This is a genomic window from Oceanicella actignis (assembly GCF_008124525.1).
Taxonomy (GTDB): Bacteria; Pseudomonadota; Alphaproteobacteria; order Rhodobacterales; family Rhodobacteraceae; genus Oceanicella; species Oceanicella actignis.
The window spans coordinates 504,160-594,119 of sequence record NZ_VNHJ01000001.1; the positions used below are offsets into that span (position 1 = coordinate 504,160).

82 protein-coding genes and 3 pseudogenes are annotated in these 89,960 nt (G+C 73.4%); 37 read left to right on the forward strand and 48 right to left on the reverse strand.

Annotation, left to right across the window (positions count from 1 at the left end):
• Positions 1–65: 65 nt before the first annotated feature.
• The 19 genes and pseudogenes from LY05_RS02295 to folK all read right to left on the reverse strand — a co-directional run bounded on the left by LY05_RS02295 (position 66) and on the right by folK (position 15,947).
• The gene (locus LY05_RS02295; RefSeq protein ID WP_148921940.1) at positions 66–995 is read right to left on the reverse strand and encodes a F0F1 ATP synthase subunit gamma; all 930 of its coding nucleotides are present in this window, start codon (positions 993–995) and stop codon (positions 66–68) included.
• A complete protein-coding gene (gene atpA, locus LY05_RS02300) occupies positions 992–2,659 on the reverse strand; it encodes a F0F1 ATP synthase subunit alpha (protein ID WP_148921941.1) in 1,668 nt (555 codons plus the stop codon). Before atpA ends, LY05_RS02295 begins: the two co-directional genes overlap by 4 nt.
• Positions 2,649–3,407 carry a F0F1 ATP synthase subunit delta gene (locus LY05_RS02305; protein ID WP_148921942.1) on the reverse strand — a complete coding sequence of 253 codons (759 nt, stop codon included), beginning with the start codon at positions 3,405–3,407 and terminating at the stop codon, positions 2,649–2,651. The genes atpA and LY05_RS02305 overlap by 11 nt, the downstream gene beginning before the upstream one ends.
• 3 nt (positions 3,408–3,410) lie before the next feature.
• Positions 3,411–3,654: pseudogene (locus tag LY05_RS02310) on the reverse strand (F0F1 ATP synthase subunit C).
• Positions 3,655–3,668: 14 nt separating this feature from the next.
• Positions 3,669–4,337 carry a F0F1 ATP synthase subunit A gene (atpB, locus tag LY05_RS02315; protein WP_148921943.1) on the reverse strand — a complete coding sequence of 223 codons (669 nt, stop codon included), beginning with the start codon at positions 4,335–4,337 and terminating at the stop codon, positions 3,669–3,671.
• Positions 4,334–4,693 carry an N-ATPase subunit AtpR gene (locus tag LY05_RS02320; protein ID WP_072746184.1) on the reverse strand — a complete coding sequence of 120 codons (360 nt, stop codon included), beginning with the start codon at positions 4,691–4,693 and terminating at the stop codon, positions 4,334–4,336. Before LY05_RS02320 ends, atpB begins: the two co-directional genes overlap by 4 nt.
• 118 nt (positions 4,694–4,811) lie before the next feature.
• Positions 4,812–5,105 (reverse strand): hypothetical protein, encoded by a 294-nt coding sequence (locus LY05_RS02325; RefSeq protein ID WP_072746183.1) that lies wholly within the window; start codon positions 5,103–5,105, stop codon positions 4,812–4,814.
• A complete protein-coding gene (locus LY05_RS02330) occupies positions 5,102–5,578 on the reverse strand; it encodes a F0F1 ATP synthase subunit epsilon (protein WP_211356260.1) in 477 nt (158 codons plus the stop codon). The genes LY05_RS02325 and LY05_RS02330 overlap by 4 nt, the downstream gene beginning before the upstream one ends.
• Positions 5,575–7,055, reverse strand: a pseudogene (gene atpD / locus LY05_RS02335) (F0F1 ATP synthase subunit beta). The gene LY05_RS02330 and the pseudogene atpD overlap by 4 nt, the downstream one beginning before the upstream one ends.
• Positions 7,056–7,574: 519 nt before the next feature.
• Positions 7,575–7,907, reverse strand: coding sequence for a DUF1491 family protein (locus LY05_RS02340; RefSeq protein WP_072746182.1), 333 nt, complete (start codon positions 7,905–7,907; stop codon positions 7,575–7,577).
• A complete protein-coding gene (gene era, locus LY05_RS02345) occupies positions 7,904–8,845 on the reverse strand; it encodes a GTPase Era (RefSeq protein ID WP_148921944.1) in 942 nt (313 codons plus the stop codon). Before era ends, LY05_RS02340 begins: the two co-directional genes overlap by 4 nt.
• Complete coding sequence (rnc, locus tag LY05_RS02350) at positions 8,838–9,539, reverse strand: ribonuclease III (RefSeq protein ID WP_148921945.1); 702 nt, start codon at positions 9,537–9,539, stop codon at positions 8,838–8,840. The genes era and rnc overlap by 8 nt, the downstream gene beginning before the upstream one ends.
• 16 nt (positions 9,540–9,555) lie before the next feature.
• A complete protein-coding gene (lepB, locus tag LY05_RS02355; RefSeq protein ID WP_148921946.1) occupies positions 9,556–10,314 on the reverse strand; it encodes a signal peptidase I in 759 nt (252 codons plus the stop codon).
• Between the two features lie 85 nt (positions 10,315–10,399).
• Positions 10,400–10,810: a holo-ACP synthase gene (acpS, locus tag LY05_RS02360; RefSeq protein ID WP_072746179.1), complete on the reverse strand. Its 411-nt coding sequence runs from the start codon at positions 10,808–10,810 to the stop codon at positions 10,400–10,402.
• The gene (locus tag LY05_RS02365) at positions 10,807–11,577 is read right to left on the reverse strand and encodes a pyridoxine 5'-phosphate synthase (protein WP_148921947.1); all 771 of its coding nucleotides are present in this window, start codon (positions 11,575–11,577) and stop codon (positions 10,807–10,809) included. The genes acpS and LY05_RS02365 overlap by 4 nt, the downstream gene beginning before the upstream one ends.
• Before the next feature lie 97 nt (positions 11,578–11,674).
• A complete protein-coding gene (locus LY05_RS02370) occupies positions 11,675–12,289 on the reverse strand; it encodes a DUF2062 domain-containing protein (RefSeq protein ID WP_148921948.1) in 615 nt (204 codons plus the stop codon).
• 12 nt (positions 12,290–12,301) lie between these two features.
• Positions 12,302–14,890 carry a RelA/SpoT family protein gene (locus LY05_RS02380; RefSeq protein ID WP_211356261.1) on the reverse strand — a complete coding sequence of 863 codons (2,589 nt, stop codon included), beginning with the start codon at positions 14,888–14,890 and terminating at the stop codon, positions 12,302–12,304.
• A 33-nt stretch (positions 14,891–14,923) separates the two neighbouring features.
• The gene (gene rpoZ / locus LY05_RS02385; RefSeq protein ID WP_072746175.1) at positions 14,924–15,280 is read right to left on the reverse strand and encodes a DNA-directed RNA polymerase subunit omega; all 357 of its coding nucleotides are present in this window, start codon (positions 15,278–15,280) and stop codon (positions 14,924–14,926) included.
• Between the two features lie 97 nt (positions 15,281–15,377).
• Positions 15,378–15,947, reverse strand: coding sequence for a 2-amino-4-hydroxy-6-hydroxymethyldihydropteridine diphosphokinase (folK, locus tag LY05_RS02390; RefSeq protein WP_148921949.1), 570 nt, complete (start codon positions 15,945–15,947; stop codon positions 15,378–15,380).
• Positions 15,948–16,064: 117 nt separating this feature from the next.
• Between folK and LY05_RS02395 the strand changes: the two genes are divergently transcribed.
• Positions 16,065–16,631, forward strand: a complete 567-nt coding sequence (locus LY05_RS02395; protein ID WP_148921950.1) for a LabA-like NYN domain-containing protein — start codon at positions 16,065–16,067, stop codon at positions 16,629–16,631.
• Positions 16,632–16,677: 46 nt separating this feature from the next.
• Here LY05_RS02395 and LY05_RS02400 read toward each other — a convergent pair whose 3' ends face one another.
• The 3 genes from LY05_RS02400 to LY05_RS15510 form a co-directional block, all read right to left on the reverse strand.
• On the reverse strand, positions 16,678–18,522 hold the full coding sequence (locus LY05_RS02400) for a M3 family oligoendopeptidase (protein WP_148921951.1): 1,845 nt from the start codon (positions 18,520–18,522) through the stop codon (positions 16,678–16,680).
• 75 nt (positions 18,523–18,597) lie between these two features.
• Positions 18,598–18,939, reverse strand: coding sequence for a hypothetical protein (locus tag LY05_RS02405; protein WP_072746171.1), 342 nt, complete (start codon positions 18,937–18,939; stop codon positions 18,598–18,600).
• A 123-nt stretch (positions 18,940–19,062) separates the two neighbouring features.
• Positions 19,063–19,887 carry an OmpA family protein gene (locus tag LY05_RS15510; RefSeq protein ID WP_170258758.1) on the reverse strand — a complete coding sequence of 275 codons (825 nt, stop codon included), beginning with the start codon at positions 19,885–19,887 and terminating at the stop codon, positions 19,063–19,065.
• Positions 19,888–20,124: 237 nt separating this feature from the next.
• On the opposite strand from LY05_RS15510, the gene LY05_RS02415 reads away from it, so the two are divergent.
• Entirely contained in the window at positions 20,125–21,597 is a 1,473-nt protein-coding gene (locus tag LY05_RS02415) for a sigma-54-dependent transcriptional regulator (RefSeq protein ID WP_148921953.1), read from the forward strand.
• Positions 21,598–22,669: 1,072 nt separating this feature from the next.
• Here LY05_RS02415 and LY05_RS02420 read toward each other — a convergent pair.
• Positions 22,670–24,331, reverse strand: a complete 1,662-nt coding sequence (locus tag LY05_RS02420) for an electron transfer flavoprotein-ubiquinone oxidoreductase (protein WP_072746168.1) — start codon at positions 24,329–24,331, stop codon at positions 22,670–22,672.
• A gap of 294 nt (positions 24,332–24,625) precedes the next feature.
• Here LY05_RS02420 and LY05_RS02425 point away from each other — a divergent pair, with 294 nt between their 5' ends.
• Positions 24,626–25,477 (forward strand): uracil-DNA glycosylase, encoded by an 852-nt coding sequence (locus LY05_RS02425; RefSeq protein ID WP_249041840.1) that lies wholly within the window; start codon positions 24,626–24,628, stop codon positions 25,475–25,477.
• Positions 25,474–26,016: a molybdenum cofactor biosynthesis protein B gene (moaB, locus tag LY05_RS02430; RefSeq protein ID WP_148921955.1), complete on the forward strand. Its 543-nt coding sequence runs from the start codon at positions 25,474–25,476 to the stop codon at positions 26,014–26,016. The genes LY05_RS02425 and moaB overlap by 4 nt, the downstream gene beginning before the upstream one ends.
• Positions 26,017–26,028: 12 nt before the next feature.
• Here moaB and LY05_RS02435 read toward each other — a convergent pair whose 3' ends face one another.
• Entirely contained in the window at positions 26,029–28,515 is a 2,487-nt protein-coding gene (locus LY05_RS02435) for a penicillin acylase family protein (RefSeq protein WP_148921956.1), read from the reverse strand.
• A gap of 131 nt (positions 28,516–28,646) precedes the next feature.
• Between LY05_RS02435 and LY05_RS02440 the strand changes: the two genes are divergently transcribed.
• Positions 28,647–29,510 carry an NAD(P)-dependent oxidoreductase gene (locus tag LY05_RS02440; protein WP_072746164.1) on the forward strand — a complete coding sequence of 288 codons (864 nt, stop codon included), beginning with the start codon at positions 28,647–28,649 and terminating at the stop codon, positions 29,508–29,510.
• Between the two features lie 40 nt (positions 29,511–29,550).
• On the opposite strand, the gene LY05_RS02445 is transcribed toward LY05_RS02440, so the two are convergent.
• From LY05_RS02445 to hemB, 3 genes are all read right to left on the reverse strand, one after another.
• Positions 29,551–30,108 carry a lipid-binding SYLF domain-containing protein gene (locus LY05_RS02445; protein ID WP_148921957.1) on the reverse strand — a complete coding sequence of 186 codons (558 nt, stop codon included), beginning with the start codon at positions 30,106–30,108 and terminating at the stop codon, positions 29,551–29,553.
• Positions 30,109–30,191: 83 nt separating this feature from the next.
• A complete protein-coding gene (locus LY05_RS02450; RefSeq protein ID WP_148921958.1) occupies positions 30,192–30,842 on the reverse strand; it encodes a glutathione S-transferase family protein in 651 nt (216 codons plus the stop codon).
• Complete coding sequence (gene hemB / locus LY05_RS02455) at positions 30,839–31,846, reverse strand: porphobilinogen synthase (RefSeq protein WP_072746161.1); 1,008 nt, start codon at positions 31,844–31,846, stop codon at positions 30,839–30,841. Before hemB ends, LY05_RS02450 begins: the two co-directional genes overlap by 4 nt.
• 146 nt (positions 31,847–31,992) lie before the next feature.
• On the opposite strand from hemB, the gene LY05_RS02460 reads away from it, so the two are divergent.
• Positions 31,993–32,496: a hypothetical protein gene (locus LY05_RS02460; protein ID WP_072746160.1), complete on the forward strand. Its 504-nt coding sequence runs from the start codon at positions 31,993–31,995 to the stop codon at positions 32,494–32,496.
• 533 nt (positions 32,497–33,029) lie between these two features.
• Positions 33,030–36,782, forward strand: a complete 3,753-nt coding sequence (gene mfd / locus LY05_RS02465; protein ID WP_211356262.1) for a transcription-repair coupling factor — start codon at positions 33,030–33,032, stop codon at positions 36,780–36,782.
• Between the two features lie 755 nt (positions 36,783–37,537).
• On the opposite strand, the gene LY05_RS02470 is transcribed toward mfd, so the two are convergent.
• The 3 genes from LY05_RS02470 to LY05_RS02480 all read right to left on the reverse strand — a co-directional run bounded on the left by LY05_RS02470 (position 37,538) and on the right by LY05_RS02480 (position 40,538).
• Positions 37,538–38,044, reverse strand: coding sequence for a hypothetical protein (locus tag LY05_RS02470; RefSeq protein WP_072746159.1), 507 nt, complete (start codon positions 38,042–38,044; stop codon positions 37,538–37,540).
• Between the two features lie 25 nt (positions 38,045–38,069).
• Complete coding sequence (locus LY05_RS02475; protein ID WP_148921959.1) at positions 38,070–38,705, reverse strand: DsbA family oxidoreductase; 636 nt, start codon at positions 38,703–38,705, stop codon at positions 38,070–38,072.
• A 69-nt stretch (positions 38,706–38,774) separates the two neighbouring features.
• A complete protein-coding gene (locus LY05_RS02480; RefSeq protein ID WP_249041831.1) occupies positions 38,775–40,538 on the reverse strand; it encodes an acetate--CoA ligase in 1,764 nt (587 codons plus the stop codon).
• A gap of 119 nt (positions 40,539–40,657) precedes the next feature.
• Here LY05_RS02480 and LY05_RS02485 point away from each other — a divergent pair, with 119 nt between their 5' ends.
• Positions 40,658–41,281: a helix-turn-helix domain-containing protein gene (locus LY05_RS02485; protein ID WP_072746157.1), complete on the forward strand. Its 624-nt coding sequence runs from the start codon at positions 40,658–40,660 to the stop codon at positions 41,279–41,281.
• Here LY05_RS02485 and LY05_RS02490 read toward each other — a convergent pair.
• Positions 41,262–42,023, reverse strand: coding sequence for a type 1 glutamine amidotransferase (locus LY05_RS02490; protein WP_148921960.1), 762 nt, complete (start codon positions 42,021–42,023; stop codon positions 41,262–41,264). The genes LY05_RS02485 and LY05_RS02490 overlap by 20 nt on opposite strands.
• Entirely contained in the window at positions 42,020–42,805 is a 786-nt protein-coding gene (locus LY05_RS02495; RefSeq protein ID WP_072746155.1) for a 3-hydroxybutyrate dehydrogenase, read from the reverse strand. The genes LY05_RS02490 and LY05_RS02495 overlap by 4 nt, the downstream gene beginning before the upstream one ends.
• A gap of 308 nt (positions 42,806–43,113) precedes the next feature.
• On the opposite strand from LY05_RS02495, the gene LY05_RS02500 reads away from it, so the two are divergent.
• Entirely contained in the window at positions 43,114–44,904 is a 1,791-nt protein-coding gene (locus LY05_RS02500) for an extracellular solute-binding protein (RefSeq protein ID WP_249041832.1), read from the forward strand.
• A gap of 114 nt (positions 44,905–45,018) precedes the next feature.
• On the opposite strand, the gene LY05_RS02505 is transcribed toward LY05_RS02500, so the two are convergent.
• The 8 genes from LY05_RS02505 to LY05_RS02540 all read right to left on the reverse strand — a co-directional run bounded on the left by LY05_RS02505 (position 45,019) and on the right by LY05_RS02540 (position 53,115).
• A complete protein-coding gene (locus tag LY05_RS02505) occupies positions 45,019–45,618 on the reverse strand; it encodes a LysE/ArgO family amino acid transporter (protein WP_148922022.1) in 600 nt (199 codons plus the stop codon).
• A gap of 28 nt (positions 45,619–45,646) precedes the next feature.
• Positions 45,647–46,372 (reverse strand): DUF502 domain-containing protein, encoded by a 726-nt coding sequence (locus LY05_RS02510; protein ID WP_148921962.1) that lies wholly within the window; start codon positions 46,370–46,372, stop codon positions 45,647–45,649.
• A 70-nt stretch (positions 46,373–46,442) separates the two neighbouring features.
• Entirely contained in the window at positions 46,443–47,384 is a 942-nt protein-coding gene (locus tag LY05_RS02515; protein WP_148921963.1) for an NAD(P)-dependent oxidoreductase, read from the reverse strand.
• Positions 47,385–47,399: 15 nt separating this feature from the next.
• Entirely contained in the window at positions 47,400–48,548 is a 1,149-nt protein-coding gene (gene rodA / locus LY05_RS02520; protein ID WP_072746152.1) for a rod shape-determining protein RodA, read from the reverse strand.
• Positions 48,545–50,467: a penicillin-binding protein 2 gene (gene mrdA / locus LY05_RS02525; RefSeq protein ID WP_148921964.1), complete on the reverse strand. Its 1,923-nt coding sequence runs from the start codon at positions 50,465–50,467 to the stop codon at positions 48,545–48,547. The genes rodA and mrdA overlap by 4 nt, the downstream gene beginning before the upstream one ends.
• Positions 50,464–50,988 (reverse strand): hypothetical protein, encoded by a 525-nt coding sequence (locus LY05_RS02530; protein ID WP_148921965.1) that lies wholly within the window; start codon positions 50,986–50,988, stop codon positions 50,464–50,466. Before LY05_RS02530 ends, mrdA begins: the two co-directional genes overlap by 4 nt.
• Positions 50,985–51,980 (reverse strand): rod shape-determining protein MreC, encoded by a 996-nt coding sequence (mreC, locus tag LY05_RS02535; protein ID WP_148921966.1) that lies wholly within the window; start codon positions 51,978–51,980, stop codon positions 50,985–50,987. Before mreC ends, LY05_RS02530 begins: the two co-directional genes overlap by 4 nt.
• Positions 51,981–52,074: 94 nt before the next feature.
• Positions 52,075–53,115 carry a rod shape-determining protein gene (locus LY05_RS02540; RefSeq protein WP_072746148.1) on the reverse strand — a complete coding sequence of 347 codons (1,041 nt, stop codon included), beginning with the start codon at positions 53,113–53,115 and terminating at the stop codon, positions 52,075–52,077.
• A gap of 184 nt (positions 53,116–53,299) precedes the next feature.
• Between LY05_RS02540 and LY05_RS02545 the strand changes: the two genes are divergently transcribed.
• On the forward strand, positions 53,300–54,325 hold the full coding sequence (locus tag LY05_RS02545; RefSeq protein WP_072746147.1) for an NAD(P)H-dependent glycerol-3-phosphate dehydrogenase: 1,026 nt from the start codon (positions 53,300–53,302) through the stop codon (positions 54,323–54,325).
• 39 nt (positions 54,326–54,364) lie between these two features.
• Here LY05_RS02545 and LY05_RS02550 read toward each other — a convergent pair whose 3' ends face one another.
• The 6 genes from LY05_RS02550 to LY05_RS02575 form a co-directional block, all read right to left on the reverse strand.
• Complete coding sequence (locus LY05_RS02550) at positions 54,365–55,294, reverse strand: type IV pili methyl-accepting chemotaxis transducer N-terminal domain-containing protein (protein WP_148921967.1); 930 nt, start codon at positions 55,292–55,294, stop codon at positions 54,365–54,367.
• Between the two features lie 22 nt (positions 55,295–55,316).
• Entirely contained in the window at positions 55,317–57,971 is a 2,655-nt protein-coding gene (mprF, locus tag LY05_RS02555) for a bifunctional lysylphosphatidylglycerol flippase/synthetase MprF (RefSeq protein ID WP_148921968.1), read from the reverse strand.
• Positions 57,972–58,138: 167 nt separating this feature from the next.
• Positions 58,139–58,306 carry a 50S ribosomal protein L33 gene (rpmG, locus tag LY05_RS02560; protein WP_072746144.1) on the reverse strand — a complete coding sequence of 56 codons (168 nt, stop codon included), beginning with the start codon at positions 58,304–58,306 and terminating at the stop codon, positions 58,139–58,141.
• A gap of 104 nt (positions 58,307–58,410) precedes the next feature.
• Complete coding sequence (locus LY05_RS02565) at positions 58,411–59,562, reverse strand: MFS transporter (RefSeq protein ID WP_148921969.1); 1,152 nt, start codon at positions 59,560–59,562, stop codon at positions 58,411–58,413.
• A gap of 38 nt (positions 59,563–59,600) precedes the next feature.
• Positions 59,601–60,374 (reverse strand): NUDIX hydrolase, encoded by a 774-nt coding sequence (locus LY05_RS02570; protein WP_083581121.1) that lies wholly within the window; start codon positions 60,372–60,374, stop codon positions 59,601–59,603.
• A 61-nt stretch (positions 60,375–60,435) separates the two neighbouring features.
• Entirely contained in the window at positions 60,436–60,843 is a 408-nt protein-coding gene (locus LY05_RS02575) for a DUF983 domain-containing protein (RefSeq protein ID WP_148921970.1), read from the reverse strand.
• 410 nt (positions 60,844–61,253) lie between these two features.
• On the opposite strand from LY05_RS02575, the gene LY05_RS15080 reads away from it, so the two are divergent.
• From LY05_RS15080 to LY05_RS02675, 20 genes and pseudogenes are all read left to right on the forward strand, one after another.
• Positions 61,254–61,865: an EF-hand domain-containing protein gene (locus LY05_RS15080; protein WP_170258762.1), complete on the forward strand. Its 612-nt coding sequence runs from the start codon at positions 61,254–61,256 to the stop codon at positions 61,863–61,865.
• Between the two features lie 69 nt (positions 61,866–61,934).
• Positions 61,935–62,564 (forward strand): RNA polymerase sigma factor, encoded by a 630-nt coding sequence (locus LY05_RS02585; protein WP_211356263.1) that lies wholly within the window; start codon positions 61,935–61,937, stop codon positions 62,562–62,564.
• On the forward strand, positions 62,561–63,145 hold the full coding sequence (locus LY05_RS02590; RefSeq protein ID WP_072746142.1) for a hypothetical protein: 585 nt from the start codon (positions 62,561–62,563) through the stop codon (positions 63,143–63,145). The genes LY05_RS02585 and LY05_RS02590 overlap by 4 nt, the downstream gene beginning before the upstream one ends.
• A 1-nt stretch (position 63,146) precedes the next feature.
• Entirely contained in the window at positions 63,147–63,698 is a 552-nt protein-coding gene (locus tag LY05_RS02595; RefSeq protein ID WP_148921972.1) for a periplasmic heavy metal sensor, read from the forward strand.
• An 81-nt stretch (positions 63,699–63,779) separates the two neighbouring features.
• Positions 63,780–64,076, forward strand: coding sequence for a helix-turn-helix domain-containing protein (locus tag LY05_RS02600; RefSeq protein WP_148921973.1), 297 nt, complete (start codon positions 63,780–63,782; stop codon positions 64,074–64,076).
• A 41-nt stretch (positions 64,077–64,117) separates the two neighbouring features.
• Positions 64,118–65,857: a SulP family inorganic anion transporter gene (locus LY05_RS02605; RefSeq protein ID WP_148921974.1), complete on the forward strand. Its 1,740-nt coding sequence runs from the start codon at positions 64,118–64,120 to the stop codon at positions 65,855–65,857.
• 105 nt (positions 65,858–65,962) lie between these two features.
• Positions 65,963–66,673 (forward strand): Crp/Fnr family transcriptional regulator, encoded by a 711-nt coding sequence (locus tag LY05_RS02610; RefSeq protein WP_249041834.1) that lies wholly within the window; start codon positions 65,963–65,965, stop codon positions 66,671–66,673.
• 102 nt (positions 66,674–66,775) lie between these two features.
• A complete protein-coding gene (locus tag LY05_RS02615) occupies positions 66,776–66,991 on the forward strand; it encodes a YgaP family membrane protein (protein WP_072746545.1) in 216 nt (71 codons plus the stop codon).
• 103 nt (positions 66,992–67,094) lie between these two features.
• Positions 67,095–67,979 carry an MBL fold metallo-hydrolase gene (locus LY05_RS02620; RefSeq protein ID WP_148922025.1) on the forward strand — a complete coding sequence of 295 codons (885 nt, stop codon included), beginning with the start codon at positions 67,095–67,097 and terminating at the stop codon, positions 67,977–67,979.
• A gap of 82 nt (positions 67,980–68,061) precedes the next feature.
• Complete coding sequence (locus LY05_RS02625; protein ID WP_148921975.1) at positions 68,062–69,750, forward strand: bifunctional protein tyrosine phosphatase family protein/NAD(P)/FAD-dependent oxidoreductase; 1,689 nt, start codon at positions 68,062–68,064, stop codon at positions 69,748–69,750.
• Between the two features lie 100 nt (positions 69,751–69,850).
• Positions 69,851–71,590 (forward strand): SulP family inorganic anion transporter, encoded by a 1,740-nt coding sequence (locus LY05_RS02630; protein ID WP_148921976.1) that lies wholly within the window; start codon positions 69,851–69,853, stop codon positions 71,588–71,590.
• Between the two features lie 70 nt (positions 71,591–71,660).
• Complete coding sequence (locus tag LY05_RS02635) at positions 71,661–72,551, forward strand: YihY/virulence factor BrkB family protein (protein ID WP_170258764.1); 891 nt, start codon at positions 71,661–71,663, stop codon at positions 72,549–72,551.
• A gap of 87 nt (positions 72,552–72,638) precedes the next feature.
• Complete coding sequence (locus LY05_RS02640; RefSeq protein WP_072746137.1) at positions 72,639–73,808, forward strand: acyl-CoA dehydrogenase family protein; 1,170 nt, start codon at positions 72,639–72,641, stop codon at positions 73,806–73,808.
• Positions 73,809–74,060: 252 nt separating this feature from the next.
• Positions 74,061–74,375, forward strand: a pseudogene (gene rplU, locus LY05_RS02645) (50S ribosomal protein L21); the annotation flags it as partial.
• A gap of 26 nt (positions 74,376–74,401) precedes the next feature.
• Positions 74,402–74,671, forward strand: a complete 270-nt coding sequence (rpmA, locus tag LY05_RS02650) for a 50S ribosomal protein L27 (protein WP_072746135.1) — start codon at positions 74,402–74,404, stop codon at positions 74,669–74,671.
• Between the two features lie 96 nt (positions 74,672–74,767).
• Positions 74,768–75,397, forward strand: coding sequence for a GNAT family N-acetyltransferase (locus LY05_RS02655; protein WP_083581117.1), 630 nt, complete (start codon positions 74,768–74,770; stop codon positions 75,395–75,397).
• A 46-nt stretch (positions 75,398–75,443) separates the two neighbouring features.
• Positions 75,444–76,481 (forward strand): GTPase ObgE, encoded by a 1,038-nt coding sequence (gene obgE, locus LY05_RS02660; RefSeq protein ID WP_148921978.1) that lies wholly within the window; start codon positions 75,444–75,446, stop codon positions 76,479–76,481.
• 50 nt (positions 76,482–76,531) lie between these two features.
• Positions 76,532–77,635 (forward strand): glutamate 5-kinase, encoded by a 1,104-nt coding sequence (proB, locus tag LY05_RS02665; protein WP_211356271.1) that lies wholly within the window; start codon positions 76,532–76,534, stop codon positions 77,633–77,635.
• On the forward strand, positions 77,632–78,159 hold the full coding sequence (locus LY05_RS02670; RefSeq protein ID WP_148921980.1) for a hypothetical protein: 528 nt from the start codon (positions 77,632–77,634) through the stop codon (positions 78,157–78,159). The genes proB and LY05_RS02670 overlap by 4 nt, the downstream gene beginning before the upstream one ends.
• Before the next feature lie 49 nt (positions 78,160–78,208).
• The gene (locus tag LY05_RS02675; protein WP_148921981.1) at positions 78,209–79,486 is read left to right on the forward strand and encodes a glutamate-5-semialdehyde dehydrogenase; all 1,278 of its coding nucleotides are present in this window, start codon (positions 78,209–78,211) and stop codon (positions 79,484–79,486) included.
• Here the strand turns inward: LY05_RS02675 and LY05_RS02680 are convergent.
• Positions 79,446–80,378 (reverse strand): helix-turn-helix domain-containing protein, encoded by a 933-nt coding sequence (locus LY05_RS02680; protein WP_170258766.1) that lies wholly within the window; start codon positions 80,376–80,378, stop codon positions 79,446–79,448. The genes LY05_RS02675 and LY05_RS02680 overlap by 41 nt on opposite strands.
• Positions 80,379–80,470: 92 nt before the next feature.
• Between LY05_RS02680 and pobA the strand changes: the two genes are divergently transcribed.
• On the forward strand, positions 80,471–81,679 hold the full coding sequence (gene pobA, locus LY05_RS02685) for a 4-hydroxybenzoate 3-monooxygenase (protein ID WP_148921983.1): 1,209 nt from the start codon (positions 80,471–80,473) through the stop codon (positions 81,677–81,679).
• Between the two features lie 39 nt (positions 81,680–81,718).
• On the opposite strand, the gene LY05_RS02690 is transcribed toward pobA, so the two are convergent.
• Complete coding sequence (locus LY05_RS02690; protein WP_170258768.1) at positions 81,719–83,188, reverse strand: short-chain fatty acyl-CoA regulator family protein; 1,470 nt, start codon at positions 83,186–83,188, stop codon at positions 81,719–81,721.
• Between the two features lie 350 nt (positions 83,189–83,538).
• Here LY05_RS02690 and LY05_RS02695 point away from each other — a divergent pair, with 350 nt between their 5' ends.
• From LY05_RS02695 to LY05_RS02720, 6 genes are all read left to right on the forward strand, one after another.
• Positions 83,539–84,885, forward strand: a complete 1,347-nt coding sequence (locus LY05_RS02695) for a substrate-binding protein (RefSeq protein ID WP_072746128.1) — start codon at positions 83,539–83,541, stop codon at positions 84,883–84,885.
• A 182-nt stretch (positions 84,886–85,067) separates the two neighbouring features.
• Positions 85,068–86,096 carry a branched-chain amino acid ABC transporter permease gene (locus tag LY05_RS02700; protein WP_148921985.1) on the forward strand — a complete coding sequence of 343 codons (1,029 nt, stop codon included), beginning with the start codon at positions 85,068–85,070 and terminating at the stop codon, positions 86,094–86,096.
• Position 86,097: 1 nt separating this feature from the next.
• A complete protein-coding gene (locus LY05_RS02705) occupies positions 86,098–87,261 on the forward strand; it encodes a branched-chain amino acid ABC transporter permease (protein WP_148921986.1) in 1,164 nt (387 codons plus the stop codon).
• Between the two features lie 11 nt (positions 87,262–87,272).
• A complete protein-coding gene (locus tag LY05_RS02710) occupies positions 87,273–88,034 on the forward strand; it encodes an ABC transporter ATP-binding protein (protein ID WP_148921987.1) in 762 nt (253 codons plus the stop codon).
• Complete coding sequence (locus LY05_RS02715) at positions 88,031–88,807, forward strand: ABC transporter ATP-binding protein (protein ID WP_148921988.1); 777 nt, start codon at positions 88,031–88,033, stop codon at positions 88,805–88,807. Before LY05_RS02710 ends, LY05_RS02715 begins: the two co-directional genes overlap by 4 nt.
• 107 nt (positions 88,808–88,914) lie before the next feature.
• The coding region (locus tag LY05_RS02720) for an AMP-binding protein (protein ID WP_148921989.1) at positions 88,915–89,960 on the forward strand (1,046 nt) is incomplete at its 3' end.

Consider the following 89,960-nt stretch of genomic DNA (forward strand, 5'->3'; position numbering starts at 1 on the left):
CGCGGGCTCTTGCGCGCCGCGCCGGGGCCGTGCGCAGGCGCGAAGGGCGGCCCCATGGGCGGCGCTCAGAGGGGATCTTCCTCGGCCTGGCGCAAAGCCTCGGCGCCGGTCAGGACATCCATCATTTCCTCGGTGATCTCGTCCTGACGCAGGATGAGCGACTGGCGCGTCAGCTCGGCAAGCTTCTCGCGGATGTTGCGGTCGGCGGCGCGCATGACCTCTAGGCGCGCGGCGTTCTCGGCGGCCATGGTTTCGACCAGCGCGGCGGCGATGCGCGAGAAGAGCAGCTCGTCGGCCAGGCCGGCCGCAAGCGCGTCCGGCGCAAGCTGGGCGAGCGGGGCGTCCAGCCCCGACGGGGGCCGCGCGGCGGCCGGATCGAGGCGGTGCGGCGCCTGGCGCGTCAGGACGGGCGCTTGCGGCCCGCCGCGCCCGCATGGCGCGTGGATCAGGCGCAGCGAAGGCGCGCGCGCCAGGCGCGCCGCCAGACGCGCGGCCAGTTCGGGGGCCGAGGCGATCCGCGCCGGCATGGGCAGCACGGCGTCCGGCGCGCGTCCGCTTTCCTGCGCAAGGGTCCGCGCAAGACGCGCGCCGACGACCTCGAGCGCCTCGCCGGGCGCCAGCGCCCTGACGGCGCGCGCAGCGAGGCGGGCGTTCATCGCGCCGACGAAGCCATGTTCCGAGCCCATGACCAGCAGCGTCGCGCGCGGCGCGGCCGCCGGTCCGGTCTCCGGCGCGTCGGCGCGCGCGCTTTGCGGCCCGAAGGCGGGCGCTTGCGGCGCGTCTTCGGCGGCGCCGGGCGCAAGATCGGCAAGCAGGCCGGGCGCGAAGGCCGCCAGCGCCTGGCGCGTCGCCGCGAGGTGGGCGCGCGCGGCCTCGAGCGCCGGGGCGGCGGCGCGCGACTGGGCCGCGGCCAGCGATTGCAGCGCCCGGACGATCTCGTGAAAGCTGCGCAGCGCGGCGATTCGCCCGCGGATATGGGGCAGCTTGTCGCTCACGCGCCCGCATCCCGGCTTGCCGCCGCATCCTGCGCGATCAGCGCGCGCGCGGCATCGAGCAGGGTCGCGCGATCGGCGGGCTCAAGGGTCTGCTCGCGCGCAATGCGCGCCCAGGCCGCCGGCGCGGCCCGGGGCAGCTCGCGCCGCAGCGCCGCCGCCAGCCGCGGAACCCGGTCTTCGGGGACCGGGTCGAACAGCCCTTCGTCGGCCGCCAGCAGCAGCGCCGCCTGGGCGGGCAGGGGCAGGGGGGCCAGCTCTTCCTGCCGCAGGATCGCGCGGATGCGGCGGCCATGGCGCAGGCGCGCGGCGGCGCGCTCGTCGCTCACCGCGCCGAAGCGCGAGAAGGACTCCAGCTCCAGATACTGCGCGTATTCCAGCTTGAGCCGCTCGGCCAGCGATCGCAGCGCGGGCGCCTGCGTCTTGCCGCCCACGCGGCTGACGCTCAGCCCCACGTTGACGGCCGGTTTCTGGCCCTCGTTGAACAGCGTCGGCTCAAGATAGATCTGTCCGTCCGTGATCGAGACGAGATTGGTGGGGATGTAGGCGGTCAGGTTTCCGGCCTGCGTCTCGGCGATGGGCAGCGCCGTGAGCGAGCCGCCTCCCAGCGCCGGCGACAGCCGCGCCGCCCGTTCGAGCAGGCGGGCATGCAGATGAAAGACGTCTCCGGGATAGGCCTCGCGGCCGGGCGGCCTGCGCAGCAGCAGCGACAATTCCCGATACACGATAGCGTGCCGCGTCAGGTCGTCGAACACCACCAGCGCATCGCGGCCGTTGTCGCGAAAGTGTTCGGCCATGGCGCATGCCGCATAGGGCGCGATCCACTGCAGCCCGGGCGCCGCTTCGGGCGGCGCGAACACGAAGATGCAGTTGCCGGGGTCGCCGTGGCGGCGCACCGCGTCGATCACCCGCGCGGTCGAGGACGCCTTCTGCCCGATGGCGCAATAGACGCAGATCACGCCCGAGCCCGCTTGCCCGGCACCCGACCGGTCGATGCCCGATCGGTCGAGGCCCGACTGGTTGAAGCCCGACTGGTTGATGCCCGATTGATTGATGCCCGATTGATTGATGATCGTGTCGACCGCGATCGAGGTCTTGCCCGTCTTGCGGTCGCCGATGATCAGCTCGCGCTGGCCGCGGCCGAGGGGGATCATCGCGTCGATGACCGTCAGCCCCGTGAGCAGCGGCTGCGTGACCGGCGCGCGATCCATGATGCGGGGCGCGGGGCGCTCGACGGGCAGCGAGGCGGCGGCGCGCAGGGCGGGCCCGCCATCCAGCGGGCGGCCCAGAGGATCGATCACGCGGCCCAGAAGCGCCTCGCCCACGGGCACGCGCACGATGTCGCCCGAGGCGCGCACCGCGTCGCCCGCGCGCACCCCCGCGTCGGGGCCCAGAAGCGCAACCCCCGTCAGCCTTTCGCTGACGGTCAGGGCCACGCCCTCGACGCCGCTTTCGAAGATCAGCCTTTCATTCAGCCGGCAGCGCGGCAGGTTCTCGACCTGCGCCACGCCATCTCCGACCCGCAGAACCCGCCCCACATGGGACAGACGCGCGCGCGGGCTCAGCTCGGCCGCCTGCGCGCGCGCCTTGCGCAGCCAGCTGCGCAGCGCGGCGTCGGGCGTCGGGGCGGGGGCGTCGGGGTCGGCCGCGGGGTCGTCAGGGCGCATCGTCCATGCTCCTTGCAAGGCGCGCGCGGGCTTCGGACAGGAAATCGGCCCAGGCCAGCCGCAGCTCTGCGCCGCCCATGGTCAGGACGAAGCCGCCGAGCAGCGCGGGATCGACGCGGAAGGTCAGCCGCGGCGGCGCGCCGACAAGACGGCCAAGCGCCTCGCGCCACGCGGCGCGCGCGTCCTCGTCCAGCGCGCGGGCGGTGACGAGCGCGGCGTCCGCCCCGGGCGAGGCCAGCGCGGCGCGCTCGGCAGGTTCCATCTGCGCCAGCGCGCGCTCGAAGGCGGCGATCTGCGCGGGCGCGTCGTCCGCGCCGCAGGCCGCGCCGAAGCTTTGCAGCACGCGCCCGGCCAGCGTGGCGGCCAGGGCGGCGATGTCGGCCCGCGCGGCGTCGATGGCGCGCGCGCGGGTCTCTTGCGCCGCGCGCCGCGCGGCCTCGCGGATGGCCTCGGCTTCGGCCTCGGCCTTGGCGATGCGCTGCGCGCGCAACGCCTCGAGCTCGGCTTCGGCCTGCGCGGCGAGGGCGCGCTTGCGCTCCTCGAACTCGGCCAGCGCCCGCTCATGGCGGCGGCGCGCCTCCTCGGCGGCCGCCTCGCGCGCGCGCGCCGCGTCGAGCGCGGCGTTCACGCGGGCTTGACGCTCGGCGATCACCTGTCGCACCGGGCGGTAGAGAACGCGCGTCAACACCCAGACGAGGACCAGGAAGTTCGCGGCCTGCAGCCCCAGCGTCCACCAGTCGATGGTCATGCGTCAGCCGACGAAAGGGTTGGCGTAGAGCAGAAGCAGCGCGACCACGAGGCAGTAGATCGCCATCGTCTCGATCATCGCGAGCCCCACGAACAATGTGCGCGAGAGCACCCCCCGCCGCCTCGGGCTGGCGGGCGATCGCCTCCATCGCCGCGGCCACGGCGCGCCCTTCGGCCAGCGCGGGGGCGATGGCGCCGAAGCTGACCGCCAGCGCGGCGCAGATCACCGAGATCGTTTCGATCGTCATGCGAGAGGCTCCTTTCAGGTTTCGACGACGCCAAGACCGGCGCCGATGTAGACGGCGGCGAGAACGGCGAAGATGTAGGCCTGCACCAGGCCGATCAGCACGCCCAGCGCCATGAATGGCGTCGGCAGCAGAAAGCCCGCCAGCGACAGCAGGATCGCCACGACGAATTCGTGGCTCATCATGTTGCCGAACAGGCGGATCATCAGCGAGAAGGTGCGCGTGATCTCGCCCAGAAGGTTCAGCGGCAGCATCAACGCCGTGGGCTCGGCATAGCGCCGCAGATAGGCCCGCCAGCCGCGCGCGCGGACCCCGTGCCAGTGCACCGAGAAGAACACGATCAGCGCCAGCGCCGCGGGGGTTTCCAGATGGCCGGTGGGGGGCGCAAGGCCCGGAACCGCCGCGGACAGGTTGGCGCTGGCGATGAACAGGAAGAGCGTGCCCAGCAGGGGCATGAAGGGCCAGGGGTCCCGGCCCAGGATCTCTTCCGCCTGGCGCGCGATGGCCTCGACCACGATCTCGAGCGCGGCTTGCGCGCGGCCCGGCGCGATGCGCGGGCGCCGCATGATGGCGCCCGCGGTCAGCGTCATCGCCGACATCAGCAGCCACGTCGTCGCCACCGCCGCCGAGACGGGAACCGGGCCGAGGTGGAACAGGATCTCGGGGGTCAGGGGATTGGTCGTCATGGGCGTTTCCCGTCCTGGGGCGCGTCGCGGGCGCCGGGGTCCGCGCCGCGATGGGCGGGCGGGCGCGGGCCGGCGTCCAGCTCGCGCAGCGCGGCGCGCATGCGCAGGCGCCGCGCCAGCAGGAAGCCGGCGAACAGCGCCAGAAGCGGCCCCGCGCCCCGTTGCGCCGCCAGCCAGAACGCCGCGCCGGCCAGGGTCAGCCGGCCAAGCGCCAGCGCCGCGGCGCGCATGGGGCCGGCCGCGCCGGCGGCGGGGGTCGCGCGGCGCAGAAGCGCCAGATAGACCATGCCAAGCGCCGCGCCGGCCGCCGCGAACGCCGCCGCCTCAAGCGCAGGAGCAAGCGTCGGGGGCGTCATGCGTCGTCCTCCTTCTTGCGCGCGGGGTCCGACCTGGCGTCGGGCGCGCGGTCGGCGCGCTGGGCCCGGCGCACGCGCCGCCACGCCAGCCAGCCGCCTAGCGATGCGCCCGGCATGATCACTCCGGCGCTGAAGGCCCCCCCTGGCCCAGCCGCAGGTCCAGCAAGCGCCCCAGCGCCGCCGCCGCCAGGGTCGGCGCGGCCACCAGCCACCCCAGCCCGCCCGTCACGGACAGATCGCGCCAGAACGCGCCGGGCGCGTCGGCGGCCGCGCGCCGGCGCGCCTCGCGCTCAAGCGCCTCGGCCAGCGCCGCGCGCCCGCCCTCGTCGCGGGCGGCCGGGCCGGCGCCGTCGCCCGCGGCGGCGGCCTTGCCCTGCGGGCGGTCGGGGCCGTCGGCGCGGGCGGGGCTCATGGCGCGTCGTCCTCGCGCCCGTCCGGCGCCGCGCCGGGGCCGAAGGCGGGCGTCGCCGGAACGGGGGCCGGGCGGCGCCGCGCCTCGAGCACCTCGCGCAGGCGGCGCGCGGCGGCCACATGCAGCCGCGCGGCCTCGGCGCGGGCGCGGGTCTCCTCCGCGTCGCGGCGGGAATATTCGGCCAGGACCTCGCGCGCGAGCGCCGCCAGATCGTCGCCGCAGCGCGCGTCGCGGGCGGCCACCTCGACCAGCGCGCCGCCGCGGACGCGCAGGACCCCGCCCCGCACCGCCACATGCGATTCGCGGCCCGCGCGGTCGCGCCAGCTGAGCGCGCCGGTCTCGAGCAGAGTCACGAAATCGGCGTGTCCGGGCAGGATGCCGAATGCGCCGCTTGCGTCCGCAGCCCGGATCGCGGCCACCTCGGGCGCATCCAGCACCTGGGCGACGGGGGTCATGACGCGCAGGCGCATCATCGCGCGGCCCCCCCTCCGGCCCCCCCTCCGGTCCCCTCTCCGGCCCCGCCGCGCCTCGCGGCGCGGGTGCGCGCGTCGTCCAGCGTGCCGGTCATGTAGAGCGCCTCTTCGTCCAGCGAGTCGGCCTCGCCGGCCAGAATCGCCTCGGCGCCGTCCAGGGTCGCCTCGAGCGGCGCCGAGGCGCCCGGGCGCCCGGTGAAATGCTCGGTCACGGCGAAGGGCTGGGTCAGGAAGCGCTCCATGCGCCGCGCGCGCGCCACGGCGAGGCGGTCCTCGGGGCTCAGCTCCTCCATGCCCAGAAGCGAAATCACCTCCTGCAGCTCGCGCCGCCGCTCCATCAGCTCGCGCACGCCCTCGGCGATGCGGCAATGGCGCTGGCCAAAGATGCGCGGGTCGATCAGCGTCGAGGACGAGGCCAGCGGATCGACCGCCGGGTAGAGCCCCTGCGCGGCCATCTCGCGGCTCAGGACCACGGCGCTGTCCAGATGCGCGAAGGTCTGCGCCACCGCCGGGTCGGTGAAGTCGTCGGCCGGAACGTAGACCGCCTGGATCGAGGTCACCGCCGCGCCGTGCGCCGAGGCGATGCGCTCTTCGAGCTCGGCGATCTCGGTGGCGAGGGTGGGCTGGTAGCCGACGCGGCTGGGCAGGCGCCCGAGCAGGCCCGACACCTCGGCGCCCGCCTGCACGAAGCGATAGACGTTGTCCATCAAGAGCAGCACGTCGCTGCGCTCGACGTCGCGGAAATGCTCGGCCACGGTCAGCGCCGTCAGACCCGCGCGCCAGCGCGCGCCCGGGGGTTCGTTCATCTGGCCGAAGACCAGCGCCGTGTTGGCCAGAACCCCCGAGGCGCCGAGGTCGAGCCAGAGCTCGTGCCCCTCGCGCGAGCGCTCGCCGATTCCCGCGAAGACCGAGATGCCCCCGTGGCGCGTGGCGGCGGCGCGGATCAGCTCCATGATGAGCACCGTCTTGCCCACGCCCGCGCCGCCGAACATCGCCGCCTTTCCCCCGCGCAGAAGCGGCGCCATCAGGTCGATGATCTTGATGCCGGTCAGGAAGGGTTCGCGCGTCGCCCCCTGCTCGCCAATGGGGGCGGCGGGCGGTGGATGGGCATGCGCGGCAGATCGGCGGGCAGGGGCGGGCCGCCGTCGATCGGGTCGCCGGCCACGTCGATCATCCGGCCCAGCAGCGCGCGGCCCGTCGGCGCGGTCAGCGGCCCGCCGGAGTCGCGCACCGGCGTTCCGGGGCGCAGCCCGGCCGTTTCCTGCAGGGCGACGCAGCGCGCCGTCGCCGGATCCAGATGCGCCTGCACCTCGAGCGTCAGTCGGTGCGGGCCGTCCCACTCGACCTCGAGCGCGCTGCGGATGGGCGGCGCGCCGGCATCGCCGAAATCGACGTCCACCACGGCGCCGGCCGCCGCCACGATGCGGCCGCGCCGGGGCTCGGTTGCGGGGCGTTCCGCGGCGGTTGCCTGCGCCATGGTCTTCCTCATCGGTTGCCCGGGCAATCTTCCACGCGATCGTCCGTCATTCCTTGATGCAGCGCAAATTCGCCGTCCACGGCGCGCGCCCGGTCGCAGCCCCTTGCGCGGAGCTGCGCGGCCGCCGGACCGACCGCCGCCGCCCCGTGGCTTGCCGCGCAGTCTGCCGGGGCCGCCGGATTCCCTCGAGGCCTGCCGGCGTCGGGCGGCGGCGGGCACAAGCCCCGCGCGGCGGCCCGCGGCGTCCGGGGCCCGGCGCGCGATCGGTCGGCGCCCGCGGCGGGGCGCCGCGCAGATCGCCCCGCGGCTTGCGCGTGCGTCGCTACGGCGCCTGCGATGCGAGGGCCGAGGCCAGACCCCTGCGCGCGGCGCGGCCCTGGGGCGGACGCGCGGTCAGGCGCGGCGAGGCCCCTGACCGGCGCGATGAGGCGCCGCGCGCGGCTGCGCGGGCGGTCTTGCCGATGCGGCGGCCTGCGCGGCGTCGAAGCCCATCTGCGGGCCTGCGCCGCCGCCGGGGGCTCATTCGAGCCCCGGCTCGTCGAGCAGCGCGCGCCCCTCGCGGTCCTCGACCTCGATGATCCACAAATCCGGGTCGAAGGCGCGCTGGCGCGCCAGAGAGGCGTCCACCTCGGCCTCGTCGCCTTCGGCGAGAACGGTCCACACGCGCTCGCCCGACGGGCCGAGGCTGCGCGCATGGGCGCGCGCGCGCCCGTCCAGGGTGTTGACCTTGACGATCACCGCGCCGGCGTGGTCGTCGCCATGGGCGGTCACATAGGCGGGGATGTCGTTCAGACGCAGCCGCGCCAGATAGGCGTGCACCCAGAATTCGGCGCGCAGGCGCGGCGCGCTCATGACTTGCCGGCGTCGCGGAAGTCGAGCCCCATCTCCTGATAGCGCTCAGGCTCGTCCATCCAGCTGGGGCGGGCGCGCACGTCAAGGAACAGATGCGCCGGGCGCCCCAGCAGGCGGGTCAGCTCTTCCCGCGCCTGGGCGCCGATCTGCTTGATCGTCTCGCCCTTGCGGCCGAGCACGATGCCCTTGTGGCCGTCGCGCGCGACGTAGATCACCTGCTCGATGCGCACCGAGCCGTCCTTGCGCTCTTCCCAGCTCTCGGTCTCGACGGTCAGCTGGTAGGGCAGCTCCTGATGCAGGCGCAGGGTCAGCTTCTCGCGCGTGATCTCGGCGGCGATCATGCGCAGCGGCAGATCGGCGATCTGGTCCTCGGGATACAGCCACGGACCCTCGGGCATGCGTTGGGCCAGCCAGCGGCGCAGATCGGCGACGCCGTCGCCCTTCTCGGCCGAGATCATGAAGGTGGCCGCGAAGGGGTGGCGCTCGTTCATGCGGGCGGCCAGCTCGAGCAGCTTCTCGCGGCGCACGCGGTCGATCTTGTTGATGACCAGGATGACGGTCTGCGCGGGGCGGGCGCGCTCTTCGAGGGCGCGCAGGATCTCTTCCACGCCCTCGGTCAGGCCGCGATGGGCCTCGATCATCAGCGCCACCACGTCGGCGTCCTCGGCGCCGCCCCAGGCGGCCGCGACCATGGCGCGGTCGAGGCGCCGGCGCGGGCGGAACAGGCCCGGCGTGTCCACGAACACGATCTGCGCCGGACCCTCGACGGCGATGCCGCGGATGCGCGCGCGCGTGGTCTGCACCTTGTGCGTGACGATCGACACCTTGGCGCCGACCATGCGGTTGAGCAGGGTGGATTTTCCGGCGTTCGGCTCGCCGATCAGGGCGACGAAGCCGCAGCGCGTCGGCGCCGCGGCGGGGGCTTCGACGTCAGGCATCATCGGACTCCAGCTGATCGAGAAGGCGGGCGGCGGCGGCCTGCTGCGCGGCGCGCTTGGACGGGGCCGAGGCGGTGGCCTCGCGCCCGTCGGCAAGGCGCGCCGCGACGGTGAAGACGGGGGCGTGGTCGGCGCCCTCGCGCGAGATGGTGGCGTATCGCGGCGGCTCCATGCCGCGCGCCTGCGCCCATTTCTGCAAGGCGGACTTGGCGTCGGTGGGCGGCTCGTCCCCGGCCGCCTCGAGGCGCGGCCCCCACAGGCGCAGGATGGCGGCGCGCGCGGCGTCCAGCCCGTGTTCGAGATAGACCGCCGCGATCAGCGCCTCCATGGCGTCGCCCAGCATGGCCTGCTTGCGCCGCCCGCCGGTCAGCTTCTCGGAGCGGCCAAGGCGCATGGCCTCGCCCAGCCCGATCTCGGCGGCGATCTGCGCGCAGGTCTCCTTGCGCACCAGGGCGTTGTAGCGGGCGGCGATGCGGCCCTCGGGCTCGTCGGGGTGGCGGGCCAGCAAGGCCTCGGCCAGCACCAGGTTCAGAACGCGGTCGCCCAGGAATTCGAGGCGCTGATTGTCCGCGCGCGCCGGCGACGAGGCGGATGGGTGCGTCAGCGCCTCTTCCAGCAGGTCGCTGGGCTGCAGCGGCGCCCCCAGCGCCTGCGACAGGCGCCGCGCATGGGCGGCCAGCTCGCGCCGGCTCATGCGCCCCCCGCCCGCGTCATCGGACCGCCACGAAGAAGCGGTCGGCGCGCCAGTTCCAGACCTCCCAGAAGCGGCCCGCGAAGCTGAGCGCGATCAGATCGGCGCGGCCGACCAGGTTCTCGAGCGGGACCATGCCCACGCCCTGGCGGCTGTCGTTGGAATTGTCGCGGTTGTCGCCCATGAAGAAGTAATGCCCCTCGGGCACCACGAATTCGCGGGTGTTGTCGGTGAATGGCTTGTCGTTGTCGTCGGCGTTCAGCACGATGTGCTCGCGCCCGCCGGGCAGGGTCTCGATGAAGCGCTCCTTGAGGCACATCACCTCGCCGTCGATGCGCGGATAGGCCTTGCAGGCCAGATTGGCGCCGGGGTCGATGGGCTCGATGAAGACGCCGTCGGGGCGCTGGGGCGCGGCCTGGCCGTTGATGTAGAGGATGCCCTTGCGCATCTGGATCCGGTCGCCGGGCAGGCCGATCAGGCGCTTGACGTAATCCTCGCCCGAGCGGGGATGCTTGAACACGATGACGTCGCCGCGCTCGGGCTGGCGGGCCAGGATGCGGCCGGGGATCGGCACGGCCGAGAAGGGGAAGGAGTGGCGCGAGTAGCCGTAGGCGTATTTCGACACGAACAGGAAATCGCCGATCAGCAGCGTCGACTTCATCGAGCCCGAGGGGATCCAGAAGGGCTGGAACAGAAAGCTGCGGAACGCGCCCGCGATCAGCAGCGCGTAGACGACGGTCTTGAGCAGCTCGCCCAGACCTTCCTTCTTCTTGGCCATGCGCATTCATCCATTCCCGCGGGCGCCTTCCCGCCGCCGCGTTGTCGCGCCTGGCCCCGGCCATGTCAAGCAAGGCCCTGACCGGTCAGCGGGCGGGCGCGGCGGGCCTTGCCTCGATCACCACGAAGGCCTGCGCCCATGGGTGATCGTCGGTGATCGTCAGGTGGATCACGGCCTCTCGCCCCGGCGGGGTCAGCGCCGCCAGCCGCGCCGCCGCGCCGCCGGTCAGGCGCATGGTGGGCTGGCCCGAGGGCAGGTTGACCACGCCCATCTCGCGCCAGGCCACGCCCATGCGCAGCCCCGTGCCCAGGGCCTTGGCGCAGGCCTCCTTGGCGGCCCAGCGCTTGGCGTAGGAGGCGGCGCGGGCGCGGCGGCGCTCGGATTTCGCCTGCTCGATCTCGGTGAAGACGCGCTGCACGAAGCGCTCGCCGAAGCGTTCGAGCGTGCGCTCGATGCGGCGGATGTCCGCCAGATCCGCGCCGACGCCCAGGATCATGCCGCCCCGCCTTGCGCGCGCGCCGCGTCCATCAGCGCCCGCATGCGCGCGATCGAGGCCTCGAGCCCGACGAAGATGGCCTCTCCGATCAGGAAATGGCCGATGTTCAGCTCGACGATCTGGGGGATCTCGGCCACCGGGCCCACCGTGTCGTAGGTCAGGCCATGCCCGGCATGCACCTCGAGCCCCAGCGCCCCGGCCAGCGCCGCCATCTCGCGCAGGCGCGCCAGCTCGGCGTCGCGGTCGTCGAAGCGGCCCTCGTGATGGGCGTCGCAATAGGCGCCGGTGTGCAGCTCGACCACCTGCGCGCCGATGCGCGCGGCGGCCTCGATCTGCGCGCGCTCGGCCGCGACGAAAAGCGACACCCGGCAGCCCGCCGCGCGCAGCGGGGCGATGAAGGCGGCCAGGCGCGCCTCGTCGCCGGCCACGTCGAGCCCGCCCTCGGTCGTGCGCTCCTGCCGCTTTTCGGGGACGATGCAGACGGCGTGCGGCTTGTGGCGCAGGGCGATGGCCTGCATCTCGTCGGTGGCCGCCATCTCGAGGTTCAGGGGCGCCGAGATCGCCGCCGCCAGCGCGGCGATGTCCGCATCGGTGATGTGGCGGCGATCCTCGCGCAGATGCGCGGTGATGCCGTCGGCGCCGGCGGCCTCGGCCATGCGCGCGGCGCGCAGCGGGTCGGGGTGCGGGCCGCCGCGCGCGTTGCGGATGGTGGCGACGTGGTCGATGTTGACGCCAAGCCTGAGCTTGCGCGGTTGCGAGTGGCTCATGGGCTGCTCCTGCCTGTGGTCGTCTGCCTGCGATCGGCGATCGCGCCGTGGGCGCATTTGGCCAGCGGCGCGGGCGCATGTCCAGCGGCGGAGGGGGTCAGGCGGCGTCGTCGGCGGCCTTGCCGTCGCCGTCGCGCCGGCGCGCCTTGCGCGCGCGCAGGCGGTTGGCGTGCTCGTGCACGCGCCGGCGCGCCGCCGCCATCAGCCGCTCGCGCCGGCGGCTCTGATACGCGGCCACGATCGGGCGCACCAGCGCATAGAACCCCCACGCGCAGATCAGGCCGGGGCCGAGACCGCCCAGCAGATAGGGCACGAGGATGCTTTCGAGGTTCGCCCACAGCCAGCCCAGCGAGAAGTCCTGCGGCGGCGGCACATGGACGCCGGTCAGGTGAAAGCCGATATAGAGCGCCGCGCCGGCGATGAAGGGAAAGGTCGCGGGATTGCCCACGAAGGTGCCCAGCGCCGAGGCCAGGATGTTGCCGCCCAAGAGCCAGGCCAGCGCCGCGGCCAGCACGAAATGCAGTCCGAAGAACGGGGTGAACGAGACGAACACGCCGCAGGCGAAGCCCAGCGCGATGCGGTGGGGGGTGTCGGGCAGGCGCTGCATGCGCTTGCCGATGTAGAGATAGCCGCGCCGCCACCCCTTGCGCGGGACCAGAAGCTCGCGCAGGCGAACCAGGACCGGGGCTTTGTCGCGCCTCTTGAAGATCATGGCTTCGGCCTTTCAGCCCGATTCGGGTCCATGCGTGCGCAGCGGTCCGGTCTTGAACAGGCCCGCCATGTCGTTCTCCGCCTCCGCTCCGGAGGCGGGGCGCGCCTCGGCCGCGCCGGTTTCGGGCGCCGCGCCGCCCGCGCCGCCCCTGCGTTGCGCGCCGGGCGCGCGGTCCTCCGGCGCGGCGACGCCCTCTCCGCCGCCCTCGCCGCAGTCGTCGTCCGCGCCGCGCGCGCGGTCCGCCGCCGCGCCGGTTTCGGGCGCCGCGCCGCCCTTGCCGCCCGCGGCGGACGCACGGTCCGCGCCGCCCCTGCCTTCCGCACCGCCGTCGCCGCCATCCGCGCCGCCCGCGCCGTCCGCCCCGGCCGTGCGCTGCGCGCCGTTTTCGGCCGCGCCCCGGGGCGCCGCGTCGCGCGTTCGAGCGGCGGCGCCTTCGTCGGCCGCCGCCTCGGGCCCGGGGCCTTCGTCGGCGAAGCCGGCGGGGTCGAGCAGCGCCGGCATGATCCGGCGCACCTCGGTGACGATCGGCTGCGCGTCCAGCATGGTCACGATCTGGCTCACATGCTTCACGTCCCGCACTTCAAGGTCTATCCGCGCCCGGTAAAAATCCGGTTTGCGGTCGTTGAACTCGAGCTGCACGATGTCGGCGTTCATCTCGGCGATCACCGCGCAGACCCGGGCCAGGGCGCCGCGCTCATGCGCGAAGGTCAGGCTGATCGAGGTCTGATGCGCCTGCGCGGCGCGCTCGTCCCAGCGCAGATCCAGCCACAGCTCGGGCTTGTCTTCATACGCCGCCAGAATCGGGCAGTCGATGGCGTGAACCGTCACACCCTTGCCCTTGCGCGCGATGCCCACGATCCGGTCGCCGGGCACGGGCGCGCAGCAGGGGCCGAATCGCACCTTGTGCGCGCGGCTGACGCCGATCACCCCCGGCCCCTCGCCCTGCGCGGGCGCAGGCGGCGCCTGGCCGGCCGCGGCAGGGAACAGCGCGGCGACGACCTGCGCGCCGGTGACGTCGGCCGCGCCCAAAGCCTGCAGCAGGTCGTCGCGCGAGGCAAAGCCCATCAGGCGCGCGGCGGTGGACAGGGCCTTGTCGCTCAGCTCCTGGCCCGCGCGCTCGAAGGCCTGGCGGGCGATCTCGCGGCCCATGCGGATCTCGGCGGCGCGCTGCTCGGTGCGCAGGGCGCGGCGGATGGCCTGCTTGGCGCGGCCGGTGACCACCATCTGCTCCCAGACGGGCTGGGGGCGCTGGGCGTCGGCGCGGATGATCTCGACCGTCTGCCCGTTGCGCAGCTTGGTCCACAGCGGCGCGCGGCGCCCGTCGATCTTGGCGCCCACGCAGCTGTCGCCGATGCGGGTGTGGATGGCGTAGGCGAAGTCGATGGGCGTCGCCCCGCGCGGCAGCTTGATGACCTTGCCCTTGGGCGTGAAGCAGAACACCTGGTCCTGGAACATCTCGAGCTTCACATGCTCGAGAAACTCGTTCGGGTTCTCGGCCTGCTCGAAGCTTTCGGTCAGGTTGCGCAGCCACTGGAAGGGGTCGGCGGCGAAGGGATTGTCGACCCGCGCGCCGTCCTTGTAGGACCAGTGCGCGGCGATGCCGCTTTCGGCCACCTCGTGCATCTGGCGCGTGCGGATCTGCACCTCGACGCGCTTGGCGTCGCGGCCCGAGACGGTGGTGTGGATCGAGCGGTAGCCGTTCGACTTGGGCTGGCTGATGTAGTCCTTGAAGCGGCCGGGCACCGCGCGCCAGCGCCGGTGCACCGCGCCCAGCGCGCGGTAGCAGTCGCTTTCGGTCTCGGTGATGATGCGGAAGCCGTAGATGTCGGACAGGCGCGAGAATTCCTCGCCCTTCTCCTGCATCTTGCGCCAGATCGAATAGGGGCGCTTCTCGCGGCCGGTGACCTGGGCGCTGACGCCCTCGGCGGCCAGGGCGGCGCGGATGTCCTCGGTGATCTGCGGGATGAGGTCGCCCGTCTCCTTCTTCAGCTGCACGAAGCGGCGCATGATCGAGCGGCGCGCGTCGGGGTTGAGCACGCGGAAGGCCAGGTCCTCGAGCTCTTCGCGCATGGACTGCATGCCCATGCGCCCGGCCAGCGGCGCGTAGATCTCCATGGTCTCGCGCGCCTTCTGCTCCTGCTTGTGCGGGGGCATGTGCGCGATGGTGCGCATGTTGTGCAGCCGGTCGGCCAGCTTGACCAGCAGCACGCGCACGTCCTTGGACATGGCCAGCAGCAGCTTGCGCAGGTTCTCGGCCTGCTCGGCCTCGGCCGAGCTGAGCTGCAGCTTGGTCAGCTTGGTCACGCCGTCGACGAGCTGGGCGATCTCTTCGCCGAACAGCTCGCGCAGCTCTTCATGGGTGGCGGGGGTGTCCTCGACCGTGTCGTGCAGCAGCGCGGTGACGATCGTGGCGTCGTCCAGATGCAGCTCGGCCAGGATGTTGGCCACCTCGACCGGGTGGTTCCAGTAGGGCTCGCCCGACTTGCGGAACTGCCCGGCATGGGCGCGCGCCCCGAACACGTAGGCCGCGTTCAGGAGCGCTTCGTCCGTGTTGGGGTTGTAGGCCCGGATGCGCTCGACCAGCTCGTGCGGACGGATCAAGGCGCGCTCCGGGTCACATGCGGCATGGCCGCGTCAGGCCTTGCCCTGCTCGGCCAGCAGGCGGCGCAGCATCTCTTCCTCGTTCAGCCCGTCGTCTTCGGGCTTGTCCTCTTCGAGGGCGCCCATCAGGCGCGGCATGTCGTCCTCTTCGGGCTCGTCCACCTCGATCTGGCGCTGGAAGTCGCGGATCGCCGACTCTTCCAGATCGCGGGGGTCGATCGTCTCTTCGGCGATCTCGCGCAGGGCGACGACGGGGTTCTTGTCGTTGTCGCGCTCGACGGTGATCGGCGCGCCGGAAGAGATCTGCCGCGCGCGGTGGGCGGCCAGAACGACCAGGTCGAACCGGTTCGGGATCTTGTCCACGCAATCTTCTACGGTGACGCGGGCCATGCGGGCGCTCCGGTGTTCTGTGAACGGGAAGTCGCTTATCTAGACCCCTTGAGGGCGAAAGGCAAGGGGTGCGGGCCGGGGCGAAGGGCGGCGGCGCTCAGGGGCCGGCGGGCAGCGGCGACATGCCCGCCATCGCCCCCGGACCCAACGCCGCCAGCATCTGCGCCGCCGTCAAGCCCGAAACCGGGTGGCGCCAGGCGGGCGCGACCTCGGCCAGCGGCGCCAGGACGAAGGCGCGTTCATGCGCGCGCGGGTGCGGCAGGATCAGCCGGTCCGGGGCGGGCAGGGCGCCGGCCCGGTCGCTCAGCGCCATCCATCGGCGCAGCTCGTCCGCGTCGGGGGCGATGCGCCCGCCCCAGTCGATCAGGTCCAGATCGCAGCTGCGCGGCGCCCAGCGCGCCGGGCGCGCGCGCCCCAGCGCGTCTTCGACCCGGTGCAGGGCGGCCAGCACGCCCTCGGCCGGCAGGGCCGATTCGCACGCCGCCGCGCCGTTGACGAAATCGGGACCCGATCCGGGCGGATGGGCGGGGGTGCGCCACCACCGACTGACGCGGATGGGGCGCACCCCCTCTGCCGCAAGCCGCGCAAGCGCCTCGTCCAGCGTCTGCGCGGGCGCCCGCTCGCCCGCCGGAAGGTTGGCGCCCAGCGCGATCAGGCATAAAGTCATCGTCCGCGTCCGCTTGCGATTGCAACATTCAGCAGACGCGATATTTTCCAGCGCCATGCGCTTGGCATCCCCACGGCTCGTGACGGCCGGCCCGGCGTCTCATTTTTAGGAGTGCTCATGTTCTACCGTGACGAAAGACTGGCCCTCTTCATAGATGGGTCGAACCTCTACGCCGCAGCCAAGGCGCTGGGCTTCGACATCGACTACAAGCTGTTGCGCAGCGAGTTCATGCGGCGCGGCAAGCTGGTGCGGGCCTTCTACTACACCGCCCTGGTCGAGGATCAGGAATATTCGCCGATCCGACCCCTGGTGGATTGGCTGGACTACAACGGCTTCACCATGGTGACCAAGGCGGCCAAGGAATTCACCGATTCCATGGGCCGGCGCAAGGTCAAGGGCAACATGGACATCGAGCTGGCCGTTGACGCCATGGAGCTGGCGCCGCGCATCGATCACATGGTGCTGTTCTCGGGCGACGGCGATTTCCGCCCGCTGGTCAAGGGCATTCAGCGCAAGGGCGTGCGGGTGTCGGTGGTCTCGACCATCCGCTCGAACCCGCCCATGATCGCCGACGAGCTGCGCCGCCAGGCCGACAACTTCATCGAGCTGGACGAGCTGCGCGACGTGATCGGCCGCCCGCCGCGCCCGCCGCGCGCCGAACCCGAGGAGGCCGGCGAGGACTGAGCCCCGCCGGCTCGGCGCCCCGCCGGCCGCGGCCATGGCGGGGCGCTCAGCCTTCCATCGCCTCGAGCTCGTCGATCATCGAGGCGATCAGCCCCAGACCCTTGTCCCAGAAGCCCGGATCCGAGGCGTCCAGCCCGAAGGGGGCCAGAAGCTCGCGATACGACTTCGCGCCGCCCGCGGCGAGCAGGTCGAAATACTTGCGCTCGAAATCCGGGTCGCCCTCCTCGTAGACGGCGTAGAGCGCGTTCACCAGCCCGTCGCCGAACGCATAGGCGTAGACGTAGAAGGGCGAGTGGATGAAGTGGGGCACATAGGTCCAGAAGTTCTCGTAGCCGGGGGCGAACTCGAAGGCCGGGCCCAGGCTTTCGCTCTGCACGTCCAGCCAGATGCGGCCGATGCGCTCGGCCGTCAGCTCGCCCTCGCGGCGCGCCTCGTGCACGCGCGACTCGAAGTCGTAAAAGGCGATCTGACGCACGACGGTGTTGATCATGTCCTCGACCTTGCCGGCCAGCAGCGCCTTGCGCCGACGCGGATCGGTCTGCGCGGCCAGAAGCTTGCGGAAGGTCAGCATCTCGCCGAAGACGCTGGCGGTCTCGGCCAGGGTCAGCGGCGTCGAGGACAGAAGCTCGCCCTGGGCGGCGGCCAGGCGCTGATGCACGCCATGGCCCAGCTCATGCGCCAGGGTCATCACGTCGCGCGTCTTGCCCAGATAGTTGAGCATCACATAGGGATGCACGTCGGTCACGGTGGGGTGGGCGAAGGCGCCGGGCGCCTTGCCCGGCTTGACCGGCGCGTCGATCCAGCCCTTGTCGAAGAAGGGCTCGGCCAGCTCGGCCATCCGCGGCGAGAAGTCGGCGTAGGCCTCGAGCACGATGCGCCGCGCCTCGTCCCAAGGGATCTTGCGGTCCTCTTCCTCGGGCAGCGGGGCGTTGCGGTCCCAGTGCTGCAGCTTGTCCAGCCCCAGCCAACGGGCCTTGAGCGCGTAATAGCGGTGCGACAGCCGCGGATAGGCCGCCACCACCGCATCGCGCAGGGCCTGCACGACCTCGGGCTCGACCTGGTTGGACAGGTGGCGCGCCATCTGCGGCGTGGGCAGCTTGCGCCAGCGGTCCTCGATCTCCTTCTCCTTGACCAGCGTGTTGGTGATGCGCACGAACAGGGGCAGGTTCCGCGCGAAGACCTCGCTCAGCGCGGCGGCGGCGGCGGCGCGCTTGCCGCGGTCGGCGTCCGAAAGCAGCGTCAGCGTCGCCTCGAGGGGCAGCTCCTCGCCCTCGACCTCGAAGGTCAGCCGCGCCATGGTCTCGTCGAACAGGCGGTTCCAGGCCGCGGCGCCGACCACCGACTGGTCGTGCAGGAACTTCTCCAGCTCGTCCGACAGCTGGTAGGGGCGGAAGGCGCGCAGCCGGTCGAGCCAGGGCTTGTAGCGCGCAAGCTCGGGGTCTGCCAGGGCGCGGGCCAGGGCCTCGTCGTCGATGCGGTTGAGCTCGAGCGTGAAGAACACCAGCGGCGTGGTGATGCGCGTCACCTCCTCCTGCATGTCGCCCATGAACTTGGCGCGCGCCGGGTCGGCGGTGTTCTGGTAATAGAGCAGGCCGGCATAGGACATGATGCGCCCCAGCACCTGCTGCAGCTTCTCGTAGCGGCGCACCGCCTCGGCCAGCCCCGCGCCGTCGAGCGCGGCCAGGCGTCCCTCGAGATCGGCGGCGAAGGCGGCGGCCTCGTTGCGCGCCCAGTCCAGGTCGCGGCGCAGCTCGGGGCTGTCCATGCCGGGGTAGAGGTCGTCCAGGTTCCACTCGGGCAGATCGCCCAGCGGCGCGCCGCCGCCCTCGCGCGCGGCCTCGCTGGCCGGGAATGTGCGGGGCAGGGGGGCGAGCGGTGGCGTCTGGCGCATGTGGGGCCTCCGGATGGGATGTGGTCGGTCGTTCCTGCGCTCAGGTAACGCCTTGGGCGGCGCAGGGGAAGGGGATCAGAGCTCGAGCGTCTCGGGCGCGTCGGTGTCGGGCGCGTGCTCGGGCGCATCGGGGGGCGCGGGCGACGGGCGCTTGCGCGGGATCAGGATGTCGCCGTTGGGCAGGATCCGCGGCGCGTCGTAGTCGTCGAGCGCGCCCAGCGTTTCCTGAAGCCCGCGCAGCGCTGGGCCGAGCTGCCGCGTCAGGGATTCGAGCGCGTCGCGCGCGGCGCGCTCCAGCTCTTCGGCCAGCGGCCGTTCGGGCGGGGCGTCGGGGCCGGCGCCGGGGGGCTCGGCCGCCGCCGGCGCGGCCAGCGCAAGGACAAGCGCCGCGGCAAGATGCGTCCTGTGTCGGTTCATAGGCAAGAGATGGGGCGCGCCGCGCGCGATTCCAAGCCCCGCGCATGAAAACGCCCCGCGGCCCTGGGGGCGCGGGGCGTTGCAGGCGGGCGCCGGGTCGGACCCGGCGCCGTCAAGCCCGGATCACTCCGAGATCGCGATGGTGGCGCGACGGTTGCGCGGCTCGCGCACGTTGTCCGGGGTCGGCACGGCCAGCTCGGCCTCCGAACGGCCCGCGGTGGTCACGTTGCCCACCTTGACGTTCTGCGCGGCGGCGCGGGCCAGAAGGGCCTTCTTCACCGCTTCGGCGCGGCGCTCGGACAGCTTCTGGTTGTACTCGAAGGTGCCGACCGTGTCGGTGTGGCCGACGATCGAGACCAGCGGCTCGGCATAGGCGCGCATGGCCTCGACGACCTCGTTGATCACCTCCTGCGCGGCCTTGGTGATGTCGTAACGGTCGAAGCCGAAATACACCACGTAGTCGGCCGACACGCCGGCGCAGGCCTTGAGGGCGTCGTCCAGCATGGCCTTGGCGTCTTCGGCCGAGATGCAGGCCAGCGCGCCCTCGGCGAGCGACTCGAGATACTGATCCCAGTAGGCCTGCGCGCGGGCGCACTCGGCCGGGCGCGCGGCGGCGTTCTCGGTGATGGTCGCCACGGTCTTCTCGTAGCCGTCGGCGCTCACGCCCAGATCGGCGGGCGACCACGGAGCGACGCCGCCGTTGGCGGCCGCTTCGGACTTGGCGATGTAGGCGGTCGCGTCCATCCAGTTCACGTCCTGGGTGGCCGAACGGTTCGCCAGGCCCTGGTATTCGCGCGCCAGCGCGGCGTTGAAGTCGCCGCCCTCGATCGACGTGCCCAGATAGCTTTCGGCGGTGAACGTCCCGCCAAGATTGGCGCCCGGCAGCGACGAGCATCCGGCGACCGCCAGAGCGGCGGCGGCCATGGTCATGCGGGAAATCATGTTCATCCCTCTCTCCGTCTCGTTTTCGCCGAGGGCGTTGTCCCCCGGCTGTGATTCTGACGGATCGCGTCCTTGCGGCGCGATCTCGTCCCGACGCTTCGCACGAAGCGCCTGCGATTTCAATGCGTCCGGCGCGCGCGCGGCCCCGACGACACGCATAAATCGTTGCGCGTCGCGGATACACAACACTTTAACCCGCCCTCGCGCAAGCTGTCACCCGAGGAGGCGAGCAGGGGTGAGCGAATGAAGGCGGATTCAACCCGCGGCCAGGCCGCGCCGGTGCTGATCGCCGACGCGGACCCGGCGGTGCGGCGCTATCTGCGCGCGGTTCTGGAGACCGACGGACGCCGCGTCGAAGAGGCCTCCGACCTGGCCGCGGCGCTGCGTCGGCTGTCGGCGGCGCCGCGGCCGCGCCTGGCGCTGGCCGACATGGATCTGGACGGGGGCGGCGCGCTTGCGCTCTTGTCGCGGCTGCCGCCCGGCGCGCCGCCGGTGGTGGTGCTGAGCGTCGATCCGGCGCCTGCGCGCATCGTGCGGGCCGCGCGGGCGGGGGCGCGCGACGTGCTGATCAAGCCGGTCGATCCGGCGGCCCTGCGCGCGGCCGTCGGCGCCCATGCCGAACGCCGCGCCGCCGCTCCCGCGGCCGCGGGCGGCCTTGACGCGCTGATCGCCGTCAGCCCCGCGGCGCGCGCGGCCGCCGATCTGGCCCGGCGCTTCGCCCGCTCGGACGCGCCGCTGCTCATCGAGGGCGAGAGCGGCGCCGGCAAGGAGGCCTTCGCCCGCGCGATCCATGCCGAGGGCCCGCGCCGCGATGGGCCCTTCGTGGCGTTCGACTGCGCCGCCATGCCCCCCGATCTGGCCGAGGCGGCCCTGTTCGGCCGCGCGGGCGCGGACGTCTCGCTTGCGGGCAAGTTCGAGGAGGCCGAAGGGGGCGTCCTGTTCCTCGACGGGGTCTGCGATCTGCCCGCGCGGGCACAGGCGCGGCTTGCGCGCATCGTCGCCACGGGCCGGATCGCGCGCCTTGGCGCCGGGCCGCCGCGGCGCGTGAACGCGCGGCTGATCTCGGCCGCAGACCGCCCTCTTTCGGACGAGGCGGCCGCGGGGCGTTTCCGGCAGGAGCTTTTCCTTGGCCTGTCGGCGCTGTGCCTGCGCGTGCCGCCGCTGCGCGCGCGCCGCGAGGACATCGCCCCCCTGGCCGAGCTGTTCGCGCGCCGCGCCGCCGAGGCCGAGAGCGTCGCGCCGCCCCGGCCGACCCCCGAGGCGCTGGCCGCGCTCGAGGCGCATGACTGGCCGGGAAACCTGCGCGAGCTCGAGAACGTCATGCGGCGCCTCGCGGTGCTGCATCCGTCCGAGGCGGTCGAGGCCGAGGCCGCAAGGGCGGCCTTGCGGGCGCGGCCGACGCAGGGCGCCGGTCAGGGACCCGCCTGCGCGGGAGCCGAAGCGAGAGGGGCGCCGGCGCAGGCCTGCGACGCGGCGCGCCTTCGCGTCGACGGGCGCGGGGCCGAGGGCGCGCGCGGCGGCGGGCGGTCGGCGCCCGCCGGCGGCTTCTTCGACGCCGAGGGCGAGATCCGCCCGATCTGGGAAATCGAGGCCGCCGCCATCGCGGCCGCCCTTTCGCGCTATGGCGGGGACGTCGCCCTGGCGTCGCGCAAGCTGGGGATGGGGCGCGCGACGCTCTATCGCAAGATGCGCGATCACGGCCTGACGTCGCGCTGAAGGGGCCGGCGGCGGTCGGCCTGGCCGCCGCGCCCTTTGGGCGGCGCGCCCCGGGAACCCCGAGCCAGGCGACGCACGCGATGGCGGGCGCGGCCCCATGGTCGGTGCGGCCGGGGTGCGCCGGCGCGATCGCGCCGAGCCGAAGGCGGAGCCCGCCGCGCCGCCCCCTCGGCCGCCTGACGCGCGCGCTAGCGGGCCGAGACGTCCACCGTCGAGGACGATCGCAAGACCGTGGTCGCCGTCTGACGCGCGCGCGGGCCGAGACTGGAGAGCGAGGCGCGAGCGGGCGTGGAGATCGGGCTTCGGCTCGCTTGGCGCGCGGGGGGCTGGTCATCGGCCCAGGTCTCGCGCCCGAGCGCCGATTGCGCGCGGCGTCAGGGACGATCGCGGCGAAACAGCCCCGCCCGACGGGCCATTGCGGCGACGGGGCCGAACTCCGCCGAGATCGGCGCCGCTCGGGCCTCCGGCTCCTCCCGAAGCGCCATTGCGCCGACGGGGCCGGGACTCTGCCCGACGCGGTCGGGGAACGCCGCGGGCGTCGAGCGATTCCGCCGCCTGCCGGTCGCCCCGCTCGGCGCGCTCGGGAAACGCCGACTTCGCCGCCGGCGCGCTCGACGTCCGCAGATCGCCCGCGCCGCTTCCGTCCGCGGAGCGATCCGTTCGGAGCGCGGCATTCCCGCCGGGCGCGGCGCGCGGGGCAGGATGCCTGACCTCCTGCACGCCTTGCGCGGCGCCCTCGGAAAACCGCCGCTCGCCTTGCGCGCGGCGCGGGCCACGGGCCGCCTCACGGCGATCGGCGGCGGCCAGGACGGCCTCCGGCGCAGGCGCTGCCTTGACTGCGCTGCGGGGCGTGCGGTCACGGCCCGGCCTCCGGCGCGGGCGGACATGTCCCGAGGGGCGCGGCGCGGCTGCGAGCAAGCCCGGCGCATGCGCGCGCGCCTCCTGGCGCAGCCGGATCGAAAAGCGGCGCGCATCGCCCCTGGCCCGCGCCCGGGCCGGGCTTGGCGGCGCCGCGCAGGGGCCCCGCGCCCGCCCAGGGCGGCGCGCGGGTCCCATGCGCCCCGCGCGGGCGTCACATGTTGGGATAGTTCGGCCCGTCGCCGCCCTGGGGCGTGGTCCATTCGATGTTCTGCGCGGGGTCCTTGATGTCGCAGGTCTTGCAGTGCACGCAGTTCTGGAAGTTGATGACGAAGCGCGGCTCGGCATCCGGCGCGTCTCGGACCACCTCGTAGACCCCGGCGGGGCAGTAGCGCTGGGCCGGCTCGTCGTATTTGGGCAGGTTCCAGCGGATCGGGATGTCGGGATCCTTGAGCTTCAGATGGCAGGGCTGGCTTTCCTCGTGATTGGTGAACGAGTAGGCCACGTTGGTCAGCCGGTCGAAGCTGAGCTTGCCATCGGGCTTGGGGTATTCGATGCGCTCGAAGCGGTCGGCGCGGCCGGTGGCGGCGGCGTCGGTCTTGCCGTGGCGCAGCGTGCCGAACAGGGTGCGCCCGCGGGCAAGCGTCGCGAACCACATGTCCAGCCCGCCCAGGGCCAGCCCGCCCAGAAGGCCATAGCGCGACCACAGCGGCTTGACGTTGCGCACGGGCTTGAGGTCGCGGGCGATGGGGCCGGTGCGCACTTCCTCTTCATAGGCCGTCAGCTCGTCCGAGGCGCGGCCGGCGCGCAGCGCCTCGAAGGCCGCCTCGGCGGCCGCCTTGCCCGACAGCATGGCGTTGTGGTTGCCCTTGATGCGCGGCAGGTTGACCATGCCCGCCGAGCAGCCCAGCAGCGCGCCGCCCGGGAAGGTCAGCTTGGGCAGCGACTGCCAGCCGCCCTCGGAGATCGCGCGCGCGCCGTAGGCGATGCGCTTGCCGCCCTCGAGCACCGAGGCGATGGCCGGATGGTGCTTGAAGCGCTGGAACTCCATGTAGGGGAACAGGTGCGGGTTCTCGTAGTTCAGATGCACCACGAAGCCGATATACACCTGATTGTTCTCGGCGTGATACATGAACGAGCCGCCGCCCGCGTTCTTGCCCAGCGGCCAGCCCATGGTGTGCGTGACCTGGCCCGGCTTGTGGTTCTCGGGGCGGATTTCCCAGATCTCCTTCATGCCGATGCCGTATTTCTGCACGTCCGAATTGGCGTCGAGGCCGTAGCGCGCGATCACCTGCTTGGAAAGCGAGCCGCGCACGCCCTCGGCGAGGAAGACGTATTTGCCCAGCAGCTCCATGCCCGGCTCGTAATTGGGGCCCGGCGTGCCGTCGGACAGGCGCCCGAACTCGCCCGCGACCACGCCGCGCACCTCGCCGTTCTCGCCATAGACCAGCTCCGAGCAGGACATGCCCGGGAAGATCTCGACGCCCAGCGCCTCGGCCTGCTCGGCCATCCAGCGGCACACATTGCCCATCGAGACGATGTAGTTGCCGTGATTGTCCATGAGCGGCGGCATGGGCCAGTTGGGAATGCGCAGCTCGCCATGCTCGCCCATCAGAAGGAAGCGGTCCTCGGTCACCGGGACGTTGAGCGGGGCGCCCTTTTCCTTCCAGTCGGGGATGAGGGCCGTCAGGCCCGAGGGATCGAGCACCGCGCCCGACAGGATGTGCGCGCCGACCTCGGCGCCCTTCTCCAGCACCACGACCGAGACGTCGTCGCCTCCCAGCTGCTTGAGCCGGATGGCGGCCGAAAGCCCGGCCGGGCCGGCGCCGACGATGACGACGTCGTATTCCATGGACTCGCGGGTGATCTCGGACATGGCGGCTCCTCGAGCTTGGCCGCGCGCGCGCGCGGTGGCGTGGATGGCGGTCAGGCGAAGGCCTAGCCACAGCGCCCGGCGCCGTCAATGGCGACGTTGCGGCCCTTGGGTCACTGGCGGAACGCCGTTCCGCAAATGCGGCGCGCAAAACCCTCCCCGCGCGATCCGCGCCGCGGGGCGCATGCGCTCTCGACTGCGCCGCGCGGGGCGCTAAGGTTCCGGCGCATGGACGACAGCGGACCCAGCGGCGATTCGCAGCGCCCGGCGCCGGATTCGCGCGCCGAGCTCCTGGCCATGCTCGCCTTGCAGATCGACCTTGGCGCGGACGAGGCCATCCTGGACGCGCCGGTCGATCGCTTCGCCGAAAGCGCGGCGGCGCCCGCGCGCCGGCCGGCCGGCGCGCCCGCTTCGCCGCGCCCCGGCGCCGGGCGGGGCGCGGCCGCCGCGCCGGTCCGCGCCCCGCGGCCGGCGCCCGAGCCGCCCGCCGGCGAAGAGGCCGCGCGCATCGCCGCCGCCTGCGCCACGCTGGACGAGCTGCGCGCCGCGCTCGAGGCCTTCGAGCGTTGCGCGCTCAAGCGCGGGGCGCGCTCGACGGTGTTCGCCGACGGGCTGCCGGGGGCGCGGCTGATGGCGATCGGCGAGGCGCCCGGCCGCGACGAGGATCTGCAGGGCAAGCCCTTCGTCGGCCGCTCGGGGGCGCTGCTGGACCGGATGCTGGTGGCCATCGGGCTGGACCGGCGCGCCGAGGACCCGGACAAGGGGGTCTACATCTCGAACCTGATTCCCTGGCGCCCGCTCGAGAACCGCACCCCCTCGGAAGACGAGGCGGCGATGATGCTGCCCTTCCTCGAGCGGCACATCGAGCTGGCGCGCCCGCGCTTTCTGCTGCTGCTGGGCTCGACGCCCACGCGCGCGCTGCTGGGCCGAGGGGCGGGGGTGACGCGCATGCGCGGCAAATGGGCGCGTTGGCGCGACGTGCCGGCCATGGCCACCTTTCACCCCGCCTATCTGCTGCGCCGCCCCCTGATGAAGCGCGAGGCGTGGCGCGACCTGCGCGCGCTGCGCGCCGCGCTGGACGGCGCCCCGCCCGGCCAGGGCGCGGACGCCGCGAACCCGCCCGACCGATCCGCCGGAGATCCCGCATGAGCCGCATCGACGAAAGCCTGCCCTTCATCCCCCTGCGCATCGCGGTGCTGACGGTGTCCGACACGCGCGGGCTCGAGGACGACCGCTCGGGCGACACGCTGGTTCAGCGGCTGACCGACGCCGGGCATGTTCTGGCCGACCGGCGCATCCTGCCCGACGAGCGCGAGGCCATCGCCGCGCAGCTGCGCGCCTGGTGCGAGGATCCGCAGGTGGACGCGGTCATCACCACCGGCGGCACCGGGCTGACCGGGCGCGACGTGACCGTCGAGGCCCATCGCGACGTCTACGAGAAGGAGATCGAGGCCTTCGGCGTGATCTTCGCCATGATCTCGTTCCGCAAGATCGGCACCTCGGCGGTGCAGTCGCGCGCCTGCGCGGGAGTGGCCAGGGGCACCTATCTGTTCGCGCTGCCCGGCTCGCCGGGCGCGTGCCGCGACGGCTGGGACGAGATCCTGTCGCTGCAGCTCGACTACCGCCACCGGCCGTGCAACTTCGTCGAGATCATGCCCCGCCTCGAGGAGCATCTGCGCCGCAAGTGAGCGCGCCGCCGCTCAGCCCCTTTCGTCCGACCCCTCGGGCCCGAGGGGCGTGAGCAGCGTCACGCCCTGCGCGCCGGCCTCGGCATCGGCGAAGTCGAGCGACATGCGCAGCGCGTCGCCCCGCCGCCACAGCAGCGACTGGTCGTCGTAGAAGCGCGAGAGCGGATGCCCGCTCTGCCCGGTCGAGATCACGATCAGCGAGCTGTCGGGATCGGCGAAGTCCACCACCATGCGCATCCCCGCCGCGGTGACCACCTTGTGCGGCTCGGGACCCGAGCCCGCGCCCTGCGCGCGCAGCAGCGTGAAGTCGCCGCCCGAGGCTTCGTGCGTGATGTTGACCAGCGGCGCCAGCAGCGCGAAGCGGCCCAGCGGCGTGTGCTCGTGCGTGGCGACATGGGCCTCGCCCCAGCGCCAGCCGCGCGGGTCGGGGCCGTAGCGCTCGGCCAGCGCGCCCAGCGCGTCGTCCAGCGCCAGCGCGGCCATCTCGGCGCAGGTCTCGACGCGGGTGGTCTTGTTCACGTCGCACCACGCGCCCGCGCCGCCGATGTCGCGGAACACGCGCTCGACGAAGACCGGGCGCGGGCCGGCGACCAGCTCGACCGCGGGGCCCAGCTCGTCGGCCGCCAGGCGCAGGGTCAGGCGACGCATCCACTCGGCGAAGATCAGCGGCTCGGGGGCGTGCTGGGTCATCTCGCCGTTCCACTCGCCCAGCATCTCGAGCGCCTCGCGCCGGCGCGCCTCGACCGGGTCGGCGGGGGCGGCGGCGCCCGTCCACCACAGGTCGCGCGCGATCAGGGGCAGGACCGCGCGCGCCATCTCGGACACGGCGTCGTTCTGCAGGGCGGCGGCGCCGTCGCGGCTGTGGAACTCGCGCGAGGCCAGCTCCTTGCGGATGCGGCGGATGCGGTAGGGATCGCCCCAATGGAAGCTGACATGGCGCGGATAGGGCGCCTGCGCGGTGCGGTTGTTGGCGTTGGCCACCGCCCCCGAGGCCGGGCGCATGACGCGCGGAAGGTCGGGCGTGCGCAGATAGCCCGTCCAGTCGTTCACCGCCACCCAGCCCGGCGCGGGCAGCCGCCCCTTGCCGGGGTTGAGCCGGTGGCGCAGCGGCAGGCGGCCGGCCACGATCATGCCCACGTCGCGCTCGTCGGCCAGGGTGACGTTGAGCGGCGGCGCCACATGGTCGGCCATGGCGGCGGCGCCCTCGTCGATGTCGCGCGCCAGCATCAGCTCGAAGGCGGCGGTGAACGAGCGGTCGTCCTCGGTCAGCGCCGTCCAGCTGAGCGCCGCGACATGGCCCGCGGGCGTCACCTGCGCCAGTCCCAGCTGGTCGGGCGGCAGCACCGGGCCGTGGCGCGTCCAGCGCAGCTCGACCTCCTCGGGCGGGCGGCCGGCGACCTGGATCAGCTCGCGGCGCACGCGAAAGGGCGCGTAGCCTTCGGGCGTCAGGTAGCGCGAGGGGTCTTCGGGGTCGAGCTTCTCGATGTAGATGTCGGCGTCGTCGCCGTAGCTGGCGGTCAGCCCCCAGGCGAGGCGCTCGTTGCGGCCGATCAGGATCAGCGGCAGCCCCGGCACGGCGGCGCCCATGATCCCGCCGACTCCCGGCAGCTCGAGCCGCGCCAGGTGCCAGATCGAGGGCGCCGACAGCCACAGATGCGGATCGTTCGCCAGAATGGGCTTGCCCGCGGCGGAGCGCGCGCCGCTCAGCGCCCAGGCGTTCGACGCGCCGCCCCGCCCGGCCGCCGGCAACGCCTGCGCCGTGCGCGGCGCGCCCGCCGCAGGGCGGGCGAAGCGCAGGCCGGGGAACAGCGCGGCGTAGTCGGGCAGGGCGATGGAGCCGTCTTCGGGGTAGTCGGGGTCGATGTCGCGCAGCCGTTCGGCGGGCAGCAGCAGCGACAGCGCGGCGCGGCGCACCTCGGCCGCGGCATGGTCGCTCAGGCGCAGCGCCAGCAGCTTGGCGATCGACAGGCTGTCGGCGGGCGTCCAGGGGGCGATGCTGCGCGAGAAGAACAGGAATTCGGGCGCGCCGCGCCCCAGCGCCTGGTCGGCCACCGCGCGCAGCCGCGCGTTGACCCCGCGCGCATAGGCCTCGAGCGCGGCGCGCGCGCGCGGGCTTTGCCGCGCCACCGCCGCGCGCGCCAGGCGGTGCAGGTCCAGCGCGCGCATCATCCGGTCCACCGGCAGCAGCGCGGGGCCGAACAGCTCGGCCAGGCGGCCCTGGGCGGCGCGGCGGTTCAGCTCCATCTGCCACAGCCGGTCCTGCGCGTGGGCGAAGCCGAGGGCGAAGAACGCATCCTCTTCGGTCTCGGCGCGGATGTGGGGAACGGCGTGCGCGTCGCGCAGGATCCGCGCCGGCGCGCCCAGCCCGCGCACGGCGAAGTCGCGGTCGTAGTCGGGCAGCGAGCCGGCCACCAGCAGATAGGCCGCCGCCAGCGCCAGCGCGCTCAGCGCCGCAAGCGCGCCCAGCGCGCGATAGAGCCATTTGAACGCCGTCGCCATGCCCGCCCGCTTCCTCGGCCTGTCTTCCGTTCCGGCCGCGCGCCGCGATTCGGCCCGCGCGCTTGACCTGAACATCGCGGGCCGTCAGTTTCCAGACCCAAGCGCCGCATCGTCGCAAGGAGGGAAAGCGCATGGCCAAGGTCGCCTTCATCGGTCTGGGCGTGATGGGATATCCGATGGCCGGACATCTGGTCGCGAACGGGCACGAGGTCACGGTCTACAACCGCACGCATCTCAAGGCCGAGAAATGGGTCGCCCAGCATGGCGGGCGCATGGCCGCCAGCCCCGCGGGCGCGGCCGAGGGGGCCGAGTTCGTCTTCGCCTGCGTGGGCGACGACGACGATCTGCGCTCGGTCACCACCGGCCCCGGCGGCGCCTTCGAGGCGCTCGAGCCCGGCATGATCTTCGTCGATCACACCACCGCCTCGGCCCGCGTCGCGCGCGAGCTGCACGCCCATGCCGCCGAGCACGGCGCCCATTTCATCGACGCGCCCGTCTCGGGCGGACAGTCGGGCGCCGAGAACGGCGTGCTGACGGTGATGTGCGGCGGCGAAGAGGGGCCCTACGCCCGCGCCGAGCCGCTCATCATGTCCTACGCGCGCTCGTGCCGGCTGATGGGGCCGTCCGGGGCGGGGCAGCTGACCAAGATGGTCAACCAGATCTGCATCGCCGGGCTGGTGCAGGGCCTGTCCGAGGGGCTGGCCTTCGCGATCAAGGCCGGGCTCGACGCCAAGGCGGTGGTCGAGGTGATCTCGAAGGGGGCCGCCGGTTCGTGGCAGATGGAGAACCGCGGCCCGACCATGATCGACGACAAGTTCGACTTCGGCTTCGCCGTGGACTGGATGCGCAAGGATCTGAAGATCTGCCTCGAGGAGGCCGACGCCAACGGCGCGGCGCTGCCGGTCACGGCGCTGGTGGACCAGTTCTACAAGGACGTGCAGGCCATGGGCGGCGGCCGCTGGGACACCTCGAGCCTGATCCGCCGCCTGCGCTGAGCGAGCGGGCCGGCGCGCGTCGCGCCGGCCGCCGGGCGCGTCAGCGCTTGATGCGGGTGTATTTCGCGCCCTCGAGCGACAGCCCCGCCATGATCCCGCGCTCGCCGAACACGACCTCGATCACCGGGTGGCGCGCGGTGGTGGTCGAGATGCCCGCCTGAAGCCCGTCCTCGGGGGTGACGACCTGCGCGTCGGCGCCCAGCTCCCATCCCTCCGAGCGGCGGAACTTCTCGAGCGCGGCGGTGGTCATGAACAGCAGCGCCTGCGACATGCGCTGCACGCCCGCCTGAAGGCCGAAGCTGGCGGCGGCGACGGCGTAGTAGTCCACCGTCACGCCGTTGACGCGCAGCGCGCCCTCGCCATAGGCGCCGCCGATCAGGAAGCCGGCCTTGGTGATTTCAGGCATCACCAGCACGCCGCGCGCCTTCTCGAGCAGCTCGCGCATCTCGGGCGACTGGGCGCGCAGCTCGGCCAGCGCCTTGTCCACCTTGTAGTCGATGACGGCCGCGTCCTCGGCCTGCGCCTGGCGCGCGGCGCCAAGCGCCAGCGGCAGGGCGGCCAGACCGGCCAGGAATTCGCGACGATGGGCGCCTCTCATGGGCCTTCTCCTTGTGCTGCCCGGAACGATGCGTTCCGCCTCGGGCCGAGTCTGGCGCCGCTGCGCGGCCGGAGCAAGGCCGCTCAGCCTTCCAGCCGCGCCCGATCGGGAAGGCGCGCGTCCTTGCCCTCGGCCGCGGCGGCGCGAAAATGGGGCCGCTCGGCCAGGCGCGACATGTAGGCGGCGACCTCGGGCAGCAGCTCGACCCGGCCGATGCGCATCAGGTGCAGCGTGTAGCCCATGGCGATGTCCGCGGCCGAGAAGCCGCGCGCCAGAATGTGCCCGCCCGACGCCACCCGCGCGGCCAGCGCGCGCTGGGCGCGGGCGATCTGGTCCTCGAGATAGGCCGCATGCGCGTCCGAGACCTGGTATTGCGCCATGCCCGCGCGATGCCCGGCCAGCGTGGCGACATGCGTCGCCACGCCCGCCTCGGCGTAGTGCATCCATTGCAGCCAGTCGCCGTAATCGGGATCGGCCGGGCGCGGGGCGAGCGGGGTCGGGCCGTAGCGGCCGCACAGATACTCCATGGCCGCGATCGACTCGAACACGCGCGTCTGGCCGTCGATCAGCGCCGGCACCTTGCCCGCCGGATTGATCCGCGCCCATTCCTCCGAGGCCAGCCATTCGCGGTCGAGCGGCAGCGAGATCACCTCGCCCTCCAGCCCCATCTCGCGCATCAGCCACAGCACGCGGAACGAGCGCGAATGGCGCACATGGAAAAGACGCAAGCTCATGCCGAACCCTCCAGCAGCTGCGCCGCGCGCGGCGCGAAATAGGTCAGGACGCCGTCGCAGCCCGCGCGCTTGAAGGCCAGCAGGCTTTCCATCATCGCCTGGTCGCCGTCCAGCCAGCCATTGGCGGCGGCGGCCTGGATCATGGCGTATTCGCCCGACACCTGGTAGGCGAAGGTGGGCGCGCCGAAGGTCTCGCGCGCGCGCCGGCACACGTCCAGATAGGGCATGCCGGGCTTGACCATGATCATGTCGGCGCCTTCCTCGAGGTCCGCGGCGATCTCGCGCAGGGCCTCGTCGGTGTTGCCGGGGTCCATCTGGTAGGTCTTCTTGTCGCCCTTGAGCGCGCCCTTGGCGCCCACCGCGTCGCGGAACGGGCCGTAGAAGGCGCTGGCGTATTTCGCCGCGTAGGACATGATCGCCACATGCTGGAAGTCGTGCGCCTCGAGCGCGCGGCGGATGACGCCGATGCGCCCGTCCATCATGTCCGAGGGGCCGAGGATGTCGGCGCCCGCCTCGGCCTGCGCCAGGGCCTGCCGCTCGAGCGCCTCGAGCGTCTCGTCATTGGCCACGTCGCCGTCGCGCACGATGCCATCATGCCCGTCCGAGTTGTAGGGGTCGAGCGCGACGTCCAGCATGACGCCCATCTGCGGCACGGCGCGCTTGATGGCGCGGGTGGCCGTGTTGACCAGGTTGTCGGGGTTCCAGGCCTCTTCGGCGCCGGGGGTCTTGCGCGCGGGGTCCGTGCGCGGGAACAGCGCCATGCAGACGATGCCCAGATCCGCCGCGCGGCGCGCCGCCTCGACGGCGCGATCGACCGTCAGCCGCGAGACCCCGGGCATCGAGGGCACGGGCTCTTCGGCGTCGACGCCGTCGATCAGGAAGAGGGGCCAGATCAGGTCGCGCACGCTCAGCTCGTGCTCGCGCACAAGGTCGCGGATCCAGGGGGCGCGGCGCAGGCGGCGCGGGCGCGAAAGCGGAAACGGGGCGATGCGCGGCGAGGTCATGCGGGGGTCTCCGATGCGGCTGGCGTCGCCTTCGCAATGCCACGGGCGCGGCCGCGCGGCAAGGCTTGGGCTTCTCCTGGCCGGGGCGGGAAGGCTAAAAGGGGGCCGAGTCGGCCGCGGCGGCGCGGCGAGGCATGGGGCGGGGCATGAGCGTCGAGACGACGGTGCACAGCATCTGGTATTGGGCGTTGCTGGCCGTTCTCTGGACCTGGGCCGGGGCCAGCGTGCACGGGGTGCCCCACCATGCCATCCGCCGCGCGGCGCTGCATGGCGGGCCGGATGCGGCGCTGTTCGACGCGCTGGCGCGCCGCAGCCTGGCGTGGATCGATTTCCGCTTCCATCGCGAGGGGTTGTGGTGGGGGCTGACCGGCGGCTTCGCCCTGTCCTCGCTGACGGTGCTGGCGCTGGGCTTCGGATACGAACCCGCGCTGGGTCTGTGGGCCGTCGCCGCGCCGTGGAGCGCGTTGTCGGTTCTGGCGCTGCGCGAGGCGCTGGCGCTGCACCGCGCCCAGCCCGCGCCCGACGAGCTGCTGCGCCGCTTCGTGCGCCGGCGCCGGATTCACGTCGGGGTCGGCTATGCGGCGGTGATGCTCACGGCCGCGGTCTTCGCGCTTGAAAGGGCTGGGGCGCTGGCTTTTCCGATGCGCTGACGCGCCGCCGCGCGGCGGCGGGGATCGGGTCCGCCTTCGCGCCCGCCGCAAGGGCCGTCGCCCTGTCAGTCGCCGCCATTTTTTCGCTGGGTCCCTGGTCCGCCCCCGCCGCGCCGTCGCTTTCGAGGGTTCCTTGCGCCGACGTGCAAGCTTGCGCGCCCCGCGGGTCTGGGTCTGGGTCTGGGTCTGGGCCCGGGTTCCCGGATTTGGCCTTGGCGGCAAGGCGTCAATCGCCGCCGGCTTCGGCCGGGCGGAACGCGCGGCGCCGCCGCGCCGCGCGCCCGAGCGCACGCGCCCGAGGGGCCGGCGCGCATGCGCAGGCCCCCGCACGCCTCGCCCCCGCACGCCTCGCCCCTGCGCGCCCCGGCCGGGCACCTCGTCCAATGGGGGCCGACCAGTCAGGCCGTCCAGGCCGCCCCCCCACCCGGCGCCCGCCTGTGCGGCCGCCCGCGCGCCCGCCTCCGCCCGTGGCCGCCCGCCTCGGCGGGCGCGCCGCGCTTGCGCGCTGGCGGCCGACGCGCTACCTCGCGCGCATGGCACGCGATCCATCCAGCACCCCCGCCAGCCCCCCCGCCCGTTCCTCCGGCGCGTCGACGCCGCCGCTCGCGCCCGGCCAGCTGCGCGTGGGCGGCGCGCCCGAGGGCTACGACGCCAAGCTGACCGCCGAGCTGGCGGCGCGCGCCGGCGGGCCGGTGCTGCATGTGGCGCGCGACGACGCCCGCCTGGCCGCCTTCGCCGAGGCGCTGGCCTTCTTCGCCCCGGATCTGCCCGTGCTGCGCTTTCCCGCCTGGGATTGCCTGCCCTATGACCGCATCTCGCCCAACCCCGAGATCGCCGCCGCGCGCATGGCGACGCTGGCCGCGCTGGCCGACGGCTTCGACCGTCCCTCGGTGGTGCTGACCACCGTCGCCGCCGCCGCCCAGCGCCTGCCCGCGCGCGAGGTGGTGCGCGGCGCCAGCTTCGTGGCCGAGGTCGGCAAGCCGCTGGATCTGGACGCGCTGCGCGACTACCTGGCGCGCATGGGCTTCAACCGCGCCTCGACGGTGACCGAGCCGGGCGACTTCGCCATCCGCGGCGGCGTCATCGACATCTTCCCCCCCGGCGCGCGCGGACCCGTGCGGCTGGACCTGTTCGGCGACATACTGGACGGCGCGCGCCGCTTCGATCCCGAAACCCAGCGCGCCACCGCCCGCCTGCGCCGGGTCGAGCTGGCGCCCGTCAGCGAGGTCATCCTGGACGAACCCGCCATCGCCCGCTTTCGCCAGCGCTATCGCGAGCTGTTCGGCGCCGCGGGCATGGACGACCCGCTCTACGAGGCCGTCAGCGCCGGGCGCAAGCACCAGGGCATGGAGCATTGGGCGCCCCTGTTCCACGAGCGCATGGAGACCCTGTTCGACTACCTGCCCGGCGCGCCCGTCAGCCTCGACCACCAGGCCGAAGAGGCCCTGGCCGCCCGGCGCGAGATGGTGGCCGACCACTACGACAACCGCCGCGCGGCCATGAACGCCAAGCCCGCCGCCGGCCTTGCGGCCCCGGTCTACAAGCCGTGCCCGCCCGAGATGCTGCACCTGACCGAGGCCGACTGGAGCGAGGCGCTGTCGGGCCGCCACCTGCGCCGCCTGTCGCCGCTGCCCCAGCCGCCGGGGCCGGGCTGCATCGACGCGGGCGGGCGCGCGGGGCGCAGCTTCGCCCCCGAGCGCCAGGCGCGCGAGGGGCGGCTGTTCGAGGCGCTGGCCGGCCATGTGCGCGCCCTGCGCGCGGCGGGCAAGACGGTGATCTTCGCCACCTATTCAGAGGGCGCGCGCGAGCGCGTGGGCACGCTGCTGTCCGATGCCGGGGTCGAGGGGCTGCGCCCCGCCGCGCGCTTCTCGGACGTTGCGCCCGACGCGGTCAACCTGGCGATCTGGGCGCTCGAGGCCGGGTTCGAGACAGACCGCCTCGCCGTGATCTCCGAGCAGGACGTGCTGGGCGACCGGCTGGTGCGCGCCCCGCGCCGGCGCCGGCGCGCCGACGCCTTCCTGACCGAGGTTGCCGACCTGTCGCCGGGCGATCTGGTCGTGCATGCCGAGCATGGCGTGGGCCGCTATCTGGGCCTTCAGACCATCGAGGCCATGGGCGCGCCGCACGAATGCGCCGCGCTCGAATACGCGGGCGGCGACAAGCTGTATCTGCCGGTCGAGAACATCGAGCTGCTGAGCCGCTACGGCCAGGAGGCCGGCCTTCTGGACCGGCTCGGCGGCGGCGCCTGGCAGGCGCGCAAGGCGAAGATGAAGGAGCGCATCCGCGACATGGCGGAGAAGCTCATCCGCGTGGCGGCCGAACGGGCGCTGCGCTCGGCGCCGCGCTTCGTCCCGCCCCATGGCCTGTGGGAAGAGTTCTGCGCCCGCTTCCCCTATCAGGAGACCGAGGACCAGCTGGCCGCCATCGACGACGTGCTCGCCGATCTGGCGTCGGGCCGGCCCATGGACCGGCTCGTGTGCGGCGACGTCGGCTTCGGCAAGACCGAGGTCGCGCTGCGCGCCGCCTTCGTCGCCGCCATGGCCGGCGCGCAGGTGGCGGTGATCGCGCCGACCACGCTGCTGGCGCGCCAGCATGCGCGCAGCTTCGCCGAGCGCTTCCGCGGCCTGCCGGTGAACGTGCGCCAGCTGTCGCGCTTCGTCGCCGCGCGCGAGGCGGCGCAGACGCGCAAGGGCCTCGCCGACGGCACGGTGGACATCGTGGTCGGCACCCACGCGCTGCTGGGCAAGGACATCCGCTTTCGCGACCTCGGGCTGCTCATCATCGACGAAGAGCAGCATTTCGGCGTGCGCCACAAGGAACGGCTCAAGCAGCTGCGCTCGGACGTGCATGTGCTGACCATGACGGCGACGCCCATCCCGCGCACGCTTCAGCAGGCCATGACCGGCGTGCGCGAGCTGTCGGTCATCGCCACGCCGCCGGTCGACCGGCTGGCCGTGCGCACCTATGTCGCGCCCTTCGATCCCGTCACCATCCGCGAGGCGCTGCTGCGCGAGCATTACCGCGGCGGGCAGTCCTTCGTGGTGTGCCCGCGCATCGCCGATCTGGATGAGATGGAGGCCTTCCTGCGCGAGCAGGTCCCCGAGGTCAGCTACGTCGTCGCCCATGGCCAGATGGCCGCGGGCGAGCTGGACGAGCGCATGAACGCCTTCTACGACGGGCGCTACGACGTGCTGCTGGCCACGACCATCGTCGAATCCGGGCTGGACATCCCCTCGGCCAACACGCTGGTGGTGCACAAGGCCGACATGTTCGGCCTGGCGCAGCTCTACCAGATCCGCGGGCGGGTGGGGCGCTCGAAGACGCGGGCCTACGCCTATCTGACCACCGAGCCGCGCAAGCGCCTGACCCCCGCCGCCGAGAAGCGGCTGAAGGTGCTGGCGGGGCTCGACAGCCTGGGCGCGGGCTTCAACCTGGCCAGCCATGACCTCGACATCCGCGGCGCGGGCAACCTTCTGGGCGAAGAGCAGTCGGGCCATGTGCGCGAGGTCGGCTTCGAGCTTTACCAGGACATGCTCGAAGAGGCGATCGCGCGCATGAAGGCCGGCGAGCTCGAGGGGCTGAGCGACGCCGACGACGAGGGCTGGTCGCCGCAGATCAATCTGGGCCTGCCGGTGCTGATCCCCGAAAGCTACGTGCCCGATCTGGACGTGCGGCTGGGGCTTTACCGGCGCCTGTCGGCCCTCGAGACGCGCGAAGAGCTCGAAGGCTTCGCGGCCGAGCTGCATGACCGCTTCGGCAAGCCCCCGCGCGAGGTCGAGACGCTGCTGCGGGTGGTTCGCGTCAAGGGCATGTGCAAGCGCGCGGGCATCGCGCGGCTGGACGGCGGGCCCAAGGGGGCGACCGTGCAGTTCCGCGGCGACCGCTTCGCCAACCCCGCCGGGCTGGCGGCCTGGCTGCAGGGGCAGAACGGGCTGGCCAAGATCCGCGACAACCGCATCGTCGTGCGCCGCGACTGGCGCGACGACGAGGACCGCCTGAAAGGCGCCTTCGCCATCGCCCGCGACCTGGCCGCCGCCGCCGGGGCGGGGGCCGCCAAGCCGGGCGCCGGGAAGGCGAAGGCGGAGGCCGGGAGCGCGGAGCGCAAGGGCGCAGAGCGCCAGGGCGCGGAGCGCAAGCGCGCGGGGCAAACGGGCGCGGGGCAAACGGGCGCGGGGCAGACGGGCGCAGGAAAAACGGGCGCGGAGAAAACGGGCGCGGTGGGGCAGGGCGCCAGGAAGCCGGCCGCCGCCCGGGCCTCGACCCCACGGGGCAAGCGCGGGGGCTGAGCGCCACGCGCCTTGGGCGCACGACCGCAGCCCCGCCCGCGCCCTTGGTGCGCCTTGCCGCCGCCTCCGGCGCCCTTGGCGCGCCTGACCGCCGAGCCCCGGCCCCCCGGCAGCCCCCTGCCGCGCGCGCCGGCCATTCGCCCAAGGGCGCCTTTCCCTTGCGGCGGAAGCCGCGGCCCAGCTCGTCAAACGCCTGGCCCGGATCGGCGCGCCTTCCCGCCCGCGGCGGGATCCGTGGGTTGAACATGTTCCCGTCCGGGCAGCGGCCTGCGCCTTCCCTTCGCGGCGCGCCGCCAAGGCCGCCGCCTTTTTCGCGGCGAGGTGGGCGACGGGAACGGCGCGCGCGGCGATCCGAGCGGGCCGCCTCGCCCGCCGCGTCGCTGGCTCAAGCCGGTTTCGGGCGCGACGACGCGGCAAGGGGGCGTGCGTCTTGGCCCGCCGAGGGCATGGCGCGCCTGCCGCGCGTCGCCCTCGCGCGCGCCCCTCGCCCGCATCCTTGCCGATCTGCGAAGGCGCGCGCCGCCTGCGGTCCGCGTGCGGCCTGCGCCCCGTGCGATCGGCGTTCGCTCGTCGAGCGGCTGGCGTGCGATCCGCGTGCGGCAGGGGCATGCCGATGCCGCCATGCGCGTGGGGCGGGCCGGGCGCGCCAGCCGCGCCCGGCTGGGCGAAGAAACGCCAAGGAGTCGCGACGATGCGGGGGCGTCAGGCCCGCCGTCCGCTCCCGCCTTCGTCCGATCGCTTCGCCGGCGGGGGCGTCAGTGCGCGCCGCCCATCGCCAGGATCGCGACGCCCAGCAGCGCGGCGATGCCCACCTCGATGGCCACCAGCTTCACATGCGAATCGCGCAGGATCGCCGCCGCCACCTCGCGCCGTTCGGGCCCTTCGGCCGTCGCCGCCAGGTAGGCGCTCTCGGCGTCCTGGATCTGGCGGCGGGCGGGTTCGGTGGTGAACAGGTAGACGCCCAGGATCAGCAGCAGCAGCGCGCCCGGCGCGTCGGCGCCGTTCTGCGCAAGGCGGAACAGCCCGCCCACCGCCAGCGCGATGCCCGTCAGCATCACCAGCAGAAAGCGCCAGGAATGGTCGAAGGCGCCCCGCCGCGCCGCGGCCGCCTCGGGCCCGAGGCGCGCCGCCTCGCCGCACAGCAGCGGGCAGCGGCGCCACATGACGACGCTCCACACCGCGCGCAGCGCAAAGGCCAGCGCGATCCAGCGCGCCAGCGGCTCGTCGCCGATCGCCTTGAGGATGTTCATCAACCCGTCCATGGCGCCCTCGTTTCGCGCGGCGCGGTCAGACCCGCGCGGCCAGAAGCTCGTCGATCACCTGCGACCAGAGCCCGGTTTCCTGCGCGCCCTGAAGCACATGGCGGCCGGCGACGATGAAGGTGGGCACGCCGCTCACGCCCATCTCGCGCGCGGCGGCGTCCTGCCTGCGGATCTCGTCCTTGTCGGCGTCGCTGGCCAGAAGCCGCGCGACGACTTCGGGCTCCATCCCCGCGGCGCGGGCGGCGTCGATCAGCACCTCGTGATCCGAGATGTCCTGCCCCAGCTGGAAATAGCGCCGGAACAGCTGCGAGACGACCGCCGACTGGTTGCCCGTGGCGCGCGACCACAGGATCAGCCGGTGCGCGTCAAGCGTGTTGGGCGTGCGCGCGATGCGCGAGAAGTCGATGTCCAGCCCCGCGTCGCGCGCCGCCTGCGCGATGGCGGCGTAGACCTGCGCGGCGCGCTCGGGGCCGCCGAACTTGGCTTCGAGATAGGCGCGCCGGTCCATGCCCTCGGGCGGCATGTCGGGGTTGAGCTGAAAGGGCCGCCAGGTGATGTCGAAGGGGTTCTCGGCCGCGGCTTCCAGCGCGCGGTCGAGCTTGACCTTCCCGATGTAGCACCACGGGCAGATGGGGTCGGAGATGATGTCGAGCGTGATCATGACGCGCACTCTAGCGCGGCTTTGCGCGCGGCGCCAATCACGACAGGGCGATGGCGCGCCGGGCCGCGCTCAGCCCGCGCCGTCGCGCCGATGCGCCGCCGCAAGGGCGGCGCGGCGCACCTTGCCGTTGGCCGTGCGCGGCAGCTCGGGCACGAAGATCACCTCGCGCGGGCGCTTGTAGGGAGCCAGGCGCTCGGCGGCGGCGGCAAGGATGGCGTCCGCGTCGGGCGCGGCGCCGGGGCGCGGCACGACGAAGGCGGCGATGATCTCGAGATCGGCGCGCACGGGCAGCGCGGCGGCGGCGCATTCGGCCACGTCGGGATGGGCGCTCAGCGCCTCTTCGACCTCGGCGGGGCTGACGCGGTAGCCGAGCGCGTTCATCACCTCGTCGGCGCGGCCCAGATGCGTGACGTAGCCGTCGGCGTCCATGCGCGCCGCATCGCCGGTCAGGAACCACTCGCCGCGCCAGGGGGCGGGCGCGTTCCAGTAGCCCAGCATCAGCCCCGGATCGCGGCGCGAGACGGCCAGCATTCCGTCGCTTCCCACGGGAACGGGGGCGCCCGCCTCGTCCAGCACCGCCACGCGCCGGCCCGGCTGCGGGCGCCCCGCCGCGCCCGGGCGCGGCGGCGTGTCGGGCGAGGAGGAGATGTAGGTCGAGATCTCGCTCATCCCCAGCGCCTCGTAAAGCGCGGTCCCCGTGGCCGCGCGCCAGGCCTCGCGCAGCGCGTCGGGCGCGCGCTCGCCCGCCGTCAGGCCGTGGCGCAGCGCCGGCATGGCGCGCAGATCGGCGCCGGACTTGAGCAGCTGGCGGTGCACGCCGGGGGCGGCGGCGAAGATGGTGGCGCGATGCGCGCGCATCAGCTCGGCCCAGACCGCGGGATTGCGGGGCGCGCCGGGCGCGGCGGCGCGCACCACCGTCGCCGCGCCCGCCGCCCAGGGGTCGGTCAGCCCGGCGCCCAGCGTGTAGGTCCAGTTGAAGGCGCCGGCATGCAGCATCACGTCGTCGGGGGTCAGCCCATACCAGCCCCGCCACATCATGCGCCGCGCCCAGGCGCTGCGATGGGCGTGCAGCACGCCCTTGGGCGCGCCCGTGGCGCCCGAGGTGAAGATCATGAAGGCGGGGTCGTCGGCGGCGGTGTCGGCGAAATCGCCGACGGGCGCGCGCAGAAGGGCGGCCATCTCGGCATCGCCCAGCGCCGGCGGCGCCGCCCCCGCCAGCCCGGCGCAGGCCGCGTCCAGCTCGCCGCGCAGCGCATCGGCGCAGAGGATCGCCGCCGGCTCGGCCGCCGCGATCAGCCGCGCCAGCTCGGACGCGGTCAGCTGCTCGGATGTGGGCACGGGAACCAGCCCCGCGCCCGCGGCGCCGAAGAACATCAGCGCAAAGCGCGGCTCGTTGCCCAGCCGCAAGAGCACCCGCGCGCCCGGCGCAAGGCCGAGGCGGCGCAGCCCCTCGGCCGCGCGGCGCACGCTCTCGCGCAGGCGCCCGTAGCTCCAGCGCTCGGCGCCGTCGGGGCCGATGGCGGTCAGCGCGATCTTGGCGTCGGGGGCGGGGCCGGCGCCGGGCAGGCCCGGCCCCTCGAGCGTGTGCCGCGCCATGTTGAAGCGCCCGGGGCAGGGGGGCGGCGGCCCCAGATCGAACAGCGAGACGCGCAGCGGCGGGCGCCCGGCGCCGGGCGGATCGCCGGACGCGGCGCGAGGCCCGGCATCGGGGCCGCCGGCGCGGGCGGGCTCGCGCCCCGCATCGGGGGGCGGGTCGGCGTCGGCTGCGGGACCGTTTTCGGGGCCGCCATCCGGGCCGGCTTGCGGGTGGGGGGGGATGGTTCGCGCGCTCATGCCCCCTTGGTAGCGCGCCGGCGGCGCGCGCGAAAGACGGTCCGCGCAAGGGGCGCCTCATGCCCGGACTCGTCATCGCGCCCGGCATGGACTACAACGCGCGGCGAAGGAGCCGGACCATGACCGATCGTCAACCCTCGCTCATCCAGATCGCCACGCGCCGCGCCGAGGCGTCGCCCCTTGCCCCGCTGCGTCTTGGCGAGCGCGTGCGCCAGATCCGCAAGGCGCATGGCTGGACGCTGGAAGAGGCCGCGCGGCGCGCGGGGCTGGCGCGCTCGACCCTGTCCAAGATCGAGAACGAGCAGATGTCGCCCACCTTCGACGCCGTGCAGAAGCTGGCGCGCGGGCTGGGCATCGACGTGCCGCAGCTGTTCGCCCCCGCGCCCGGCGACAGGGCGCTGGCGCGCCGCGCCGTCACGCGCGCCGGCGCGGGCGAGCCGCACCCCACCCGCACCTACGAGCATTTCCTGCTGGCGCCCGAGATCAGCCGCAAGAAGATGCTGCCCTATCGCGCCGTGGTGCGCGCCCGCTCGATCGAGGAATTCGACGGCTGGGTGCGCCATTCGGGCGAGGAGTTCCTGTTCGTGCTGTCGGGCGCGGTGCGCCTGTTCACCGAGTTCTACGAGCCCGTCGACCTGGGCGAGGGCGACAGCGTCTATTACGACGCCGGGATGGGGCACAACGTGGTGTCGATCTCGGAGGAGGACGCGCAGATCCTCTGGGTCACGTCCCTGACGGGCTGACCGCCGGGCCTGACGGGCCGGGCGCCGGCGCGTGCGCGCGCAGGAACATGCGCTCGAGCAGCGCCCGCAGCCAGGCCTTGAGCGCGGGGTCGTGGCGCGCGAAATCGGCGTCGAGCCGCGCGGGGTCCGAGACGCCGGGGCGGCCGAAATAGTCGGCCAGCTCGCGCTTCCACGCCTCGAGAATGGCGGGCGTCACCTCGGGGTGGAACTGCAGCGCCAGCGCCGAGCCGATCGCGTAGGCCTGGTTGGGCCAGACCTCGCCGCGCGCCAGCAGCGTCGCGCCGGGCGGAAGCGCGAAGCCCTGCGCGTTGCCCGACAGCGCCATGAAGCCCGGCGGGAACAGCCCCGCGCCCTCGGCCGTCGGGACGACCGGATGAAAGCCCAGCGCCACGCGCCCCTCGGGATGCGGCCCGACCCTGGCGCCCAGCGCGTCGGCCAGCAGCTGCGCGCCCAGGCAGATCGCCAGCAGCGGGCGCCCCAGCGCCAGCATCCCGCGCGCGAAGGCCTGCTCGTCGCGCATCCACGGCAGCGAGTCGGCGTCGGTGACCATCTGCGGCCCGCCCATGATCATGGCGCCGTCGAAGTCGCACGGATCGGGCGTCGGCTCGCCCCGCCAGGGCGAGACGACATGCAGCCGCGCCCCGCGCGCGCGCAGATGGGCGCGCGCGGCGTCCTCCTCGGGATCGTCGTGATGGGCGATGACGCAGATGCGCGGCCCGCCCGACGCGGCCGCCGCGCTCATAGCGCCGTCCAGCCGCCGTCGACCGAGATGGTCGTGCCGGTGATCTGCTCGGCCGCGTCCGAGCACAGGAAGGCCGCGACGCCGCCGATCTGCTCGACCGTGGCGAAGCGCTTCGAGGGCTGACGCTCGAGCAGAACCTCGCGGATGACCGTCTCGCGGTCCATGCCGTATTTCTCCATCGTGTCGGGGATCTGCGCCTCGACCAGCGGGGTCAGCACATAGCCCGGGCAGATGGCGTTGGCGGTGATGGGCTCTTCGGCGGTCTCGAGCGCGGTCACCTTGGTCAGCCCCACCACGCCATGCTTGGCCGCCACATAGGCCGACTTGAAGGGCGAGGCCGTCAGCCCATGCGCCGAGGCGATGTTGATCACCCGCCCCCAGCCCGCCTTGCGCATCAGCGGCAGCGCCGCGGCGGTGGTGTGGAAGGCCGAGCTCAGATTGATCGCCAGGATGGCGTTCCACTTCTCGACCGGGAATTCCTCGATGCGGGCGACGTGCTGGATGCCGGCGTTGTTGACCAGGATGTCGGCGCCGCCCAGCGCCTCGGCCGCGCGCGTCACCAGCGCGCGGCACTGCGCGGGGTCCGACATGTCGGCCTGGACGTAGATCACCCGTGCGCCCGTCTCCTCGGACAGCGCGCGCGCCAGGGCGTGGTCCTCTTCGCGGTCGGTGAACGAGTTGATCGCCACCTGCGCGCCCAGCTTCGCCAGCTCGCGCGCGACGCCAAGGCCGATGCCCGAATTCGATCCGGTCACGATCGCCGTCTTGCCCTTGAGATTCATCCTCGCCGCTCCGATCTTGCCTTCGGGGCGCCCGCCCCGTTCGCGCCCGGCGCGCGCCGGGCCCCTGCGCCCATCTGGTAGCGCGGCGCGGCGCGGTTGACGAGGGGCGGCGCATCAAAAAAACGCCCTCCGAAGAGGGCGTTGAGTATTTGAGGCAGGTTTCATACAGGCAAGAAACCTATCGAGCAGTGATGACAAGATACGTAAACAAGACCCTGCGGCGCAAGCCGAAAGTTTGCGCCCGCCCCCTGCGCGGGGTTAGGTTGCGCCCCGGCGCGGCGCACAGAGGCGAGGCGAGGATGCAGGGAATGGGGTTCCTGGCGGCGGCGACGCTAGGTCTTGCGGCGCTGATCGGCGCGGCGGCGCAGGCGGCGCCCGCGCATGGCATCGCCATGCATGGCGCGCCGGCGCTCGAGCCGGGCTTTCGCGCCTTGCCCTACGCCAATCCCGAGGCGCCCAAGGGCGGGCGAATCGTGTTCGGCGAGGTGGGCGGATTCGATTCGCTCAACCCCTACATCGTCAAGGGCCGCGCGCCCTGGGCGGTGCGCACGCTGACGGTGGAATCGCTCATGGGCCGCAGCTGGGACGAACCCTTCTCGCTCTACGGCCTTCTGGCCGAAAGCGTCGAGACCCCGCCCGACCGCTCATGGGTCGCCTTCACCCTGCGCCCCGAGGCGCGCTTCTCGGACGGCAGCCCGGTGACGCTCGACGACGTGGTCTGGTCCATGCGCACGCTGGGCGAGCAGGGGCTGCCGGGGTTCCGGTCCTCGTGGCGCAAGGTCTCGGCGGTCGAGCGGCTGGGCCCGCGCACGGTGCGCTTCCGCTTCTCCGAGCCCGACCGCGAAATGCCCCTGATCCTGGGCCTGCGCCCGATCCTGAAGAAGGACCGCTTCGCCGGGCGCGACTTCGCCCAGACCACGCTCGAGCCGCTGATCGGCTCGGGGCCCTATGTGGTCGAGGCCTTCGAGCCGGGGCGCTTCATCTCGTTCCGCCGCAACCCGGACTATTGGGGCGCGCATCTGGGCCTGAACGCCGGCCGGCACAATTTCGACGAGGTGCGCTACGAGTATTTCAAGGACGACAACGCCCGCTTCGAGGCCTTCAAGGCCGGGCTGGTCACCATCTTCCGCGAAAGCGACCCGGTGCGCTGGGCGCAGGGCTACGACTTTGCGGCCGTGCGCGAGGGGCTGGTGGTGAAGGAAGAGATCCCCAACGGCCGCCCCAGCGGCATGACGGGCTTCGTCTTCAACACGCGCCGCCCGCCCTTCGACGATCGCCGGGTGCGCCAGGCGCTGGCGCTGGCCTTCGATTTCGAATGGATCAACCGCACCCTGCATGGCGGCGCCTATGAGCGCATCCACAGCTTCTTCGGCAATTCCGAGCTGGGCTTTCGCGGCCCCCTCGGCGCGGACGAGGCGCGGATACTGGGGCCGCACGCCGCCGCGCTGGCGCCCGAGGCGCGCAGCGGCGCCTTCGCCTGGCCGCGCAGCGACGGATCGGGGCGCAACCGGGCCAATCTGCGCCGCGCGCGCGACCTGCTGGCCGAAGCGGGCTGGCGCGTGCGCGACGGGGTTCTGCGCGACGCCGACGGGCGCCCGCTGCGTTTCGAGATCCTGCTCTCGGGGCCGCAATACGAGGCCGCCGCCGCCGTCTTCGCCGACGCGCTGCGGGTGCTGGGCGTCGAGGCGCGGCTGCGCGTGGTCGATCCGGCGCAGTATCAGCAGCGGCTGACGCATTACGACTACGACATGATCGTGGCGGGTTGGGCCATGTCGCTCAGCCCCGGCAACGAGCAGCGCTTCTACTGGGGGCGCGAGGGGGTGCGCCAGCCGGGCACGCGCAACTACATGGGCGTGGACGATCCGGCGGTCGAGGCGGCGGTGGACGCGCTTCTGGCCGCCGAGGATCGCCCGACCTTCGTCGCGGCCGCCCGGGCGCTCGACAGGGCGCTGACCACGGGGGTGTATGTGATCCCGCTGTGGCGCTCGCCGGTCTCGCGACTGGCGCACCGGGCCGATCTGCGCCACCCCGAGCGGCTGCCCCTTTACGGCGACTGGACCGGATTCCTGCCCGACGTCTGGTGGCAGGAGCCGCGCTGAGCGCCCGGCGCCGCTGGCGGGGGGCGTCGCCATCGCCCTTGCCGCGCCCGCGGCGGGCGGCGCATGATTGCAATGCGGAGATGAGGCGGTTCGGCGCCCGCCGCGCCCGCGCGGTCAGCTCGTCAGCAGCCCGATGGCCAGCGTCCACATCAGCGCGCCCACGCCCAGATCCAGCCAGCGCCAGGCCTGCGGGCGCGCGAAAAGCGGCGCCAGCGCCCGCGCCCCGTAGCCCAGCGCGAAGAAGAAGGCGAAGGACGCCGTCACCGCCCCCGCCCCGAAGGACAGCCGCTCGGCGCCCGCGTAGCGCGCGCCCACGGCGCCGATCAGCGCCAGCGTGTCCAGATACACATGCGGGTTGAGCCAGGTCAGCGCCAGCGTCGCCCCAAGCGCCGCGCGCAGCGGCATCGCCGCGCCCTGCGCCATCGCCAGCGCCGAGGGGCGCAGCGCCGCGCGCAGCCGCATGGCGCCGTAGGCCAGAAGGAAGGCCGCGCCGCCCAGCGTCATCGCCCGCTCGATCCACGGATGGGCCGCGGCCAGCGCCCCGAAGCCGCCGACCCCCGCCGCGATCAGGAGCGCGTCGGACAGCGCGCAGGTCAGGCAGATCCAGAACACATGCTCGCGCCGCAGGCCCTGGCGCAGGACGAAGGCGTTCTGCGCGCCGATCGCCAGGATCAGGCTGATGCCGACGCCAAAGCCCGTCGCCGCCGCCGCCAGGGCCGCCTCGGCCGCCGCGCCCACGCGCTCAGCCCTTGCCGCCGCGGCGCGCGGCGGTCCGCGGCGCGGCGCGGCGCGCGGCGGCCGCGCGCTCCTGCGCGGTGGGCGGGCTGACGAGCCCGGCCGAGATGACCAGCTTGGCCGCCTCTTCGACCGTCATGTCCAGGATCACCACCTGGCTGCGCGGCACGAACAGCAGAAAGCCCGAGGTGGGGTTGGGCGTGGTGGGCAGGAACACGCTCAGCATCGGCTCGCCGGCGGGGGCGGCCTCGGCGATCTCGCCGCGCGTCTCGGTCGAGATGAAGGCGATCGCCCACAGGCCCTTGCGCGGATACTCGATCAGGCAGGCCTGCTTGAACGAGGTCTGCGACTGGCTCAGCACCGTTTCCACGATCTGCTTGAGCGCGTTGTAGATCGAACGCACGATCGGCATGCGCTCGACCCAGTCCTCGGCCAGGTGCACCAGCTGGCGGCCGAACAGGTTCTTGGTCAGATAGCCGACCACGGCGGTGAACAGGATGAACACCAGCACGCCGAAGCCGGGAATGTCGACGCCGATATAGGTCGAGGGGTTGTAGGCCGCGGGCACCCACGGCACGATCTTGCCGTCGACGAAGGTGATGACCGTCCAGATCAGGTAGATGGTCAGCAGCGTGGGCGCCACCACCACCAGCCCGGTCAGGAAGTTGCCGCGCATGCGCTGCCAGAAGCCGCGCCGGGGCGCCTTGCGCCCTTTCGCGTTGCGTGCCGCCATTCGTCTCTCCGATGTCCGGCCGCGTTCGCACACGCGGCCCACGCGCGCCCGCCCTGGGCGCGTCCGCTAACTAATAGCCCTGCGCGCGATCGACAACATGCAAGGGCGGCGCGCCGCGGGCGATGCGCCCGATCTGCGCGACCAGCGCCTCGGCGGCGGTGTCGGGCCGCGTGGCCGAGGCGATGTGCGGCGTCACCAGAACGCGCGGATGGGTCCAGTAGGGATGCTCGGGGGGCAGGGGCTCGTGGCGGAAGACGTCCAGCGTCGCATGCGCCACATGCCCCGAATCGAGCGCGGCCAGAAGCGCGTCGTCGTCGATCAGCGCCCCGCGGCCCGGATTGACGATGGCCGCGCCGCGCGGCAGCAGCGCCAGGCGCCGCGCGTCCATGATGCCGGCGGTCGCCGGGGTCGCCGGCAGCAGCAGAACCGCGATCTGCGCCGCGCGCAAGGTCTCTTCCAGCCCCTCGGGGCCGGCGCGGCAGATCACGCCCGGCACGTCGCGCAGGCGCCGCGACCAGCCATGCACCACGAAGCGCAGCCGCGCCAGCGCCTCGGCCGCCGCCGCGCCCAGCTCGCCCAGCCCCAGCACGGCCACATGGCGCTGACGCGCCAGGGGCGGCGGGGTCGGGTCCCAGCGCCCGGGCGGGGCGAACAGGTGCGCGTCCATGCCCAGGTGGATCCGCATCACGTGACCGACGACGTATTCCGTCATGCCCTCGGTCATGCCGCGCTCGACCATGCGCGCAAGCGGCGCCTTGAGCGTCGGATTGGCCAGCAGCGCCTCGACCCCGGCCCACATGCTCAGCGCCGCGCGCAGGTTGACGTAGGGGCCGAAGTCGCGCACCGGCCCCTTGGGATCGACGATCATCACGTCCACCGCCGCCGGATCGACGCGCGCGGGATCGGTCTCGAGCGCAAAGCGCTCGCCCGCGCGCTCGGCCGCCGCGCGCAGCGCCGCGCTCCAGACCTCGCGATCCTCGGGACGGCCGGCGAAAAGAACCCGAAGCGTCATCGCATTCCCCCTTGCTCAGAGCCCGCGGCGCGGGCGATGCACATGCGCCGACTGGATCAGCCCGAAGGCGATCATCAGCACAAGCATGGCCGAGCCGCCATAGCTGACCAGCGGCAAGGGCACGCCCACCACCGGCGCCAGCCCCATCACCATGGCCATGTTCACGGCGAAGAAGAAGAAGAAGGTCGCCGTCAGCCCGCCCGTCATCAGCGCCCCGAAACGGTCGCGGTTCGACAGCATCGAGGCGGTGCAGAACAGCACGATCAGCGCGTATAGCCCCAGCAGCGCCAGCGAGCCGACATGGCCGAACTCCTCGGCCAGGGTGGTGAAGATGAAGTCGGTGTGCTTCTCGGGCAGGAAGTTGAGCCGCGCCTGCGTGCCCTGCATGAAGCCGCGCCCCGTCAGCCCGCCCGAGCCGAAGGCGATCTTGGACTGGGTGATGTGATAGCCCGCCCCGAGCGGATCGGAGGAGGGGTCGAGGAAGACCTCGATGCGGCGATACTGGTAGTCCTTGAGCAGCTGCCACTCGGTCCCGCGCGAGGCCATCACCGCCGCCACCGCCCCCGCGCCCGCGGCCGCCGCGGCGATGAAATACCACCAGCTGACCCCGGCCAGGAACATCACCACCGCGCCCCCCGCGCCCAGCAGCAGCGCCGTGCCCAGATCGGGCTGCTTGAGCACCAGCGCCATGGGCAGCGCGATCATCGCCAGCGGCGGCAGCAGCCACAACGGGCGCGAGACCTTGTCGCGGTCGAGCCAGTCGTAATAGCGCGCCAGCGCCATCACCAGCGCGATCTTCATCGCCTCCGAGGGCTGAAGCTGCACGAACCCAAGGTCGATCCAGCGCTGCGCGCCCATGCCCACCGAGCCGAACAGCTCGACCGCGGCCAGCAGCGCCAGCCCCCCCAGATAGGCCAGCGGCGCCATGGCGCGCCAGAAGCGCACATGGATCATGGCGATGGCCATCATCAGCGCCACGCCCATGGCGAAACGCACCATCTGCCGCGCGCTCCAGGGCTCGAGCCGCCCGCCCGCGACCGAATACAGCATCAGAAAGCCCACGCAGGCCACCGCCGTCACCAGGAGCAGCAGCGCCCAGTTGAAGCGCAGAAGCTTGGCGCCCAGCGTGGCGGGCTCGTCGCGGTCGAGGTCGCGGAAGGTCATGCGCGGTCGCTTTGCGGTCGTTCGGGTCGAGGGGCGGGCGGGCGCAGGCGTTCTTCCTCGATGCGCCGTCGCTCGTCGGGCGGATAGGCGGTGATGGGCGGTTCGGGGCCGAACAGGGCGCGCATCATCAGGTCGCGCGCGATCGGCGCCGCCGCGGTCGAGCCGCCGCCGCCATGCTCGACCACCACCGACACCGCATAGCGCGGCGCCCGGTAGGGGGCGAAGCAGACGAACAGCGCATGGTCGCGCCGCTCCCATGGCAGGTCGGCGTTGCGGATGACGCCGGCGGCGCGCTCGGCGGCGGTGATGCGGCGCACCTGGCTGGTGCCGGTCTTGCCCGCCATCTCCATGCCCTCCTGCGCGATGCGCGCCTTGCGCGCCGTGCCGCGCGCGTCGTTGACGACGCCGAACATGCCGCCCCGCACCAGCGCCAGATGCGCGGCCGAGACGCCCAGCGGCGCGAATTCGGGCGCCGGCAGCGGCAGCCCGGCGCGCGCGCGCACAAGGCGCGGCGTCACCTGCCGGCCCGTGGCGATGCGCGCCGTCATCACCGCCAGCTGGATCGGGGTCGCCAGCACATAGCCCTGGCCGATGCCGGCGTTGAGCGTGTCGCCGATCTGCCAGGCGCGCTTGTGGGCGCGGCGCTTCCACGCCTTGTCGGGGATCAGCCCCGAGCGCACCGCCGGCAGCGGCAGGGGCGGCGCCTGCCCCAGGCCAAGGCGGCGCGCCATGTCGGCGATGGCCTCGACGCCCACGCGCCGCGCGATCTCGTAGTAGAACACGTCGCAGGACTGCGCCAGGCTCTGGTGCAGGTCCACATGCCCGTGCCCGCCGCGCCGCCAGCAATGGAACCAGGACGTGCCCAGCTTGTAGCGCCCGTTGCAGAAGACGCGCTCGGCCGGGTCCAGCGCCCCGGCCTCGAGCGCCGCCAGCGCCACCACCATCTTGAAGGTCGAGCCGGGCGGATACTGCCCCGAGACGGTCTTGTTCGACAGCGGCCTATGGGGGTCGTCGAGCAGCGCCTTCCACTCCTTCGACGAGATGCCGAAGACGAACTTGTTCGGATCGAAGCCCGGCGCCGAAGCCAGCGCCGCGACATCGCCCGTCGTCAGGTCCAGCACGCAGGCGGCGGCGCTTTCGTCCTTCATGCGCTCCATGGCGTAGCGCTGAAGCTCGAGATCCACGGTCAGCTGCAGGTCGTCGCCGGGCTTGCCCTCTTCGCGCTCGAACTCGCGGATGACGCGGCCCAGCGCGTTGACCTCGATGCGGCTGACGCCCGCCTCGCCGCGCAGGATCTCCTCGGCCTTGAGCTCGACGCCCGACTTGCCGATCTGGAAGTCGGGAATCTGGTAAAGCGGGGTGCGCCCGCCGTCTTCCTTGAGCTCGCGCTCGGAAACGCGGCCCACATAGCCCACCACATGCGCCGTCAGTTCGCCCTGCGGGTAGAAGCGCGTCAGCCCCGCCTCGACCTCGACGCCGGGCAGGGCGGGGGCGTTGGCGTTGACGCGGGCGAACTCCTCCCAGGTCAGGTGCTCGGCCACGGCCACGGGCACGAAGGCGGGCTTGGCGCGCAGCTCGCGCAGGGCCTTCTCGCGCGCGCGGGGCGGGATGTCGATCAGCCGGGCCAGGCGCGCCAGCGTCTCTTCGGGGTCGTCCGTTCCCTCGCGCACGATGGCGACGCGGTAGTTCTGCCGGTTGACCGCCAGGGGGCGGCCCTCGCGGTCGAAGATGCGCCCGCGCGCGGGCGGAATGAGGCGGATGTTGACGCGGTTCTCCTCGGCCATGAGGCGAAAGCGCTCGGCGTCGGCGATCTGGAGCTGGCGCATGCGCAGCGCCAGCACGCCCATCAGGGCGCCCTGCGCGCCCAGCAGCACCAGCCCCCGGCGCGTCAGCGCGCCCGCGTCGCGCCGGGCGCTCATGACGCGCTCCTGCGCGGGCGCAGCATCAGCCCGTAGCGCAGCGCCGCCGCCGCCAGCGGAAAGGCCGCCGTCGTCGCCGCCCAGCGCAGCGACAGATCCGACAGGGGCGGCGCGCCGGCGAACGAGACCAGCATCAGCAGCCACTGCCCCAGCAGCACCGCCGCCGATCCGGCCGAGGCCGCCGCCCAGTCGCGCCAGGGCTCGTGCGGGCGCGCGGCGGCGTCGGCCACGGCCGCGCGCGCCGACAGCGCCTGCGCGGTCAGGAACATGCACAGCGCCCCCGCGCCCGCCGGGCCGCCCAGCGCCAGATCGGCGAACAGCGCGGCCGCCGCCAGGGCCGGCGCGGGCAGCGCGTCGCGGCGGTTGAGCGCGAACCACGCCAGCACGCACCACACCAGATCGGGCGAGGGCGCCGAGGCCGGCTGCAGCCCCAGCGGCGCCAGCTGCAGCAGCAGCGCGACGAACAACGCCGCCGCCAGGGCCGCGCCGCCATGCAGCAGCTCGATCCCGCGCGCGTTCACCGCCCCGCCCCCGAGACCGTCCCCGAATCCATCCCCGACGCCGCGCCCGCGCCAGGGGCCGGGTTCGGCCCGGCGCCCCCGGCGCCGCCGTCCGGCGCATCCTCGCTCGCGGCCGGCGGCGCGCCGGACGGCGCCGGGCGCAGGATCAGCCCGCCGGGCGCGTCGATGCGCGTGTCCGGCTCGTAGCGCAGCACGCGCACGAATTCGAGCCGCTTCATGTCCGCCGACAGCAGCGCCCGCGGCTTGCCCCGCGGACCGATCACCGCCAGCCCCACCGGCAGATCGGGCGGAAACACGCCGCCCGCGCCCGAGGTCACGATGCGCTCGCCCGCCACGGGCTGATCGGGGTTCTCCACATGCGCCAGCAGCGGGGCGGCGCCGGCGTCGCCGGCCATGATCGCCCGCCGCCCCGAGGGCAGCAGCGTGACCGGCACCCGGCTCGAGTGGTCCGTCACGAACAACACCCGCGCCACGTGGCGGCCGACCCCGGTCACGCGACCGACCAGGCCCGAGCCGTCCATCACAGCCGCGCCGTCGCGCACGCCGTCGCGCGCGCCCACATTGACCAGCGCCGTCTGCAGGAAGGGGCCGCCGCCATCGGCGATGATCTCGCCCGTCGCGAAGCCCGCCGCCGGCGCAAGGCGCACGTTGTTGAGCGCGCGCAGACGCGCGTTCTCCTGCTCGAGCTGCCGGGCCGCCTCGCGCCAGGCGCGCAGGCGCTGGATCTCGCGCCGCAGCTCGGCGTTCTGGGCGTAGACGCGGGTGAAGCGCTGATAGTCGGCGATCATGTCCGAGACGAAGCGCGCCGGCGTCGCCGTCCATTCGAGCGAGGGGCGCAGCCACTCGGCCGCGGCCATGCGCAGGCGCTCGAGCCGCGGATTGTCGGCGCGCCACAGCACGAACACCCCGAACAGCGCCACCGCCAGCGCGGCCGCGACCGCGCGCCGGGCGGCGCGGGCCATGTCCTCGTGTCGGATGCGGGCGTCGCTCATCGCGCGGGTCTCCGTGCGTCGTCGCCCGGCGCGGGCGCCGCCGCGCGCGGCCCGCCTGGCGCGGGCGCCGGCGCGCGGCGGGGGCCGCGGGCGGTCAGCTCTTGTAGCTCAGAATGTGCATGAGGTCCTTCTCATGCTCCAGCGCCTTGCCGGTTCCCAGCGCCACGCAGCTGAGCGGATCCTCGGCCACGGTGATGGCCAGCCCCGTCTGCTCGCGCAGCGCAAGGTCCAGATCGCCCAGCAGCGCGCCGCCGCCGGTCAGCATCACGCCGCGGTCCACGATGTCGGCCGCAAGGTCGGGCGGCGTGGCCTCGAGCGCGCTCATCACCGCCTCCTTGATCGCCTGCACCGGCTCGGCCAGCGCCTCGGCGATCTGCCCCTGCGTGACCTCGATCTCCTTCGGGATGCCGTTCATCAGGTCGCGCCCGCGGATGTCCATCGACTGCCCGCGCCCGTCGGCGGGCATGCGCGCGGTGCCGATGGCGGTCTTGATGCGTTCGGCCGTCGCCTCGCCGATCAGGATGTTCTGCGAGCGGCGCAGATACGAGATGATCGCCTCGTCCATCTTGTCGCCGCCCACGCGCACCGAGCGCGCATAGACGATGTCGCCCAGCGACAGCACCGCCACCTCGGTCGTGCCGCCGCCGATGTCCACCACCATCGAGCCGGTGGCCTCGCTGATGGGCATGCCCGCGCCGATGGCCGCGGCGATGGGCTCGGCGATCAGGGCAGCCTTGCGCGCGCCCGCGGCCATGACCGATTCGCGGATCGCGCGCTCCTCGACCGGGGTGGCGCCGTAGGGCACGCACACCACGATCTTCGGCGCCGCCCACGAGCCACGGCGGTTCACCTTGCGGATGAAGTGCTTGATCATCTCCTCGGCGACGTCGAAATCGGCGATCACGCCGTCGCGCATGGGCCGGATGGCCTGGATCGAGCCGGGCGTGCGGCCCAGCATCATCTTGGCCTCCTCGCCCACGGCCAGGACCTCTTTCTTGCCGTCCTTGACCGCGAAGGCGACCACCGAGGGTTCGTTGAGCACGATTCCCCGGCCCTTGACGTAAACAAGCGTGTTCGCCGTGCCGAGATCGATGGCCATGTCCGACGAGAACGCGCCGAGAATCCTGCTGAGCATGCGCTATGATCCGTTCCTGTTGCGCGGCGCCTTGCGCGCGCGCCCGCTCCGGGCCGTCCCCGCGGCGCCTTGGGCGACGCTCTGGCAGGGTGCGCGGCGGCCTCGCCGCCCGTATATAGAGAGCCGCGGCGGGGGTCGCAAAAGGATTCTCGGGCGCGTGGCGTCCGCGGCGAAGGAGGCGCGCATGTCGCGAACGGATCGGCCCTTGCGGCGCATCGCCGTCATCGGAGCGGGGGCGTGGGGCACGGCGCTGGCCATCGCGGCCGCGCGCGCGGGGTCCGAGGCGCTGCTCGTCCCGCGCTCGGCCGAGCATGCGCGGCGCATCGAGGCCGAGCGCCGCAACGAGGCGCGCCTGCCCGGCATCGTCCTGCCCGATGCGGTTCATGCCGAGGCCGACCCGGCCGCCGCGCTGGCCTGGGCCGACGCCGCCGCGCTGGCGACGCCCTCGCAGGCGATGCGCGCAAGCTGCGCGCGCCTTGCGCCGGTCTGCCCGCCCGACCTGCCGCTGGCGATCTGCGCCAAGGGCGTCGAGGCCGGTTCGGGCCTGCTCATGTCCGAGGTCGTCGCCGAGGCCCTGCCCGGGCGGCCGCTGGCGGCGCTGTCGGGGCCCAGCTTCGCCGACGAGGTGGCGCGCGATCTGCCCACCGCGGTCGTCGTCGCCGCGCGTTCGCGCGCCCTGGCCGAAAGCGTGGCGCGGGCCTTCGCCTCGGCCCGGTTCCGCCCCTATGTCTCGACCGATCTTCTCGGCGTCGAGATCGGCGGCGCGGCCAAGAACGTGGTCGCCATCGCCTGCGGCGCCGCCCAGGGCCTGGGCTACGGGCTGAACACCCGCGCGGCGTTGATCACCCGCGGCCTCGCCGAGATCCGCGCGCTGGGGGCGGCGATGGGCGCCGATCCCGAGACGCTGACCGGGTTGTCGGGGCTGGGCGATCTGACGCTGACCTGCTCGTCCGAACAGTCGCGCAACTTCGCCTTCGGCGTCGCGCTGGCGCGCGCGGCGGCCGAGGGGCGCGCGGCCGCGCCCGCGCCGGGCGGGCCGGTGGTCGAGGGCGTGGTCAACGCGCGTTCGGTCACCGCCCTGGCCCGCCGCCACGGCGTCGAGATGCCCATCTGCGAGGCCGTGCGCGCGGTGGTCGAGGGGCGCGAAAGCCTCGACTCGGCGATCCTTGCCCTGCTGGCGCGCCCGCTCAAGGCCGAGACGGCGCGCTGACGCGCCGGCCCCTGTCCGGCGCGTCCCGGGCGGAGCCCGTCAGATGGCGCCCTGCGGCAGGCCGGCATAGCGGTCGGCCGCCGCGTCAAGCGCCGCCGCCAGCGCATCGCGCGCCGCGCTCAGCCCGTCCGCCCCCGCGCCGCTCGCGGCAAGCGCGCGCGCGGCGGCCTCGAAATCGGGCCACAGCTCTTCGGCGCGGGCCAGCGCGGCGCGCGCGCCCTCGGGCGGGGGGGCGATGCCCAGCATGGGCGCGCCCTCGCGCAGCGCCGCATGGCTGGCCGCGAAAAGCTGCGCATCCTGGTCGATGCCGCGGGCCGCTTCCTGCGCCTGGCGCAGTTCAAGCGCCGCAAGGGCCGCCTCGCGGGCGATTCGCTCGACCAGCAGGGACTGGCGCGTGACGACGTCCATCCGCACCGCCGCGCCGACCGAGCGCGCTGCGGCGCCATGCGCGTCGCGGATCGCGGCGAAGGCGGCGGCGGCGTGGGCCTCGAACGATTCGGCGTTTCGAAGGACGGCGTCGAACGCTTCGCCGGTCAGCGCCCCCGTCTCGGCGGCAAGCTCGGCCGCTTCGCCGCCGACGCGCCCGACGGCTTCGGCGGTGGCCAGCGCCTGGCGCGCGCGGAAATCCTTCTCGGCGGCGAAGCCGAGCGATTCGTCTCCGTCGCGCAGGCGCCGCGCGGCGCCGAGGAAGGCGGCCCAGCAGTCGCGCATGTGCGCCAAGGCCGGCGCATCCGCGCCCGACAGCCGCGCCATGCAGGCGGCGGCGGGCAGACGCGGCGCCAGCGCGCGCAGCTTCCCGGCCAGACGGATGCGCGCCAGCGCCGGATCCGCGGCGGCGGCGCCCCCCCGCGCGGGGGCGAGCAGGGCCGCGCCGGCAAGGGTCAGCAGCGCGCGGCGCGAAAGCGCCGCCGGGGCCTCGGCGGGGATGGCGCCGCGGATGATGGTGCGGGGTCGGGAAAGCTGGTTCATGGCACGCGAACTCCGGTGTTCATCACGATGCTTGGCCGCAGGAGGCGGCGGAGCCGGACCCTAGGAGGGCTTCTTGTGCGGTGCAAGATGGGCGCGAGCGCGATGCTCGGCCCGCCTGCGCGCGCGGGCGCAGCGGCCGCGTCGCGCGCCGCAGCGCCCGGGCCGCGCGCGGCGGCGCAAGGCCGAGCGGCCCGCCCGCGATCAGCATGGCCGCGTCCTTGAGCGCGCCCAGCGTCGAGCTGCGCGCCGGCATCGCCAGATAGCGCGGCCGCCAGTCCGTCGCGAACTTCGCCTTGAAGTTGCGCAGGCCGGCGAAGTTGTAGAACGCGCCGCCATGGCGGTAGATGATCGCGCCGAGGCGGTTCCACAGATGCCCGCCGCGCCGGCCGTCGAGCCCGGCCAGCGGCGCCATGCCGAGGCTGAGCTCGCGCATGCCGCGGGCCTTGCAGGCCTCGATGAGCTCGACGAACAGCAGATCCATCACCCGCCGTCCGCAGGCGCGGTGGCGCATCAGGTCGACCGCCGCGCGCGCGCCCCCCGCCGGCGCGAGAAGGCTGGCGAAGGCGACGAGGCGGCCGTTCTCGCTCAGGGTCAGAACGGGTTGGCGCGACAGGCGACGGCGGTCGAAGGCGCCGACCGAGAAGCGTTTCTCGCGCCCGCCCTTGCTCGCCAGCCATTCGCGCGAAACGTCCTCGAGCGCATCGAGAAGCGCGGGCGCATGGGGCGGCAGGTGCAGCTCGGCCGCAAGGCCCTCGCGCCGCAGCTTGCTGCAGGCGTTGCGCAGGGTTCTGTGGCGGCGGCCCGACAGGCTCCAGTCGGGGAGGCTGACCAGCGCCTCTTCTCCGATCTTGCGAACGCGCATGCCCCGGTCGATCCAGTGCGCCAGAAGCCGGTCGGAGGTTTCGTAGAAGACGGGCCGGGCGCCGGCGGCGCGCGCCGCGTCGCAGAAGGCGTCGATGAGGGCGGGCAGGGACGTCTCGGGGCCGACCGGGTCGGCATAGGCGATCCACGAACGCCCCTGCGGCGCGAACATGATGAAGGCGTCCTCGTCCGGCGAGAAGAACAACGCCTTGTCGGCGGACATCGCCATCTCGGCCTCGGGCGGGCCGTGGCGGTCGATGATGGCCGCGGCGGCGGCGAGGGCGTCCGCGTCGGGCGCGCGCATCGCGGCGGGAGCGGGGCCCAGCGCGCGCCAGACCGCGGCCAGCGCCAGCGCCGCGCTGGCGGCAAGGGCGAGGCCGGGCGGGGCGTCGGCCGAGCCGCTGCGCGCGGCCAGCGCGGCGAAGAGCGCCGCCGCGCCGGCGGTGGCGGCGAGACGGGCGATTCGCCGCGGCGAGGCGGCGGCCGCGGCCAGCCTGGCCGGCCGGTCGAATGCCGGGCGCAGCGGCGCGAGGATGGCGGCCGCGGACGCCACCGCCGCCGCCGTCACGCCGTCGCCCGCGGCCGCCGCCGCCGCCGCGCCGCAGATCGCGGCCCCGGCGGCCAGCGGCGGCGCGCCGGCCACGCGCCGCGACAGCCCGCCGATCAGCATGAGCAGCGCCGCGCCGCACACCGCCGAGATGCGCGCCGCCGTCGCCTTGGGCTCGTCCGCCCAGGGCAGCAGCGCCAGCGCGGCGCCGCAGATCAGGGCGGCGCCCGCGCTCAGCGGACCGGCGGCGGGCATGGCGGCGGCTCTGGCGCGGGCGATCAGCGCGGGAATGCGTCGATGCGCGTCAAGGCCGAGCGCTCCGAGCCCCGCCGCGCTCAGGGCGAAGGGGATCAGGAAATAGATCAGCCGGTGGAGCGCCAGGGCGGCGGCCAGCGCCTCGATCGGGGCGTCGGCGGCGAGCGACGCGGCGATCACCGCCTCGAACACCCCAAGTCCGCCGGGCACGTTGCTGATCACCCCCGCCATGGTCGCGACGCAGAACACCGCCAGAAAGCGCCCGAAGCCGGGCGCCGCTTCGGGCGGCAGCAGGGCGTGAAGGGCCAACGCGGCAAAGGCCAGATCCGCCAGCGTCACCGCCAGCTGTCCCGCGATCATGCGGGGGCCGGGCGCGGGCGGGCGAAGCTTGCCAAGGCGCAGCGGCGCGCGCCGCCGCGCGGTCAGGAGCAGCGCCGCGGCCGCCGTCAGCGCCGCCGCGGCCGCCCCGGCGCGCACTGTTTCGGGCGGCCATGGCGCCGCGGGGCCAAGCGCGTCTGGCGCCAGCAACAGCGCGCCGAGGCCGATCGCCGCCATGCCCAGGAAGAATGACAGCGCCGCAAAGCCCGCCACCGCGGCCGCATCCGCCGCGCCAAGCCCCCATCGCCGGTAGAGCCGCCAGCGCACCGCCGCGCCCGTCAGCGCCCCGAAGCCCAGCGTGTTGCCGATCGCGAAGGCGGCCAGCGCGCCGGCGGCCGCGCGCCGCGCCGCAAGCGGCCGGCCCAGCCATCTGAGCGCCGCCAGATCGTAGCCGATCAGCACGGCGTATCCGGCCATGGTCGCGGCGGCCGCCAGCGCCAGGCTTTGGGGCGGCGTCGCGCGCAGCGCCGCCGAAAGCTTGTGCGGATCGACCTCGCGCAGCGCCGCGGCAAGCGCCGCCGCGGCCGCCGCCGTCAGCGCCACGCCCAGCGCCGCCGCCGCGGCCCCGCGCCGCGCGTCGCGTCCGATCCCGACGCCGCGCCGCTCCTCGGCGGCGATCGCCCCTTGTCCGGCCATGCCCTCCCCCCTCGGCAATCATCCCCACGGCCGGGGCGCGAATCGCCGCGCCGGCGGCCCCTGCCGGGGGCACACTGACGGGCCGAGGTTGCGAAACGCTTGTCGAACGCGAAAACGCCCGGCGGCCGGGGCCGTCGGGCGTGTTTTCGGCGCAAGGGAAAGGCGGCTTACTTGATCTTGCCTTCCTTGTATTCGACGTGCTTGCGCGCGACGGGGTCGTATTTGCGCACGACCATCTTCTCGGTCATGGTGCGCGAGTTCTTCTTCGTCACATAGAAGTGGCCCGTGCCCGCGCTGGAGTTCAGGCGGATCTTGACGGTGGTGGGCTTCGCCATGGCTCAGGTCTCCTTGCGGGCGGTCCCGCGTCGTGTGAGGGGCGCTTGCGCAAGACGGCCCCGTTGAATCCGGAACCCGCTTCATACACCTCGGCGCATCCAAGTCAAGGCGCGCCCCTCGCCCGCGCGCGCCACGCGGCGAAAAGGGCGTATCCGCCCGCCGCGCCGCCCAGCGTCCACAGCAGACCGTCCGGGCCCGCGGCATCCATCGCCTGGCCCATCAGCGGCGGGGCGATCAGCGCGCCGAAGCCGTAGGCCATCATCACCGCGCCGGTGGCGCCGGCCAGCGCGTCGCCCCGATAGCGCGCCCCCAGCTCGGCCAGCGACACGGTGTAGAGCGCCACCGCCACGCCCCCCAGCAGCGCCGCCCACATCATCACCGCCCAGACCCGGCCCACGCTCAGCCCCATCAGCGCCGCCGCCGTGGCCGAGATCGCCGCCGCGCCGACCAGCAGCGCGCGCCGGTCGAAGCGGTCGGCCGCCCAGCCCAGAGGCAGCTGCAGCGCCACGTTGCCCAGCGCCAGCATCGCCGAGACGCGCAGCGCCGCGTCCTGGTCCATGCCCGACCCGAGCGCCCATACGGGCATGAGCGCAAAGCCGCCGAACTCGATCATCCCGAACAGCGCCACCGCCAGCATCAGCGACGGGTCCGTGCGCATGCGCAAGAGCACGGGCGGCGGCTTGGCCGGGCCCGCGCTGAGCGAGGCCGGCGCCGCGCGCCAGGCCCAAAGCACCGGCGCCCCCGCCGCAAGCGAGGCGCCCGCCGCCGCCAGGAAAGGCGCCCAGCCCTCGACGCCGACCAGGCTCAGCGTCAGCGGGCCGGCCAGGAATCCCAGCGACAGACACAGCGCGTAAACGCCGATCAGCCAGCCGCGCCGCTCGGGCGGGGCGACGGCCACGATCCACAGCTCGGAGGCGAAGAAGACCGCCGTCGCCGCCAGGCCGTGCAGCCCCCGCAGCGCCGTCCACCAGCCGAAGCCCGACAGCGGCTTGAACAGCAGCAGCGTCGCCGCCAGCGTCACGCACGCGCCCAGCAGCAGCGGCGCCGCGCCGACCGCCCGCAGCGCGCGCGGCATGACCAGCCCGCCCGCGAGCATCGCCGCGGCGGGGGCGGCGGCGTTGAGCCCGATCTCGAGCCCGCTCGCCCCCGCGCGTTCGAGCAGCAACGCGATCAGCGGATGGGTCATCGACAGGCCGAAGCCCGCGATCGAAACGGTGGCGATCGCCGCGGTCAGACCCGCGCCCTGTCCGGTCATCGCGCGCCGCTCCTCGTCGCCGCCCGCGGCCCGGCGCGTCAGAGCGCGTCGAACCAGGAGCGGTCCTCGTCATGATGGAAGAACGGCGCGGGGCGGTCCTTGTCGGGATCCTCGGCAAGGATCTCCTCGACCTCGGCCAGCACCACCTCGGTGATGAGCGGCAGCTCCAGCCGCCGCGCCTCGGCCAGCGTCAGCCAGCGCAGATGGCTCAGCTCGCCGCAGCCCTCGAGCGCGTCGGGGTCCGAATGCAGCGCCGCCGCGTCGGCGAGGAAGAAGCGCGCGTCGAAACGCTTGGGCCGCGAGGGCGGCGTGACGGCGCGGAAGATGAAGCGCAGCGAATCGACCGCCGGAACCAGGCCCAGCTCGTAGAACGCCCGCCAGCTTGCCGGCGCGCCCCGGGCAAGCTGCGCCGCGCGCGGGTCGGGCCGCCCCAGCGCCAGGCCGGTTTCCTCGAAGGTCTCGCGAATCGCGGCCATGGCCAGAGGCAGCGCCAGCCCCTCGGGCGCGGCCTTGGACAGGCGCGCGGCGCAGGCCGGACGCAGCGCGGGCAGCAGCTCGGCGGCGGCGTGCGCGTCCTCGGGGTCGAGCGCGCCGCCGGGAAAGACGAATTTCGACGGCATGAAGCTGGCGCCGGCGCCGCGCTGACCCATCAGCACGCGCGGCGCATCCGCGTCGCGGCGCGCCAGGATCAGCGTCGCCGCGTCGCGCGGAACCGGCGCGGGTTTGCGGGGACGATCCTCGCGGCCGCGGCCGGGGGTGTCGTTGCTCGTGCTTGCGCGCGCCTCGTCGGGGCGGGGGGCCTGGTCGGACATGATTGCTCTCCTGCCCGGCGACTATGGCGTCGGCGCGCGGGGCTGTCCAGCGGCCGCGGCCTCAGCGCGCGGCGGTCTCGAACCCGCCCATGCGGTGCGCCCACTGATAGGCGACCACCATGCCCTTCACCCGCGGCAGCAGCGCCAGCGTCAGCGCCAGCGCCAGCAGCGGCCACAGCGTCCAGTGCACCCACAGCGGCGGGTCCCACAGGTCGTAGACGGTCAGCATGGCCGGGGCGATGATGTGGCCCACGATCAGGATCGTGCCCCAGGCGGGCATGTCGTCGGCGCGGTGGTGAAACAGCTCGGCCCCGCAGACGACGCAGCGGTCGCGCACGGTCAGGTAGCCGTCCATCATGCCGCCGCCCCCGCAGTTGGGGCATTGGCGCCGCCAGCCGCGCTTGAGGGCGAGGCCGAGCGGGCGCGGCGCGGGGGGCGCGGGATCGTCGGATGTGCGTTCGGTGCTCATGCGCTCCAATGTGGACCTTTCCGCGCGGCGGCGCCAAGCGGCCCGACGCCTCGCGGCGCCGTGTCGCAGCCGCGCCGCGGGCGCGCGGGCGATCGGGCCGCGACGCCGCTTGCGCGCGCCGCGCCGGACTCGCGGCCGCCGGATCGCCGCCCGATCGCCGCCGCCTCGGCCGCCGCCGCGCTTGCGTGGCCGCGCCCGCCCGGTTCGGCCCCGTTCGGCCCGGTTCGGCCCGATTCGGCCTGCGGCTTCCCGGCGCTCGCACGGTGGGCGCCGCGGAGCGGGGCGCGAAAAAAATCGACGCCGCGCGACGGAACCCGCCCTGGCGGCCGTTGAAGCTGCGTCCCCTGGTCGGCAAGGCGCGCCGCGCGCCGCCCCTGGGACGGCAACGACATGACAAGGAGACGCGCGTGATGAACGCATCGAAACTCTCGGGACTGAGAACCGCCGCCTTCGCCGCCGCCGCCCTGGCCGCGCTGGGCGCCGCCGGCATGGCGGCCGCGCAGGCCATGGGGCCGGGCGACGGGCCCCGCCATGGCCCCGAGCGCATCTTCGAGCGCCACGACGCCAACGGCGACGGCAAGATCGACCGCGCCGAGATGGCCGCCGGGCCCCTCGGCGCCTTCGCCGCCATCGACGCCGACGGCGACGGCAAGGTCACGGCCAAGGAGCTTGTCGCGCGCATGGAGGCGCTGCGCGCCGAGCGCATGGCGCGCAAGGCCGCGGGCATGGTCTCGCGCATGGACAAGGACGGCGACGGCGCCCTCTCCGAGCAGGAGCTGGCCGCCGCCGACGCCGACAAGGCCGCGCGCCGGGCGATGATGTTCGACATGCTCGACGCGAATGACGACGGCGTCGTCACCAGGGAAGAGGCCGCCGAGCGCATGAAGCTGATGCGCGAGCACCACGCGCGCATGCATGGCGGCGACGGTCCGCGACACGGCCACGGTCCGCGCGGCGGCGAAGGTCCGCGCGACGGTCATGGACCCGAGCATGGTCCCAAGCGCATGATGGAATGCGAGTGATCTGACCGGGCCTCGCCCGCGGCCGTTGCGGCGGCCGCGGGCTCGAACGGAAAGGACGGCGCGGGACGCATGGCCATGCCGCTTGACGCCCAGAGCGCGCGCGAAGCCCCGGCCGAGGCGGGCGCGCCCGAAGAGGACGACGCGCTGATGGCGCGCTTCGCCGCCGGCGACCGGCGCGCCGCGCAGCTGCTGACCGAGCGGCTCGCCCCGCGCGCGCTGGCGGTGGCCATGCGCATGCTCGCCGACCGGCACGAGGCCGAGGACGTGACGCAGGAGGCCTTCCTGCGGCTCTGGCGTCAGGCGCCGAGCTGGCGCGCGGGGCAGGCGGCGCCGGGCACATGGCTGCACCGGGTGGTCGCCAATCTGTGCATCGACCGCCTGCGCCGCCGCGCGCGCATCAGCGACGCGCCCCCGCCCGATCGCGAGGATGAGGGGCCTTCGGCGCTCGAGCGCATCTCGGCCCGGCAAGAGGCCGCGCGCCTGCGCGCCGAGATCGACGCCTTGCCCGACCGCCAGCGCGCCGCCTTGACCATGCGCCATTTCGCCGAGATGTCGAACCCCGAGATCGCCGAGCGCCTTGGCATCAGCGTCGAGGCGGTCGAAAGCCTTCTGGCCCGCGCCCGGCGCCGCCTTGCGCAGCGCCTGGCAGCGCCCGCCGGCGGCGCGCGTGCGCCGGCAGATGAAAGGAGACGGCCATGAGCCCCAACGATCCGGTCCGCGCGCCCATGACCCTTGCGCAGTTCGAGGATCTGGCGCTGCGCCACGGCCCCGACCTTGACGACTGGCCCGCCGCGGCGCGGCCGGGCGCGCTGGCGCTGCTCGAGGCATCGGCCGAGGCGCGGGCGGTGCAGGCCGGAGCGGCCGCGCTGTGGCGTGCGCTCGACGCTCTGGCCGCCGAAGCCGAGGCGCCCTCGCCCGGGCTGAGCGCGCGCATCCTGGCCGCGGCCGAGGCGCAGGCCGGCGCCGCGCCGCCCGAGGCCGCGCGCCCCCCGCGCCCCCCTGCGGCCGAGGCGCGGCGGGGCAGGGCGGGGGCGCGCCGCCTCCTCGGGGCGGCGCGCCGGGCGCTGACGGGCGCCGCCGGCGCGGGCGCGGCGATGGCCGCCAGCCTGATGCTGGGCGCATGGCTGGGCTATGCGGCGCTGCCCGCGGGCGCGAACATGGCCGCGCTTTCGACCGCGTTCCCGGCCGCGGCGGGTCTAGAGACCGACGCCGGCGCCGACCTTCTGTCCCAGCCGCTTTTCGCCGAGATCGACGCCGAACTTGAACAGGACGCACGCTGACATGGCCCAAGACAAGCACGACCTCGACCCGACCGAAGCGCCGCGCGGCGAGGCGCCCGCGCCCCCCGCGCGCCGCTGGGGGCCGGCGCGCTGGGCGCTGGCGGCGTCGCTGTGCCTGAACCTTCTGTTCATCGGCGCGGCGGCGGGGCTGGCGCTGCGCCTGCATGGCCATCCCCATGACCAGGCCGCGCCCGCCGGCTTCGACCGCTTCACCCTGCGCCGGGTGATGCGCATGATGCCCGAGGACGAGCGCGCGCGCGCCCATGAGCTGATGCGCGCCCATCGCGACGAGCTGCGCGCGGCGCGCGATCGGCGCGACGCGGCGCGCGCGCAGCTGGCGCGGGCCCTGGCGGCCGAGCCCTTCTCGGCCGACGCGCTGCGCGCGGCCCTGCGCGCGGCGCGCGAGGCCGAGCGCAGCATGCGCGACGTCGCCGACGACGCCTTCGTCGCCTTCGCCGCCACCCTTTCGCCCGAGGCCCGCCGGCGCATCGCCGAAGAGCTGCGCCGTCCGCCGCCCCATTCGGGGCCGCGCCCCCGCGCCGACCGTGAATGATGTCTCAAAAATCAATAAATGGGCTTGAAACATCCATTCGGATGTCCAAGATATGCATCGCCTCTGCAAGAGCGAGTCGCCATGATCACCGCCGCACAGATGCGCGCCGCCAGGGCGCTGCTTGGAATGGACCAGAAGACTCTGGCCGAGCTGTCGGGCCTGTCGGTTCCGACCATCCAGCGCATGGAGGCCAGCGAGGGCGTCGTGCGCGGTTCGGCCAACAGTCTGACGCGGGTGATCGAGGCGTTCGAGCTTGCGGGGGTCGAGCTGATCGGCGAGGGGGCGGCAAGCCCTGCGGGCGGGCGCGGCGTGCGCCTCAGATCCTCTTGCGCCCCGGCTCGGAACGAAACCGACGCGACGGCGACCGCCCAGTGCTGACGGACGATCCTGCCGCGGCCTGATCCAAGGCGCCGCCAGACATGAACCGCATTCCAGCCTCTGCGCCCGAAACGCCAAGCTTCGCCGATCTTTACACGCCCAAGCTCGTGACCGTCCTGCGCGAAGGCTACGGCCTTGGCCATCTGCGCGCCGACGCCGTGGCGGGCCTGACCGTGGCCATCGTGGCGCTGCCGCTGTCCATGGCCATCGCCATCGCCTCGGGCGCGACTCCGGCGCAGGGGCTGTGGACGGCCATCGTCGGCGGGTTTCTGGTGTCGCTGCTGGGCGGCTCGCGCTTTCAGATCGGCGGGCCGGCGGGCGCCTTCATCGTGCTGGTCTCGGCGACGGTCGCGCAGCACGGGATGGACGGCCTGATCCTGGCCACCTTCCTGTCGGGGATCATCCTGCTGGCGGTGGGGCTTCTGCGGCTGGGGGCCTTCGTCAAGTTCATTCCCTTCCCGGTGACGGTGGGCTTCACCTCGGGCATCGCGGTCATCATCTTCGCCAGCCAGCTGCGCGAGCTTCTGGGGATGAACCTGACGCACGAGCCGGGGCCGCTGCTCGAGAAGATCCCCGCGCTGTGGGCCGCGCGCGACACGATCACGCCGCAGGCCGCGGCGCTGTCGGCGGCGACGGCGGGCGCGATCCTTGCGCTGCGGCGCTGGCGGCCCCATTGGCCGGGAATGCTGATCGCGGCGGCGGCCGCGGCGGCGGCGGTCGCGGCGCTGGATCTGCCGGTGCAGACCATCGGTACGCGCTTCGGCGGCATTCCCTCGTCGCTGCCGGCGCCGAAGCTGCCCGACCTCTCGCCGGCCAGGGTGATCGAGATGCTGCCCGCCGCGGCCTCCTTCGCCATGCTTGGCGCGATCGAGTCGCTGCTCTCGGCGGTGGTGGCCGACGGCATGACCGGGCGGCGGCACCGCTCGAACTGCGAGCTGGTCGCCCAGGGCGTGGCGAACATGGGCTCGGCCCTGTTCGGCGGCATCTGCGTGACCGGGACCATCGCGCGCACCGCCACGAATGTGCGCGCCGGCGCCCATGGGCCGGTGTCGGGCATGCTGCACGCGCTGTTCCTGCTGCTGTTCGTGCTGGTCGCGGCGCCGCTGGCCTCTTACGTGCCGCTGGCGGCGCTGGCGGGCATCCTGGCGGTCGTGGCCTGGAACATGATCGAGCGCCCGGCCATCGCCGCGCTGGCGCGCTCGGGCGCGGGCGAGACGATGGTGCTGGCGCTGACCTTCCTGCTGACCGTCTTCCGCGACCTGACCGAGGCGATCGTGGCGGGGGTGGCGCTGGGCTCGGTGCTGTTCATCCACCGCATGAGCCGCATGACCGCCATCGCCGCCGAAACCCCGCTGGTTCCGCAGGACATGCCCGACGATGCCGAGCCCCGCCGCCCCTATGACGAGGCCGCCGCCGCGGACCCCGACGTGGTGGTCTACCGCATCCGCGGCGTGCTGTTCTTCGGCGCGGCGGCCTCGATCGCCTCGGTGCTGGACCGCATCCAGGACACGCATCGGGCGCTCATCATCGATTTCTCCGAGGCGCCGATGCTCGATTCCACCGGCGCCAGCATGATCGAGGGGCTGGCGCGCAAGATGCACCGGCGCGGCGTGACGCTGTGGCTGACCGGCGCGCGGCGCGACATCCGCCGGGTGCTGCTGGCCCATGGCCTGCGGCGGCCCGAGGCGCGCTACGCCCCCGCGGTCGAGGACGCGCTGCGCGCCATCCGCGCCGAGCGCGCGCGCGAGCGCGCCCCCGCGCCCGAAGCGGCGCAGGCCTGAGCGCGCGGACGGCGCGGCGGGATTTATGCGAAAAATTCGTGTGGTTTCTTCCCTGATCGCTTGCTTTGCGCTAGGTTGTCGCGTGCAACGATCAGGAGAGCCGAAGTGAAGGAAACCGTCGCTCCCGCCGCGCCGCGCCCCGGCGCCCTGGGCGCCCATGCGGGCTGGACGGGGCGCTTCGCCGGACTGGCGCGGCTGAGCCCGACGCTGCGCCGCAAGCTCGAGGACGCCGCGCGCCTGCGCCGCTTCGCCGCCGGCGAGCGCGTCTTCGGCCCCGGCGAGAAGCCGCGCGGCATGCTGTTCCTGCTGTCGGGCGCGGTGCGCGTGCACCAGACCTCGCCCGGCGGGCGCGAGATCGTGCTCTACCGCGTCGCGGCGGGGGAAAGCTGCGTGATGACCGCCGCCTGCCTGTTCGCCGAGCAAAGCTATCATGGCGAGGGCGTGGCCGAGACCGACGTGGTCGCCGCCGAGGCGCCGCGCGCCACCTTCGAGGCGCTTCTGGCCGATTCGCCCGAGTTCCGCGACTTCGTCTTCGCCGCCTACTCGCACCGCATGATCGAGCTGTTCCGCGTGGTCGAGGACGTGGTCTTCGGGCGCATGGACCTGCGCATCGCCGAGCGCCTGTGCCAGCTGGCCGACGAGGAGGGCGTCGCGCGCGTCACCCATCAGGACCTTGCGGCCGAGCTGGGCACCGCGCGCGAGGTGGTCTCGCGCCAGCTGGCCGAGTTCCAGCGCCGCGGCTGGATCGAGCAGGGGCGCGGGCGCGTGCGCCTCGCCGACCGCGCGGCGCTGGCGCGCTTCGCCGCCTCGGCCTGAGGGCGGGGGCGGGAAAATCGCGCGTTGTGTGACCTAGTCACTGAAGGCGGCGCGCGGCGTCTCCATATGTTTCTCACGCAAACCGTCCAGGAGGATGAGGACATGACCAGGAACGTTGGAACCATCGACCGCGCGATCCGCGCCCTGATCGGGCTGGCGGCGCTCTGGCTCGCCTTCGCCTCGGACTGGGCGCCGGCGCGCGAGGGCGCGGGCTTCTGGCTGGCGGCGATCGTCGGCGTCGTGATGCTGGCCACCGCCGCCGTCAGCATGTGCCCGCTCTACCGCATTCTCGGCATCCGCACCTGCAAGGAGTGCTGACGCCGCCCCGCGACGGATCAGGAGACAGGCCATGAACGAGATGAACCAGCAGCAGCGCATGGACGCGCACAACGCCCGCATGAGCGAAGAGATCGCCCGCCCGATCGCGGGCTATCCGGTGAACATGCAGGTCCGCCCCGAGGTCGAGGGCTTCTATGACGAGGCCACGGCCACCATCAGCTACATCGTCAAGGACCCGACCTCGAACGCCTGCGCGGTGATCGACAGCGTGATGGACATCGACTACGCCGCCGGGCGCATCACCTTCGATCACGCCGACATGCTCATCGCCCGCATCCGCGAGCGCGGGCTCGAGCTGCAGTGGATCATCGAGACCCACGCCCATGCCGACCACCTGTCGGCCGCGCCCTACATCCAGCAGAAGCTGGGCGGCAAGATCGGCATCGGCGAGAACATCAGGATCGTGCAGGAGGTCTTCGGCAAGATCTTCAACGAGGGCACCGAGTTCCAGCGCGACGGCAGCCAGTTCGACGCCCTGTTCAAGGACGGCGAAACCTACATGATTGGCAACATGCAGGCCTTCGCCATGCACACGCCGGGCCACACGCCCGCCTGCATGACGCATGTGATCGGCGACGCGGCCTTCGTGGGCGACACGCTGTTCATGCCCGACGGCGGCTCGGCGCGCGCCGACTTCCCCGGCGGCGACGCGGGCATGCTCTACGACTCGATCATGAAGGTGCTCAGCCTGCCGGACGAGATGCGCCTGTTCATGTGCCACGACTACAAGCCCGGCGGCCGCGAGGTGAAGTGGGAGACCACCGTCGCCGAGGAAAAGGCCCACAACATCCATGTCGGCGGCGGGCGCACGCGCGAAGAGTTCGTCAAGCTGCGAACCGAGCGCGACAAGACGCTGTCCATGCCGACGCTGATCATCCCCTCGATCCAGGTGAACATCCGCGCCGGCCGCATCCCGCGCGACAAGGACGGCAACGAGATGCTCAAGGTGCCGATCAACAAGCTCTGAGCGCGGCTTGCCGAACGCGTTGCGCAGCAGCTCCGGCGCGCCCCCGAACGGGGCGCGCCGCGTGGGAGGAAGGGGTTTCGTCATGGACGCCAGGAAACTTGACGCGCGCCTGTCGGTCGCGCCGCAGATCGCGCCCGAGGAGGTCGCGGATCTGGCCGCGCGGGGCTATCGCGCCATCATCTGCAACCGCCCCGATGGCGAGGGGCCCGACCAGCCCGCCTTCGCCGAGGTCGAGGCCGCCGCGCGCGCGGCCGGCGTCGAGGCGCGCCATCTGCCCGTGGTCTCGGGCGCGGTGCGCGACGAGGACGCCGAGGCCTTCGCCCGGGCGCTGAACGAGCTGCCCGGGCCGATCCTGGCCTATTGCCGCACGGGCACGCGGTCGGCCACGCTCTGGGCGCTGGCCCAGGCCCGCGAGGGCGCGCGCCCGCTGCCCGACATCCTCGCCGCCGCCAAGGCCGCCGGCTACGACCTGTCCGGCGTCGCCCGGCGCCTGGCCAATGGCGGGCGCCTGCCGCGCCCCGAAGCCGGCGACGAGCGCCACGACGTGCTGATCGTCGGCGCGGGGGCGGGCGGCGTCGCGGTCGCGGCCAGCCTCAAGCGCCGCCGGCCCGATCTGGACGTGGCGATCATCGACCCGGCCGACGTGCACTACTACCAGCCGGGCTGGACGCTGGTGGGCGGCGGCGTGTTCGCGCCGCGCCAGACGGTCATGCCCATGGCGCAGGTCATTCCCGACGGGGTGCGCTGGATCAAGGCCGCCGTCGCCGCCTTCGAGCCCGAGAACGACGCCGTGGTTCTGGACGGGTGCAAGGTGGTGCGCTACGGGCGGCTGATCGTGGCGCCGGGGCTGCGCCTGGCGTGGGAGAAGATCGCCGGCCTGCCCGAGACGCTGGGCCGCAACGGCGTGACCTCGAACTACCGCTTCGACCTCGCCCCCTACACCTGGGAGCTGGTGCGCGGCCTGCGCTCGGGGCGCGCGATCTTCACCCAGCCGCCCATGCCCATCAAATGCGCCGGCGCGCCGCAGAAGGCGATGTATCTGTCCGCCGATCACTGGCTGCGGCAGGGCGTGCTCAAGGACATCGAGGTGCATTTCAACAATGCGGGCGGCGTGCTGTTCGGCGTCAAGGACTACGTCCCCGCGCTGATGGAGTACGTGAAGCGCTACGACGCCCGGCTGAACTTCTTCCACAACCTGATCGCCGTGGACGGCCCCGCGCGCAAGGCGGTGTTCGAGGTGCGCGAGCCCGACAAGGAGCCGCGCCAGGTCGAGATGGAGTTCGACATGATGCACGTCACGCCGCCGCAGGTCGCGCCGGATTTCGTGCGCGTCTCGCCCCTTGCGGACGAGGCGGGGTGGGTGGACGTGGACCCGGCCACGCTGCGCCACAAGCGATACGAGAACATCTGGTCGCTTGGCGACGTGATGAACGCGCCCAACGCCAAGACCGCCGCCGCCGCGCGCAAGCAGGCGCCCGTGGTGGCCGAGAACGTGATCGCCGACATCGACGGCAAGGCGCCGGTCGCCACCTATGACGGCTACGGCTCGTGCCCGCTGACGGTCGAGCGGGGCAAGATCGTGCTGGCCGAGTTCGGCTATGGCGGCGCGCTCAAGCCCAGCTTCCCGAAATTCGTCATCGACGGCACGCGCCCCTCGCGGCTGGCCTGGCTGCTGAAGGAAAAGCTCCTGCCGCCGATCTACTGGAAGGCGATGCTGCGCGGGCGCGAGTGGCTTGCCGCGCCCGAGCCGGCGCCGGCCGCGGGCGCGTGAGGGGCGGCGCCCAACCGGATGACCGCGCCGGACGCGGCGGGCGGCCGGCGCGGCGCAACGGCCTCGCCGCTGCGGGCGCGGGCGCGACGGGACGAAAGACATGACCAAGCTGGCAAGGTTCCTGCCGATCCTGGACTGGGGGCGGCGCTACGATCGCACGACCTTCTCCAACGACGCGGTCGCGGCGGTGATCGTGACCATCATGCTGGTGCCGCAATCGCTGGCCTATGCGCTGCTGGCGGGGCTGCCGCCCGAGGCGGGCATCTACGCCTCGATCGCGCCGATCGTGCTTTACGCCATCTTCGGCACCAGCCAGGCGCTGGCCGTGGGGCCGGTGGCGGTGGTCTCGCTGATGACGGCGACGGCGGTCGGCCAGGTCGCCGAGCAGGGCACGGCCGGCTACGCGGCGGCGGCGCTGACGCTGGCCTTCCTGTCCGGCGCCTTCCTTCTGGCGCTGGGCGCGCTGCGGCTGGGCTGGCTGGCGAATTTCCTGAGCCACCCGGTCATCGCCGGGTTCATCACCGCCTCGGGCGTGCTGATCGCGACCAGCCAGCTCAAGCACATCCTGGGCGTGCAGGCCGGCGGGCACAACCTGATCGAGATGGTCGGCTCGCTGATCGCGCATCTTGGCCAGGTCAACGCGCCCACCCTCGTCATCGGCGCCGGGGCGACGGCGTTCCTGTTCTGGGTGCGCAAGGGGCTCAAGCCGCTGCTGCTGCGGGCGGGATTGCCGCCGCTGGCCGCCGACATCCTGTCCAAGGCCGGGCCGGTGGCGGCGGTGGCGGTGACCGCCGCGATCACGGCGCTGCTCGACCTTGGCGCCGCGGGGGTGGCGATCGTGGGGCAGGTGCCGCAGGGGCTGCCGCCGCTGACCATGCCCGATTTCGCGCCCGATCTGGTGGCGCAGCTGGCGCTTCCGGCCGTGCTGATCTCGATCATCGGCTTCGTCGAGTCGATCTCGGTCGCCCAGACCCTGGCGGCCAAGCGGCGCCAGCGCATCGACCCCGATCAGGAGCTGATCGGCCTGGGCGCGGCCAATCTGGGCGCGGCCTTCACGGGCGGCTATCCGGTGACGGGCGGCTTCGCGCGCTCGGTGGTGAATTTCGACGCGGGCGCGCAGACGCCGGCGGCGGGCGCGTTCACGGCCGGCGGGCTGCTGATGGCCTCGCTGTTCCTGACGCCGCTGATCCACGACCTGCCCAAGGCGACGCTGGCGGCGACGATCATCGTCGCGGTGCTGGGGCTGGTTGACCTGTCGATCCTGCGGCGCACCTGGCGCTACAGCCGCGCCGATTTCGCCGCCGTGGCCGCGACCATCGCGCTGACGCTGCTGGCGGGGGTCGAGACGGGCGTGGCCTCGGGGGTGGCGCTGTCGGTGGCGCTGCACCTTTACAAGACCGCCCGGCCCCATGTGGCCGAGGTGGGGCTGGTGCCCGGCACGCAGCATTTCCGCAACGTTCGCCGCCACAAGGTCGAGACGGCGCCGAACCTGCTGACGCTGCGCGTGGACGAGAGCCTGTATTTCGTCAACGCCCGCTTTCTCGAGGACATGGTCCTTTCGCGCGTCGGCGAGGGCGGGGCGGTCAGCGACGTCGTGCTGATGATGTCGGCGGTGAACGAGATCGACTTCTCGGCGCTCGAGACGCTCGAAGAGCTCAACCGCCGGCTGCGCGACATGGGCGTGCGGCTGCACCTGTCCGAGGTCAAGGGGCCGGTGATGGACCGCCTGCGCCGAAGCCATTTCCTTGACGAGCTGACGGGAAAGGTTTTCCTGTCGCAATGGGATGCGTGGCGCGAGCTGGCCCGCCCCGCCCAAGGGGGCGCGCGCGCCGCGCGCTGAAGGGGCGGGCGGCGGGTCCGGCCCGCGCCGGGTGCCCAGGGGCGCGGGCGACGGCGAAAGCGGGGGCGATTTGGGCGAACCGATCGGGCGAGACGGCGGCGCGGGCGCGCCTGCGCCCCCTGGGCGCGGGCGGCTGCGCGCGGCGCTGGCGCTGGCGCGCGGCGTGGCCGAGGACGTCGCGCGCAAGCAGCTGAGCCTGGTCGCCGCCGGCGTGGCGTTCTACGGCATGCTTGCGCTTTTTCCCGCGCTGACCGCCTTCGCGGCGATCTGGGGGCTGTTCGCCGATCCGGCGGCGGTGCGCGATCAGCTTGACGCGCTGGGGCCCGTTCTGCCCGACGACGTGCGGCGGATGCTGTCGGCGCAGCTGGTCGCGGCCGCCCGCGCCAAGGACGAGACCGCGGGCTGGGCCGGCGCGCTGTCGCTGGCGCTGTCGCTGTGGTCGGCGCGGGCGGGGACGGGCGCGGTCATCAAGGCGCTCAACGCCGTGCACGAGGCGCCCTCGCGCGGGGGGGTGGGCCATTACCTGGCCGCGCTGGGGCTGACCGCGGCGCTGATCGTGCTGGGCGTGCTGGCGTTGACGGCGATCGTGATCGCGCCGCTGGCGCTGGCGCTTCTGCCGCTGGGACCGGCGGCGGCGCTGGCGGCCGAGGCGGCGCGCTGGGCGCTGGCGGCGGCGGTGATGACGGCGGGCGTCGGGCTGACCTATCGCTTCGGGCCGAACCGGCGTGGGCGGCGGCTGCCCTGGATCACCTGGGGCGCGGCGGCGGCGATCTTGCTGTGGATCGCGGCGTCGGCGGGCTTTTCGCTCTATCTGTCGCAATTCGGCGCCTATGGGCGCATCTACGGCGCGCTGGGCGCGGTCGTGGCCATGCTGATGTGGCTTTATCTGTCGGCCTTCGCGCTTCTTCTGGGGGCGGCGATCGACGCCCGGCTCGAGCGCATCCGCGCGCCCAGGCCTTGACCGCGCCCGGGGTTCGCCCGGGGTTTGACGGCGCCGCCGCGCCGGGCCATGCTCGGCGCCGAGCCCTCTTCGTCGCCGGAGCCGGTCATGACCGAGATGTTCGACGCCGCGGCGCGCAGCGCCGTCTTCTTCGACGAGACGCACCGGATCATTCGCGATCAGCTGCGCCGCTTCGTCGAGCAAGAGATCAAGCCGCATGCCGAGGCCTGGGAGCGCGAGGGCGCGACCCCGCGCGAGGTTCTGCGCCGCATGGGCGAGCTGGGCTTTCTCGGCCTGCGCTATCCCGAGCGCTTCGGCGGCGCGGGGCTGGGCGCGACGGCCTCGGTCGTCCTGGCCGAGGAGCTGGGCCGGAGCGGATTCGGCGGCGTCGCCATCACGGTTCTGGTGCACACCGACATGGCGGGCGTGCACATCCTCAACGCCGGGGACGAGGCGCAGCAGGCGCGCTGGCTGCCCGACATCGTGAGCGGGCGCCGGATCGCCGCCATCGCCGTCACCGAGCCCGGCGCCGGCTCGGACGTCAAGGCGCTGGCCACGCGGGCGCGGCGCGACGGCGAGGACTGGGTGATCGACGGCGAGAAGATCTTCATCACCAACGGCGTGCGCGGCGACCTCGTCATCGTGGCCGCGCGCACAGAAGGGGCGCCGCCGTCCAGCGCCGGCGTCTCGATGCTGGTGGTCGAGCGGGGCGCGCCGGGGCTGACGGTGGCGCGCGCGCTCGACAAGCATGGCTGGCGTTCCTCGGACACGGCCGAGCTGCGCTTCGAGGGCTGCCGCGTGCCCGCGCGCAACCTGCTGGGGCAAGAGGGGCGCGGATTCTACGAGATCATGCGCAACTTCCAGAACGAGCGCCTCGTCCTTGCGGCCATGGCGATGGGCGAGGCGCAGGCGGCGCTGGCGTTGACGCTTGCGCATGTGCGCACGCGCCGGGCCTTCGGCGGCGCGCTGTGGGACAAGCAGGCCATCCGCCAGCGCCTGGCCATGCTGGCCGCGCGGGTCGAGGCGGCGCGGCACATGATCTATGCGCTGGCGCGCCGCATCGAGGCGGGCGAAGAGACGGTGCGCGAGGTGTCGATGCTCAAGGCCCTGTGCGGCGAGCTGGTCAACGACGTCATGCGCGACTGCGTGCAGTTCCACGGCGCCATGGGCTTCATGCGCGAAAGCGCGATCGAGCGCATGGCCCGCGACGCGCGCGTGCAGGCGATCGGCGGCGGCGCGACCGAGGTCATGCTCGAGGAGGTGGCCAAGCGCATGTGAGCGCCCCGACCGGATCCCGGGCGCCGGGCGGGCGCGCGGCGCATGGCGGCCCCGGGGCGCGCGGCCGGCGGGGGCTCTTGACTCGGGCCGCGCGCGAAGGGATAAGCGCGCTCTCGGCGGGCGCCTTCGGGCGCTCCGTCGGGCGTGTTTCACTCTCGCCCCTCGCGGGGCGCGCAGTCCGAAGGCCAGGGCCCGGCCCTGACGAAGTCCGCAAGGCGCCGCAGGACGCGGAAGACGAAAGGAAGACCGGCCATGTTCGCGGTCATCAAGACGGGCGGCAAGCAATACAAGGTCGCCAAGGACGACGTGTTCAACGTCGAGAAGATCGTCGCCGAGGAAGGCGCCGAGATCGAGTTCGACCAGGTGCTGATGCTGGGCGGCGAGGGCGAGCCCGTGGTCGGCGCGCCGCTGGTCGAGGGCGCGCGCGTGAAGGCCGAGGTGGTCGCCCAGACCCGCGGCCCGAAGGTCATCACCTTCAAGAAGCGCCGCCGCAAGCACTCTTCGGCCCGCAAGAAGGGCCACCGCCAGCATCTGACGCGCGTGCGGATCAAAGAGATCATCGCCAACTGAAGCCCGGACCGTAGGAGAAGAAGATGGCACACAAGAAGGCAGGCGGCTCGTCCCGCAACGGCCGCGACTCCGCCGGTCGTCGTCTCGGCGTCAAGAAGTTCGGCGGCCAGGCCGTCGTTCCCGGCAACATCATCGTGCGCCAGCGCGGCACCAAGATGTGGCCCGGCGCCAATGTCGGCATGGGCAAGGATCACACCCTGTTCGCCCTGGCCGAGGGCTCGGTGCGCTTCCACAAGGGCCTGAAGGGGCGCATGTTCGTCTCGGTGGCCCCGCGCGAGGAAGCCGCGGAGTAATCCGTCGCGAATCGCCGCGCGAGGATCGGGCCGGCGGCGCGACCGCCGGCCCTTTGCGTTCGCGGCCCGATGCGGGCGCAAGGGCAGGAGGCTGACATGACCGATCGATCGGCCCCCGACCAGATCCCCGGGCAGGTCCCCGGGCAGGTCTTCGCCGTCGGCGAGCGCCTGTCGCTGCGCGCGCCGCGCCGATCGGATGCGGGGCCCGTCTCGCTCTATCTGGGCGATGCGCGCGTGGCGCGGATGCTGCGCGCGACGCCCCATCCCTATCCGCCCGGCGCGGCCGAGGCGCTGATCGAGCGCGCCCTGTCGGGCCGCCGGGCGGGGCGGCTTCTGGCCATCGACGCCTCGGCCTCGGGCGGGCCCGAGCTGGCGGGGCTGGTCTATCTGGACCCGGCCGGGACCGACGCGCGCGGCCGGCCGGTCCACGAGGTCAGCTTCATGATCGGCCCGCCCTTCTGGAAGACCGGCTACGCGACCGAGGCGCTCGACCTTCTGGCCGAGCGGATCTTCGCCGAGGGGGCGGGCGCGCTCACGGCCACGGTCTTCGCCGACGATCCGGCCTCGGCGCGGCTTCTGACGGGGCTGGGCTTTCGCTGGCTGGGCGAGACCGAGGCCCCCTCGGCCGCGCGCGGCGGCCCCGCGCCCGCCTGGCGCTACCGGCTTTCGGCCGAGGACCGCGCCGCGCGGCTCGAACAGGACGCCAGGGCGCGCGCGGGCGGTTGACCGCGGCGCGCGCGCACCCCAAATCTGCCGCCGAAAGGGGCGATCCATGAAGTTTCTCGATCTGGCCAAGGTCTATATCCGCTCGGGCTCGGGCGGCCCGGGCTGCGTGTCGTTCCGGCGCGAGAAGTTCGTCGAATACGGCGGCCCCGACGGCGGCGACGGCGGCAAGGGCGGCGACGTCTGGGCCGAGGCGGTCGAGGGGCTGAACACCCTCATCGACTACCGCTACCAGCAGCACTTCCGCGCCAAGAACGGCGAGCACGGCATGGGCCGCCAGCGCACCGGCCGGGGCGGCGAGGACGTGGTGCTGAAGGTGCCGGTGGGCACCGAGATCCTCGACGAGGACCAGGAGACGGTCATCGCCGACCTGACCGCGCCGGGCCAGCGCGTGCTGCTGGCGCGGGGCGGCAACGGGGGCTTCGGCAACCTGCACTTCAAGTCCTCGACCAACCAGGCGCCGCGCCGCGCCAATCCGGGCCAGCCGGGGGTCGAGCGCACCATCTGGCTGCGGCTCAAGCTGATCGCCGATGCGGGGCTGGTGGGGCTGCCCAACGCCGGCAAGTCCACCTTCCTTGCGGCGACCTCGAACGCGCGGCCCAAGATCGCCGACTATCCCTTCACCACGCTGCACCCCAATCTGGGCGTGGTGGGCGTGGACGGGGCCGAGTTCGTGATGGCCGACATCCCCGGCCTGATCGAGGGCGCGCATGAGGGCAAGGGCATCGGCGACCGTTTCCTTGGCCATGTCGAGCGCTGCGCCGTGCTGCTGCATCTGGTGGACGGCACGGCGCAGGACCCGGCCGAGGACTACCGCATCGTGCGCGCCGAGCTGGAAAGCTACGGCCACGGCCTGGCGGACAAGCCCTCGGTGGTGGCGCTCAACAAGATCGACGCGCTGGACGAGGAGCTGTGCCGCATGCAGGCCGACGAGCTGCGCGCGGCGGGGGCCGAGCATGTGATGTTCTGCTCGGGGGCCACGGGGCGCGGCGTGACCGAGGTGCTGCGCGCGGTGCGCGCGGTGATCCTTCGCGCGCGCGAAGAGGCCGCCCGCGCCGAGGCCGGAGACGAGCCGTGGCAGCCGTGAGCGACGCGGCCTCGAAGGCGGGGGCGACGGGCGCGACGGGGGCGGCGCGGCTGCTGGCGGCGCGCCGCCTGACGGTCAAGATCGGCTCGGCGCTGCTGGTGGACGGCGCGCGCGGCGAGCTGCGGCGCGACTGGCTGGCCGGCGTCGCGCAGGACCTGGCCGAGGCGCGCGCGCGCGGAACCGAGGTGCTGGTGGTCTCGTCCGGCTCGATCGCTCTGGGCCGCCGCGTGCTGGGGCTTGCGCCCGGCCCGCTGCCGCTCGAGCGCGCCCAGGCGGCCGCGGCGGTGGGGCAGATCCGCCTGGCCCAGGCCTGGCACGAGGCGCTGGCCGCGCAGGGGATGACGGCGGCGCAGGTGCTGCTGACGCTCGAGGACACGCGCGACCGGCGCCGCTACCTGAACGGGCGCGAGACGCTGGCCGCGCTCCTGTCGCTGGGCGCGACGCCCGTGGTGAACGAGAACGACACCGTCGCCACCGACGAGATCCGCTTCGGCGACAACGACCGCCTCGCCGCGCGCGTGGCGCTGATGGCCGGCGCCGACGCGCTGGTGCTTCTGTCGGACGTGGACGGGCTCTATACCGCCAACCCGCGCCAGGATCCGACCGCCCGCCGCATCGACCTGGTCGAGCGCATCACCCCGCAGATCGAGGCCATGGCCGCCGGCGCGGGCACCGAGGCGGGAACGGGCGGCATGCGCACCAAGCTGCTGGCGGCCAAGACGGCCACGCGCGGCGGCTGCGCCATGGCGATCGCGCGCGGCGACGTGGCGCGCCCGCTCAAGGCGCTGATCGACGGCGCGCCCTGCACCTGGTTCGCGCCCGAGAACACCCCCCTGGCCGCGCGCAAGCAGTGGATCGCGGGCATGAAGCCGCTTGGCCGGGTGCATGTGGATGCGGGCGCGGCGGCGGCCCTGGCGGCCGGGCGCTCGCTGTTGCCCGCCGGGGTGACCCTGGTCGAAGGCGCGTTCGAGCGCGGCGATCCGGTCTCGATCCACGGCCCCGACGGGGCGGCGCTGGGGGCGGCGCTGTGCGCCTATTCGGCCGACGAGGCGCGCATCATCGCCGGCCGCCGCAGCGCCGAGATCGCGCGGCTTCTGGGCTATCCGGGGCGCTCTGTGCTGGCGCATCGCGACGATCTGGTGATGTGGCGATGAGAGGGCGCCGCCCCTCGGCCCGCCCCTCGGCCCGCCCCGCCCGCATCGCGTCGGCCGCGGCGGCGCTGGCCGCGCTGGCCGCCTGCGCCGCGCCCGGACCCGAGGCCGGGCCCGCGGCGGGCGGCGCCGAGGGCTCGGCGCAGGCGCCGGCCGGCCCGGCCGTCATCGCCGCGGCGCCCGCCCTGCGCGAGGCCGCGGCCGCCGCCGCGCCCGGCGCCCGGCTTGCGCCCGCGGCCGAGGACGGTGCGCTGATCGCGGCGCTTTGCGGCGCGGCGCCTCGGCCCGACCTGGCGCTGACCTTGCGCCATCCCACGGTCGAAGAGCTGGCCGCCTGCGCCGCGCGCGGCGCGGCGCTGACCTCGGTGCGGCTGGCCGGGCGCGTGGGGGCGGGCGACGCCGGCGCGGGCGCCTTCCTGGTCTATGACGCGGCCCATCTGCGCCCCGAGGCGCGCGAGGCGGCGCGGCGGCTCGAGGCGTCGCGGCATCTGGCCTTGGCCGCGCGCAAGGCGTATTCAGGGGGCTGACCCGCGCCCTCCGGGCGCGCCGACCGAACCGCAGCCGAGGAGCCCGCCCATGCCCGAGGATCACGACCGCATCGACGTCGCCGCCCAGATGCGCGCCATCGGCGCCGCCGCGCGCGAGGCGGCGGGCGCGCTGTCGGCGGCCCCGGCGGCGCAGCGCGCCGCGGCGCTGAACGCCGGCGCCGACGCGATCGAGGCGCGCGCCGCCGACATCCTGGCCGCCAATGCGCGCGACATGGAAGCCGCCCGCGCCAAGGGCCTGTCGGGCGCGATGCTCGACCGCCTGATGCTGGACGAGGGGCGCGTGCGCGCCATGGCCCAGGGCCTGCGCGCCGTCGCCACCCAGGACGACCCGGTAGGCGCGGTGATGGCCGAGTGGACGCGCCCCTCGGGGCTGCGCATCCGGCGCGTGCGCACGCCCATCGGCGTGGTCGGCGTGATCTATGAAAGCCGGCCCAACGTGACCGCCGACGCCGGCGCGCTGTGCCTGAAATCGGGCAATGCCGCGATCCTGCGCGGCGGCTCGGAAAGCCTGCATTCCTCGCGCGCCATCCACGCCTGCCTGCAGCAGGGTCTGCGCGCCGCCGACCTGCCCGAGGCGGCGATCCAGCTGGTTCCCACCGCCGACCGCGCGGCGGTGGGCGAGATGCTGCGCATGACCGAGTTCATCGACGTCATCGTGCCGCGCGGCGGCAAGGGGCTGGTCGGCCGCGTGCAGCAAGAGGCGCGCGTGCCCGTCTTCGCCCATCTCGAGGGCATCTGCCATGTCTACGCCGACCGCGCCGCCGATCCCGAAAAGGCGCTGGCGGTGATCCTCAACGCCAAGACGCGCCGGCCTGGCATCTGCGGCGCGGCCGAGTGCCTGCTGCTCGACCGCCCCTTCGCCCAGGCCCACGGCGCGCGCGTGCTGGACGCGCTGATCCGCGCCGGGGTCGAGCTGCGCGGCGACGAGGCCAGCCGCGCCCTCGACGCGCGCGTGCGCCCCGCCGCGCCCGACGATTACGGGCGCGAGTTCCTCGACATGATCATGGCCGTGCGCGTGGTCGAGGGCGTGGACGAGGCCATCGCGCACATCGCCCGCTACGGCTCGCAGCACACCGACTGCATCCTGACCGAGGACGACGAGGCCGCGGCGCGCTTCTTCTCGCGGCTCGACAGCGCGATCCTGATGCGCAACGCCTCGACGCAGTTCGCCGATGGGGGCGAGTTCGGCATGGGCGCCGAGATCGGCATCGCCACGGGCAAGCTGCACGCGCGCGGCCCCGTCGGCGCCGAGCAGCTGACCACCTTCAAGTATCTGGTCGAGGGCGACGGGACCGTGCGCCCCTGATCCCGCCCGCGCCGCCGTCATCGCCCGCCGCCCCGGCGCGCCGCAGCGCCGTGGGCGGCGCGCCCGCCCGCCGCGCGAAGAAGCGCGAGAAATGCGCAGGGTCGCCGAAGCCCAGCGACCAGCCGACCTGAGCCACGCTCATCGAGGTGAAGATCAGCCGCCGCCGCGCCTCGGCGATCAGGCGGCGGTGGATCAGCTCCTGCGCCGAGGCGCCCAGACGGCGGCGGCAGGCGCGGCTCAGATGCGCCGCGCTCACGCCCAGCGCCGCCGCCGCCTCGGCCACGCGCGGCGCGGCGCGCCGGCCGGGCTCTGCGGGGTGGGCGATGCGCGCCTCGACCAGCGACAGGAAGCGGCGGACAAGGGCCTCGTCCGCGGCGGGCGCGGCGCGCGCGGGGGCGCGGGCGGACGCCTGCCGCGCGAACCAGAGCGCGACCAGCCGGCCATGAGCGCGCAGCGCCTCGTCGCGGCCCGGGCGGCGGGCGGCGAATTCGGCCGCCAGCAGCGCCAGCAGCGCCTCGAGCTCGGCCGCGTCCTCGGGCGCGGGCCGCAGCGCCAGCGGCCCGTCCAGCCCCGGCGCCTCGGCGTCGGCGCGCTGCATGGTCAGCACATGCCCCTCGGCGCCGGGGTCGAAGGCGAAGCCATGCACCACGGGGGCGGGCACGAAGGCCGCCATGCCCGCGCGCAGCCGGCGCTCGGTTCCGTCAAGCAGCAGCCGCGCGCCTCCGCGCGACAGCCAGAAGAACTGGCTCAGCCCGGCATGGCGGTGCGGGGCGATGCGCCCGCCATGCAGGCGGCTGCGCGCCGAGATGGACTCCCAGTGAAGCGGCTCGGGCAGCGCGTCGCCGGGGTCGGGCTCGCCATAGAGGGCGAAGATGGGGATTTGCGGCTCCATGTTCGATTCATGCAAGTTTCGGCGCGAAACTTCCATTCCTGATCGCGCCCGCCTGCGCAATATCGGCATGAGGAACGTCAAGGGAGGACGCCATGCGCACGCGGGTCGCGGTGATCGGCGGCGGGCCGGCGGGGCTTTTGCTCGGCCAGCTGCTGCATCTGGATGGAATCGAGACGGTGGTGATCGAGCGGCGCAGCCGCGAGCATGTGATGGGCCGCATCCGCGCCGGCGTGATCGAGACCGGAACGGCCGAGCTGGTGCGCCGCGCGGGCGTGGGCGCGCGCATGGATGCCGAGGGGCTGGCGCATGACGGGGCGCTGTTCGTCGGCCCCTCGGCCGAGCTGCGGGTCGATTTCCGCGACCTGGTCGGGCGCGGCGTGCTGGTCTACGGCCAGACCGAGCTGACGCGCGACCTTTACGCCGCGCGCGATGCGGCGGGCGGCGTCGTGATCGACCGCGCCGAGGTGACGGCGATCGAGGGGCTGGACGGTCCGCGGCCCGAAATCGTCTATCGCCGCGACGGGCGCGAGGGGCGCATCGCCTGCGACTACGTCGCCGGCTGCGACGGTCATCATGGCGTCTCGCGGCGGGCGATCCCGGCTCATGCGCTGCGCGAACATGCGCGCGCCTTGCCCTTCGGCTGGCTGGGCGTGCTGTCGCGCACCCGCCCCACGCATCCCGAGCTGATCTATGCGCGCCATCCGCGGGGCTTCGCGCTGTGCTCGATGCGTTCGGCCGAGGTCTCGCGGCATTACGTGCAGGTTCCGTTGAGCGAACGGGTCGAGGACTGGTCCGACGCGCGCTTCTGGGACGAGCTGCGCGCCCGTCTGCCCTCCTGGGCGGCCGAGGCGACGACGCCCGGCCCGACGATCGAGAAGTCGATCGCGCCCGTGCGCGCCTTCGTGGCCGAGCCCATGCGCTGGGGGCGGCTGTTCCTGGCGGGCGACGCGGCGCATATCGTGCCGCCGACCGGCGCCAAGGGGCTGAACCTTGCGGCGCAGGATGTGGGCGATCTGCACGCCGCCCTGCGCGCCGCGATCCTCGAGGGCGACGAGGCCGCGCTCGACGCCTATGGGCCGCGCGCGCTGGCGCGGGTGTGGCGGGCGGTGCGCTTCAGCTGGCGGCTGACGCGGATGCTGCATGTCTGGCCCGGGGCCGATCCGTTCGAAGAGCGGCTGCAGGACGCCGAGCTGGCCCATCTCGCCGCCTCGCGCCGCGCCCGGGCCGAGCTTGCCGAGGCCTATGTCGGGCTGGCCTTCGCCCCGCCCGAAGGCGGCGCGCCGGCGCCGGAGGGCGCGTAGAGCGCCCCATGCGGGCCCGGCCCCGCGGCCGCGGCGCGCTCAGCCGAACACCGGGTCCTCGGCGCGATGGGCGCAGTCGGCGCGCGGGCAGATGCGGCAGTTCGGGCCCACCGGCTCGGGCCGTTCGCCGGGGCGGGCGGCGTAGATGGTGTCGGCCGCGGCCTGTTCGGGCAGCGCCAGCAGCGTGGCGCGGATCTGCTCGGGTCGGCCGAAGGCGCCGTCGCCGGCATCGGCGGCGCGCGCCACGAAGACCACTCTTGCGCCGTCGGGAAACTCGGCCAGCTGGCGCAAGGTGCGCCCCGGCGCGCTCAGCGCCCGGTAGACGGCCCAGAGCGGGCAGGCCGCGCCGTAGCGCGGGAGGACGATCTCGGGCAGCAGCCGGCGCGACAGCGCCAGGCCGGCGGCGTTGACGCGCATATGCGCCGCGCGCGGCCCCGCGGCGCCCGGGCGGGTCATGGCGGCGATGCGGCGCGCGGCGTGGTCGAAGCCCGCCCCGAAGCGCGCGGCCAGCGCGTCGGCGTCCCATGCCGCGGCGCGTCCGGCCTCGAGGAACGGGCCGTAGGGGGCGATGAGCGCGTCGGCGGCGTAATCGGCCAGCGCCTCGCGCGCGCGGCGGCGGGCGGCCTCGGCGCGCAGGGGCGGGCGCGCGTCGAGCTCGGCCTCGAGCGCCTCGGCGCAGGTCGAAAGGACCGCGGCGCGGGCGGCGGCGCGCAGCGTCTCTTCGCGCGAAAGGGCGCGCGGGGCGGGCTGGCCGGCCAGGACGGGCGCCAGCGCGGCCGGGTCCAGCGCCGCCTCGAGGCCGAGCCCGAGGCGCGCGCGCAGGGCCTCGGCCGCCGCCTCGAGCCGGTCGAAGCGGTTGTCGGCGGCCAGGAAGGCCTCGTCGATCTCCTCGGCCGGGGCGGCGGCGCGGGCGCCCGCGCGGTCGGCGTCGAAGAACTGCGCCAGGCTCTGGGCCACTTCGGACAGGCGCGCGCTCTCTTCGGTCAGGATGTGGTGGAAGCGCGCGCGCTGGGGCGGTTCGATGTCCTCGACCGCGGCCAGGATCTCGGAGGTCGAGCGGATGGCGGCGATGTTGGTCAGCATCCGGTGCACGGCGTCGGACAGGAAGGGATCGTGCGCCAGCCGGTCGGAAAGCGCGTCGAGCATGCGCGATTTCTCGCGCGAGGCCGACCAGGCGCGGGCCAGCGCGCGGGCCCAGCCGGGGGCGCGGGCGACCAGCTCGGCGGTCTGGGCGGGGTCGAGCGCCAGATCGGCGAAGTCGGGGTCGGCGGCCATCTCGGCCAGAAGCCCGGCGAGGCGCCGCTCTGCCGCGCCGTCGAGCGCCTCGGGCGGCAGGCCCAGCGCCTTGGCGGCGGCGCGCACGAGGCGGGGCGAGACGCCGCGCTTGGCGCTTTCGATCAGGTTCAGATACGAGGCCGAGATGCCCATGCGCCGGGCCAGCTCGGCCTGGGTGACGCCAAGGGCGCGGCGGCGCTCGCGGATGCGGGCGCCGACGATGGGGGCGCTCATGGCTCGCCGCGGCGCCGCGCCGCGGGGCGGGCGGCGGGCAGGGGCGGCGGCGCGGGGCGCGGTTCGGGGCGGCGGGGCGCCGGGCGCGGTTCGGGGCGAGCTTCGATCATTGCGCGCAAGTCCTTGTTCCGCTACGGAATGTTGCGCCGCAATGTCAACCGATTGACTATGCTGCGCGTGCGATAAGCAAAGCATTTACATAAAAACCCTTTTTCGTCAACGCCTTGTTGATTCATTTACAGGCTGTGGCATAGTCATGGCCGGGTTGGTCAATTTCCGGGCGCCGCGCCCGGTCCCGAGCCGCCGCAAGGGCGCGCCAGGCCGGCCCGAAAGATGAAAGGGAGGAATCCATGTCAGACAAACTGATCGTCAGCCGCCGCGGGCTGCTCAAGACCGGCGCCGCCGCGGGCGTGGGCCTCGCCGCCCCGATGGTGTTCTCGCGCCCGGCCTGGGCCTATACCAACGAGCCCAAGGGCAAGAGCGTGATCTTCGGCTTCAACGTGCCCCAGACCGGCGCCTATGCCGACGAGGGCGCGGACGAGCTGCGCGCCTATCAGCTGGCGGTCGAGCACCTGAACGGCGAGGGCGACGGCGGCATGCTGAACACCTTCTCGTCCAAGGCGCTCAAGGGCAACGGCGTGCTGGGCAAGAAGGTCGAATACGTCACCGGCGACACGCAGACCAAGTCGGACGCCGCGCGCGCCTCGGCCAAGCGCATGATCGAGAAGGACGGCGCGATCATGATCACCGGCGGCTCGTCCTCGGGCGTGGCCATCGCCGTGCAGGGCCTGTGCCAGGAGGCCGGCGTGATCTTCATGGCCGGGCTGACGCATTCGAACGACACCACGGGCAAGGACAAGAAGGCCAACGGCTTCCGCCACTTCTTCAACGCCTACATGTCGGGCGCGGCGCTGGCGCCGGTGCTCAAGGCCAATTACGGCTCGGACCGCAAGGCCTATCACCTGACCGCCGACTACACCTGGGGCTGGACGCAGGAGGAATCGATCGCCGCCGCCACCGAGGCGCTGGGCTGGGAGACCGTCGCGAAGGTGCGCACGCCGCTCGGGGCGGGCGATTTCTCGCAGTATCTGACGCCGGTGCTCAACTCGGGCGCGGACGTGCTGATCCTGAACCACTACGGCCGCGACATGGTCAACTCGCTGACCCAGGCGGTGCAGTTCGGCCTGCGCGACAAGATCGTGAACGGCAAGAAGTTCGAGATCGTGGTGCCGCTCTACTCGCGCCTGATGGCGCAGGGCGCGGGCGACGCGGTCAAGGGCATCTTCGGTTCGACCAACTGGCACTGGTCGCTGCAGGACGAGGGGTCGAAGGCCTTCGTCAAGTCGTTCGGCCAGAAATACGGCTTCCCGCCCAGCCAGGCGGCGCACACCTGCTACGTCCAGGCGCTGCTCTACGCCGATGCGTGCGAGCGCGCGGGCACCTTCAACCCGTGCGGCGTGGTCGAGGCGCTCGAGGGCTTCGAGTTCGACGGCATGGGCAACGGGCCGACGCTGTATCGGGCCGACGATCACCAGTGCTTCAAGTCGGTTCTGGTGGTGAAGGGCAAGGAGAACCCGACCTCGGAGTTCGACCGCCTCGAGGTGGTGGACCAGGTGCCGGCCGAGCAGGTCACCTACCCGCCGGATCACCCGATGTTCGCGGGCGGCGACCTGGGCAAGTGCAACCCGGGCGCCTGATCGCGCCGCGGCGCGCGGCGGGGCCGGCCGGCTCCGCCGACCCGCGGCCGGGCGGCTGACCGGCCGACGCGCCGGGCTTCTTCTTCTCATCCGCGCGCGGCGCCCCTTGCGGCGCGCCGCGCCGCCTTGCGCGCACGCGCCGCGCGGGCGTCACGCATCGTCCATTCGGGAGCCTGAGACTCATGGACGCCTTTCTTCTCCAAGTGCTCAACGGCCTGGACAAGGGCAGCGCCTACGCGCTGATCGCGCTTGGCCTGACGCTGATCTTCGGCACGCTGGGCGTGGTCAACTTCGCCCATGGCGCGCTGTTCATGCTGGGCGCCTTCTGCGCCGTCGCCTTCGACAAGGTGGTGACCGCCGAGCGCGTGCTGCTCGACCCCATCAAGAAGACCCCCTGGGGCACGCCGCTGGAGGTGCGCGTGCCTTACGCGAAGGTCTGGTTCGGCGATGCGGGCGAGTGGCTGATCGACTATTCGGTGCCGATCTCGCTGGCGCTGGCCGTGCCGGTGATGATGCTGATCGGCGTCGCCATGGAGCGCGGCCTGATCCGCCATTTCTACAAGCGCCCGCATGCGGACCAGATCCTGGTGACCTTCGGCCTGGCGATCGTGCTGCAGGAGCTGGTCAAGGCCGGCTTCGGCGCCAACCCCATTCCCATGCCGGCGCCGTCCTCGTATCAGGGCATGGCCGATTTCGGCGCGCTGATCGGCATGGAGCCCAACACGGTCGTCTATCCCACCTGGCGGCTGGTTTATTTCCTGTTCGCGGCCGCGATCATCGGCGCGGTGTTCGCCTTCTTGCAATTCACCACCTTCGGCATGGTGGTGCGCGCGGGCATGGCCGACCGCGAGACGGTGGGCCTTCTGGGCATCGACATCGACCGGCGCTTCACCTTCATGTTCGGCCTGGCGGCCGTGGTGGCGGGCGCGGCGGGGGCGATGTATTCGCCCATTCTCAGCCCCGACTACCACATGGGCATGGACTTTTTGGTGCTCAGCTTCGTGGTCGTCGTGGTCGGCGGCATGGGCAGCCTGGGCGGCGCGGTGGCCGCGGGCTTCCTGCTGGGCATCCTGCAAAGCTTCGCCTCGATGAACGAGGTCAAGCAGATCCTGCCCGGCATCGACCAGATCATCATCTACCTGGTGGCGGTGGCCATCCTGCTGACCCGTCCGCGGGGCCTGATGGGCCGCAAGGGCGTGATGGAGAGCTGACATGACCAATCTCAACGCCGCCGACCGGCTGCTTCTGCTGCTTTTCGCCGTTGCGGTGCTGGCCGGGCCGGTGATCCTGGCGCCCTTCGGCGCGGGCTATCCGGACCTCTTGCAGAAATTCGCCATCTACGGGCTGTTCGCCATCGGCTTCAACATCCTGTTCGGGCTGACGGGCTATCTGAGCTTCGGCCACGCGGCCTTCCTGGGCGTCGGCTCCTACGCCGCGGTCTGGGCGTTCAAGCTGCTGAGCATGAACGTGCTGCCGGCGATCGTCTTCGCGGTGCTGCTGGGCGGGCTGTTCGCGCTGCTGATCGGCTATGTCTCGCTGCGGCGGTCGGGGATCTACTTCTCGATCCTGACGCTGGCCTTCGCGCAGATGAGCTACAACATGGCCTATTCCGTGCTGACGCCGCTGACGAACGGCGAGACGGGGCTTCAGATCGCGCTCGACGATCCGCGCATCCTGGACGGCGCCGGGCAGAGCGGGGGGCTGCCGCTGACCAACCTGTTCGGCCTGCCCATGAACCAGACCTGGGAGAGCGAGCTGCTCGGCATGACCGTGCAGTTCAACGTCGGCTTCTACCTTTGCGCGGCGGTGCTGATCCTGGGCTTCTACGCGGCGCTGCGCATCTTCCGCTCGCCCTTCGGGCTGATGCTGCGCGCCCTCAAGTCGAACCAGAACCGCCTCAACTACACGGGCGTCAACACGCGTCCCTACGCGCTGGCGGCCTTCGTGATCTCGGGCATGTATGCGGGGCTTGCGGGCGGGCTGCTGGCGGCGACCGACCCGCTGGCCGGCGCCGAGCGCATGCAGTGGACCGCCTCGGGCGAGGTGGTGCTCATGACCATCCTGGGCGGCGCGGGCACGCTGCTGGGGCCGGTTCTGGGCGCGGGCATGATCAAGTATTTCGAGGCCATCCTGTCGGCGATCAACAAGGCCGAGCTGTCGGACCTGCTGTCCTTCCTGCCCGACGCGCTGCGCGAGCCGCTGGTTTCGGTCCTGGCGCTGTTCGTGGGCGAGGGCTGGCACCTGACGCTTGGCGTCATCTTCATGGCCATCGTCATCTTCCTGCCCGGCGGTCTGGTCGAGGGCGCCCGGCGCGCGATGCGGCTGTTCTCGCGCGGCGCATCCGACGCGCCGTCCGAAGAACGGCCCGCAAAGTGAGGAGCGCGCAGATGGATCCCATTCTCAAGGTGCAGAACGTCAACAAGCGCTTCGGCGGGCTCAAGGCGCTCGACGACGTGAACCTGACGGTCGAGCGCGGCACGGTTCACGCCATCATCGGCCCCAACGGCGCGGGCAAGTCGACGCTGCTCAACTGCTTCGTCGGCCGCCTGACGCCCGACACGGGCACGGTGATGTTCGACGGGGTCTCGCTGCTGGGGCGCAAGCCGCACGAGATCAACCAGCTGGGCGTCAGCCGCGTGTTCCAGACGCCCGAGATCTTCGAGGCGCTGAGCGTGCTCGAGAACGTGATGGTGGCCGCGCTGGCCCATCGCGACGGCGCCTTCCGCATGAACGCCTGGGGCGCGCTCGACGCCGAGGCCGAGATCCGCGACCTTGCGCTGGCCACGCTCGAGGATGTGGGCCTGGCCCAGCGCCGCGCGATGGAGGCGGCCGCGCTCAGCCGCGGCGACAAGCGCCGGCTCGAGCTGGCCATGTGCCTGGTGCAGGACCCCAAGCTGCTGCTGCTGGACGAGCCGACGGCGGGCATGGCCCGCGCCGACACCAACAACACGATCGACCTGCTCAAGCGTCTGAGCGAAGAGCGCGGCATCACCAAGGTGGTGATCGAGCATGACATGCACGTCGTGTTCTCGCTGGCCCACCGGATCTCGGTCATGGCGCAGGGGCATGTGATCGTCGAGGACCGGCCCGAGAACATCAAGGGCAATCCCAAGGTCCAGGAAGCCTATCTGGGAGGGGCGCACGCATGACCATCATCGACGAGGACGCCTACCGCGCGGTCCGCAAGCCCGAGAACCAGCGCAATCTGGGCTCGGCGCCGGCCTTCTTCTCGGTCTGGGACCTGCACGCCTATTACGGCGAGAGCTACATCGTGCAGGGCGTCAGCTTCAACATCCACGAGGGCGAGATCGTCGCGCTTCTGGGGCGCAACGGGGCGGGCAAGACCTCGACCCTGCGCGCGATCGCGCGCCTCGACAGCCCCGAGCGGCGCCATGGCGAGATCTGGCTGGACCATCAGCCGCTGCACCAGATGAAGTCGCACGAGGCGGCCCGCGCGGGCCTGCAGCTGGTGCCCGAGGATCGGCGCATCATTCCCGGCCTGACGGTCGAGGAAAACCTGAAGCTGGCCCAGATCGCGCCGCCCCAGGGCTGGTCCATCGAGCGCATCTACGAGCTGTTCCCGCGCCTTGGCGAGCGCCGCGCGCAAGAGGGCGTCACCCTGTCGGGCGGCGAGCAGCAGATGCTGGCCATCGGCCGCGCGCTGGCGCGGGACGTGAAGCTGCTGCTGCTCGACGAGCCCTATGAGGGGCTGGCGCCGGTGATCGTGCAGGAGATCGAGCGCACGCTGCTCGAGATCAAGAAGCTGGGCATCACCACCGTGCTGGTCGAGCAGAACGCCATCGCCGCGCTCAAGCTGGCCGATCGGGCCATCATCCTCGACATGGGGCAGGTGGCTTTCGACGGAACCGCGCAGCAGGTGCTGGACGACGCCGAGCTGCGGCGCGAGTATCTGGCCATCTGACGCGCCGCCCCCGCCGGCTTCCCGCCTTGCGGGGGCACGAAGGAAGCATTGCGCCGGCGCGCGCGTCGGCCGATCTTCGCGCGAAACGCTATGAGGGAGGCGCAGCCATGACCGACAGGATCTACCCGATTCCGCCCGAGATATCGTCGCGCGCGCATGTCGACGCGGCGGGCTACGAGCGGATGTATGCGCGCTCGATCTCGGATCCCGAGGGTTTCTGGGGCGAGCATGGCCGTCGGCTGGACTGGATCCGGCCGTATGCGAAGGTGAAGAACACGTCCTTCGCGTATCCCGACGTGTCGATCCGCTGGTTCGAGGACGGGACGCTGAACGTGTGCGCGAACTGCGTGGACCGTCACCTGAAGGAGCGGGCGGATCAGACGGCGATCATCTGGGAATCGGACGATCCGGGAGTGAGCGAACACATCACCTACGCCGAGCTTCACCGCCAGGTGTGCCGCTTTGCGAACGTTCTGCGGGCGATGGGGGTGTCGAAGGGCGACCGGGTGGTGCTGTATCTGCCGATGATCCCGGCGGCGGCCTATGCGATGCTGGCCTGCGCGCGGATCGGGGCGATCCACTCGGTGGTGTTCGCGGGCTTCAGCCCCGACGCGTTGGCCGACCGGATCAACGATTGCGGCGCGAAGCTTGTGGTGACGGCGGACGAGGGCCCGCGGGGCGGGCGCGCGACGCCGCTCAAGGCGAATGTGGACAAGGCGCTGGCCAGGTGCGGCGGCGACGTGCGTACGCTGGTGGTGCGGCGCACGGGGGCCGAGGTTCCGTTCGATCCGGCGCGCGACGCCTGGTACGAGGACGAGGCGGCGCGGGTTTCGGACGACTGCCCGATCGAGGAGATGAACGCCGAGGACCCGCTGTTCATCCTCTACACCTCGGGCTCGACGGGCAAGCCTAAGGGGGTGCTGCACACGTCGGGGGGCTACCTGGTCTACGCGTCGATGACGCACCAGTACGTGTTCGACTATCACGATGGCGACATCTACTGGTGCACGGCGGATGTGGGCTGGGTGACGGGGCACAGCTACATCGTCTACGGGCCGCTGGCGAACGGGGCGACGACGCTGATGTTCGAGGGCGTGCCGACCTGGCCCGATCCGGGGCGGTTCTGGCAGGTGTGCGAGAAGCACAAGGTGAA

Bases quoted from the DNA above. Each gene is read 5' to 3' on its own strand.
- atpA (WP_148921941.1), bottom strand. From the start codon at position 2,659: ATGCGCCCTGACGACCCCGCGGCCGACCCCGACGCCCCCGCCCCGACG.
- LY05_RS02305 (WP_148921942.1), bottom strand. From the start codon at position 3,407: ATGACCATCGACTGGTGGACGCTGGGGCTGCAGGCCGCGAACTTCCTG.
- atpB (WP_148921943.1), bottom strand. From the start codon at position 4,337: ATGACGACCAATCCCCTGACCCCCGAGATCCTGTTCCACCTCGGCCCG.
- LY05_RS02320 (WP_072746184.1), bottom strand. From the start codon at position 4,693: ATGACGCCCCCGACGCTTGCTCCTGCGCTTGAGGCGGCGGCGTTCGCG.
- LY05_RS02325 (WP_072746183.1), bottom strand. From the start codon at position 5,105: ATGAGCCCCGCCCGCGCCGACGGCCCCGACCGCCCGCAGGGCAAGGCC.
- LY05_RS02330 (WP_211356260.1), bottom strand. From the start codon at position 5,578: ATGATGCGCCTGCGCGTCATGACCCCCGTCGCCCAGGTGCTGGATGCG.
- LY05_RS02340 (WP_072746182.1), bottom strand. From the start codon at position 7,907: ATGAGCGCGCCGCGCCTGCGCGCCGAATTCTGGGTGCACGCCTATCTG.
- era (WP_148921944.1), bottom strand. From the start codon at position 8,845: ATGCCTGACGTCGAAGCCCCCGCCGCGGCGCCGACGCGCTGCGGCTTC.
- rnc (WP_148921945.1), bottom strand. From the start codon at position 9,539: ATGAGCCGGCGCGAGCTGGCCGCCCATGCGCGGCGCCTGTCGCAGGCG.
- lepB (WP_148921946.1), bottom strand. From the start codon at position 10,314: ATGGCCAAGAAGAAGGAAGGTCTGGGCGAGCTGCTCAAGACCGTCGTC.
- acpS (WP_072746179.1), bottom strand. From the start codon at position 10,810: ATGATCCTGGGCGTCGGCGCGGATCTGGCGGACATCCGCCGCATCGAG.
- LY05_RS02365 (WP_148921947.1), bottom strand. From the start codon at position 11,577: ATGAGCCACTCGCAACCGCGCAAGCTCAGGCTTGGCGTCAACATCGAC.
- LY05_RS02370 (WP_148921948.1), bottom strand. From the start codon at position 12,289: ATGATCTTCAAGAGGCGCGACAAAGCCCCGGTCCTGGTTCGCCTGCGC.
- rpoZ (WP_072746175.1), bottom strand. From the start codon at position 15,280: ATGGCCCGCGTCACCGTAGAAGATTGCGTGGACAAGATCCCGAACCGG.
- folK (WP_148921949.1), bottom strand. From the start codon at position 15,947: ATGACTTTATGCCTGATCGCGCTGGGCGCCAACCTTCCGGCGGGCGAG.
- LY05_RS02395 (WP_148921950.1), top strand. From the start codon at position 16,065: ATGTTCTACCGTGACGAAAGACTGGCCCTCTTCATAGATGGGTCGAAC.
- LY05_RS02400 (WP_148921951.1), bottom strand. From the start codon at position 18,522: ATGCGCCAGACGCCACCGCTCGCCCCCCTGCCCCGCACATTCCCGGCC.
- LY05_RS02405 (WP_072746171.1), bottom strand. From the start codon at position 18,939: ATGAACCGACACAGGACGCATCTTGCCGCGGCGCTTGTCCTTGCGCTG.
- LY05_RS15510 (WP_170258758.1), bottom strand. From the start codon at position 19,887: ATGAACATGATTTCCCGCATGACCATGGCCGCCGCCGCTCTGGCGGTC.
- LY05_RS02415 (WP_148921953.1), top strand. From the start codon at position 20,125: ATGAAGGCGGATTCAACCCGCGGCCAGGCCGCGCCGGTGCTGATCGCC.
- LY05_RS02420 (WP_072746168.1), bottom strand. From the start codon at position 24,331: ATGTCCGAGATCACCCGCGAGTCCATGGAATACGACGTCGTCATCGTC.
- LY05_RS02425 (WP_249041840.1), top strand. From the start codon at position 24,626: ATGCTCGCCTTGCAGATCGACCTTGGCGCGGACGAGGCCATCCTGGAC.
- moaB (WP_148921955.1), top strand. From the start codon at position 25,474: ATGAGCCGCATCGACGAAAGCCTGCCCTTCATCCCCCTGCGCATCGCG.
- LY05_RS02435 (WP_148921956.1), bottom strand. From the start codon at position 28,515: ATGGCGACGGCGTTCAAATGGCTCTATCGCGCGCTGGGCGCGCTTGCG.
- LY05_RS02440 (WP_072746164.1), top strand. From the start codon at position 28,647: ATGGCCAAGGTCGCCTTCATCGGTCTGGGCGTGATGGGATATCCGATG.
- LY05_RS02445 (WP_148921957.1), bottom strand. From the start codon at position 30,108: ATGAGAGGCGCCCATCGTCGCGAATTCCTGGCCGGTCTGGCCGCCCTG.
- LY05_RS02450 (WP_148921958.1), bottom strand. From the start codon at position 30,842: ATGAGCTTGCGTCTTTTCCATGTGCGCCATTCGCGCTCGTTCCGCGTG.
- hemB (WP_072746161.1), bottom strand. From the start codon at position 31,846: ATGACCTCGCCGCGCATCGCCCCGTTTCCGCTTTCGCGCCCGCGCCGC.
- LY05_RS02460 (WP_072746160.1), top strand. From the start codon at position 31,993: ATGAGCGTCGAGACGACGGTGCACAGCATCTGGTATTGGGCGTTGCTG.
- mfd (WP_211356262.1), top strand. From the start codon at position 33,030: ATGGCACGCGATCCATCCAGCACCCCCGCCAGCCCCCCCGCCCGTTCC.
- LY05_RS02470 (WP_072746159.1), bottom strand. From the start codon at position 38,044: ATGGACGGGTTGATGAACATCCTCAAGGCGATCGGCGACGAGCCGCTG.
- LY05_RS02475 (WP_148921959.1), bottom strand. From the start codon at position 38,705: ATGATCACGCTCGACATCATCTCCGACCCCATCTGCCCGTGGTGCTAC.
- LY05_RS02480 (WP_249041831.1), bottom strand. From the start codon at position 40,538: ATGAGCGCGCGAACCATCCCCCCCCACCCGCAAGCCGGCCCGGATGGC.
- LY05_RS02485 (WP_072746157.1), top strand. From the start codon at position 40,658: ATGACCGATCGTCAACCCTCGCTCATCCAGATCGCCACGCGCCGCGCC.
- LY05_RS02490 (WP_148921960.1), bottom strand. From the start codon at position 42,023: ATGAGCGCGGCGGCCGCGTCGGGCGGGCCGCGCATCTGCGTCATCGCC.
- LY05_RS02495 (WP_072746155.1), bottom strand. From the start codon at position 42,805: ATGAATCTCAAGGGCAAGACGGCGATCGTGACCGGATCGAATTCGGGC.
- LY05_RS02500 (WP_249041832.1), top strand. From the start codon at position 43,114: ATGGGGTTCCTGGCGGCGGCGACGCTAGGTCTTGCGGCGCTGATCGGC.
- LY05_RS02510 (WP_148921962.1), bottom strand. From the start codon at position 46,372: ATGGCGGCACGCAACGCGAAAGGGCGCAAGGCGCCCCGGCGCGGCTTC.
- LY05_RS02515 (WP_148921963.1), bottom strand. From the start codon at position 47,384: ATGACGCTTCGGGTTCTTTTCGCCGGCCGTCCCGAGGATCGCGAGGTC.
- rodA (WP_072746152.1), bottom strand. From the start codon at position 48,548: ATGACCTTCCGCGACCTCGACCGCGACGAGCCCGCCACGCTGGGCGCC.
- mrdA (WP_148921964.1), bottom strand. From the start codon at position 50,467: ATGAGCGCCCGGCGCGACGCGGGCGCGCTGACGCGCCGGGGGCTGGTG.
- mreC (WP_148921966.1), bottom strand. From the start codon at position 51,980: ATGAGCGACGCCCGCATCCGACACGAGGACATGGCCCGCGCCGCCCGG.
- LY05_RS02540 (WP_072746148.1), bottom strand. From the start codon at position 53,115: ATGCTCAGCAGGATTCTCGGCGCGTTCTCGTCGGACATGGCCATCGAT.
- LY05_RS02545 (WP_072746147.1), top strand. From the start codon at position 53,300: ATGTCGCGAACGGATCGGCCCTTGCGGCGCATCGCCGTCATCGGAGCG.
- LY05_RS02550 (WP_148921967.1), bottom strand. From the start codon at position 55,294: ATGAACCAGCTTTCCCGACCCCGCACCATCATCCGCGGCGCCATCCCC.
- mprF (WP_148921968.1), bottom strand. From the start codon at position 57,971: ATGGCCGGACAAGGGGCGATCGCCGCCGAGGAGCGGCGCGGCGTCGGG.
- rpmG (WP_072746144.1), bottom strand. From the start codon at position 58,306: ATGGCGAAGCCCACCACCGTCAAGATCCGCCTGAACTCCAGCGCGGGC.
- LY05_RS02565 (WP_148921969.1), bottom strand. From the start codon at position 59,562: ATGACCGGACAGGGCGCGGGTCTGACCGCGGCGATCGCCACCGTTTCG.
- LY05_RS02570 (WP_083581121.1), bottom strand. From the start codon at position 60,374: ATGTCCGACCAGGCCCCCCGCCCCGACGAGGCGCGCGCAAGCACGAGC.
- LY05_RS02575 (WP_148921970.1), bottom strand. From the start codon at position 60,843: ATGAGCACCGAACGCACATCCGACGATCCCGCGCCCCCCGCGCCGCGC.
- LY05_RS15080 (WP_170258762.1), top strand. From the start codon at position 61,254: ATGAACGCATCGAAACTCTCGGGACTGAGAACCGCCGCCTTCGCCGCC.
- LY05_RS02585 (WP_211356263.1), top strand. From the start codon at position 61,935: ATGGCCATGCCGCTTGACGCCCAGAGCGCGCGCGAAGCCCCGGCCGAG.
- LY05_RS02590 (WP_072746142.1), top strand. From the start codon at position 62,561: ATGAGCCCCAACGATCCGGTCCGCGCGCCCATGACCCTTGCGCAGTTC.
- LY05_RS02595 (WP_148921972.1), top strand. From the start codon at position 63,147: ATGGCCCAAGACAAGCACGACCTCGACCCGACCGAAGCGCCGCGCGGC.
- LY05_RS02600 (WP_148921973.1), top strand. From the start codon at position 63,780: ATGATCACCGCCGCACAGATGCGCGCCGCCAGGGCGCTGCTTGGAATG.
- LY05_RS02605 (WP_148921974.1), top strand. From the start codon at position 64,118: ATGAACCGCATTCCAGCCTCTGCGCCCGAAACGCCAAGCTTCGCCGAT.
- LY05_RS02615 (WP_072746545.1), top strand. From the start codon at position 66,776: ATGACCAGGAACGTTGGAACCATCGACCGCGCGATCCGCGCCCTGATC.
- LY05_RS02625 (WP_148921975.1), top strand. From the start codon at position 68,062: ATGGACGCCAGGAAACTTGACGCGCGCCTGTCGGTCGCGCCGCAGATC.
- LY05_RS02630 (WP_148921976.1), top strand. From the start codon at position 69,851: ATGACCAAGCTGGCAAGGTTCCTGCCGATCCTGGACTGGGGGCGGCGC.
- LY05_RS02640 (WP_072746137.1), top strand. From the start codon at position 72,639: ATGACCGAGATGTTCGACGCCGCGGCGCGCAGCGCCGTCTTCTTCGAC.
- rpmA (WP_072746135.1), top strand. From the start codon at position 74,402: ATGGCACACAAGAAGGCAGGCGGCTCGTCCCGCAACGGCCGCGACTCC.
- LY05_RS02655 (WP_083581117.1), top strand. From the start codon at position 74,768: ATGACCGATCGATCGGCCCCCGACCAGATCCCCGGGCAGGTCCCCGGG.
- obgE (WP_148921978.1), top strand. From the start codon at position 75,444: ATGAAGTTTCTCGATCTGGCCAAGGTCTATATCCGCTCGGGCTCGGGC.
- LY05_RS02670 (WP_148921980.1), top strand. From the start codon at position 77,632: ATGAGAGGGCGCCGCCCCTCGGCCCGCCCCTCGGCCCGCCCCGCCCGC.
- LY05_RS02675 (WP_148921981.1), top strand. From the start codon at position 78,209: ATGCCCGAGGATCACGACCGCATCGACGTCGCCGCCCAGATGCGCGCC.
- LY05_RS02680 (WP_170258766.1), bottom strand. From the start codon at position 80,378: ATGGAGCCGCAAATCCCCATCTTCGCCCTCTATGGCGAGCCCGACCCC.
- pobA (WP_148921983.1), top strand. From the start codon at position 80,471: ATGCGCACGCGGGTCGCGGTGATCGGCGGCGGGCCGGCGGGGCTTTTG.
- LY05_RS02690 (WP_170258768.1), bottom strand. From the start codon at position 83,188: ATGAGCGCCCCCATCGTCGGCGCCCGCATCCGCGAGCGCCGCCGCGCC.
- LY05_RS02695 (WP_072746128.1), top strand. From the start codon at position 83,539: ATGTCAGACAAACTGATCGTCAGCCGCCGCGGGCTGCTCAAGACCGGC.
- LY05_RS02700 (WP_148921985.1), top strand. From the start codon at position 85,068: ATGGACGCCTTTCTTCTCCAAGTGCTCAACGGCCTGGACAAGGGCAGC.
- LY05_RS02705 (WP_148921986.1), top strand. From the start codon at position 86,098: ATGACCAATCTCAACGCCGCCGACCGGCTGCTTCTGCTGCTTTTCGCC.
- LY05_RS02710 (WP_148921987.1), top strand. From the start codon at position 87,273: ATGGATCCCATTCTCAAGGTGCAGAACGTCAACAAGCGCTTCGGCGGG.
- LY05_RS02715 (WP_148921988.1), top strand. From the start codon at position 88,031: ATGACCATCATCGACGAGGACGCCTACCGCGCGGTCCGCAAGCCCGAG.